The organism is Maridesulfovibrio salinus (assembly GCF_055394525.1).
Genome location: NZ_AP042461.1, coordinates 1,020,001 through 1,135,343, shown reverse-complemented (window position 1 = coordinate 1,135,343; position 115,343 = coordinate 1,020,001). Strand labels below are relative to the sequence as shown.

The window sequence follows — 115,343 nt, the reverse complement described above, 5'->3', positions numbered from 1 at the left end:
GCAAACACAACAAACCTGCTTTCGATTCAATTTCAGATCACTGAAAAACTGTTGTGCCTGATTTGAGAGGTGAAAAAACTCAAAAATCCAAAAAACACCCGGCACAGATTAATCAATTCGAAACCTGCAGATTAGAGCAAAGGTGGCTGATACATCTTTCTTATAGAACACGTCAGCGGCCTGCCCTTAAGATTGCCGGACCGAAAATTCTTTCGGAAACCACCTGCCAACCGCTACGGGCCCGCTGCACTGTGTTTAACCTTATAATCATGGAGTGAGCAGACAATATGTGCCGTTTATTTGCGCTTACCAGTCGCGACCCTATTTCACCCATGCTCGCCATCAATGCCCTCAACACCATGAAAGAAGGGCATGACGGTTCCGGCGTGGGGCTCTGTCTCAGAGGACTTGGCGGTCGTTTTGAAGAGGAACTGCAGGGCTGCCCCATCCTGTCCGGCATTTTTACCGAAGCAGGCCTGCGAAGACTTGAACAATATGCCATGGACCATGGCTTCAAGTCTCAGTACAGCATTCTTTACACCCCCGAGACCGAACCGCCGGAAGGCACTCCGGTTCGAGGCACATACGCTGCAATAGCATACAAGGTTCCCAGAGGCTGGAATGAGCTTACTCCCGAACAGCAGGGACAGAAACTTGTTCAAATGCGTCTGGACCTCAGACGAATGGGTGAAGAAGAAGGCGATATCATGGTCTTCTCATTCTGGCCCGATACTATCATTGTTAAAGAAGTAGGCGATCCCCTTGAAATAGGCGAATGGCTCCAGCTTGGCGCAAACCGCAACCTCTATGCCCGCCGCATCATGGCCCAGGGCCGCCAGAACACCAACTACGCCATCAACCTCTACGCCTGCCACCCCTTCTTTATTGAAGGAGTAGCCTCCATGACCAACGGCGAAAACACGGCTTTTATCCCCATCAAGGAATATCTGCAGTCCAGAGGAGTAACCGGATATCAGGGCTATCAGTCCGATTCCGAAGTCTTCACTCACATAGCTCACTATACGACCAAAAGACTGGGGCTCGACATAAGAGCCTACAAGCACGTCATCACTCCGCTTATGGATCACGAAATGGCGGACCACCCGGACCGGGAATTCCTGGCCACTCTCAAAAGGTCCTGCCGTAAGATGATCATTGACGGACCGAACTGTATCATCGGAACCCTTGATGACGGTTCCATGTTCATGGTTCAGGACCGTAAAAAGCTTCGTCCCGGCATAGTGGGCGGTAAAGACGGCATCTATGCCTTCTCTTCCGAAGTCTGCGGCATTGACGCCGTCATCCCGGATCGCGACAGATCCAAAGACTTCCAGCCCATGCACCTCGATACAGTAATCGTCGGACCCGACTGCAAGGAGATAAACACATGCTCACAGAAAGACCAATTACCCCGTCAACTTTAGGCGTTAAAGACCTGAACTGGCAGATCGAGTGGGACAAGGATCTCTGTACCCAGTGCGGTCGCTGCACTTCAGTCTGCCCGGTCAACGCGATAGAACTCGGCGTACACCGCAAGCGTGAGATCATTACTCCCGCCGGCCTGCGCAACAAAGCCGAGAACAAATATTCCATTTTTTACGGTATCCGCCAGAAAACCGATCCCGCATATGCGTGTATCGGCTGCTCCATGTGCAACATGGTCTGTCCCAACAACGCCATCGGTCCCAAGCGGGAAGAAGGGTCCACCACCCAGAAATTCCACAACGACCGAGGCGGACAGCCCCGCACCAGAGGTGGACGCCGCAACTCCGGTGAATCCCTGCTGGACCAGATCAAATTCATGCGTATCTCCATGCTCACCGACCCCGCACTTGACGCAGGTCGCCATGAGTTCCGTCTGAATACCCTGCTGGGCCGTGTGCAGTCTCCCGAAGAAAGTCTCAAAACCTATCAGGAACACGGCTGGAAACCTCCGGTTCGCGAAATCTATCCCCTTGTTATCGGCGGCATGTCCTTCGGTGCCATGTCTCCCAACATGTGGGAAGGGTTGCAGATGGGTGTGGCCTACCTCAACGAAGAGTTGAACATGCCCGTGCGTATCAGCACCGGTGAGGGTGGATGCCCTCCCAGACTGCTGCGCTCTCGTTTTCTGAAATACGTTATCCTCCAGATCGCATCCGGTTATTTCGGCTGGGACGAAATCATCCATGCAATCCCCGAGATGAAAGTTGATCCCTGTGCCATCGAAATCAAATACGGTCAGGGCGCCAAGCCCGGTGATGGCGGACTGCTGATGTGGTACAAGGTTAACAAGCTCATTGCTGCTATTCGCGGTGTCCCCGAACGAGTAAGCCTGCCCAGCCCCCCGACCCACCAGACTCAGTATTCTATTGAGGAATCAGTAGCAAAGATGATCCAGTCCATGAGTATGGCCTGGGGCTTCAGGGTTCCGGTATATCCCAAGATTTCCGCATCCTCCACTTCACTTGCGGTTCTCAACAACCTGACCCGTAACCCTTATGCAGCAGGTCTTGCCATTGATGGTGAAGATGGTGGAACCGGTGCGGCGTACAATGTTTCCATGAACCACATGGGGCATCCCATCGCCAGCAACCTGCGCGACTGTTACAACGCTCTGGTTACTACCGGTAAACAGAACGAACTGCCCCTCATTGCGGGTGGTGGTATCGGTAAATCAGGCAACCTCGCTGCCAACGCCGCTGCGCTGATCATGCTTGGTGCAAGTGCGGTTCAGGTCGGTAAATACGTAATGCAGGCCGGAGCAGGATGCCTCGGCTCCGAAAAGGATCGCTGCAACGTATGTAACATCGGCGTTTGTCCCAAGGGCATCACCTCTCAGGACCCCAGACTTTACCGTCGCCTTGATCCTGAGAAAGTAGCCGAAAGGGTTGTTGATTTCTATCTGAGCTTTGACACTGAGATCAAAAAGATTATTGCCCCTCTGGGCCGCTCCACCTCACTGCCTATCGGCATGGCGGACGCGCTTGGTATCAGTGACCGTGCCGCTGCTGACAGACTCGGCATCAAGTACGTGGTTTAACAGAAGCTCACGATATACGGAGATATAAAATGTCTACAGAAAAAGTATGCATCAGCGGTCTCGAAGAAGGCGCCCGTATTGAATCCCGCATTCTTGAAGAAAGGATTCAAAAAGCGGTTGCCGATGGAGCCCGCAGACTTGAAATAGATGCCATGGGCCAACACGGCATTGGCGGACGACTCTGGATTTCCAAAGAAGAACCCATTGAAATTGATGTCATCGGAACTTCCGGTCAGCGTCTCGGATCCAAGGGTTTCCCCGGAACAGTGATCAACGTTCACGGTTCTGTATCCGATGACGTGGGCTGGCTCAATGCCGGTGCTGAAATCATTGTCAACGGCAATGCTTCCAACGGCGCGTGTAACGCCATGGCTCAGGGTAAAGTCATAGTCAACGGCGACATCGGCGCCCGCGGCATGACCATGACCAAAACAAACCCGCGTTTCGAACCGCCCGAGCTCTGGGTCCTCGGATCAGTCGGTGACTACTTCGCTGAATTCATGGCCGGCGGAACCGCCGTGGTCTGCGGCTTCGAACCCCAGAACTCTGAAAATGTTCTCGGCTTTCGCCCCTGTGTAGGTATGGTTGGCGGACGCATTTTTGTCCGCGGCCCTCATGGAGAATTCTCTACCGCAGATGCTATCCTTGAGCCCATCTCCGATACTGACTGGGAATGGCTTACAGCCAACCTGAAAGAGAACCTTGCCAAAATAGGACGCTCTGAAATTTACGAATCTCTCGTAAACAGAAAAGAATGGCAGCTAATCCGTGCCAAGTCCCCCTTTGAAAAAACCGGCAAGAAGCGCCTTTCCATGTCTGAATTCCGGGCAAAAGTTTGGGATGATGAACTCGGACAGGGCGGACTTATCGGCGACCTTACCGATCTTGACCGCAGCCCCATTCCGCTTATCACCCATGGAGAACTCCGACGCTTTGTTCCCGTATGGGAAAACCGCAAGTATCAGGCTCCATGCCAGTCATCATGTCCGACAGGAATGCCGGTACAGAAACGCTGGCAGCTGGTCCGCGACGGTCTAGTTGATGAAGCCGTGGATCTTGCTCTTGCCTACACCCCTTTTCCGGCAACAGTCTGCGGCTACCTTTGCCCCAACCTGTGTATGGACGGCTGTACCCGTGGCGTAAAAGAGCTTGCTTCAATTGATATAACCAAACTTGGACGCGAAGGTGTAAAGAGCCCCGCTCCCGAACTGCCACCTCTTTCCGGTAAAAAAGTTGCCGTTATCGGCGGCGGTCCGGCCGGTATTTCCGTAGCATGGCAGATCCGCCGCAAAGGACACGAAGCGGTAGTATTCGACATGGCTGAAAAACTTGGTGGTAAGATCACCTCCGCCATTCCTTCCAGCCGTATCCCCAAAGAAGTCCTTGATACCGAACTTGACCGTGTAGCCAAGGTTATTCCGCATGTTCACATGCAGAAAAAACTCACCGCCGATGACTTTGCAGAGCTTCGCCAGAATCACGATGCCGTTGTGCTGGCAATCGGTGCGCAGAAACCGCGCATCATTCCTCTGCCCGGGCATGAACGCATCACCCCGGCCCTTGATTTTCTCAAGGACGCCATGAAAGGCAAAGCGGAAGTGGGCGAGCGCGTGGTAATCATCGGCGCCGGTAACGTAGGCTGTGATGTCGCGACAGAATGTTCACGCCTTGGGGCAAAGGATATCCTGCTTATTGATATCCAGAAGCCCGCAGCTTTCGGTAAAGAAAGAGAAGAAGCAGAACATGTCGGAGCTAAATTCCGCTATCCCTGCTTCACTCAGGAAGTAACTGAAGAGGGTGTTGTTCTCAAATCCGGCGAGGTTCTCCCTGCTGATACTGTTATCATGTCCATTGGAGACACTCCGGACATTGAATTCCTTCCCGACACTATCGCGCTTGACCGCGGACACATTGTGGTAAACGAAGATTTCCAGACCACAGAACCCGGTGTTTACGCTATCGGAGACGCTGTCCGCCCCGGACTGCTGACCCATGCGATAGGACATGGAAGGCACGCAGCGGAAACCCTGGACGAAATATTCACCGGGAAACGTCCCGAAGCGAATCCCAAGGAAGTCATCGACTACAGCCGCATGACCCTTGAATACTTCGATCCCAGATTGACAGAATTCGGAGACATGCAGACCTGCGCTCAGGAATGCTCTTCCTGCGGCTCCTGCCGTGACTGCGGACTCTGTGAAACCGTCTGCCCTCAGGGAGCTATTTCCCGCAAGGGACTTGCGGGCAAAGACTTCGAGATGGTCTGTGATTCAAGCAAATGCATCGGCTGCGGTTTCTGCGCCAATGTCTGTCCCTGCGGAATCTGGAACATAGTGGAAAACAGCCCTCTGGGTTAATCATACAGTCTTGAAGATTCAGAGCCCCCGGATGGACCGGTGGTCTCTGATGGATTCTTAAGATAGGCAAGGCCGTCGGATTTTCCGGCGGCCTTATCTTTTTGTGGACAGAGTAAGGAGGAATAACCGAGTATCAGGACGGTAAACAGGAATTCAGGAGATTGGTAGAATGAGATACGCCCGTTACGAAGATCTTAGCCGGATAGTAGAAATTTACAATGAAGCTGTTCCCACAAGACTTGCGACTGCAGATACAGAAAAAGTTTCATTGGAATCCAAAAAACAATGGTTCGAAAATCATACCCGGGAAAAGCATCCTACAATGGTCTATGAGGATGAAGGGCAGGTTCTTGGCTGGGTAAGCTTTGAACCCTTCTACGGACGCCCCGCATATGCACAAACTGCAGAAATAAGTATCTACTTAGCTCAGGATTGCTGCTCAAAGGGCCTTGGATCCAAACTACTTGGCGAGGCAATCAAGCTTGCGCCGGATCTAAAAATTAAAAGTCTGGTCGGATATATCTTTTCCCACAACAAACCCAGTTTGGGATTATTTAGAAAATTCGGATTTGAGGAATGGGGGAAACTGCCCGATATAGCTGTGATGGACGGACAAAAATTCAGCCTTTCGATTCTGGGGCTCCATCTGAATCAATAAATAGCACCAGGCAAATGAAAAACGAAACTCCGGAACAAAAGCTCAAACGGCTTACAACTGCATCTTTTATACTGTCAGACAATAATGCAGCATGGGCTCATTGGTAAGTAAAGAGAAGGTACATCTTCATGAGTGCCTCCTACCGAGCGCACAGCCTATACACAGGCTAAAGGCCGATTCATTCGTGGAGCACTTGGGAAATACAGACCCTACAGAGTAAGATCTGTCCACAAAACCTGATTACGTCCTCTGCGCTTGGCTTCGTAAAGCATGGAATCAGCGGCAACAGTCATATCCTGAGGGACAGAACCGGTAGAAGGAAATACCGTAACACCTCCGAGACTGGCGGTAATAACATTCCCTGCCGATGAATATTCATGCGGGATGCCCAATTCAGAGATCACAACCCGTATTTTCTCAGCAAGGAAATGTCCCCCTGACGCATCCGTCTGCGGAAGCAGTATAACAAATTCTTCGCCCCCGAATCGGGCAGCCATATCCCCCGGTCTACGGGCCTCGTCCATCAGGACATCGGCAACCTTTTTGAGTACATCGTCCCCCGCAGTATGCCCGTAGTTGTCATTGTACTGCTTGAAGCAGTCCACATCCATCATCGCCAGTGAAATTACCTCTCCTGACCTCTGGCAACGACGCCACTCATTTTCAAGGGCCATCTCAAAACTTCTGCGGTTGGGCATCTCCGTAAGACCGTCAAGATTGGCAAGAGCTTCCAGGAGTTTTCTTTGACGCGCAATAGTCAGATGATTCTTTACCCGTGCTTTCACGATAGGAGGATGAAAAGGCTTACGTATGTAGTCCACAGCGCCCATTTCCAGCCCGCGGGCTTCATCCTGTTTTGAATCCAGTGCGGTTATGAAAATTACCGGGATATCCTTGCTGTGATCATTTGCCTTTATTTTGCGCAACACTTCATAGCCGTCAACTTCAGGCATAATTACATCAAGCAGCACCAGATCAGGAGGATTATCCGAATTGATCCGGTCAAGAGCCTGATTGCCATTCTTTGCCAGAATAACTTTATAGTCCTGACGCAGCAGATCGGAAAGGACATTCAGATTCAATCTTTCATCATCAACAACAAGTATTCTAGATCGTTCTTCCATTATTCTATCCATCTGACAGGTTGATCCCCAGTTCGGTTGCAATTTTACCCAAAACAGCACAGCCTTCGTCAAAATCATAATTATCAATATGTTCAGTCAACTCTTCCATCAGTTCCTCAACCCCGCCGGGATCGAAGTAAGACCTGAATTCCTCAAAAACATCATAAGATTCCGCATCTCCCTCACGTAACATATTATGCATTTTATTCATGAGGCTGACGCTCTTCTCCCTGTTGAACTCCCGGTCCGTTCGCAACTTATCATTAAGGTTATCAATTTTCCGCAAACCTTCAATTATCATTTGCAATTCTGCTGAAAAAAGCCTGAAGTCTGACTTAAAGGTTTCAATGTCACCTTCTCTCAGATCACTTTCCAGAATTCGGCATAGCTCATACAGTCCCGAAGCGCCGATATTTCCGGCCACTCCTTTCAATGAATGCAGCCGGACTGCAGCATCCGCGAAACGAGAATATCTCGACATTTCTTCTATAGCATCCTCGAAACCTTCATAATCTTTTCTGAATCCACGTAGGAGCCTCAGATAACTTTTCAGATTACCGCCAATATTGAGCAAACCTTGATCACTATTGATTCCCGGAACTTCCGGCAACCGTCCTTGAATTTCAATCTCCGGACCGTACGCAGGAAGAAAATCAATATCCGAATTGCCGGAAAATCTTTGCAGAACCCTCTGAAGCTCTTCGGGGCTGATAGGTTTGGTCAGGTGCTCATTCATACCGGCTTCCAGACTTTTTTCACGGTCTCCGCGCATAGCGTGAGCTGTCATGGCTATAATCGGTAATTCCTTATAGCGATCATCCGAGCGAATCAATCTTGTCGCTGTCAGTCCATCCATCTCAGGCATCTGGATATCCATGAAAACAACATCGTACTTTTTAGCCCATAGAGCTTCCAGAGCCTTGCGACCATTCTCCGCAACATCAACCCGGGCCCCGAACCCTTCCAGAAGGGTTTTGGCTACCTGCTGGTTAAGCTTATTGTCTTCTACCAGAAGAATCATCTGAGAATACTTCCTGCTGATATTGATGTGCTCAGAGGAGCCTTCATCTATTCCTTCGGGGCCAGCATCTCCTTTTTTCATCCCAAACTCATTGGACAGGGCCTCATACAGGGAAAGGCGGGTTACGGGCTTGGACAGAAAAGCATCCACCCCCTTGATAGCCGCTCTCTTTCTAAAACTCTCATCGGCATCTACAGGGACCATCAGAATGACCGGCATGTCAGAAAATTCCCTGCTCTCCCTGATTATGGAAACCGCCTCCATCCCACCCAGCCCGGTCATCCTGCAATCCATGAAGACAAGGTTGAAATCATTCCCGGCTTCACGTGCATCCTTTAAAGCACTTATCGCACTGAGAGCAGAGGACTTAGAGCTCACATCAAAGGAAAGTCCTTTAAGTGTGGATACTAAAAACTCTTTTGTCAGCAGACTGTCATCCACGACAAGAATCTTCTTGCCACGGGAGGAAGGCGGCAGAACCAGCCGAGCTTCTTTTTCAACAACTTTAAAGGCAATGGAAAAAGAGAAACGGCTGCCGCGCCCTGGGTTGCTCTGAACAGAAACCTGCCCACCCATCTGGCTCACCAGACTGTTGGTAATCGCCAGTCCAAGTCCTGTACCTCCATATTTACGGGTGGTGGAAGCGTCCGCCTGAGTGAAAGAACTGAAAAGACTGTTAAGCTCATCCGCATTCAAACCGATTCCGCTATCCTTAACAACAAAACCTATTTCAGCCTTTTCAGTAAAATCTCCGGGACAGGACACAAGCAGCGCGACCTCTCCCTCACCTGTGAATTTAACAGCGTTGTTAACCAGATTTGTCAGAACCTGTTCAAGACGCAGAGGATCACCAATAACCCTGTGCGGGACCTCCCGGTCAACGGCCAAGACAAAGTCGATACCCTTCTTCTCGGCCTTAACCGCCACCATATTACAAATCTTGCCAAGCACTTCATCAAGCTCGAACTCAACTTCCTCCAGTACAAATTTACCGGCCTCTATTTTGGAAAAATCCAAAATATCATCAATGATCGACAGAAGAGAATCAGCTGAGGAAAGCATCTTATCAAGATAGTCCCTCTGGCTGGAGTCAAGTTCAGACCCCTCAAGCAGACTTCCGAATCCGACAATACTGTTCATGGGGGTCCGGATCTCGTGGCTCATGTTGGCGAGAAATTCGGATTTGGCTCTGGTGGCAGCCTCCGCTGCGATTCTGGCCCGCTGCAGCTCCTGCTCCACCCTTCTGCGTTCGGTGACATCACGCATGCACTCAATTGCTCCGACAACTCTTCCGGTATCATCCTTCAGGGGACCGGCGACCCCCCATAAATAAGCACCCTTTCCCGACAATGAACTCGGGGTATAAACCTCCCCGTAAAGTATACTCCCCTTAACCTCCACAGACTCATACCGCCCGGCGGAAAGATCACTCCCTCCACTCAAAGCGCTGTCTATCAATATGGGCCTTCGTTCATTATAAAACGGCAAGGCATAAGCGTAGTCGCCTTTACCTATTATATCATCCTTACTGACCCCGGTGATTTCCTCGATAGCCTTATTCCAGGCAACCACTATTCCATCAGAGTCAATAACCATGGTCGGGTCGGGCAGAAACTCAATGATATCATTCAAACGATGATAGGAGGCCTGAAGTTCCTTTTCAGCCACCCTGCGATCAGTTACGTCCCTGAAACTCCACACCCGCCCCACAATATCTCTGCCTATCCGTTGCGGATTAGAGTATCTTTCGATAATCCGGCCATCATGCAAAATCAGTTCGTCCATCTGGCCCGCATCAGATTCAAGAGAAAAATTCCAAAGGCTGCTGAGACTTGAATCTCCAGAACTGACCTGATCAGCTATAAAACCGAACACATCGGAAACGATTCCTGACCTCAGATCAAATTCCGAAAGATTCCACATCGTGGCAAGACGACTGTTCCAGGCCACCACCCTGCCGTATCCGTCTACGGCAAGAATGCCGTCCGCAGAAGACTCAATGGTGGCCGTAAGCAATGAAACAGAACGCTCAATCTCTTCCTGAACCCTGCTCTGTTCGGTGATATCACTGATAGTCCCCTGCATGAAAATCTCTCCACCGACCTCAAGTTTCCTTACCCGCACCCGCGCAAGAAAATCCTCGCCGTCGAGCCGCCTGAAGAGCATCTCGTAATCGAGTCCACCAGTTTTGAGAACTTTCTCTATTTTATCTTCGAAAATCTCCATGGAGTTTTGTCCTCCGGGCTGAACCGGAGGCATAAACGTGGCGGGATTATAAGTAAGCAACTCTTTTTCTGAACTGCAGCGGAACATGGCTACTGCCTCGGGATTGGCACTTACCATTTTCCTGTTGAGATCCATAAGAAGAATCGCGTCACTGGCATAATCAAAAAGAGCCCTGTACTTGATCTCCCTTTCTATAAGGGCGGCCTCACGCACCTTTCTTTCAGTGATATCCCTCAGTACGACATGGAAGATCTCTCTATCACTGTAGCTTATGGGAGTAATAAGAATTTCCACCGGAAACGATTCACCGTCTTTATTTCTGGCAAGCCATTCAAACCGGGCCCGGCCACTATCCCTCACTTCTTCAGATATATGTGAAACCATATCTTTGGAAGGAGTCCCGTCCGCCTGCAAATCGGGGGACAGCTCCATGGGAGAAAGCCCAAGCATTTCCTCCTTGGAATCCATACCCATCAACTCCAATGCAGCGGCATTGCAGTCAACCACCCTTTGATTTTCAAGCAGCACACTCGCATCCGCCGAATCCTCAAAAAGACTTCTGAAGCGCTCTTCACTTTCCTCAAGAGCTCTGGTCTTACTCCTCCCCTGCTCAAGAAGATGCACCCTTTCAAGGGCCAGTCCGATATAAGATGAAATAAAAACAAGCACATCCAGATCATCTTTATCCAGTCTAACCTTTTTATCATAGGTCTGAACTGCTATAACCCCAACAGTCTCGCCTTCAAGTTTGAGAGGAGCCCCAATCCAGCACTCCGACTCATTCCCGATAAGTTCGTAGTTACCCTTAGCTGCTAATTTTTTTCGCGCTTTTTTATCCAGATACAGCGGGGTTCCGGTGCGAATCACATGGTCGGTCAGTCCTGCCCCCATCTTTCTCGGTTCAGGGTATGATTCTTTCTCATCCGAAAAGTATGGATAGCTGACGATCCCTTTTTTGAGGTCATATGAAGCGATAAAGAGATTATGCGCAGCCATAAGACTGTTGATCTGACTGTGTACAAAGGAATAAAACTCTTCAATGCCCGAAACTCCAGTTATGGCGAGAGCAATCCTGTTCAACACACCATGTACTTTTTCCATTCTTCTCCGCCGCGAAACCTCAAGGCTGAGGGAACTGTTCAGCCTCGTAAGTTTCCTGTTCCATAAAAAAACCAATAGAACAGCGAGAAGCAGCAGACCTGTCACTTGAACAAACAACCTGAAATCTTCCTCAGGCGAAAATTCATTATGGGCATAGGATGAAACAGATGATGGTTTTACGACTTCAGCGGCAGCGGAAGTGAGACCAACAGGCAGGGAATATTGAGAAGCGCTCACGCCACCCAGAATAAGATTGCAGGATGCAATGCAGCACACCAACATTTTTTTTAATGTCGATCCCAAAGACATATTCCCTCCGGTACAGAACTTTTACAGCAGCAAAAGCGTAATTAACACCTGCATAAGAAGAGCTCAAGATGCCAGATATAAAATATATTCATGAAACCGTATACTTCTCCGGCTGCATTGAGTTGCCCAGCCAAAGACAGGTTCCGACGGGATCAAAACGAGCTTAACGTGAAGAAAGCAGAGCAAAACAACAGCACTACCAGCTTAAATCAGAAAAATCGCACCAACTTAAAATTCCAATGGAATAAAAACAAACCACTGGAAACCAAAATACACACCGATTCAAAACATTCCATTTCAACCACTTACACATAAATGGAAACAAAAAATTCCAAAACAGGACTTCACTAATTCGCAAAAAAAAGATATTCACAATTACAGATCAAAAACACGCACCAAACAACAAAGACAACTCTCTGTTATATCAGTGCTTTTTAATAAAAAAACATTTTATCAATATATCCCGATTATGGTACGCATCCTGCTTCACCTCAATTAAGATATTTTTACATCTGCTCATACAACAGAAAAGACCATGCAATGAACAAGTCACTCAACACAAAGAAGCAGGGCCGAGCTATTCTTTTTCAAATACTAAAAAAAAGATACACGAGTGCATGTCGCAAATTACATCTTCCATTATACCCAAAACCCCAAATCATCTATGATAGATTGTTAGCACATATAATCAGCACAACTTTTCCGGACATGAAACATTCTATTTAACCCTATAGCAAAAAAGAGCGCTATGGTTGAAAGCAAAAAATTCAAACTTCTGTTTAAGGACCGGATCGGGATTGTCTTCGACATCACCCAGCTGATGTTGAAACACGAGCTCAATATAATCTGCATGGAGGTTGAGCAAAAGGAAGGATATGCTCAGATTTCAGTCGAGATAGACGGTAATGAGAAAATTGAAGCCGAGGAAATGCTGCGGCTATTCTCCACCCTTCCCGGAATTGAAAGCCAGACTGAACTTAAGAGACTCCCCCAGGAGAAAAGAGAAAAATGGTTCCGCATCCTTTTTGACGGAATGAGTGAAGGTATCGTTTCCGTAAATTCCAAGGGCATTATCAATACCGCAAACAGTGTCGCCTGCCACATTCTTAACATACCCTACGAAAATCTCGTCAACACCTATGTTGGTGAAATAACGCCTAAAAACAACCTCCTTCTTGAATGTATGCAGAAGAGAATACCCATCAGCAGGAGAAAAACAGCGCTAACAGACACCGGGCGTGTCGACTTCTACGGTTCAGCCAAACCCATTCACAACTCTTCAGGAGAGTTTGTCGGCGCCGTTCTGCTCATGAAAGACCTAAAGGAAGTCAAAGCCATGGTAGATGCGGTAATGACTCCGATCGAAATCAAGTTTGATGATTTCATAGGCGACAGCAAAGCGGTCAAAAACCTTATCACCTTCGCCAAAAGAATTGCGGAGCTGGATACGATTGTTTCCATTACCGGTGAAAGCGGAACCGGAAAAGAACTCTTTGCCCGCGGCATCCACTATGAAAGCGGCAGGCCCGGACCGTTCATCCCCATCAACTGCGCAGCCCTCCCGGAACAACTGATTGAAAGTGAACTTTTCGGCTATATTGACGGTGCGTTCACAGGGGCAAGAAAAAAAGGCAAGCCCGGGCTATTTGAAGCAGCCCAGAATGGCACTATTTTTCTGGACGAGATAGGAGACATGCCACCCGGACCTCAGGCCAAGATACTCCGCGTGTTGCAGGATGGTTTTGTGAGAAGAATCGGTGGTGTGGAAGAGATCCCGGTCAATGCAAGGGTTATCACTGCAACCAATAAGAACTTAGGTGATATGGTTGCAGAAGGGGATTTCCGCGAAGACCTCTTTTACAGAATCAATGTCCTCAATATCCAGATCCCGCCCTTACGCGAAAGACTCTCCGATGTTCCACTCATGGCCACCATGTTTCTCAACCAGTTCAACCAGAAATTACAGAAAATGGAGCAGACAATAAGTCCAAGCGCTATGGAAAAACTCTGTAATTACAGCTGGCCGGGCAACGTCCGTGAACTGCAGAATGTAATTGAACGGGCATCAATTATCAGTGATTCAAACGAAATCCCAGCCGAAGCAATTCATCTCGATGCAAAGCCGCTCTGCTGCACTAAACAGTGCCAGCAGACAATAGATGATAAGGAAGACGGTTCACTGAAGGATCTGGTGGGCAACTATGAAATGAAAATTCTTCTGGACGCTCTGAACTCCACGTCCAGCATTCGTAAGGCAGCTAAAAAGCTTAATATATCTCACACCGCACTCATAAAGAAAATTGAAAAGCACAACCTTAGACACGAAAGCAACAAATCCCCCTGGCAATCATCTATGCTTCTTAATTGAAGCTGAAAGCGATTCAACTAAATTAATCTTAAAAGCAGCTCCCACAGGGGCTGCTTTTTTTAATTTATACAACATTATCGAACTATTACACGAATGGAAACCATCCGGTATTAATTTATACCACCTGTTAACCCCCTTAATTTGAACAATTATAAGCCTCATTAGAAAAATGCGGTAACCAGACAAACCACTTACCAGTTTCCACCCTCCATAGAAAACACTTCCCAGCAGCCTCACAGGAACATTTCACCCCACCACACAACATCAATAAGCCTCCGTTTTTAAAGAACTAATACACAAAAAAGAAACAAAACGCCCCGCTTTACCCAAAACTGGCACACGGCTTGCCTATAGGAAAAATACCAAGAGCTCAGATGCTCATCAGAAACGCCCCGGTGTGATTGGGGGTAATAACTTTAACAAACCAGGAGATTGGGAAATGAAAGTTGGTATTTTGAAAGAGATCAAAGCTGAGGAAAACAGAGTATCCATGACTCCTTCCGGCGTAGAAGTAATGCGTGCAAACGGACATGAAGTCATGGTTGAAAAAGCAGCTGGCGAGGGAAGCGGCTTTTCAGACGAGGACTACATTGCTGCAGGCGCCAAAATCATCAACACCCCGGCTGAAATCTATGCTGAATGTGAGATGGTCATGCATGTTAAAGAACCTCAGCCTTCAGAATACGAAATGGTTCGCGAAGGACAGATTGTTTTCACATATTTCCACTTCGCTCCCGATGAGCCTCTGACCCGCGCATTCATCAAGAACAAGTCCATCGCCATCGCTTACGAAACCGTTGAAGGACCTTCCAGAGACCTTCCTCTGCTGACTCCCATGAGTGAAGTTGCAGGACGCATGTCCATTCAGGAAGGCGCAAAATACCTCGAACGCTACTACGGCGGACGCGGCCTGCTTATGGGCGGTGTTACCGGTGTTGCTCCGGCCAATGTTGTCGTAATCGGCGGCGGTGTGGTTGGAACAAACGCAGCACAGATGGCCTGCGGACTCGGTGCAAAGGTTACCCTGCTTGATATGAACCTCGAAAGACTCCGCTATCTCTCAGAAGTAATGCCCAAGAACTGCTTCCCCATGATGAGCAGCCCCGCACTTCTGCGCGATCTGGTCAAAGAAGCCGATGTGGTTGTCGGTGCTGTCCTCGTAGCCGGCGCAAAGGCTCCCAAACTGGTAACCCGGGATATGCTCAAAACCATGAAGAAGGGCTCCGTGATCGTTGACGTTGCCATTGACCAGGGCGGTTGCTTCGAAACTTCCAAGCCTACTACTCACGGCGATCCCGTATACGAAGTAGAAGATGTAATCCACTACTGCGTTGCAAACATGCCCGGTGCTGTACCTGTAACTTCCACTATGGCTCTCACCAACGCAACCCTCCCCTATGCAGTAGAAATCGCCAACAAGGGATGGGAAAAGGCAGCACAGGAAAACAACGCGATCAGAACCGGACTCAACATGATTCACGGTCAGGTTACCTACAAAGGCGTAGCCGAAGCTTTCGACCTTGAATACGTACCCGTAGACAACGTGCTGTTCCCCAACTAGCAGCAAAAAGTCATATTGCACCGGGTAGAAAGGTAAATACCAGCATCATTACCTTGAATACTGTTTGAATTGATTCAGGCGCTGCCCGAAAAGCAGCGCCTGAAGAGGGAGTGCAGGGGCAAAGGCGGAAGGCCAGGCCCCGTCAAATCAAATAAAGAGGTGCCCGGAGCAAAACACAAGACCAGAAGCCAATCCACGCTCATAAAGGAGTATGATCAATAAACCTAGGGGATGACATGGAAATTATGACTTTACTGGACACTATGGTAGGAAAAGTTGGCGCATTTGCATGGGGGCCGCCCATGCTGGTTCTGCTCGTGGGAACCGGCGTATGGCTGACCTTCTCCCTTCGAGGCCTTCAATTCAGAAAACTGTGGTACGCCCTTTACCTCGCTCTTATCAAACGCAAGGAAGACTCAGACGAACCCGGTGATATCACTCACTTCCAGGCCCTGATGACCGCACTTTCAGCAACAGTGGGAACCGGCAACATCGCCGGTGTGGCAACAGCCATCGCATTAGGAGGTCCCGGCGCACTGTTCTGGATGTGGATTACCGGCCTTGTAGGCATGGCAACCAAATACGCCGAAGCAGTTCTGGCCGTTAAATATCGTGAAATCGATGAAAACGGCGAAATGAGCGGTGGCCCCATGTACTACATATCCAAAGGCCTCAAAATGCCATGGCTCGGCTCAGCTTTCGCCATCTGTGCCTCTGTGGCTGCTTTCGGGATCGGTAACATGGTTCAGTCAAACTCCGTTGCCGACGCAGTTGAAGCCACCTACAGCATCTCTCCTTTCATCACCGGTATAATCCTCATGGTCTGCACCGCGGCTGTTATTCTTGGCGGAATCAAGAAAATCGGACAGGTAACAGGCTTCTTCGTACCTATCATGATCCTCTTCTACATGGGTGGAGCTACCTACATCATCCTCGCAAACATCGCAGAAGTTCCTGCAGCACTCGGTTTCATTATTGAACAGGCCTTTAATCCCACAGCGGCAGTAGGCGGATTTGCCGGAGCATCCATAATGCTCGCCATCAGAATGGGTGTGGCAAGAGGAGTTTTCTCCAACGAATCCGGACTTGGAAGTGCTCCTATCGCAGCAGCTGCTGCACAGACCAAAAGCCCCGTCACTCAGGCTCTGGTCTCCATGACCCAGACCTTCATCGACACCCTTGTTGTCTGCACAATGACCGGTCTGGTTCTGATCCTCACCGGAGTATGGTCCAGCGGAGCCACTGGAGCCGAGCTTACCACACTTGGTTTCGGTGCAGGCTTCAGCGGTGGTGAACATGTTGTAACCATCGGTCTGGTCCTCTTCGCCTATTCCACCATTCTCGGCTGGAGCTACTACGGTGAGAAATCTATCGAGTACCTGTTCGGCGTCAAAGCAGTGCTGCCATACCGTCTTGTATTCATCTGCTTTGTTGGAATCGGTGCAATAGCCAAACTCAGTCTGGTCTGGAATATCTCGGACACCCTCAACGGACTGATGGCTATCCCCAACCTCATCGGCCTTCTGATGCTCACCCCGGTTGTTGTCTCTGAAACACGCAAGTATTTCGAAGGCGACAAAGAAGCAAAAGAATCCGGAGACCTCGCAACTTCCGCGGCCTCTGACACCCGGAAGTAATCCTCCAGGGATTACGATAGCCCGCCCGGCACTCTTTCGGGAACCCGGATTACCCCGAAAGAGTGCCGGCACACAAATTTCCAACAATAAGCCGCCCCCGAACCTCACCGGATCAGGCGGCTTACGAGAAATGCCAACGGAGGTGTTGCCAAAGACACTACGGAAAATACCCCATAAATCCGGACTGCAACGTATCCCCCGAACAGGCATCTCCGGATATAAACTGCGCAACTCTGGCAGTTTAAAACAAAGCTTAAAGTAAAACAGAGTTAAGGATTCTTACCCAAACATCAGTTTGGGGTCATGGCTAAGGCGTGTTAAAGCCCGGTCTCTTTCGCTGAGACCGGGCTTTTCTGGTGTAGGTCCTAACTGTTCGGTTGCGAACCATCCCGGTTACGCCCCCCAGTTGCATTATAGACTTATCACCTCAGTCTTCTCACCCACAACTGAAAAGTGAATGGCAATGGGCCTGAAACAATATTTCGTTTTAGTTTTTCGCAGCAAAATGATGCAACTTATGCACTTAGAATTTACGAAATAACAACACTCTCTTTTATGCACCAAAATTGGGACAATATTGGAACAAATTCTGCCCCAACAAAAAAAGGACTTACAACCATAAAGCTGTAAGTCCTTGTAATATCTGGTACCGGGAGCGAGACTCGAACTCGCAAGGGCATGAACCCGGCGGATTTTGAGTCCAATATCAAGACTACAACATGTGTCCCTGAGCGTCCCTATATGCTGTATTTAAAGACTTTATTTTATAAAAATGTCCCTGAGCGCCCCTTGAAAGTTGCGAAAAGTGGGAGTAAAGTGGGATAATGAAATCAAGTAAAGCAAAATGGTCAAAGGTTAAAGGAGCCATAGGTCTCCGCTACTATGAATTCCCAGACCGAAAACATAAAGGCAAACTTGACCGCTACTATAGTTGCCGATGGTCACGTAATGGGAAAAAGATTGAAGAAGGAATCGGCTGGTCCTCTGAAGGGTGGAAAGTATCAGAAATAGTCACCCTTCGCCACACATTACAGCAGAACTACAAAAAAGGATCTGGCCCAACAACATTTGCTGAACTCAAAGAGCAACACGCCAAAAAGAAAGCCGAGGCTCAGGCAAACGAGACCAAAGAACAAATCAAGGAAATCACTTTCAGAAATTTTTTCGAATTGTACTACATCCCATGGAAACGCGATCGCAAAAAACGCAAAACCTGGACGGATGATGTTAAGCGGGCAAACAAGCGTATTCACCCATTTCTTGGAGAATTTCCTCTTTCGGCTATTACTCCAGATCTCCTTCAGGAATTCATGGACACCCTTTACGATGACGAGCTGGCCGATGCGACTGTACTCCATCATATGGCTATTATCAGATCTGTTTTCAACCGGGCAGCCACGACTGTAGTTGAAGATGTGGTCGTATTCCCTGACCAATCCCCTATTGAGCACGTAGATTTACCCCAGATCGGCAACCAGAACCAAAGGGAAAGATTCCTTAGCAAAGAAGAAGCTAAGCTGCTGCTCACAGCAACGCTGGAGAAGGCAGAACAAGCCAAAGCTGCACATCACAGGAAATGCTGGCAAGATCTGCACGATGCAATTCAGCTGTCGTTAAACACCGGCATGAGGCTAGGCGAAATCCAGCGAGTAGAATGGCATGATATTAATTTTTATGGGAAGCTGCTTACTGTGCGTATGCTCAGCAACACCCAGAAGCCGGGCGGCAGTATTCCTCTTAATTCTGTAGCCCTTGATATGCTAATGCGCCGCAAAGAACAGTCTGACGGAGCCTTGATCTTTCCCCCTCTTGCCGGAGGCAAAAAACGTGAGAATATTTCACATCAGTTCAAGGCTATTGTGGACGAATTAGAACTAAATAAATTTGCTACAGCCAAAAGCCAACGAATAGTATTCCACAGCCTGCGGCACACCTTCGCTTCATGGCTAGCGATTGCCGGCGTTGATATCTACCGTATCAAAACCCTCATGCGGCACAAGACTATTAATATGACTATGCGGTATGCACACCTTAGTCCTGATCTTTCTCAGGGAGCTGTGGAGTTGTTGACTGCGGATTAAGCTGTAAATTAAACAAAACAAACTTTTACAGCTCAATCTTTGTAATATTTTAATAATTAAAACTTTAGAATGTGTCCATGTATAATATCAGGCAAGAAAAAATCTGCTTACAATACAATCTCAAGAATACGATTAATTAGCAGTATATGAGTTCAAAACAATCTCTTTGTATGGAAGCGTGCCTTTTGAATAGACATCGTTAAAATAGGTCATAGGATAGGTCATGTTATAAAGTGGTGGAGAAAGCCAAAGCACCAACTGCATAATCATGCTAAATTTGGCTGCTAGATCCCTCAAATGCCATATAGGCTCATGGTGAAATACTCTATTTCTAAACTTTCTTAGATCGTTAAGTGTAACGGATAGATATTGCTGTCGCCGGCAATTTGAAGGAACTTTTCTAAAACAATCTTTAAGCAAAACTGGAACGAGACTTGCTGAGTACCTACGAGCAACAAGGGCACTCCAAAATCCAAAACTTAACTCGGCAACAATCTTTCCTGCATTTGACCTATCACCAGAGCTAAGCTTTTTCTTAGCCAGAACAATTTGTCCTGGTTGATAGCTTTGCAGAAGTCGAGGAATATCAAACCACATGTCAGTACCATAATGGTTTGTGAGAGCAGAATGAATACGGTTCCTTAACACCACTTCTAAATTCTGAAGAGGGATATAAAACGACTCGCTCAATCGACTATTCCACAGATACCTCAAAACACAGTCAAACTCCGTCTCCTGCGGAGATCTCCTGTACCCTTCCAGCCTTGCTTCAGACAAACCTAGTTTTAACTCTTCCCAAAAAAGTTCTTGCATAAATAGAAAACTGTGCCTATCTTATATGTACAGAACGTGGACATAACCCCTCTTGGCACTGCCGATAAAGTTCCCACGTCATTGAGATAAAACAAAGACCCTGCTTCGGCGGGGTTTTCGTTTTGTATACAAATAGGAACAATAAGTCTAGAACACCGCTTTCGGAAAGAAGTCCTGCAGACTTCCACTCTGGCTAGCTCCAAGCAGCTAGAAAGGAATGTTTACATAGATGTCAGCAGCTAAAGCGAATGAACCTTTAGGGATGAAAAGGATTTATGGGCCGCCCATGCCATGCGTGGAAGGATGCCTCAGAATACAAGCTCATAGCCTCCAAACGGATATATATTTAATTTTACCCACAGTTCTCGCTAACAGATAAGAACCTCAATAACCGAGCCAATACAAAATTTCATGCCCTTATATTCTGTTTTATTCCCGACCTGACAGAGAAAGCAGTAGCTTCTGGCAGGAGTGTTCTTCGATGTTATTCTTACGTTTGAGTATGTTCCCTCCTTACCTTCCGATAGTGTCTTCGTAGTTTATTGGGGTGTTTCAGCTTCGTCCAGCTCAGTTTTCGTTGAAAAAGTCAGTAAAAACTGAACGGTATTTGCTGAGTTCTGGATCTGGAATTGAAAAGCCGATTAGCCGGCTTCTTGGAGATGTGCGAAGCTTTCATTCAAAACTGAATTGAAACCGCTAAGTTGGTTTGTTTAGAACACTTTATGAAAAAGCCCCGCTGAAAGTTGTCCATACCAGATAGCCTGTGTACCCGAAATAGCAACATAATAAAGCTATGGCTTCTACTCGGTTGATTCTACCAGGGCCACGAAATCCATATCCTATTATAAACAATGACACCGTAAGAATAGCCATGACTGAAACATCTCGGAAAACCACTTCTGGGCCGACTTTCATCGGATGAATAACGCCTGCTATCCCAACAACAGCCAATGTGTTAAACAAATTAGATCCTAGCACGTTTCCGAGAGCTATATCATGCTCACCTTTCCGTGTAGCAACAACGGAAGATGCGAGTTCAGGCAATGATGTTCCTATTGCGACGATGGTTAACCCGATCATCAAATCACTTACTCCGAAGCCGTGCGCTATCTCTACAGCCCCCCAGACAAGGACTCTAGAACTGATAATTAACAACACCAGCCCTAATATTAACCAGAATAATGACCGACTGATAGGTACCGCTTGACTTTCTAGCTCTTGGTCTATTTCAGTGCCCAAAGCATCATCTTTACATTGCAGACCCTGCCAGATAGTCCAACCCATCAATCCACTGAAAACACATAGCAGCACAACTGCGTCAATTCTTGAAACGTCTCTATCCCACAACTGCCATGCAGCTAATGCTGTCACCACCGTAAGAATTGGAAGCTCCTTTCTCAAAACCTGCGAATGAACAGTGATAGGACTGAGTAATGCTGTCAAGCCAAGTATTAATGCGATGTTGGTTATGTTTGAACCATACGCATTTCCTAAGGCTATTCCAGGAGCACCTTCAGAAGCTGCCAATGCCGATACTACCATTTCAGGCGCAGATGTTCCAAATCCGACAACCACCATCCCTATCAACAAGGGAGGCATACCAAAGTGTCTAGCAGTTGCGGCTGATCCTTCGACAAAACGATCTGCACTCCATACTAGAAGGGGCAGAGCAAATATAACAGCAATGAATGATGTAACCACTGAAATAGCCCATATTCATTCTGAAAGAACCTTAAATAAGTTTTCCCAAAATGAACTTGTGTTAATAGTTGAGGATTCTGTCTGCATCCTTGATGCTCTGGTAGAGAAAAGGCATATTCGAACGAGTTACGTATTCCTGTGCATCCACACCGTGGATGTTCAAGCACTTGCCTCAGGCTGCGAGAACACCTTCTGACAAGGTGAATATTTTAGCCTGTTCAGTTATAGGAAAGTCCTCGCTGTCACCGTACATAAGGTTTACACCTGAACCGTTAAGAAAGATGGTGACCTCATCTCCTTCATTTAGCATGAAGTTGCCAAGTCGAAGAACATTCCATTTAATTTCCGGGTCAGAGCTTGAAAGAACGATAAGCATCTTCATTTACAATACCTCGGTGATGTTTAAAGTTGGTTATTTTAACTTCGCGAATCTGACTAAATATGCCTCGTCCAGAATCATCTTTTCACAGACCAAGCAGGAAAAGGCATTTCTCCTAGCCCTTCGATTCCAAAGCTTATCTACATCGGTTTCTAGTTTTACTAATAATTTCCATGAGGAAAGTTGCGGAACCATCACCGCAGGATATAAAAACAGCCCATGGCAAAATTCTCTGTTGGATTCTCCTTTGAATGAACAATATTCTTCATTGTCAACGGATAAAGAGTAAAGGCGGAATCGAAGGAGTTGGTCAATATCGGTTTTGATATTTTGCATTTATTAAATGAAAGGCTAAATTGAAAAATTACAGAGCAGATTTATCTGTTAGATGTTCCTGATAGTGAAAAAATAAAATCGACTATTCAAAGTAAACTTCTAAGTAGATGGCTGTATTAATTGCCGATAGAAGGTGTTCAATCCACAATTTTCTGATAGCTTAATTCGATCTTTATGTCAAAAGTGATGGCTCGAGCGTGGTTGATTAGAAAGTACAAGACTTTAAATGGATACGTATTTATTAGTTTGGTATGTTAATTGCTTTAATTAATCTACTCTCTGATGAGCACGTGCCCGCAATGTCATCTTCGGTCAACCGAACAATCCAAGCAAACACGACGATATAAAATCTCTCTACCCACACACAGAATCATTAAAAAAACGCCCCCCAGTGACCAAATAAAACCAATCAGTATAACTTTCAATTTTTTAAAATGATTCGCCATACAAAACTGCCATACAAAACTGCCATACAAAATCATCTATTTTCTAGCCCTCGATCGCGAAGTTCAGCGCCAGTTCGGCAACGCCGTACTCTTTATAACGGAGTTACCCCTTCCTCAAAATTGAGCGTTAACATCGCCTTCTTTCAATATGACTAAGCTCTTAGAAAAAAAAACTTCGGTGAAATAGCCTGGATGTAAATTAAACAATCTGCTCAGATTGCACCCGAGCATTTCCGAGGACTTAGGCAAACAACAAAACAATTTTCGACTTCTTAATCTTCATCCTGCCAGCTTTTTGGATAAGAAGGATATTTCTCTGAAAATTCGCCCTCTCCTTGATCAATATGATAGCTAAGCCTCCTACGAATAAACTCGCCGTCATGCTCTGTTTGGTAATAATTACTGTATTGAAAGTTATTATTGTGCCACAATAAAAAAAGCTCCTTAAATTTTGGAACAAAATCCATTGAAATAGACTTTTCCTCCGCACGTCCATACGCATTTTCATACAAATCAAAAACGAGCACATCTAAAGCTGTTATCGTTATCTCCATAAGATTTGCAAATTCTTCTTTGTAGCTTTTTTGTCCTTCCCTTTTCATGGAATTCCAAAGAAGCCTAGCATTAGACTCAGAATCCGCTGATGGCCCTTGAGACAAACACTTTAAGCATTTAAAATAATGATGCTGCCGAACCACTTCCCGAACAGTTGCTTCAGAACAATCTGAACATATGAATTCACTAGACGCCCCGCACCAAGGACAATTATCAACACCTCGCATATAGCCTCCAAACGGATATATATTTAATTTTAACCACAGTTCTCGCTAACAGATAAGAACCTCAATAACCGAGCCAATACAAAATTTCATGCCCTTATATTCTGTTTTATCACCAGCCTGACAGAGAAAACAGGGGAAATCGCAACCATGGCGTTCAATCTCATGTTGAGCCTGCTCTTTTGTCAGAATCGAATCTAAGACAACTTCATAATCTTGAAAACTAGCACTCATTTCACCCTCCAGATATGCCATACACCTATTTTCTTGCTCTCGATCGTGAAGCTTCGCGCCAGTTTAGCTCGCTCTATGTCCATCTGAATCGTTTCAAGATAGTTTTCAAGCTGGAGGATCAAGTCCATACGCTCTTTAAACGGAGTCCCTTCGGCCTCGATCTTGTCCAGTGCAAAAGCCTGATTCATACGTCCCTGCGCATGCTCCTAGGGGTTGCGCATCTGCCCACAAGCTACTTAGATCATATCTCCGCTATCCAATATTGTATGTTCCTGTATGGCCTGCCGGAACCGCAGTGCCGGGGTTGATTTAGTTGGAGCATCCAGAACTGGAAAGGATTATCCCCGACAACGAATAAGCCCACTTCTTTGAGTAATGAATTTCTTACTCATCCACACTTGATCAATAAATATAAATAATATAATTGGAAAACTTCAATACCTTCATCCAAGGAGCTAACATAAAAAGATTTATTCCAATTATACTATTTGTTTTTTTCTGCTGTGCATTTTTCGGTTCTCCTAAAGTTGATACCACATCAGACAAAGACTTCCGCAACTCAATTATCGAAATGCTCGACAGCCTCAAGCCAGACAACAGAGAGGAGCTGGCTAAATCCTTCAGCTTAATTCTGACCAATGGGAAAAGCGAAACAGACATAACTCTAACTGCCCCATCTGCAATGAGACTAGGTTGTTCATTGCAAGATGTTTACACACTTTGTGAACAGAACGCTCAATGGGGCAACAAAACATATTTAAACACCCTTAACTCGTTAGATGGTTTAACTTTCGACGAACTGCGTAAAAGAGCAGCAAAAATAAAAAATATATTTCAGGCCGAGAAAGCAAAAAAGGAAGCTGAATGGCAAAAACAAAGACTCACCCAATTCCAACAAAAACTCGTTAAAATAAAATCCAGCATCAACGACATCAAGGAACAAGAAAAAAGACTTAAAAATGGACAATCTATTCTCACAGCATCACAAAACTACGCGGACAAAATAAATTTAAAATCTACAGAAACTCCCATTAAGGAAAGGACCGCTAATTTTGCAAGTTCACTTAAAGTAGACATTAACCTTACCAACAATGGAGTGAAAACCATTTCTTACATTAGATTCAAAACCACTGTTAATGACACCAAAGAAAAAAGAATCAGAGAATACTTTAATGAAATTAAATTCGATAAACCAATAGATTCTGGCCATAATTTTAAAAAGACATTTGTCGTAGAGCGCATAGCCTGGTTAAAATACCCTCCACAGGGAGTTAAAATTACAACAGTCATAGATCAGCTTGTTACGGCAGATTGCTACAATCTTGTTATCAATGACTGGAAAAAACGGTTTTCAGGAGAATGGTTTTATAAAGATGCCGAACGAGTAACACGTAATAAAAAGAAAAAAATTGAGAGAGAGCAAAACTTTCTCGTGAAGCACAAACAATGGCTTGAAAAAACACTGGAACTCATTGAGGCTAAAAAAATCAAAAACAAGGATGATGAATACGAGCAAATGGGCTTTGAGCCGAGCTACGTACCCAACAATAATTTTTAAATATAGCAAGGGGTGACCTCCTGCATAAGCCAGGAGGGGCATTCCTAAAGCAGCGACTCCTTTTCAATAATCCCAAACCGCCGAATCCCGTATTCAACAAGATCAGTACTTTTATAGAGTATCTTCTTACCACTCTTGTAGTGACTCCTTGGGCCGACCATTTTGCTGTCGTCATTTCGTAGGGTTTTAGGTGAAAGCCATCCGCCTGTGTATTTGTCCACATCGTGCCGGGCAATCACAGGTGGGAGCCCAGCGATTACGAAATCTTTAAATGCAGACTCCTTTTCAGTTAGTGGGCGATCCCAATTGATATTTGAAGATGACATTTACTCACCTCGATAAGTGACATGATTTAATCCTTATGGTCTCAAGGTATTATTTCCATACCTGCCTACTCTTCACCTACTGCTCGCAAAACTTTCATACGGAGCTATGTTAGGAACCACTGTGCCACAAGACACATTTAAGTGTCAATGGAAATTGTTCCATACGACACACAAAGTTTTGAGGTAGAAGATTGGAACAATTTTGATAAGCTACGAATGATCTTTCATGAATTATGAAGGTGAGATTTTATTGGACTATTCTAATTGAAGACATCAACCATTAAAAGTAGACAACAATCGTCTTGTCCTGAAAATCCACTGTTCTCCGAAGACATGTTTGTTGAAACTCAACCCAAAATTAGGACCTACCTGAGTAATCATTTTGGGTTACTTGATTACCTTTAAATAAAACAGATGCCTACTATAAGCTCTTTCACGTGACTGTCGAAAAGGAAGATTAGATGAAGAAATAACTTTTAAGCAGACTGTTGTCTTTCCTGAGTATCATTTAAATTTTTAGTTATTTCTTCCGCTGCCTTGTTTAGAATACTAGACGCACCAGTTTCAGCCTCTTTGCAAATAAGATACAACTCTTCTGGGGTTGGGACCTCTTCCCCATTGACTATCGCGCCAATGCGATTAAGCATAATTCCTGTTTTGGCAGCAATTTTTTGATCAGTATTATCTGAAAGCCGGATACTCTCTGCAAGATTATTAGCTACAACTTTATCAAATGCACTTAGGGTAACCGTTTTTTCTTGAACATCAGGAAAAAGCGCTATCGGATTTATATTTAATGCCCTACAATATTTGACCATATCAGCAAATGAGGTACGCTCACCGCCCCTCTCCCCACGCAACCAGCGTGAGACAGTACCATGCCCTACGCCAAGCATGCCCCCAATTTCCTGTAGATTTTTACCGTCACCTCTAAGGGCATGGATTTTATCAATAATTATGCCCCAAGCGAACGCTATGTCTTTATTATAGCTCATAATTTCAGACAATAATTCATCTTTATGTGTCATGTGGCCCCACAATCTATTGACATCCAGTGTGTCATGAGACACAATGATCCACATGAACGCACTAGAAAAATATCGTCAAGATCACGACCTTAGCTGTGTTGAAATGGCTGCAATTGTAGGATGCAGACACTCAACTATCTCCCGGCATTGTAACGATAAACGTCCAATATCAGGTGATTTTGTCCTCTTGTACCACGCTAAATTTGGCATCCCCTTACACGAACTACGCCCCGATATTTTTGAAAAGGATGATCAGCAAAATGAGCCAGAAAAATAAAGGATTCGCGAAAGTTGAGTTCAGGGCAAACCTAAAAAGAATCAAAGAACTCACTAAGCAAGGCTACACGAAAAAAGCCATTTACGAGCAGCTTCATGGAGAAGGCAAAGTCTCCATGACTTACATCCATTTCTGCCGTTTCGATCCCTTTACTGGACAATTTTTAAAATCCCGCAACTCATCCCCGCCCATAACAGGCACTCCTGCAGTAAGGACCGTCTCCGCTCCCCGCATACCCCACTACGGAGACGGTCCTCATGCGGGACAACCTCATAGCAACCAAGCTTTTATCCATGAAAAGAACGTTTCCGAAGAAGAGCTCGATGAGCTTGTCGGCGAATAAATACAAGGAGTGAAACTATGGCTACTATCAATCTGATTTTTCAAGGCAAAGGCGGAGTGGGTAAAAGCCTTGTCGCCAGCTTCCTTACTCAGCATCTTATGGATTCAGGGAAAGAAGTCTGCTGTGTGGATACTGATCCGGTAAACGCAACGTTCTCAGGATATGAAAGATTTGGCGTAACCTCTCTTGATATCATGAACGGCGATGACATCGATCCCAGACGATTTGACACTCTCGTTGAATTGATGATGGCCCTGCCTGATGAAGCAGAAATGGTGATTGATAATGGAGCCGCCACTTTTGTCCCGCTTGCCAGCTACCTTGCTGACAATGAAGTATTCACAATGCTTGCTGAAGCGGGCCACAATATCAACCTGCATACAGTAATTACGGGCGGCCAGGCTCTTGCTGACACTCTCAGCGGACTCAGTTCCCTTCTTAAGACTTTTCAAGTTCCCATTTACATCTGGCTAAATGGATTTTTCGGTCAGATTGCCAGAAAAGGAAAAAGCTTCGAAGAATTCAAAGTCTACAAAGACAATTCACATCGCCTTGCCGCATTGATCCGCATTCCCGTGAAGAAAAAGGAAACTTTCGGCAGGGACATTGAGAACTTACTGACCGCAAAAATGTCATTTCAGGAAGCGCAGGAAAGCGAACTGCCGATCATGACCAGGCAGCGTCTCAAAATGTTCTGGAATGAAATGAAAACAGAACTCCTAAACTGCGGAATGTAAGGATCAGAAATGTCTGACCAGACACCCGAAAACGCCCCCCTCACCATTCAGAGTGTGCGCGATCTCATTGCAAACGAGCACAATCTGCTGCTCGATGAGGATGATCCTATCCTCGTTGCCGTGACTATAAATCGCGCCGCTCTGGATGAGTATGAAAGGCTGCTACAGATCCATAGACAGCAGCTTTCCAAAGACATGGAAGAACATGTTTCTTCCTTTGCTCTGGAGGTGCGCAAATCCACAAATAGTCTGTTGAGTAAGGCAGTTAAAGCGAACATTGAAAACTGCCTGAGCGTTATCAATGAACATCAGGTCCAGATGAACAACTTCCTTGGTTCAGTAAAGGGATTGGCAATGTTCGCAGGGGTAATGTTCTGCATGTCTATTGCTGTTTCAATTTCTGTAATTGTGTGGGGTTCATGATGGAAGAGCTTACAATGGAAGACCGCCTTGTAAACAACCTGCTCCATAATATGGGACAGGGCATCGTTTCTGCCCTGAAAGATGAACGGGTTGTTGAAATCTTGGTCAACCCAGACGGCAAACTTTGGATTGAAAGACTTGGCGAGGAAATGAAGGAGGCGGGGCAAATTCCGTCCGTTCAAACAGCCATGATTATCTCACTGGTAGCCAGTGCTCTTGATACGATTGTAACCAAAGAATCCCCGATCGTTGAAGGAGAACTCCCAAAGGCGGCACCGCTTAATGGAAGCCGCTTTGAGGGGTTGTTTCCTCCTGTGGTACAGGCCGCTTCCTTTACCATCCGCAAAAAAGCCAGCCATGTCTTCACGTTGGAGCAATATGTGGAGTCAAAAATCATGACTCCTGAAGTCATGCACTCAATAAAAGCTGCCATCTCCCAGAAAAAGAACATTGTAGTGGTCGGTGGTACCGGCTCCGGCAAGACGACACTGGTAAACGGAATTATTAAATCCGTGTCAGAAATTGCCCCGGTAGATCGTCTGGTCATCATCGAAGACACGGCAGAATTGCAAAGCCAATCTCGCAATACTCTTCTATTAAGATCTACTCACAGCACAACCATCCAGACATTGGTCCGGGCGACAATGAGACTGCGCCCGGACCGGATACTTGTGGGCGAGGTGCGTGGAGGGGAAGCTCTTGATTTGCTCAAAAGCTGGAATACAGGACACCCCGGGGGAGTTGCAACGGTTCACGCCAACTCTGCATCTGAAGGACTTCTACGTATTGAACAACTTATTGCGGAAGCTTCTACATCCCCCATGCCGCATCTAATCGGATCGGCCGTGGATTTTGTAATTTTTATCCGTCGCACCAAGACAGGGCGAACCGTTTCGGAAGTAGCCACTGTTTCCGGATACGACTCTGTGAACCAAAAATACATTCTGGAGTACATCTACAATGAAAAAAATCAACATACTGACGATGCTAGCTGTATTTAGCCTGATCCTAATTCCTGAATATTCGCTGGCAGCAACAAATATCTCTGACTTCAACACCCCTTTTGAAACCTTTGTAGGTATTTTCACAGGTCCTGTGGGCAAATACATGTCGATCGGGGGAATCGTCGGAGTCGGTCTGACATTGATCTTTCGTCATGATGACATGACCGGGCCTATAAAACTTTTATTGGGTGTTGTACTGGCCATCTGCATCGTGGTGTTCGGCTCTACTCTGGTTGAAAACACTTGGTCCTTCAAAGGAGCAATTCTGTGAGGACAGTCGTAATCCACGAATCACTGAACAGGAAAATACTCGTTATGGGCGGAGACCGGGAACTGGTTATGGTTTCCGCTCTCATCTCCATTGTTCTGGGTGTTGGTGGAACAACTATTATCTCGGGGATTACCGGAATTGTATTCTGGATAGTTTCACTTTTCGTTTTCCAGAAGATGGCAAAGAAAGATCCACAAATGTTTCAAGTCTGGCTCCGACACAGAAAACAGCAGGTTTATTACCCTGCACGACCAACTCCCTTTGGCAAATAAAGAGACATTTCATGATCAAACTTAAAGACTACCGAGATCAGGCAAAAGGCCTCCCGGATCTGCTACCATACGCCGCTATGGTCGAGAATGGAATAATCCTTTGCAAGGACGGTTCACTCATGGCCGGTTGGCAGTTCAGAGCAAAAGATATGGCCTCCAGTACTCCTGCTGAGTTAAGTGCTGTCAGTAGCACAGTGAACAATGCTCTCAAGATCCTTGATAGCGGATGGATGTGCCATGTAGAAGCTATTCGGGCTCCATCAACGGCATACCCGCATGCCGGAGCCAGTTTCTTTCCTGATCGCGTAACATCTATGATCGAAGAAGAACGCCGGAGCATGTTTCAGGCTGCCGGATTCTTTTATTCTACAGAAACCTTCCTGGTAGTCAGCTATAAACCACAATTCTTTACCGAAAAGTTGGGCAGCATGGCTTATGAAAACGCCGCCCAGATAAACAGCCTTGAAAAAACTCTCTCCAAATTCAAATCAGCACTTGATGAGCTTGAAGACGCCCTTTCTTCAGCCATGCAAATGTCACGTCTGAAAGACGAATCATTCACGGATGAATTTGACCATACTCAAACATATTCTCCTTTGCTGACGCTGATCAGCCGTTGCATAACCGGCGACGACCATCCCATCGTGCTCCCGCATACCCCTATGTACCTTGATGCTGTTATCGGCACAGAAGATCTTCGAGGCGGAATTCATCCTAAAATTGGAGACAAACATATAAGGGTTCTTTCCCTTTCCGGCCTTCCTCCGGAAAGCTACCCTACCATCCTTTGCTGCTTCGAAGGTTTGCCGGTCGAGTATCGTTTTTCCAACAGATTCATTTTTATGGATCAACTTGAAGCTCTTAATGAGCTTGAAAAGTACAGAAAGTCATGGCGCCAGAAGATGGTCAAATTAATTGATGGAATTTTCAACAGTGCCAATGCCAGAACGGATAATGACGCCAAGAGCATGACTGAAGATGCAGAGGAAGCAATTCAGGAAATCCAATCCGGACTTGTCGGTGCTGGTTTCTATACTTCAAGTATTGTTCTGATGAGTTCAGACCCTGAAGAGCTGGAGTACGCTATCAGGGAATTACGCCGGCAGGTTCAGGTAAGGGCCTTTCACTGCATGGTGGAAACCATCAATGCACTTGAAGCATGGCTTGGTACACATCCTGGAAACTCATATGCCAACATTCGCAGGCCAATCATTAATACCATGAACCTTGCAGACCTTCTGCCGCTAGCAACAATCTGGGCCGGTCAAGAATACAATCCTTCACCCATGTTTCCACCGAACTCCCCACCGTTGATGCATTGTGCCACGGACGGTTCCACGCCATACAGATTAAACCTTCATGTGGGCGACATAGGACACACACTGATATTCGGCCCCACCGGTGCGGGCAAATCCACTCTTCTGGGAATTATTGCCGCCCAGTTCAGACGCTACCCCAAAGCTACTATTTTCGCCTTTGACAAAGGAATGTCCATGTTTCCCCTGTGCAAGGCTGTCGGCGGATCTCATTTTGAAATAGCCGGCGACTATTCTAGTCTGTCTTTTGCTCCCCTTCAGCATGTGGAGTCCGACTCAGAACAAAGTTGGGCTGAAGAATGGATCGAAACATGCGCTACTTTGCAAGGGCTGACAGTCCTTCCGGTACACAGAAATGCAATTCATGCCGCCATGAACATGCTCCGGAACAATCCTCCTCAGATGCGTTCCCTGACGGATTTTTATCACAGCGTTCAGGACAATGAACTCCGCGAAGCAATCAAGCACTACACAGGCCAAGGAGCCATGGGCTCATTGCTTGACGCTCCTTCTGATGATCTTGGAATTTCAGATTTCATGGTTTTTGAAATTGAAGAGCTCATGAACCTTGGAGACAAAAATTTGATTCCGGTCCTGCTTTACCTTTTCCACCGAATTGAAAAAGCACTCACCGGACAACCGGCTATTTTGATTCTAGACGAAGCCTGGATCATGCTTGGGCACAAGGTCTTCAAAGAAAAAATACGTGAATGGCTCAAAGTTCTTCGTAAAGCTGGATGCGCGGTAATTCTCGCAACTCAGTCTTTATCAGACTCTGCCCGGTCCGGGATTTTGGATGTCCTTGTGGAGTCCTGCCCGACCAAGATTTTTCTTCCAAACGCGACCGCAATTCAGGAAGCGCAATATCAGCTTTATCAGAATCTGGGACTTAATTCCCGGCAGATAGAAATTATCGCATCCTCTACCCCCAAACGCGACTACTACATTGTTTCCCCTGAAGGCCGCAGACTGATTGACTTGGCCCTAGGCCCGGTTGCCCTGTCCTTTGTCGGCTCCTCAGACAAAGGAAGCCTTGCGCGAATCAAAGAACTGGACAAGCTCCACGGACAAAACTGGCCACAAAAGTGGCTTGAGGAAAGACAGGGAGATTTCAGATGAGTGGCAAATTAACCACAGAACAATTCACCGCAATGCTTAGCCGATTAGCAGAAGGTCTGGGACTTGGACTGGGAAAGGTGACTCAGGGCCAGATGGCAGAAGTTCTTGGAATCCGCCAATCTTCTATCTCTGATGCCAAAAGAAGAGGCTCAATTCCTGCGGAATGGTTCCTCAAGGCATTGGAAATTGGCGGAATAGACCCTGAATGGGTGCGCACGGGGAACGTCCCCAAGTACCGGGTCCTCTCCGATGATCCCAATGGAACTTTGACAGTAACAGAACTTCACAAACGCATTGCCGCTGAAAACAAAAGGGATCTTACCCAGGAAGAATTAATTGCCGCCCTGAAGAGAAGATTTCCAGCAGGCACAACCATAGAAGTTAATTTTTTGATGGGATGCACAGGCAAAAGCGATGACGATTCCTAATAAAAACCAAAGGAAAGGCCAATGACAACCAAAGAAGAACTCAAAGCAAAAGCTGAATCAATCAGGCAGCAACGCAGAAAAGAACTTACAAAAAGGACAGAAACTTTACTCAAACAATTTGAGGAATGGGGATGCTCAATTGAAGACGCAGCAAGTGCTTGTGCGTGCGCACTTAACGTATATGACGATCCTATGATTGTGTCTCAGATAAATCTTCGCAAAGTTCTTCGCGTAACACCCCTACAAATTGAGTAAAACTGATGGACAATGCCCTCAATCCATCAGGGTTCCCCAAGTCTTTAACAAGCTCTATTTCTCCAGGAAATGCGCTGGGGACGATAGAACAATAGAGCTTCGCAGCCGCCATAAATAAAGCATCATCAGAAACATTTTTTAATTTACGCTGAGTCAACAATATTACTCCTTGGATTAGGTAGGACAAAATGAACAAGACACTTGCTACCATGTCACTTCTCATAATTTTAGTGACAGCCTCCCCGGCCAACGCCATGACAGTTACCTGCACTAATTGCAGCGACAAATTCCTGCAGGCGCTCGAACGCGCAACCAACATCGAGCAGTTGGAAAGCATGTACCGCACTTATGCTGAAGAGATGATGCAGACCCAGCAGCAGATCATGATGGTGAAGCAGAACATCGAGCAATACACCAACATGGTCAAAAATACCATCAGCTTACCTTTCGCCATCAAGAACAGCGTTATTCGGGATTTCAAGCAGTTGGCATCACTGACTATGGGCCTCAAAGAGACCGTCTCAAACATTGAGGTGCTGGATGGCGTTTATGATGCCTACTACCCGAACTTCAATTCAGCAAAGCAGCTTGTAGGGCTACCTTCTGGAGAGGTTAACCCCAAATATTACGAGTACTATGCCAAATGGTCTGAAAGAGTTGATGAGGCTACAGAAGCGACTTTCAAACTATCAGGTCAGCAGCTTAAAGAAATAAGCGAATCAGAAGAATTCGATTCATACATAGATGATCTTTTGGGAACTCCGGAAGGCCGCATGCAGGCCCTAGAAGCGGCCAACCAACTATCTTCTATTCAAATTTCTGAAATGAGAAAACTTCGAGCACTCATGGCCATGCATATTCAAAACCAAGCACAAATAGAACAGAAGAGGGAAAAAGAAACCCAGCTACAAAAACTGCATGAAGAAACATTCTTCAAACACATCTACAAGCAACAACTTGAAAGAGACGATCCTGAGCCAATCAGTAATAATTTTTAGAATTATTAATCCCAGTCATTAAGCCAAAGGGGCTCACCATGAGTATTTCTATTGGAAATTGCACCAAACTACAGTCTCGACAATTCCGAGTAAGTCCAAAGATCAGTTATATTATCACTTTGAGCTTATTCTTTGTACTTTTAACAACCAATTCACAGGCCCAAGGAACAGTTGCACCAACCCAAGACACGCATCTGCTATCAAAACTTTTAATAAAATTCCAAACAGAGGCAGCTAAATGGGAACCTCTGCTACAAGGATACTCCCTCACCCTTTTTAAATATCTACTCATTATAGATATTGCATGGAAAGGGATTAGACTCGGCATAAAAAGAACTCCTGTAGAAGAAATTATATCAGAACTGTTTCTCTTCATATTGTTCTCAACCATTATGCTAATCACCATCTTTCACTATAAGGAATGGGCCAACTCAATAATCACTCTATTTAGCCATATCGCACAAGAAGCCGGAGCACCTGCGGCAACCCCGACAGCGATATTCAGATCCGGCATGGAAATACTAGGTAAAATATGGGGAGAAGCTTCAATATGGAGTCCTGTAACTAGTACTGTTTTAGGGCTTTGTGCTATTGCAATAGTTATCACTTTTTCACTTATTGCCGCCCAAATGATGCTGGTAAAATGTGAATCTTTCATCGTGCTTAATTCAGGTGCCATTCTGCTTGGCCTGGGCGGAGCACAGCTAACCAGAGAATATGCCATTAACTTCCTACGCTACGCTCTCTCAGTAGCCTTGAAGCTTTTTGTTATGCAGCTCCTAATCTCTCTTAGCATTACATTCATAGATTCATTCATAAATGTCGAAGCCAAAAATGTTGAAGATATATTTGTAGTTCTTGGTGCATCAATAATCATCCTTGCCCTCACTATGTCCATCCCGGACATCGTTTCAGGAATAGTCAATGGATCCCATGTTTCCACCGGTAATGCCATGGCTTCCGCAGTCACTGCAATCAGCACGGCTTCATCTGCTGCGGTAAAAAGTATTGGTTCCGCCGCCAGTGGGGCCATAGGAGGAGCAGTTGGAACGAAGCGCGGCATGGATGCCCTTAAAGAAGCATGCTCTTTCGCTGACTCTGCCGGTAAAAGTGGCATGGGCAAACTGGGACATATGGCCGGAACAGGAGCCAACGCTCTGCGCGACAATCTTTCCCAGGGAAAATCAGCTGGCATTAGAAGCAGTGTCAAAGCTCAACATGAAGCATTCAAGATGCAACAACCTAACGATTCTTCAGACAAATAATTTCATGGAGTAATTACAAATGTCTAAAAACCAAGAATCCCCATACCTCAACGCCAAAGAAGAATGGTTCGAGCGATACGGCAGTTACATCACCAGCCGTAACCAGTGGCGCAATTTTGCCCTTGGGCTTCTTGTTACCTGCTTTATTTCGCTAAGCATAAACACTATTCAGGCAACCCAGAACAAGGTTGTTCCCTATGTCGTTGAAGTGGACAAACTCGGCCATTCGGTTGCCGTCAAACGTGCTGATAAAGCAGAGCCGACTTCTGACCGCATCATTCAGGCTGAAATCGCCAATCTCATTGTTAACTGGAGGACTGTCACCGCTGACATAGGGCTGCAGAAAAAGATGGTTCAACGAATGTCTTCTTTTGTGATCGGCGCGGCTCGTGGCGCGACCAGAAGCTGGTATGAAGCGAACAACCCATATGAACGAGGTCAGAAAGTCCTTGTCGAAATCGATATCAAGGGGATTCCCCTTCCGGTCAGCTCTGAGAGCTGGCGCATCGAATGGCTGGAAACAGTGCGCAACCATTCCGGTGTCACCATGTCCAGCACCAAGTATGAAGCGACCCTAAAAGTTCGCATTTCTCCCCCGACCACAGACAGCCAAATTATCAGGAACCCTGCAGGCGTTTACGTCACAGAATTGTCCTGGGCAAAACTTCTCGAACAATAGGAGCAAAGCAGAAATGAAACACCTCATTTTAACATTTTTCCTTGTTCTGATCGCCTGTTCCGGATGGGCTGCGCCTGAAACGCAGCAATCCGGTCAGCAAAACCCAGATCAGGGATTCATGAACAAGGTATTTGCACAGCATTTACCGCCAAAAACTGAAGAAAAAGCAGCAAAGTCGGATAAAAATCTGTCTTATTCGACCGCTGTGATGGCGCAGCCGGATTACATCTCTAAAACAAACGTTCGTCTTAATAGCAAAGAATGGGAAGCTCTGAAGCTTTCCAAGGAGTGGATCAACCGCAAAATAAATCCGGTCATGCAGAGCAATGGCAAGGTTGTTTATGTCTTTGGAGCCACCATGCCGACCATCATCTGCTCCCCGCTGATGACTTCTGACCTTGAACTTCAGCCTGGTGAGAACGTCAATGATGTGATTGTCGGTGATACCGCTCGCTGGATGGTCGTAGTCGGTCAGTCCGGAACACCGGGCAGGGAAGCCACCCACATTATTATCAAACCCCTTGATGCGGGACTTGTGACCACTGCCGTCATTACTACCGACCGCAGGGTTTATCACCTGAAGCTTGTCTCTCGTCGAAAGGACTACAATCCGTATGTTTCTTTCATCTATCCGGAGGATCAGCAGAAGATTCTTAAGGCCAGCCTTAAGCGCAAAAAGAAAAAAGACATCTGGAACACCACCCAGATTGAGGAAAAGACTGTGGACCTTTCCACTTTGGATTTCAGCTACACCATCAGCGGTGATGACGCGAGCTGGAAACCCATGCGGGTCTACAATGATGGGATCAGAACTTTCATTCAGCTTCCGAGAACGTCCTCTCAAACAGAAATTCCCGTGCTGCTGGTTGAAAAGGCCGGGCAGGAAGCGATCGTCAACTATCGGGTCAAAGGCAATGCCATGATCGTTGATGAGGTCTTTGAAAAAGCAATCCTCGTGGCCGGAACCGGAATGGATCAGGCCAAGGTGGAAATCACACGGGTGGAGGTGACCAAATGAGAGTTCTGTTCCTTATCATCCTTCTTCTCTTCCCTACCGGATGCAACGGACTTCGCAATATGACCAAACAGGTCGAAGTCGTTGAACAGGCTGCTCCCATGTACGAAGAACACGAAGTGGAGTCCATCGTCGAGGAAGCGGCACTCAAGGTTGCAGCTCATTACCCTCCGGGGCGCACCGTGTTGCACCTGACTGTTTCGGACAATCCCTGCGGCTGGAAATTCGAAGCCAATCTCCGTGAACAGGGTTTTCAGTTCAGCCCCAAGACTACTGATCCCAATGTCCTTGATATGAACATGGTCTTCGATTCCATAACCAACAGCACCCTTTATTATCTGTACCTCGGCTCTTCGGACGGTTGGTCCTTCGGGCAGGTCTACAACCTGACTTTTGAAGGATTCGAAAAGTCCGGACTGCTGACTCAGACGCCGGCTTTCTTCGAGTTCGTTGGTGGTGATTCCGAACAGGTCGAATCTCCTCTCAATGAAAACTGGTCCATCGTTCCCGGTGGTCTGCGTGATCAGCTCAAACGCTGGGCCGGTCGTGCTGAATACACACTTGTCTGGAAGGCTAACCACGACTTTGAAATGCAGTCCCACGCAACTTTCAGGGACACATTTCCAAGGGCCGTAAAACGCCTCTTCTCAAGGATGCACGCCAACGGAAATTCCCTGCGCGTGACTCTCTATCAAAAGAACAAACACATCGTTGTCAGTGAGGATTAAGCATGAAACGCGTTTTGCTTCTCATACTCATCTCTTGTTTTACTCTTTGCAGCTGCGCTCCGCTCCAGTCCTCCCAACAGGAAAGATCGGTGAAAAGCCGTGCGGCCTCCATGAGAGCTGCCAGCAGCAAGAAGACTGTTTCTATTGTTCATGCTCCATACCTTGGAGCCACTCCGGTGGAGCTGAATCAACAACACAAACTGCCCACTGTCTTTTCCAAAATAGTTACCCTAAATGCTGTAGGAACAGCTCCGGAACTAGCGAGGAGAATAAGTGAACTTGTTCCGCTACGCATTGAAGTAGAGCAAAACAATAAACATATTATCCAACAAAAGGATAAAACTTCCACCGGTCCTAAGAAGCTTAGAATCAGGTATAATGGCCAGCTAACGGGATTACTTGACTATGTATGTGAGTTTTTCGGTCTAGGCTGGGAATATGACCAGCAAAGCGGAAAGGTTGAGATTGCTCGTCTGCAGACCAGGTCATTCAACCTTGCAGTGGCTCCGGGCAACATCAAGTACGAATCAACCATTACCAACAAGTCCCAGACTTCCGGCAGTTCCTCCGATTCCAGCAGTATGGAAGGAGTAAGCCAGACCACCAAGACCTCAGACAGCGTCAGCCAGACTTCACAGACCAACAAAGCCAGCTTTGAAGGCAATGTCTGGAAGGATACTGAAAAATCCATTGAAGCAATGCTTTCCAAGGATGGCCGGGTTGTAATTAGCGAAGCAGCCGGAATGGTCACCGTTACCGATACCGCCACTGTTCTGCGCAGAGTCGGAAACTATATCACATCCCTGAACACCAAGATGGGCAGGCAGGTAGCTTTAGCCGTAAAAGTCTGGGCTCTGGAGATGAATCGTAATGCTGATGTGGGCTTTGATATTGAATCCATTCTTAAAGCCGGCCAATCAAGCTTCAGCATGCTCGGCGGCCAGCCCTACAGCACCATTTCCGGAGCGGGAACTCTTACTGCCGCAATTCTGGACGGGAACTGGAAAGACACCAAGCTCATGCTCCGCGCTCTGAAGCAGCGGGGACGCACCACCCTGCTCACGTCCGGTTCCGGGATTGTCATGAATAACCAGGCCCTGCCAGTTCAGGTGGTCAAACGCGACACCTACCTTGCCGGTATCAGCTCCACCACCACGGAAAATTCCATGCAGACCTCGGAACTGACGCCTGGTGAAGTTTCCACCGGCTTTTCCATGACCGTGATCCCGCACATCATGAACAACCGTAAGGCCATTCTGCAATACAACATCACCCTTTCCTCCCTTGATTCCATGGAAGAGTTCACTTCCGGAGATCTGACCATTCAGCTCCCGCAGGTTTCCACCCGCAGCTTCAGCCAGCGGGTCAAAATGAAATGCGGCCAGACCTTAGTCCTTGCAGGCTTTGAGCAGGAAACCGACCAGCAATCCAAAGGATTCGGTATCAGCGCGGGCGGCCACAGTCAGAAGTACGGCAAGAGCCTGATTATTATCACCATTGAGATGGAAAGTGCCGGAGTATAACCATGCGCAGTATCAGAATTAAAAAGAAAGAATACGCCATCGGCCTATGGTGGCAGATCCTTGAAGACAAAGGTAAAAAACAGCTCCTTGAAAAGGCCCGCTCTGTGGCCGAAGATTTCAAGGACCGCGATTACAACTGCCTTGTTCCCCGCAAACAGCAGTATGGTCTTGGTTCCTGCGAAGGAGCTAAGGTCAAACGACTGCCTTCTCTGGCCTGTGCTCTGGTGGAGAGATCAACCGAAACCTGGATCGGCATGTTCCGCCTTGCGGACGATTGCTGGTGGGTCTGCGCAGTCAGCAAGAAGACGATTGTTGCTGAAGGTGATCAGTTCTTCAGCTCCCGCGCGGAAGCACAAGCCCACCTTTCGAGCCTTAAGTCCATGTCCAGTTGGGACAATCAATACATCTGCGAGACAGTTGAAGAAGCCCTATCCCATTTTGACGGGCTGCTTAAAGCTTCAGAGCGGGTTCAACCTCTCTACCCTGAACACTCCAACCTGAAACTCATCATTGGAGCGGCCATCATTCTTTCAGCCTGCACAGGCTGGTACATGTGGAATGCACATCAGCAGGATCTGCGTGAAGCTGAGCAACGCAGAATCGCCAATGAAGCACGCCAAAAAGAACTCCAAAAGCAGGAAACAATCCAAAAAGATCCGGAGCAGATATTTTCCATGGTCTGGCAGGAAACGCCCCTGCCGTCGACATTTGCTCATGAATTCCTGCGCGCGGTGCGTAACACGGAACCTTATTCCCTAGGCTGGAAGCTCAATTCCATTGTCCGTGATTCGAACGGAATATACATGGCCTGGCTGCATCTGGAAGGAGCAGATTTCACCAACCGCCCCAGCATTAAGACTGTCAACTCAACCCTTGGATCAAGGCCGGAGATAGCGGATCTGACCATTGATTACCCGGAAGCTGAGAAACGTCCTGAGCAAAGCCTTGTAAGTAAGGACGTTGCAACAGCGCGCCTCTATGAATTGACGCGCAATCTCGGGGCCAGGCTGAGTCTGACATGGCAGGCTCCTGAAACCAAAAAGCTAAACAACAAAATCCTCAAGAAAGCCGTTGCCGTCTCAGCTCCGTGGGTCAAGGGGGAGTGGAAACTTTCCGCTCTGCCGCTCGGAGTGACGATTGAGGACGCGCTTTTCAGGGCAATGGATTCCATCCCCTGCCTGGTCCTTTCTAAAATCGATTTCACCAACAACAAATGCACCCTGGAGGGACAGATTTATGCGAGTTACTAGCCTGCTTTTTCTGCTCTTGCTTATAGCCACTCCGGCATTCGCTGAGGACTTGTCTGACCTCAATCCGGAAGGAGAACTCCTTATCGATGTGGATACGGGAAACGCCACCAGCTCAACTAATGCGACTGGAAACATCGCACTGGGCAACGCCACAAATGCGACAGCCAATCTCAGCGCAGCAAACGGTACGGCCATCACTGCGTTCATGACTGATTCAAACAGCACCGCAGAAGCCGGGAAACAGGAAAATTTCAAGCCGGCAAACAACGCTACCGCCAGCCCTCAACAGGAAACAAGGCCTGACCCAACTGTGCAGACGGGACCGCAGGACGCTGTGCTTGCGCGACCGGCGGTAAGCATCAGTGACATGAACAACATGCGCAGCCTGATTGAATATCGAAAGCTTCAAGTGAAACTTGCCAAGGAAGAAAAGGAACTGCTTGAGCTGACCGTTCCGATTCCGGCTCCGGCCAAAACCTCAAGCATCAAAACCACATCAAAAAAGAAATCCCGTCCGACATGGCCCAAGGTTGTGTCGATTCAAGGCGTGGACGGCAGGCTTTCCGCTACCCTTTCAAGTCCCGCAGGTATCGAGACTGTACGGGTCGGTAACAATGCCGGTCCCGGAAAAGTAGTTTCCATAACCCCTAAGAAAGTTCTGGTCCGTGCAAACGGCAGGAACATTGCCTTGAAGTTCAAGGAGTAAAACATGACTGACAACGAAATTCCCTCAAGTCTTCAGGAACGTGTCCTGTTTCTGGACGGCAAGATTATCATCTCATCAGAAGTGGAAGATGACGCTACCCTGATGTCTTTCCTGAGTTACGCGGCCCGTAAGGGATTTACTGAAATGGAAAGGATGAAGTCCGACGAATTTCAGAAATTGCGTAATAAACACTTCACCAGGGCAGAAACAAGCAGCGACATCCAGAAGCTGGCCATTCAGATAATCGCTGAAGCTCACGAACAGGGAGCATCGGACATTCACATCACGGATCACGGCCCTTTTACCTCCATAACATTCCGTAAACTGGGAATGGTTCAGGACTACAAACAATTGATGGGGGAAACAGGCCGGAAGATCATTGTCGCCATTTATCAGACTATGTCCAATCAGGCGGATTCGACATTTGTGGCCACTGAAAGTCAGGATGCCAGAATTTCAAACCGCGACTATCTTCCCAATGACGTTCACTCCATACGCATTCACACCGAATCCCTTGAAGAGGCCATGGCCCAGAATGGAAGCGGAACAGAAATGGCACTGCGACTGCTTTATGACCGCACCACTGCCAAGGGTAACCTTCAGGAAAGACTGGCAACTCTCGGTTATTCTGAAAGACATATACGCCGGTTCCAGTTCCTCACCCAGCGTTCAGGCCTGGTACTCCTTTCAGGGCCTACTGGTGCAGGTAAATCAACCGCGTTGAAACACATCATGGAAAGCATGGCCAGGGACAATCCGGAAAAGAACTTTTTGGCGGTTGAAGATCCGGTGGAATACCCGCTTGAAAGAATTAAACAGATCAGAGTCAGAACTGGAGATAAAGGCAAAAGAGGCGAAGAATACAGCAGAGCCATAGCCGGTTTAATGCGCTGTGACCCGGATGTGATCATGATCGGTGAGATCCGCTACGCTGAAGCAGCTTCAGCAGCTCTTGATGCCGCGCAGACCGGTCACGGAGTATGGACCACAGTCCATGCAAACAGTGCCTTCGGGATCATCCAGAGAATGGTTTCCCTGCTTAGAGCTGCCAATTATCCGGACCCGCTTGAATATCTCTGCGACCACACAGTTCTTTCCGGTCTGCACCATCAGCGTCTTGTTCCGGTGCTCTGCCCGCACTGCAAGATGCCCATCAGAAAAATAACCGAGCTTTCGGAAGATAACGAATTGCGTCGCAAAAACCTGCCTAAGCCGGTATTGAACCGCCTTTTCAGAGCAGTGAATGAAATGGATAACGTCCATATCAGGGGTGAAGGATGTAAAGAATGCGCAGGCATGGGAATCATCGGCCAGACTGTAGCCTCTGAAATAGTCACTACCGACCATGTGATTTTGCGCAACATCCGGGCAGGGAACACCGAAGGGGCATACAAGCACTGGCGTTATGAACAAAACGGCCAGACCTTTGTGAACCATGCAATAGATCTCGTTGAACAGGGCCTTATAGATCCGTATCTCACCGAAAAAAGACTCGGTGTTCCGTTGAACTACGCCAAGGCCTTTGACGACTTCAACCTCTCCGCATCAGACCTTGATGAGCTGGCCGGATCTCAGACCGTGGAGGCTCCGAATGCAGCAAACTGATCTGACCATAATCATTTCCCGGTTATTCTTCGGAGAGTCAGTTCGTATCCGCTTTTACAGAAAGCTGGCTGCTCTGACCCGCCATGGGGTAAGCGCGGTAGACAGTATTACGGAGCTGCAGGAAAGATACGCCAAGCAGCGCAGTCCTCTGGCCCGTGTGTTGACTGAAGTCTCCTCCCGTCTGGATTCCGGAAGCAAGCTTGATGAAGCCATGCACGGATTCATTCCCGCTGAAGAAGTCATGCTTATCAATAGCGGTGTTAATTCCGCTAAACTGTACGAAGCCCTTGATCTCGCAGTCCGCCTGATTCAGGCCCGGCAAAAAATCATCAGCTCCATGCGCAAAGCTCTGGCCTATCCGGCTTTGCTGATCTGCGCGCTTATTTCCCTGCTGCTGGTGCTATCAAGGTATGCCATGCCCAAGTTCGCCCAGCTTTCTGATCCGCAACACTGGGCAGGTGGAGCAAAAGCACTCTACCGGGTTTCCAACTTTATCGATTCTACAGCGGGCACAGTCCTTTTTGCAGGAATCATCTTAGCTTTCCTGCTCTCTCTGGCGACTATCAAAATCTGGACCGGCAAAGTCCGCGTTCGCTTTGATTCTGTTCCGCCATGGTCTTTCTACCGACTGATAATCGGCAGCCTATGGCTGTTCACCCTATCCACATTGATGAAATCGGGAATACAGCTTTCACAAGCCATCAATGAGATGCTTTCTACTCCCGGGACAAGTCCATGGCTCAAGGAACGTCTCAAGTCCGTAAAGGCTCAGCTCAGTCTCGGTAAGGGACTTGGGCAGGCTCTGGATGATTCCGGCTACCAGTTCCCCACCACAGAAATAATTGAGGACCTGCGCATCTACTCACGGCTTCCCAACTTTGACAGCCAGCTTCATCTCATTGCCGAGGAAATGCTGACGGAAGGAACCGAGAAGATCAAATCACAGGCCAAATTCATCAATGTTTTCTGCATCATCAGCATTGTCGCGGTGGTGTCCAATATCGTTCTGGCGATTTCCTCAATCCAGCAACAGCTCGGTCAAAACATAGCTTACTAAGGAGAATAAAAAATGACCTTACTTGAAACAGTCGGCGCGCTGCTTATCGCAGCACTTGTCCTGGGTGGTTCCGCGTTCATGATTAAAAAAGGAATTGAAAGTGACAAGGTCACAAGTGCCCAACAGAACCTTTCCACCTTCCGCCTTGACGTGAAGAACCTCTATAAAGGCGAACCCGATTTCACGGGCCTGACCACAGAGATAGCCGTCACCAACAAGATTGTTCCTGACGGAATGCTCAAAAGCGGTGGAACCGTGCGCAATGTCTGGAATGGCGACGTTACCGTTGCAGCCGGAGCAGATCCGACCACCTTCACCATTACCCACAATAATGTTCCGGAATACGCCTGCGTAAAGATGGCCACATTCCAGGCTGAGTCCTGGGAATCAATCACCGTTAACGGGGTTGAGATCACACAAGGTAGTGGAATGGTTGCTTCAATTTCCGAACAACTCTCCGAAGCCAACACCATAGTCTTCACCTCCAACTAACAGAGGCTTCAGATGGAACTCAAAAGTGCATCATTCACAGATTTGATTCTTCATGAGAGCGGGGAGGCTTTCATGAAAGGCTGCGATTCCTGCGGCCAGAAACTTGTCCCCTGCGAGGACGGAATCAAGAAGGAGATCAAGCTCCTTCATGAGAAAGTCCTCAAAGTCCATGAAAAGAGTGAAAGACACACTTTTCGGGTCATTCATGAAGATATCGGCTACCGGGTCGCTCTGTACGAAGGCGTGGATTGGGGAAGCGGCAAGGTTTTCTTCCTACGCCGGATTCAGGAACAGGTTGAAAACTTCAATAGGATAGGCATGCCGGAACCGATTGCGAAGTGGCTTCTCTCTGAAGAACAAAGCAAAGGTCTGGTGCTTTTCACCGGTGCGCAGGCCTCCGGTAAGACCTACAGCGCGTCTTCCCTGGTAGCGACCCGTCTTGCAACGCTAGGCGGCCATGGAGTCAGCTTTGAAAATCCTGCAGAAATGCCCCTTGACGGTAAGCATGGTGAATACGGTTTCTGCTTTCAGGCAGAAATCGAACGCGAAGAAGATCTGGCAGAAGGCATTGAACGATCACACCGCTTCGCTTCACCCAACATCATCTATATCGGTGAAATCCGCAGCAAGCACGCAGCAAGTGAAGCCCTGCGGGTCTGCCTTGGTTCAGACAAACAAATCGTCATCGCAACCATGCACGGATTTGATCTCGTAACAGCCCTTGAACGTTTAGTAACCATGGCCCGTGAAACTGACGGAGAAATAGCCAGCCAGAACCTAGCACAGGGACTGCTTGCCGTCGTGCATCAGCAACTTGAACAAAATGAAGAAGGAAAAAAGATTCTGCACGTTCCACAGTTCCTGCTTGCCCCTTTCAATGAAAATTACAAAGGACTGCGAGCAAAAATCAAGAACGGTGAAATGGCAGGTTTGCAGGAAGAAATGCGTGAACAGAAGAACCGGATTCAATTCGGAGGGCTGGATTCAATATGAAGACTCTCGCTGCACTCTTCACCCTGCTCGGTGTGCTGGCAATGGTCACTCCGGAAACGCTGCTCACACATTCAGAAATGGATCAGGCACGGGCCGTTGCCGTCAATTTCGGGATCTACCGCAACGCAGTGAATGAATATGCTCTCGCCAATCCTTCTGCTCTAGCAGGGATTGCCATTCCAGTGTCACTCCTTGACCTGCCGTCCGGTTGGAAATCCATGCGTGCATGGACCAACCGACCGGACGGCGGGAACTTATACGTCTGGGGACCGGTCAAAAATGGTGAAGCAGCGGAAATTATGGAGCTGTTCATGAATTCCTACGCCGTAGGAATCAAGCGAAACGGATCACTGGTTAACGCCAATGGGACGGGCATAGCTCTGCCAGATTTCATACCAACCGGCAGCATCGTCAGCGTAATCACCCCATAGGAGCTGAAATGAAATTTAACCCTAAAAGTAAACAGGCCGGGATGGGCATGGTGGATGCCATTGCCGCACTTTTCATCATTGCGCTGATGATCCCCATGCTTTCAGACATGATGGACAGAGGCTTTCGGTATGTGGACGAAAAGAATGTCAGCAGTCATCTCGCAACAGTCCTTGATGCGGCTTCCGCTTATGCCAAGGAGCACTATTCTGATCTGATAGATTCATCCACTGCCAGCAGTGCCACCACAGTTACTATGGCCCAGCTTCGTTCAGGCAACTTCCTTCCTGCAGGATTCCAGGACCGTAACGGCTGGGGTCAGCGTTACGGAATCTATGTACTTGAACCTAATACAGACGACCTACAAGTTGTAGTCCTGACCTATGACGGACGCACGGCCGCAAACGACAAACGATTCGGCACTGCTTCAGCTCCTTCAGCCGCAGCCATGGTCGGAGGAGCCGGTGGTTACATCCCCACCGGAGACCTTCCCGGCCAGAGCTCAACGGAACTGCGCGGGTCCTACGGCGGCTGGACCGTAAACCTTGCCGGAACCAATATTCCTGTACCCAGTCCCGGACACATAGGCGGACGAGCTTTCCTGCGTGAAGGCGATCTCAGTCAGGATTTCCTCTACCGTGTGGAAGTTCCCGGTCATCCGGAACTGAACGAAATGTCCACTGAACTGGATATGACCGACCACGCCATTGAGAACGTGAAGGAAATCCAGTTCGATGAGCATACCATAGACGACATCGATGCTACCGGCTTTTGCGGTGATCCGGATAAAGAAGGCCGCATTTTCTTTGATCCTGCAGTCGGCCTTTACATCTGCCGTGAAGGTGAACCGCAAATACTAGCCGATACCGGCAATTCCCAACTCTTCAAGGATGCAACTTACGCTTCAGACGGGGAGTTGATCCCCAAGCCCACCTGTCCACCAGGAGTTACTTCCGCACCACAAATCTTTGTGGCTCCGGCCGTCTTTGCCGAGGGTTCAGAGTCGCAGGCCTTCGTCGCTGTCCAGTCATGGGCAACCGATGAAGGCGACAATTGGCGGGTACACCTGAGAATCAAAGACGTAACCGACACATGGGTATCCCCTCCCGCTGGCTACGGCAAAGTAATGGTTCTGACCACCTGTAACTAAAGGAGAAGATCATGAAATTAGAAGAAAAGAGACCAATGTCATTCAGAACTCTGCTCATGGTTATTTCCGCCTGCATCTTCCTGCTGGCGGCGGTTCTGATCGTCCTGTCCTACACTCCCGAAGCCTTTGCCGGGGATGCAACCAGTTTCAACCCGACTTCTGTTTCAGTGCAGGCAAAGGGCGTTAGCGACACTCCCATTGGAGGCGTAATTCCATTTAGAGGAACAACCGTTCCGGATGGCTGGCTTGAATGCAATGGCCAGTCAACAGCCGGCTATCCGGAACTGGCTGCTGCAGTCGGCCCAAATGTTCCAGACCTGCGCGGTGAATTTATCCGGGGCTGGGATAACGGAAGAGGATTAGACAGTGGAAGAGCATTAGGAAGCTCTCAAAGTGATGCAATGGAGGCTCACAGCCATACCACAACAATTTCTGTTTCAATATCCGGAAGTGTTTCTGTCCCGATTGAACAGAACAACTTATATCAAGGTTTTGGCTTTGAAAGAGGACACGGTCCTGGTGGCTATTACTCTTCAAGTTTTTCTGGTTCCGGTTCCGGAACAGGCGTCTCAACCACTGCAGGTACCGGTAACGAAAACCGTCCCCGCAATATCGCACTCATGTATATCATCAAGGCTCAATAGGAACCGGTCATGTCAGATTCTCCTAACAGCCTTGCACGCCCGACAGTGAAAGTAACCAAGCTGGATAGCCGTATCCTATACGTAGGAATTGCGGTTGGCGTTCTGCTGGTTATCGTCTTGATCTTTGCCGTCCAAAGCTCGACTTCCAATTCTAAAAAAACCACGGAAAGCCTTGTTTCACCGATCTCTGAAGAGGACATGAAACAACCGGTTCAGACTCCGGACAGATCAGCCGGGCTTTCGCTTCCCCCTAAAGAAGAAAAAGAAGAGCCGCAGGAAATTCCGGCTCAGGAAAAGCCTTTAGTTACTGTGGTTCGACCGACTGAGCCGACTGAAGCAGAAAAGCAGAAGCTTAAAGAGCTTCAGGAACTCCGCACTTTCAAACTTGAACGTATGAAAGCGGCTTTGGCAGCTCCGCTTAAAATTCAAACTGCTCTTCCGGAGAAAAAGAACGCCCGGATAATCCAGACTTCGGCAGGAGATGTTCGTTCACGCCATCCTCTGGCATTACCGAATATGTCTGACCCTGCAGCAGTTGAAAGTAATGACCGGAAAGACAAGGAAGACTTTCTCAGCACCCGAGCCGCCAAGGATGGTTCGTGGCAGCTCCCTTATGAGCGGGTTCCCGGTAAACGCTTTGAGTTGAAGACTGGATCAGTCATTGCCGGAATTATGATCAGCGGCATTAATTCGGATCTCCCCGGCCAGATTATCGGGCAGGTAAGCCAGAACATCTACGATACTGCCACGGGACAATTCATACTCATTCCTCAAGGATCCCGTATGATCGGTGTTTACGACTCCAGAGTTGCTGCAGGGCAGACGCGCGTGCTTGTGGCCTGGAACAGAATAATCTTCCCGGACGGCTCTTCAATCACCCTCGGAATCATGCCCGGAACCGATATCGGCGGCTATGCCGGTTATTCAGGAGACGTGGACAATCACTATCTGCGCATCTTCGGTTCTTCAGCAATCATGAGCCTGATCAGCGGCGGCATGGCCTACGCTATGGACACTTTCAACAGGAGCTCATCTTCAAGCGACAATCCCAGCTTGCAGGATGAACTCGGCTCGGCCCTTTCAAGTCAGCTCGGCCAGTCCACCCTTTCGCTTTTACAAAACAACATGAGCATCAAACCCGCCATAAGCACCGCGCCGGGCAAGCGTTTCAACATGGTCGTGACCAAGGACATCGTGTTCGCCCGTCCTTACAAGCCATACAGGAGCTGACATGAAGAATGCATATGGACTAGGTAAAAAAGGCAAACGCTCATGGACCGGTTTGATATATCTAACATTCACTATTCTGCTGGCTCTAGTTGCCATGGGATACGCCACTCAGAACACAGCGGAATTATATGGTCATCATAAGGCATTGGGGCAAACTGTATACGAAAATTATTACTGGCCGTGGATGATCTGTTTTTGGATTCAAAAACTAGAACCACACAAGTTACTTGATGTTATTATTTCAGAAGCAGAAATGATCTTCGTCTTCCCTCAACTTGTTGCCTTATTCATCATCGTCGCAACTATGAGGAGAATTAAAGGAATTGATGACATCCACGGCACAGCGCACTGGGCCGACAAAAAAGAAATTCAAAAAGCAGGTCTGCTTTGCGGCTCAGGTGTTTATGTCGGTGGCTGGCAGGACAAAAAGGTCCTTCGCTACCTGCGCCACGCCGGTCCCGAACATATTATGGCTTTCGCTCCCACCCGTTCCGGTAAGGGCGTCGGTCTGGTACTGCCCACCCTGCTTTCATGGGGCGGAAGTTCCATCGTTCTGGACATTAAAGGTGAAAACTGGGCTCTAACCTCAGGCTGGAGAAAAGCTCAAGGTCAGAAGGTCATGAAATTTGACCCCACTGACACATCCGGCAGCTCCGCGCGTTACAATCCCCTTTCAGAGATCAGGCTCGGCGGCCCCCACGCTATTCCTGATGCCCAGAACATCGCCAGCATGATTGTCGATCCGGACGGTAAAGGACTGAAGGACTACTGGAACAAAGCCGCCTTCTCTTTCCTCGGTGGTACAATGTTGCATTGCCTGATCCACTTCCTAATCAATGAAGGCCGTCACGCCACTCTAAACGACCTCTCTCTGATGCTGGCCGACGAGAACCGCGACATGTCCGAACTATTCGAGGAAATGTTCAGCGAGGATCACGTTGCACACCTTGAAACCCTTTTCGGAAATGAGATGAGCGAGGATGCAAGAATCGCCATCAGAAAATTCATTGCCGCTGCAGCACGGGAAATGCTCAACAAGGCCGACGCCGAACTTTCAGGGGTTGTATCCACTGCCGTGGCAAACATGGCTCTCTATCGGGACCCGGTGGTCAGCAAAGCCACTTCCGGCTGCGATTTCCGTATCGCAGATCTCATGAACTCCGATCAGCCGGTTTCTCTTTATCTTGTCATTCGTCCTTCTGACATAGACCGCTTACGACCGCTCGTTCGGTTGATCCTGAACATAGTTCTTCGCCGGCTGACCGAAGAAATGGAATTTTCAGGCGGAGAAGTAAAAGCGGGCTACAAGCACCGCTTATTACTCATGCTCGATGAGTTCACGTCTCTGGGTAAAATGGAAATCTTTGAACGAGCACTGGCCTTCATGGCCGGCTACGGAATCAAGGCTTACATCATTGTGCAGGATCTCGCTCAGCTCCAATCCGCTTACGGAAAAGAAGAATCCATTATGAGTAACTGCCATCTGCGTATCGCCTACGCCCCCAACAAAATCGAAACCGCTCAGGTGCTTTCCAAAATGAGCGGGGAAACGACCATCATCCAAAAAAAGACCTCACTGTCCGGCACACGAAGCGGACACATGAACAGGGCCAACGTGAGTCTTTCCGAAGCCAAACGCGCCTTGCTCACTCCCGATGAATGCATGCGCCTTCCCGGAGCAGAAAAGGATAGCAACGGTAAAATAACCAAAGCCGGAGACATGCTCATCTTCCCCGCCGGCTTTGCGCCAATTTACGGCAGACAGATTCTTTTTTTTCTTGATCCGCAGTTCCTTGAAAGATCGAAGATTCCAGCACCGGAGAAATCAGATCTTCTTCATGAACCGGTTGAGGAAAAGGAGTCGCCTAGCAAACCGGAAATTGATCTGAATGCAGAGATGGATGAGCTCATTGAAGAGACTGCTGACTATGAAGAATGCTGAAATTGAAACTCTGCTCCCTGTGCGCTTCCCGCGTGAAGCCTGCCGGACCTGTCCGGCCTGCTCTGCATGGATGACCGCCAATGGGACCAGAAAGACAGGTCTCCCTGGATGTCCGGTCTGCCATGGTGAAGGACGTGTTCCATACATGTTCCTGCCTCCGGAACAGGTGTCTGGCCGCCCCTTGCTGGAAGTAGACCAGGGACGAATTCCGTTCCTGAAACCTCTCTTCGGAGAATGCAAAAAGCCAGGTCAACACCGGGCCATGAAAATGGGCATACAGGTGCGCTGCCCCGGATGTGATGACCTTTGCGTCATGCCTGACGGAATCAGCGTTGGAGACCTTATTTCAACCGATCTGACCAAAAGGAGAAAGGACAATGACCCGTTCGACCTTGAAGCCATCTTGTAAGCAGCAGAAAGCAAAGAAAATTTATATGGCCTTTCCATACTGGCACAAAAGCCCTGCCGCTCAGGATGAACTCGTTTACGAGGCAAACAAAGCAGCGGCAAGGCTGATCAAGGAAGGCTACCTTGTCTACTCTCCTCTGTCCCACAAAAAAGCTGTAGAAAGCTCCGGAATATCCGTGGACAAGGAAAGCTGGGAGCGGATCAACAGAGAATTTATCCTCTGGGCTGATGAGTTCTGGGTGTTTCAGATTGCCGGACCTGCTTATTCTGAGGAATTCCCTGCCGAGCTGGAGACAGCTTTCAGTGAATTCAAAATGGTCCGCTATTTCAAATTCCAGATTCTTTAATTTCCAACTGAACCTTATCTTCCAGGAATCAGTCCATGACTTCAACGGCACACAAATACGAAAACTACGATTCTGGTAACTGCGATGATCAGTATCAGAAGCAAGCTGATACCGATCATCTGAAAAAGCTTATGCGCCGTGATGTTGCCGGATTCTACAACCGTCTTTCTGTTACCGGCAAAAGGATTCTTGCCGCCCTGATCCAATCCGGCCCGTCCGCAGACGTATCAGGAACGCCGTTTCCTTTTGTCATCTCCAGCCTGCAACACATCGCAAGATGCAGCAAATTAAGCGTATTGCGCACCATTCCAAAGGGCGAAAAAGCAGGACTTTTCAAGCGTGCCGATCACAGGTCCGGACGCAGGCACGGAAGCATAATCACCTTATATAAAGAACGCTGCGAGTTCTTCCTGAGTCTTTACAAGCAGGAATACGGTCTGTTGCTTGATACCGATCATGATCGGTATCAAGTGCAGGGTGTTACCAATGCTGACCGGTATCAAATCAACTTTGGTAACAGGCAAGACCATAAAGGCAGCCCTGCCCAATCTTTAAACTTAACCAACAAGACAGACGCGCTCTTTTCCCGCTTATCCAATCAGGGCAAACGCGTGTTCGGTATCATCGCATCAATTGCCGACCAGACTGAACAGGATGAAATATCCCTTGTAATTCAATCCATTGCCAGCGATGCATCCTGCAGCGAAGTTACTGCGCGAAGGGTCATAAAACAAGGCCACGAGACTGGGATTTACACCAAAAGGACGCACGAGCGCGGTCCTCGCTTTGGTATCATCCTCAAGCTGAACAACGCCTCCATGGAGCGCATGAAGGAGTTGTTGCAAGCTTACCCGGCTCAGGATGTTACCAATGCTGATCGGTATCAGCCAGGTGTTACCGAACATGACCGGTATCATGACCGCAATGATACCGATCTTGATACCAATGGTGATCGGTATCCTGTTACCAATGCTGTTTTAGCAGTCCAACAAGGCGTGAAGCCCTGCCAATCAAAGGCTGAAGGCAATTCAATTCCGCATCCTGATACCAAAGCTGATCGGTATCAAAACCCGGTACTATTAGATAGACAGATAAAAAATCTATCTGGTTCTGAAGAGAATGAAGAAGAACGATGGGCTCGCAGGCTGCTTTCGATCAGCACAGACGAATTTCAAATCCTCTGGCCCCGACTCCATGATGAAAGATTCGGGCCGGATCAAATACGCCAGATCATTCAGCACCGGCTTTACTTCGATGAAACAATTCTTGATATCGAAAACTCCCTGCATGCCGCTGAATGGGAACTTGAACACGATACTTTTCCGGAAGCTCGCAAGGGTCCTTGCAATTACCTCTTTGCCACTCTGAAAGATAAAGGCACATGGCGCAGGCCTGTTGGTTTTCTAACTCCCAATGAGCAGGCCCTTGCCAACGCCAAGAAAGAGAAAGCTGTCATCCGTGAACTGCAGGAGCTGGACAAGAAAAAATCCAAAGAAGCTAAGCAGGCTGCACAGAATGAAAAATTTGAAGCATGGCTGAGCACTCAAACACATGAAGAGCTGCAAGCCATTGACGCGCTCTGCCCCATGCCTCCCAATACAGAAGCATCCAGACGCACCTGGCGTAAGTCCTATTGGATCAAAAACATCAACAGGAACGCAGCATGAAACAAGTGCTGCTGATCCTGTTCTTTCTCCATGCCTTGGGCATTATCTATCTGCTTCATGAGTTGGGCTATCGGGTCAACTTCACCGATTCCATGCCCCATGGAATCTACCAGATTGTCCCCGGTAAGCCTGGGCGGGGCGACCTGATCACCTTCAGTCTTGCTGAAGACAATCCCTATTTTCAAATTTCCCTTGAGCGTCACTATCTGGGCCTGAACGGTAACAGGCCCTTGCTCAAGACATTAGCCGGTCTTCCCGGAGATTCGGTTGAGATCTCCGCTGAAGGAGTCTGCATTAATTCCGAACTGCTCCCGCACACACAAGCCAAAGCCTACGATCAGCATGGCAGGCAGCTTCCAATTTTCCTGAAATCCACTGTTATCCCCTCTGCCAAAGGTCTGGCCCTGTCCACCTACACCGAAAACAGCTTTGACGGCCGTTACTTCGGTCTGGTGGATATGGACCAGGTGCGGAGGGTTGTACCTGTTTTAACCTTTAAACTCGGAGGATAGATCATGCGTCTATTCATCGCGGAAAAACGGGATGTAGCCTTAGCCATATCTCAAGCACTGGGCGGACCAGATAGGCCGACCGGAGCAGCCTTTCAAGTAAACGGAGATCGTATCACCTGGCTTTGGGGTCATGTGTTACGGCTGACTGATCCGGAAGAACACGATGAGCGTTACAAGCTCTGGGATCTGAATACCCTGCCTATGAAATGGCCGGTCACCTATGCCCCTGAAAGCAAACACGCCGATCATCTCAAAAAGATTATTGACCTTGCCCATCAAGCTGACGAGCTAGTCAATGCCGGCGACCCGGACCCGGAAGGTCAGCGGCTGGTCGATGAAGTTATCGAGTTTGCAGGTCTGCTAGAAAAACCGACCAAAAGATTGCTGATCAACGACAACAACGGTTCCGCAATTCTCAAAGCCCTTGAGAACATGGATAACAACAGCAAGTACCATGGGCTATCCATGTCCGCGTTGGCTCGTGCGGTTTGTGATCAGCGGTATGGTTATAACCTGACACGCTGCTATTCCACGCTGGCCCAGAGAAAAGGCTATCAGGGCGTACTTTCCGTTGGCCGTGTCCAAACTCCTATCCTCGGTCTTGTGGTTGCCCGTGACCGTGCTCATGAAGGACACGAAAAGCAGGCTTATCATACTGTCAAAGCACAAATTGATATGTCGAACCAGTTGATGGAAGCCGAATATATTCCCGCAGAAGATGCGCCGGTTGATGAAAAAGGCCGGATCGCGGATGCGGTCTTTGGGAAAAAGATTGCGAACGAGGTTCAAGGCAAGCCGGCCACGGTTCTTTCTATTCAGACCTCTGAGCGAAAGAATGATCCTCCACTGCCCTACAACCTGCTGGCCCTGCAGGCCGATGCTGCCGGACTCTGGAACTACAAACCCAAAAAGGTTCTGGAGATTACCCAGCGACTACGTGACCAGCACAAGGCCATCACCTACAACCGCAGTGATTGCCGTTACCTCAATAACGATCGGCACGCAGAAGCACCAGAGCTTTTGCAGGCCCTGACTCCGGCTTTTGGAGACATGGCTGAATATGCGGCTCCGAACCTCAAGTCCAAGGCTTTCAACTCAAAGAAAGTCACCGCGCATCATGCCATCATCCCGACCATGAATGTACCGGATCTGGACAAGCTCAATCAGGACGAACAACGCATTTATGATCTGATTGTAAAACTCTACATTGCCCAGTTTTATCCTCCGGCAGAGTTTGTGGCCACAAAAGTGGAACTGGAAATATCCGGCCACAAATTCAAGGCAGAAGGCAGGCAGAACAGCTCACCTGGCTGGCGGTTGCTGGATGAACAATATCTCAAGGATTACGAAAAAGCCGAGAAGCAACCGGAGCTGCACAAGCTCCAGCAGGATGATTCCGGCACAGTAGAATCCGCAGAATCAGTGAAGTCATTCACCAACCCCCCGGCACGCTACACCATGAAGAGCCTGCTCAAGGATCTCACTTCGGTCGCAAAGTACGTGACTGACCCTGAAATCAAGAAGTTGTTCATGGACAAAGATAGCGACAAGCAAGACGAGTCCGGCGGAATCGGAACTCCGGCCACACGCGATTCTCACATTGAAACACTCTTCAGACGTGGCTTTGTGACGGAGAAGAGCAAGAAAGTCATCAGCACCGAGCTGGGCAGGGAGTTTCATGATGCTCTGCCGGAATTCGCAGTAAAACCGGACATGACCGCCCTTTGGCACGAAAAGCAGAAACAGATCGAAGCCGGCGAACTGGATTACCTTCAGCTCATCGAGGAGGTAGACGGTTCTGTTGCTCAGGAGATCGCACGCGTCAAACGTGAAGGACTCAATATCAAGAGTAATTCTGTGCAATGCCCCAAATGCAAAACCGGCTTCCTGAAGCCCCGCAAAGGTAAAACAAAATTCTGGGGCTGCTCCAACTATCCCGATTGCAACGCAACCTTTCCCAACAAAGCCGGCAAGCCGGACCTCAAGGCAAAGCCTGCCAGCAAGCTGAAAATATCTGCTGAACACAAATGCCCGGATTGCGGCAAAGGTCTGATCCGCAGGCCTGCCAAACGCAAGGGCTTGTTCTGGTGGAGTTGCAGCGGATTTCCTGAGTGTAAATTCCGCTGCTTTGATGAGAAAGGGACACCGAAATTTGAAAACTAAACCTCAAACCCAAGGAGAACAAATGAGCCAAGACAACGAGATCAAAAAACACCTGACTGAACAGGCCAACCAGCTTGACCGGGAAATGACGGAAAATCCCGGTGCAGCAATCGAAGTTGACCCGGAACTGGCCGACCACATGGGAGCCTTCGAAGAAGATGCAATTACGCTTGAAGAAGCGGAAGACGCTTCTTTTGATCCCTTCGACCCTGAAGAAATTGAAACGGAGGAATGACAGCATGGCAAAAGCTAAGACACCATATTATCAGCGGTTTGCCGAAGACATCATCGATAAACTGGAAAAGGGAACCGCCCCCTGGCAGAGACCATGGAAAGCAGGTGAATTTCAGCCGGCTTTCAACCCTGTCTCCGGTGCAGTCTATCGGGGAATCAATCAGGTCATGCTCAGTTCTGACGGACTGAATGATCCTAGATTCATGACCTACAAGCAGGCTGAATCAAAAGGCTGGCAGGTCCGTAAGGGCTCCAAGTCTCAGATTATAGTCTTCTGGCAGATGTCCCAGACCAAGGTTGTTAAGGATGAGAACGGCAACCCGGAGAGGGATGAAGATGGAAATGTGAAAGACAAACAGGTCCAACTTCAGAAACCTATCCTGCGGTTTTCCAATGTCTTCCACGCCAGCCAGATTGACGGAATACCAGAATGGGATGGCCGGGAAATCTCGTGGAATCCGGATGAACGGGCTGAAGCCATTCTGGAGAATTCCGGAGCCAGCATCACCCATGATCAACGCAACCGGGCGTTCTACAGGCTTTCGTCCGATGAGATTCATCTTCCCCCGCACGCGGCCTTTGACAGTCCAGACAAATATTACAGCACCGCCCTGCATGAGCTGGGACACTGGACCGGCCATGAATCACGGCTGGACCGTGAATTCGGTCCTTTCGGTTCGGAGATCTACGCCAAAGAAGAGCTACGCGCGGAAATAGCAAGCTGGATGACCAGTTCAGAACTCGGAATAAGCCATAATCCGGACCAGCATGCCAGTTATGTGAAAAGTTGGGTCAAGGTTTTGAAGGAAGATCCTTATGAGATCGTTCGGGCCTGCCAGAGTGCTGAAAAGATCAAGGATTACACTCTTGGATTTGAGAAGGAACGCAGCAAGGAAGCAACCAAGGAGCAAGGCATGTCAGTTTCCGGTCCGGACAAAGCCAAGCTGGAGCAGCGCGAATCAAAATATGGAATTCCTGAGAATGGCAAGACCTGGCTCAAAGTGCCCTTCTCTGAAAAAGATGAGGCAAAGCAACTTGGAGCCAAGTGGGACAAGAAAGAAAAGATGTGGTTTGCCCCTGAAGGAACCGACTTGCAACAATTCAATACGTGGCTGCCGGAAAACAAAAACGTAGCACATAAGGAGGAGAAACAACAGGAATCCCGGCTTGCCACCGAAAAGACCTATCTCAATGTTCCCTACCGGGAAAAAGGACAAGCCAAGAAGCTCGGCGCACGCTGGGATAAAGCCGAGAAACTGTGGTTTGCTGCAACCGGAACAGACCTCACGCCTCTTGCCAAATGGTTGCCCAAAGAAAAGGTCAATACTCCGCAGGCAAACGCTGTGCAGGAATTCGCCAAGGCTCTGCAGGAAGCCGGACTTGATCTTCAGGGCCAGGAGCCGATCATGGACGGATCTCTTCAGCGCGTACCGGTCATCGATGGCAAGCCCAATTCAAAAGACGGCGCATACAAAGGATTCCTTGACGCCCGCCCTGCAGGATTCATTCAGAACCACAAAACCGGCCTTAAAATGAATTGGAAAGCTGACGGTCTTGAACTTACTGCTGAAGAAAAGGCCAAGCTCAAAGCACAGGCTGCCCAGAAAAGGATCGAACGAGAGAAAGCCCTCGCCGAGCAGCGGGAAAAGGCTTCGAAACGATCCTTTGCAAAGTGGACCAACGCCAAATGGGCCACCAATCAGCAGGAATACCTCGTTAAAAAAGGTGTTCCGGGCTACGGGGTCAAGGTTAACGAACGCGGGGATCTGCTTGTGCCCGGTCATGACGTGCGCGGACATATCCACACCCTGCAAACCATTACTCCGGAAGGCAAGCTCTTTGAAAAAGGCGGTTTGAAGGCCGGGATGTTCCACGCCATTGATCCTGAAAGCAAATTCAACGGCAGTGGCAAAATTATTATCGCTGAAGGATACGCCACTGCTGCAAGCGTGCATATGGCGACCAATGAACCGACCGTCGTTGCCTTTGATGCCTCAAACCTTGAACCGGTCGCCAAGGCCCTGAAAGAAAGTTACCCGCAATGCAAGATTGTAATCGCAGGCGACAATGACCATCATCTGGAAAAAAATGTGGGAGTCGAGAAAGCCGAAGCAGCAGCTAAGGCTGTGGGTGGCTCTGCCATAATCCCCAAATTCACTGCAGCAGAAAGAGAACAAGGTCTGAGCGACTTTAATGATCTGCACAAGTCAGCCGGACTTGAGGAAGTAAAAAAACAGCTATCCGGGCTCTTCAAACAACATAACACTGCGAAAAAGCAGCAGTCTATGGCTATGGCAATGTAAATTAACAAGCGGGTCTGAGGGGGGCCGCTTAAATAAAGGACAATATCATGAAAAATAACGATCACACCAATTCACTGGAAAACCCGGCTCACGCTATTAAAGACGGTCATGAACTGGTCATATGTGATGAATGCGGTGAAGAGCTTGTTTTTTCTATGCAGGATAACTACCATCAATTTGCCCTGGGACTTCGCACAGTCCTATGTTGCCTGCGCGTGGCAGAAGTAGAAGGCAACATACCACCTCTTCCGGAAGATTGGTGGTTAGACGTTGAGTTCAGACACTCTCTGGACAACATTTTCAAAAACTATCCTAAGCGAGAATAGTAAGTGAACATATATAAGCTCAAACCCAGCGACACTGAATTTAATATGCTATCACGTGAAGGATTTGAAATGACAACTAGAAAACTACCCCCGTATTACGAAAAACAGGATAGTAACGAGCTGCACTTTGCCGTCTGCCCAGCCTGCAATAATCCTATACAAATAATAGGGTTAAACAAAAAACTACAGCATACAGACCGTCCCTACGCAAAACATTACCACAAAAGCATACCGGGACTTGCAGTTTTCGACAAAGAAGCCTTTGAAAGCTGTTCTCTAGCTCATCCCAGAAACGATCTTTCCAAAAATAGCCGTAAGCCGGCATGCACGGAACGGGAAAAACAAATTTTAACCTCTCTGCAAGAGAACTTTGATCAGGTTGCGTATCTTTTTCAACTTTATTCCGGGATTGTCATGACCCCGCATTTAGCTGAAGAGATGCTCAAATGGTATGTAGCAGAGCAAGGTCACCTGTACAGGGGAGGTAACCTTATAAATGCCCCATGGGTGTTTGTTTATTTGTCTAGGGCACAAAATTTATGGGGCAGAAAAATCAAAGATGCCGAGCTACGTGAAGTACTCATCAAAAAAGTCCCTACTGGAACTATCAATAATAAAGATCAATTCGTAACGACAGGGCACGAAAAAGTTTTTTTCTGGTTTGCCAAGCATAAACAAATCAAGTCTTCAGATAACACCTTTAAAGAAACAATGCAGTTTTTTGTAACGTGCGACGATAAAGATATTTTCAAGAAAACAATCACGTTTGACTATGATCTTTTCCAAAGACTTATAAATACACCGGATGAAAGAAGAATATACAAAGAAGAGTTCAGCGAACTGGCCCGGAAATACCTCGGATAAACACAAGCATTTGACTTTACCTATGACAACTTTCAATATCAAAAAGCGATGGGGTTAACTCCTGCCGCAAATTAACACTTAACAGGAGATAAATATGGCAAAGTACACCCGTGAAGAAAAATTCAAAATCATTCAGGAAATCAGGAAGCTGGATGCTGAAGGCAAACACGATGAAGCTTATGAGCTACGCAAAAAACTTCCCATGCCGCCGCATCTTGCTATGGCTCTGAAGGACACCATTGGCGTTGAAGAACTGAAAAAAGCTAACCTTGATCTTACGGAGGCAAATGAAAAGTATGGCAAAAACTGGCTTGCTCGTTAAGCTTGCAACAAAACTGAGTGATGATTGGGAAGCATACCATCAGAAAGAAACTACACCTGAAGCATTAGCTTTCCAAGAAGGCCTCAAGGATACATTGGGCATGTACAAGGAGCTGGCCGAAGCGCAAGATCCTGAAGCTATCTTGAAAGCTGAACAGATTGCACTCATTCAGGAAAAAGAATTCGCAAACTCGGCAGAAATGGTCAACAGCATCAAGCCGGGCTTAACCCAGCTCGAAGAGGCCAGACAGTCACTGAAACTGGTCCATGACTGCGAAGCCTATCAGCAAGCGGCATCCACATATGCCGGCAAAAGAAAGCTAGGTGGCCTGCCTCTGGACGGCTTCAGAGAATTCATCAAAAGCCATCAGGCCAGAATTAGAAACCGTCTCAAGACTGACGGGTCTCATGAAGAGAAAACCATCCTCCGGCAGCGCAAAACCAATCTGAAGATCGCAAACGAGGCCTATATCAAATTACAGAAGAAAGCCCTCGGCATGGGTAACGCCAAGGGCATGGGAATGGCTAGATAGCAGGAAACTCTGAGGGGGGATTCCTGTTTCTTCAGCTCTGATAAGGACTCACGACTTTTATTAAGATTATCCTACACTTCGCTATCGTGCTAAAACAATTCCAGCTAATTCTTCTCTTCTGCCCTCTGTGCCTAAATACTTTAAAGCAGTAATGAATCAGCTACCCCCGGCTCTGCCGATGGTAACTGATTCTAAAACTAAGGAGAACGAATTGAACATTTTTCCAACGCGAAAGGCAGATCAAAGCCGCTTCAATCACTTAGACTGAAACGGCTTTGGGGTTATATCATTACTTGCCGGAGAGCATGGCCTCAATATCTTCCTGAACTTCACCGATCGGTATTATGTTGAAATTATCGACCAGTGTTTTGGCAACATCTGGGGACAAAAAAGCCGGAAGGGTAGGTCCAAGACGGATTCCTTTCACGCCAAGGGCAAGGAGGGCCAGAAAGACAGCTACCGCTTTTTGCTCATACCACGCAATATCGTACGAAATCGGCAGGTCGTTAATATCTCCCAAACCGAGGACTTCTTTGAGCTTGAGCGCAATTACAGCAAGAGAGTATGAATCATTGCATTGCCCGGCATCCAGGACTCTGGGAATTCCGCCGATATCACCCAAATCGAGTTTGTTATACCTGTACTTGGCGCAACCTGCAGTGAGAATTACAGTATCCTCTGGCAAGGCTTCTGCAACCTGAGTATAGTAATCTCTTGATTTGTGACGGCCATCACATCCGGCCATGACTATGAAACGTTTGATCGCACCGGACTTTACAGCCTCTACAACTTTGTCCGCAAGCGAAATAACTTGATGATGCGCGAATCCACCTATTATTTTACCAGATTCTATTTCTACTGGAGAAGCACATGTTTTGGCTTTTTCAATTATCTGAGAAAAATCCTTTGTGCCGTTTTCTGGCCTGTCAGCGATATGAATTGCTTCCGGATAACCAGTCATTCCAGTCGTATATATCCGATCCAAGTAGGTGTTTTTCTTTTTCAACGGAACCAGACAGTTTGTTGTCATCAGGATCGGCCCGTTGAATGACTCAAACTCTTCATTTTGTTTCCACCATGATCCTCCGTAATTGCCTACAAAATGACCATATTTCTTGAAGGCAGGATAATAGTTTGCAGGAAGCATTTCTCCGTGTGTGTAGACATCAACTCCCGTTCCTTCTGTTTGCTTCAGAAGTTCTTCCATATCCTTAAGATCGTGTCCGCTGATTAAAATTCCCGGATTGGCCCCGACTCCAATATTTACTTCCGATATTTCAGGATTGCCATATGTTTTGGTATTCGCTTCGTCAAGTAGAGCCATTGTATCAACTGCAATGTCACCAGCTTTCATGACCATTGCAACCATTTCGTCTGTAGACAGTGATTTTGTTGTTGATGCCAAGGCTTCCATGTAAAAACTGTAGATATCATCTTTCTCATACCCCAGAACAGCAGCGTGTTCTCCATATGCGGCGATACCTTTAAGCCCGATGATAAGTAATTGCTGTAATGAACGAACGTCCTCATCAGCTGTTGACAATATGCCTATTTTTTTGGCTTTTGCCGCAAAATCGTCAGGGGTCTCAGCTATCCATTCGGCGGCCTCGGGCAGACTATCAAAACGAAGATCCGGGTATTGATAATGTATTTTTTCTTTCAGTCCCTCACGTACTTTCAATCCTTTTTCAATTAATGAAATAAAGCGATTATTATCCCAATTGGCATTGGTGATTGTCGAGAAAAGAGCCTCTCCTATGAAGCGACCTTCTTCTTGAATTGAGATCCCCAACTCATTGGCCTTCTGACCATATATTGCAATTCCTTTGGTTACGAAAATCAATAGGTCTTGTAAGTTGGCAGTTTCCTCAGGTTTTCCGCAAACGCCCCTAACAGTACAACCCGAGTTCTTAGCTGTTTCCTGACATTGAAAACAAAACATGACGTCCTCCACTTAATTAAGGTTGGAATTTTCTATCTCATTTTCATTGATTCAAAGCCGTTAGCCTTTTGTCGTGCAGCGGTTATAAACTAGACAACTGCAATGACTTGCAATGTATCGGGACCAGTAGCCCCTTGATACATTCGGTTTATGGTTTTATTTTTTATCAAATATCTTCGCTGGTCTGGTTGTGTCTCCTCCCGTGTTCGGGAAGTCGGGATATCTGTATGCTTTTGTGTTGGTTTCAATCAAATGACGAGCTTCTTCCATGTACTGATTATACCGATTTTTACACTCATAGAACCCGTGCCACCATGCATAGTCCGGAGCCATCATAGCCGCTCCCATACGGGCTCGGCGCCCTTCATGGTGCCAAAGTTCGTAATATTCGACTTCCAGATGTTCATCGAAGAACTTGGATTTATCGAGCAAGCCCTTTTCATAAAGCTGGTCAAGCATTTTTTTGGCTGGTTTGTAGTAAGCGTTATTGTACTCCTCAACCGCTTTATCCATTTGTTCATAATGATCATTAATCCATGCTGTGCCGTGGCATTGCTTGCAGATATCTTTCATCTTGGAGCGTTCGACCTTCCAATCTGTGCCTGATGGAAATGGTTTGAAATCCTGTGGACGAACTGTCAAAGGAGCTTGAAGTTCCCATGAAAGGCGTTCTGTGACATCATGGGTAGTTGGCTGTTTTCCTGAGCCGGACATATGGCAAGAAGCACAGGTCGGAGCTCGATAATCGACGCCGGGAGTCCAAGCTCCCGGAGCGGAGTCAAAGTTATATTCCTGTTTGAATGCCTGGTAGATGTCACCATGCTTAGATTCACTATAGATTTCAATCTGAGGATGGTCTGGGCCAAGATGACACTGTCCGCAGGTTTCAGGCTTACGGGCTTCCATTACAGAGAAGCGGTGACGGGTATGGCAACTGGTGCAACTGCCAAGAGAGCCATCCAGATTCAACCTGCCGACACCAACATTAGGCCATGTGGCCGGATCGAGCTTGCCGTCTTTCATTTTAAGGACTGTGCCATGACAATAATAACAACCTGTTTTACGCTCGTTTTCGGAGTTCATTCCCTGATTAAGCCATGGATCTATTTTCCACATGATTTCTATAGTGTTGGCATGCTTACTTTTGGAATACTGTTTAGCTTCGTCAGGGTGACAACGTGAGCAATCTTTGGGGGTAACTGGAGAAGCAATGGGAACATAGTACTTCTTCTCACCCATGGGCATATCACCCTTGGAATAATATTTTTCATGATCTATGGCGATGTCTTTATCTCCCGGCTGTGCTTGATGACAGTCAAGACAAGTGATGCCAGCTGAAGCGTGACGGCTCATAGCCCAGTCTGCAAAAATCCCAGGTGTCTCCTGCTTGTGACATTCTATGCAAGCAACCCCTTGAGGTGGAGTTGAGCGATCCATGCGGAGCTCGCGCACTTTGGGATAATTCTGCCCTGAGGCTACTGTTGTGCAGAAAAATAAAAAGCTGAAAGCAAATAGTAAGAATATGTTTTTCCTCATCCCATTTCCCCCTAAATCCCTAGGTCACGCAAACCGTTTGCCTGATACGGTGCGTTGAACTGTTTGTAATCGTAGAACGGTCTGTCTTTATGTACGAGGTCCCTGTGGCAGTCTGTACACTTGTATTCCGTTCCTTCTGCTGCATAAAGAACTTTACGGTGAGCCAACATTGCCCCCCGCTTGCCCGGCATGTGCAATATATTGCGATGGCACTTCATACATTGATCGTTCTTCATGGTCGCCCAGATTCGTTCTTTCATTATCTGCCTGTCGTAGCTCTCCGCTCCGCCTGTGAAATGGGCCACAACATCCTTGAGGCCATGCGCTGACTTGGTATAAAAAAAATCAAACGTGTCGTGAGGAGCAGGCAGATGGCAATCCATGCAATCCGCCACAAATCCCTGCGCATTATTGACATGCGTTGAAGACTTCCAAGCCAATACGGCAGGACGGATTTCATGACATGACCCGCAGAATTCCGGTGTAGAAGTCCTGACCATCGTATAATAAGTCATGCTGAAAAGCGGAAAAGCGATAAGCACACCAAGCAAAATAAATAGGATAGACTTTGTCCTTCGCTTCATACCTCCTCCGTTTTTTGTTAACTCAAACTCGGCTTGCCACAGTTAAAAATTATATTCAGAATAGCATATACTTTTTTTCATATAAAGACAGCATATTTAATACTCAAATTTCGGAGAACCTCATCCATAGGGCATATATGTCTTCGCCCAGATGGCAAGTAAGATTATAGACAAATCCAAAATCAGATACAGAAGACGCAGGGGGATCCGTAATGATCGATACGCGGAAGCGGAAGTGCTGATCTCCTTTTTATTAAGACGAGGCATCAGTGGCGGTGTAAAAATTACGGGCAGATCTATTCCGTCACCAGTGGCACTTGGATGCATTCCACTAATCTGTAACTATTAAGACCATCCTGATAACGATCCTATTTGTTGACGCAGCCAAGGGCATATCTGCGTCGCAACTGATGAGATATATCTGTTCGGAGCGAGCTCTTGCAGAGAGTCTACGCAGGAGAAAAAACCGGGGCCAAGAAGATCTTTGTGCAAACGCTACATAACACCCTTTTTATCGTGATATTGTTTGTCTTTTCTTCAAATTTAATCGCCCAATCTCATTCCCAGAAACCTTAATATTCCGTCCAAACATCATCCGCGCAAATCCCTGTGCAACCTGAACGGCTGCAGGATCATTCACGCTGAAGAAAATCTTATCACCATTGTCTTTGACCATGGCTCCATTCTTCAAAGTGTAGAGCACGTTTCCGGAAGAATCGACGCGCCAGGTCATTTGATCCAGATTACGCTTTCTGGGATCGGCAGTGCGCTTGGCCTCTTCGGCCTGCAACTGGAGCATCTTGGAAATGGACAACAGCCTGCGCTTATCCTTCCACGCCAAGCTTGAATCAGTTCTGAACCGACTCTGCTTAAGCTTCAGTTCAGAAACTTTTGATACCGGGGAATCAAAAACAGGAGAAGGATTGCTTTGGATCGGCTTCTTCTTCGACCGCAGGACCTTCAGGGCGATTTCATCACCGCTCTCAGCCTTCCATTTCAAGAAATCGTTCCAGCGGTTAAACGGAGTCTGCTCACGTAGCTCCGCGCGCTTTCCGGACATTTCCTTTTTGAGTGCTTCGATAGCCTCTGTCTTTCTGCCGGCAGCAAGAGCAATTAGCCGACTACGGTCTTTGATTCTAAGTTTTTTGTCATTCTTAAGAGCTTTGATCTTGCCATCCCAATAGGAACTGGTCTGCTTCCAGCGACCATCCTGCTCTTCGCGCAGATTTTCATAAGCCTTTTTCCTGCCGGAAACAGCGGCCTGATATTCAGCATACAGTTCACCGCGGTGCTTATGCAGCGGTCGGCCGACATACCTATCCTTCTCATTAACCACAATCCCCTTGGACTTCTGATAGTGACCGAGCTTGGATTCAAGTTTGGTTTTCGTAAAATCCCGGTCAAGGCGGCTGGCTTTGATGGCCGTCTTGGAATGACGGTCCTTGATGCTGCAACCATTCCCGCGCAATCGAACTTCGATCCCGATCTCAGCAAGTGACATTTGAAATTCATGCCAGTCCTGCGCCTTATCAAGAGACTTCAAGATAAAGTCCTTGCGTTCCTTCACATACGAATCAAAAGACTGCTGGCCGGAGTGAGCTTCATAAGTGGCAGCACGGTCATTGCTGCGCTTAGGCTCCTGATCTTTCTTCCTGCCATTATCGAATTTCAAGGCGAACTTCTGTTCCAACTCACGGTGCAGCCGGTCGCGCTTGTAGAAATCCCGATAAGGCTCGTAGCGAGTCAATTTCTCCGGATGAATCATATTATATGCGATGTGCATATGAATATTGTTGGTATTCTTGTGAACGCCACAATGCCGCTGGTGCTCCTCAAAGCCCAAGGCCTTGGAAAACTCCTGCTCGATCTCTTTGAAATCCTTCTCCATGAGAACGGATTCATCTTCCGGCCTGAAGGAAACTATCAAATGATAGGTCTTTTCCTTGCGGGTGCGCTGATTCAGATCCTGAGTATCAATGACCTCCTGAATCGCTAGCTCATAATCCTCACCAGCCCAGCAGCCAGCACACCAGGACATCAAGGTCTTTTCGCCCTTGTGCTTGGCATCGGCAATGTAATCGGCCAAACGCCGATAATTGTCGTTTTGAGGCTTGCAAGAAATCCTGCGGCTAATCATATAGTACGGACCTTCTGAACTATTTCTTTCTGAAGCCGGCGGAGATCTTCCAACAAAGCTTCAACATCCGTTCTGTGCCGGTCATCATCAAGAATCCACATCTTGAGCAAACCGCCCAGACGACCCTGATCGGCATTAAGCTTCAGCAGTTCCAGGCGCGCCTGTTGGTCAGTGCGACTTTTAATCTCATGTCCCAGGCAAACAGCTTTCGCAAAAGCAGACAAGGAAAGACTGCATTGCTTTGCCGTTGCGCTGATCTGCTCGTACTCCTCTTTGGAGACGTAGGTTTTAATGACTTGCTTCTTTGAGGGCATTCGTCTTACCTGATTCATGGTTAATGCCTTCCCAGATAAGACTTACTGCATGAGGCACATAAGATTTAGGCAGGCACTCCAATGATTCAATGCACATGTCTCCACATAATTTTGCAAGCAGCTCGTCACGAGTGGACTGGCCACAATAAGCCCAGTAATCAAGCAACCCGTTGACCGGAGACAATTCGTCTTTCGAACATATATCCTTACCACGCATTTTAGGCGGAACAATGCGCATACAAATCCTGAGATAAGTCCATGCATTCTTCATGGCCATCGCATCCATTTCATAAAGATCTGGAACCCTGATTGCCCCTTCAATCTGCCTTTTGCCCTGCTCCCAACGAATCCCTTCCAGAAAGCACCAGTAACGGGCGACACCTTCAAATGACTTTACGGCTTCCGGCGATGCTTTTTTGTACTGAATCTTCCCTTCAACCGGCGGAATAGTCAGTTTAGCTTCCATGGCATTGAAGGCTTCCAGAAACTTGATTTTCCATTCCATGGCTTTCTTGCCGGTAAATCCCATGGCAAGAAGTGAGAAGCCGTCACGGGTCATGTTGAAAGCAGGCTCTTCTCTCTTTCCTCCTTTGGGCTGGGAAACTTCAATTGATGTGGGTCCAAAATTGGACTCGCGATAAGAATCTGGAATTTCCAGATCACGAATATCTCGGAGGACGTGTTTGTGCTGCTTTTCAAACAATTCAGCCACAACCAAAGATGAGACCATCGGCTGATTATTTTCCATTACCAATTCTACAACAACTTGTAATTCATTGTTTTTAGTATCCTTTTTGTTCATCTCATATACTCCATAGTTAGACGATTAATGCCAGTCCAAAATTCAGGAGTCCTGAATTCCGTCTGCAACTTGCGTTGAGCCGAAGGCGAATAAGCCAATCTCAGCCCCATGGCTGAGCAGGACGTAAGGGAGACCACCTTGAAAAGGTGGGACTACCTTACCTGTCCTGCCTTCGGACTCCGGGAGATTATATGAGATTTTCCGTTATTTCGGAACACCTTTTGAAAAATATCCTATAATAACAGATAGTAACCAATAGTAACCGATAATAACCAAAAGTAACCTATGAGAGACTAAAACGACTTTCAAATTTGACACACATAGCTCTTTAGTTAGAATAAATAAGGCTTTTAGTTATTCTGATAGTAAATAAAAAGGAGGAAGGTAGAATGGGATTGATGATCCATTCAATGGGGGAAATTCCCGCTAATGTCGAAAGGTCATTCTACATATATTTGTTAGATTACGGATGGCAGGAACCAATTAGCGATGCCTTGTTCGCTAACTTTAACCAAATTTCCGATCATGCTTCTAAAAATGACGCTGTTGTATTCAAAGGTACCGTAGGACATCATTTTACGGATGAAGTTTTGTCGTGGCATAACGTGAACGGCATGGACGGAGAACATGTATTACCTGCAATTCTTATTACGACCAGAAATCCTCATGACTTTTTAGAACAGAGAGTAGCACCAACTGAACATAACATGCTTTTGATACCCCTAAAAAATATCTGTAACACAGCTACAGATGTAATCGAGGTAGTCAGTAAAATTTTCTCAGATATTACTTCTAAAAAAAGACTTACAGACTTCAGAGTAGCCAAAGAAATCAAGGCGGGAGAATCTGGTGCACTAGTAGATGCGTTTATTTTGCAGCCAAATATTTCAGGTGTAGGTGTAGACTTAAAAAAAATTATCTCACTCTTCAAGGAATAAGATTTTCACCTACTCTGTAATCAAAAATTACCATATCAAAATGAATTCAAAATATATTTCACCATTCCCGACTCTAAATTTTCCAATCTACTCTGGCCCCAACAAAACGGACAATTTAATATATGAAGCATGGCATGAATACATGTGTCTCTGGCTGGACTCTTCAAGAGAAAGCGAATTTCTGACAAAACCGCACATCAATATTTACTGTGGGGCTGAAGGGTTCCCAGCTCAGGCACTAGCAAAACTGCATAGTGAATCACCTATAGCTCGGATTGATGGAACAGAAATAGAGTCCTCTGGGACAGAACATTGGGAAGATTACGATGATGTTGTTGTGTTGGCAGAACACCCATATATTCTCTATGCGACTTCAGCCGCGGACAACCAAACCCCAATAGGTTTTATTCAATTCAACCTAAGTATTCGATATTACCCTTTAGAAAAGGATATTTCCGTCAATTGCTACATTGAAAGAATCTACGTTGCTAAAGACAAAAGGAGGCAACACGTCGGGGCCGCTCTGATTTTTGCTACTGCGGAAATAATTCAAAAGCACTCCGAAGAAGTTCTATTCCAATGCAAAAGGATGCCTGAATCTTGCCCAGCAGTTAAGGCGCTAGAGATATATTTATATGCCGAACTCCACTCAGAAGAGGGGGAAAATATGGTCCATTTACTGAACAGTGAACTTGAAGTTTTTATAGATGATTACAAAATGGAGCATGAGGACGAACAAATTAAAATCAAAGGAGTTGATCTGGAGGCAGGGTTCTGACTTATCCTTTGCTGGCCTAATATTTTACTTCAAATAATTTCTTTTGACTGTCCGAACCACATTTCTGCACCACATGGAACATTGGCTTGGACAATGGGAACTCAAAATAAAATTCCTTATATCGTTCGAGAAGATGCGGATACAAAGCAGTCATATAACCATTACTTCGGATATATGGATGCATCCATGCCCATGCGAGCATCCATCCTTCAGGGATATCTGAATACCGCTGCCCATAATCAAACTCTAAGCACCCCATTACATGGTAAGAACGGCGGTATTGTTCCTTCAAGAGCAGTACTAACTGAAGGTTCTCATCGTGATTTTCGAGTACATACGGCGCAAAATCATATTTATTTTCTCTTCTGAAATAATAACCAAGTATTTCAGCGGCTTTTTTAAAACTCTTTTGCGAGTTGTGCTTAACACACACTGCATACATGTTACGATTATGCCAGAGGACAGTCGGCAAGTGTCTGAGATAAGGAATACGAGGTGCAAGGATGTCGTATTGATTTTGTCCCCAAGGTAACTTCATTGTATTTCCGCCTTATCCTGATGCTTGAGCGAATAAAGAGAGTTGATCGGAAAGTCGATTTTGCTCCGTATTCGAAGTGGCTAAATCGGGCAATCCAGAAGCCAGCCTTTGGATTCTAGACGTTCAATTGCAAGATCAATATGAGAGCGTTGAAACATCCTGCTTTTCCTCTCAGTCCAATTGCTAATCAATCCAAAAATCTTTTCAGAATCAACTTCGCATTCAAGCTCCTGAGTAATTACCCAATGAACGGTTCCCAACAATTCTAAGCCATAAGGAGAATCAAAACCTTCCACTAAATCAAGGACTCTTTCAATCCGATCCGAAAGTTCTTGATCCTTTTTTAAACCATCATTTATTTTACTCTGCATTGAATTTACGAGTTGGAGCTTAACGAGAGGTCGTTCATCTCCTGCACCCCATCCAGTTAAATAATGCCCGTCAAGTGAGTTTATCACATGCTTTAAGTTCGTTGCATATGGGCCATAGAACCATTTGACGAAATTCAACCTTAGAGGCTGGCCCGCAAGTTGTAAGAAGTAACAAAGCTTTTGGGTTTCAATCAGTGTAAACTCAGGATCGAATCGCATTGAAGCGTAGTGAGACAGAACACCAAGCAATGACCGTCTTCCAGGGGTCATTTTGGGTTTAGCTGTTCTGTTTGGCATGGACTTCGCGCAAGGAGTCCCCTTAGGGGGATAAAGAAAAACATCTACATCAGGTAAAGAAGCAAAAGCCCCTTCAATTAATAAGCGAACGGTCTCCCAAGATAACCCCCCAAGCCCACACCCCAACGGGGGTATGGCAATTGATTTTATATGCTTGTCTTGCACAACCTTAATAAGATCGTTTAACCCTTCCTCTACATACTCAATCTTACTCTTCCCCCTCCAATGCTTCTTGGTTGGAAAATTGATTATGTACTTAGGATCAATTAAATCAGTGCTTTTAGTTACAAACATTGTTCCCGGAACAACTTTGTCTTTTTTACATGCTTTCGCATACAGTTCATAGTTTTCGGGGAATGCTTTTTTGAATTGCAACGCGATTCCTTTACCCATAACTCCCACAGTGTTTACTGTGTTCACTAAGGCTTCAGCATCAGACTTCAGCAAATTGCCTTCTGTCAAAATAATCATCGCATACCTCTTCTAATAATACCAATTGGCTTTGACTTCCGTGGTAACGTCTTGCCCACTATTTTTAAGCAGTCCATCAACGTAATTTTTCACTTCCATATTAGCCACCCCAATAAACTGAACTAATTCCCACAGAAAAAAGCGATGGACTAAAAACTCAGCCATCCTACGCTCCATGCGGTCTAGGTCATCAGGAGTGTTGTTCCACATCCTTTCACGCATCAATGGCATATCGACCACATCTTGAAGCTGACAGGTGTCCTTATAGAAAGAAGCGAAATTCAATGCCGCATTCCTATCAGTAAAACAGCACTCAGCTTTCGAGATAACACCCTCAACTTTAGTGCACAAATAAACAACTTCACTTTGACAATAATCGCACTGAGGGACATTCCCTCTATGAATTAAATAGAGCATGGGAGACCGAGGTGCAAAATAAAATGGGACATAGTCGGCGACGACACCGTTCGGAGGGACCGTCACATTTTTAAAAAAGCGACGAGTTTTGATATCCCTGTTCCCCACGATGGCATGATCTTTATTAACCATTTCTGAATCGCACTTCAAACCACCTGTATTCAATATCGATTCTAGGTTCTTATAGTGAGTAAAGTGAAATATCCAAGTCATTTTAGCCTCATTATATATGCGCCTTGATTAAGGTCAACTGTAGAAAGCCTGTGTCTCTGGACTAACATAAGTTCTACAGAAGCTTTTAATTCTGCAACTCATCCAAGTAAAAGACAAAATCAACCAAAAGCTCCCTCTATTATCATCCAGATCAGCATTTATATATCCCATTCCAATAGACTCACAACCGAACTTCTTGAAGATATTTGGAATAAATGGGAGGGACTAGAGCACAAAACAGCACGACCATCAACAAAGAAAATGCGATTTAACCTATCTTATTTGATCTTTGCCAAACTGACCGTATTTTATGGTCATTTATGGGGAATTGAATCGCCCAATGATCTAGACTCCAACATCAACATTATAGACACAAAATGATAGCCAGTGATATTGTTCGCACAGGCCAGATTATTTCTGCGCATTCCACCTCAAAGGATACGCTACCAGTCCGAATTATTAAAACTTGATCCGCAATTGCCAAACCGTTATTTAGGCAATGTAACATGTTACATTAGATCTTTTCAAAATAATCCCTGCCTGTCCCAGGAAAATAATTTTCCTAATTGTCTGGAAGACTCAGCTCGAATTTCGCTTAGCAGCAGGCAGGACGAGCTGACTATAAAACCTATACCACACCTACATATGACAATCATTTCTAATCCAAGCCTCAGCATACTTGTCGTCGACGATGAGGTAAACATTCGCAAAACTCTGTCCTATTGCCTGGCAAAAGAAGGGCACTCCGTTATCGCTGTCAGCAACCCCGAGGATGCACAGGAAGAGGCCCGCATAAGATCATTCGATGCGGTCTTTTTGGATTTAAAACTAGGTGAGAACGATGGGATGGAATTGATACCGACTTTGTTGTCAGGCTCACCTTGGATGAAAGTTGTTATGATTACCGCACATGCATCAATTGAAACTGCAGTGGAAGCAATGAGACAGGGCGCATTCGATTATATTGAAAAGCCATTCACTCCGAACCAAGTTAAAATTCTGACTCAGCGGATTGGAAAAATCCGCAAACTTGAAACAGAGCTTTCAACAATAAAAGAAGATTTACAGCGTTTCGGCCCTGAATGCAGGCTTCAAAGCAAAAACGCACAGATGAAAAGGATGATTGCAACTTTAGAGAAGGCAGCATCCTCGGAAGCTATTATTCTATTTCAAGGAGAAAGTGGAACAGGAAAAACAGCCTTTGCAAGAGCAACACACAAATGGAGCCCCCGCGCAGAAAAGCAGATGGCGGTTGTTTCGTGTCCAGCGGTCCCTCCAGATTTGTTGGAAAGTGAGCTGTTCGGGCATGTGAAAGGAGCTTTTACCGGAGCCATTCGAGATACCCTCGGCAGAGTCGCCTCCTGTGAAGGCGGGACTTTGTTTTTAGACGAGATCGGGGACATGGATCTTCAGGTGCAGGCCAAATTATTACGGCTCATACAAGACAAGGAATATGAACGCTTAGGAGATTCCATTTCACGTAAAGCTGATATCCGCATTATTGCTGCGACTAATGCCAATCTGGAAAACAAGGTCTCCAACGGTCAATTCCGAGAGGATTTATTCTACCGCCTGAATGTAATAAATATTGTTATTCCTCCGCTTCGCAACAGAACAGAAGACATTCTGCCGTTGGCTTACGACTTTCTGTCCTATTTTTGTAAAGTCAATCATAGACAACTGTGTAAATTTACAGCTGAGACTGAGGAAATTCTAATTTCTCATTCTTGGCCCGGTAATATTCGAGAATTGCGCAACACTATCGAACGCGCGGTAATATTGGGCAATGCAAATCAAATTGGGCTTGATGATTTGCCCGGAAACATAATTCCAGCTAAAATCTACCCTTCAATCGGAGCTAAAGTCTCGCTGTCGACAATTGAAGAAGTTCATATCAGACGTGTCATAGCTCAGTCTTCGTCACTTCAGGAAGCCGCAGATATTCTGGAAATAGATCAGGCTACTCTTTGGAGGAAACGAAAGGCATACGGGATTTAACCGTCTTTTTCCTTTTTTCCTGCTCGGATTATCTCTTCCTTATTAGGGGGAAGTTCCCTTGCATTTTGCAATCACACAAAAAGTCTATCTTTCATTTTTCAATAGACACCCATCTTAAACGAACTGAACTCACCTAAATTCTTATAGTTTGTCTTCGGCATGCATATTGCTACACAATAGCAGATTACCCAAAATGATGCTGAGGATAATGCTATGACATTAAAAAAGAAAATATTGTTTGGCTACGGGGTCGCTTTTGCTCTTATGGGATTGGTAGTAGCTTGGTCCATCCTCAATTTGATCTCTCTTGGCAAAGCCTCAGAGGCTATCCTAAGTGAAAATTACAGAAGCATTCTTGCGGCTGAGAACATGGTTGATGCACTTGAGCGTCAGGATAGTGGGATCCTGCTCATTTATCTTGGGGAGACCGAAAAAGGGACTACCATGTTCAGGGAGAATGAAGCTTCTTTTCTTGAATGGCTGGCGAGGGCGAAAGATAACATCACGATTAATGGTGAAGATAGCCTTGTGACAAGGATCGACACCAGCTATGCCGTTTTTCGTAAGCATTTCTCAGAATGGTCGAATTTAAATAATGAAATAGATTCCGAACCTTCCCCCTCTTCATATCAGAAGTCTACCTACCCACTTTTCATTGAAGTAAGAGAAGCCTGTATCGAACTGCGAAAGCTCAATGAGGAGACCATGTACTCGGCCAGTCTGAAGGCTGAACAAGTCGCCAAAAGAGCTATCTGGTCAACTTCAATTGTTGCAGCAACTTCATTGATAGTAGCACTGATATTCAGCCTCCTTCTTGCAGAACGAATTGTTCGCCCCATTAGAAATTTTATGGCGGCATCAAGAAAAATTTCATCCGGGGATTACTCTGTTCATGTGGTCGTTAAGACCGGGGATGAACTGGGTCGTCTGGCAAATGAATTCAATGAAATGGCTGCTAAGCTCCTTCATTATCATGAAATGAACATTGAGCAGATAATTTCAGAGAAAAATAAGGGGGAAGCTATTTTATCGAGTATTGAAGACGGCCTGATCGTCTTTGATATTAATCTTGAAATGACAAGCATTAACCCTGCTGCTCGTGAAATGGTTGGAATTCCATTCACCGCTCCAATAGTAAAGCATTGCTCGGACATAATATCTGACCCGAAAGTGTGCAGTTTGGTACAAAAGACGGTTGAAACAGGACGCCCCCCTAACATACCGGATGAGCAAAGAGTTGTGGCTCTTATTCGTAATGAACAGACAAGACATTACCTGTTTTCCGTAACCGCGATACGAGGAAGAGAGCAAAATCTTTCAGGCATTGTACTCCTCCTTAGAGACATTACCCGGTTTAGAGAGGTTGAGCAGCTAAAAAGTGAGTTCATAATGGCTGCATCCCATGAATTGCGAACACCATTAACCAGTCTGGGGATGAGTGTTGATCTTTTACTAGAGCATGCCTCGCAATCATTACTTGAATCTGACTTGGATCTCTTACGAGCAGCACATGAAGAAGTTCACAGGATGAAAGCCCTGATCAACGACTTGCTGGATTTATCAAAAATCGAAGCAGGTAGAATTGAAATGGAATTTGAAAATGTACCTGCGTCAACTCTCTTTGAACATGTCCGTGCGGTTTTCAAAAGCCAACTGGAAATAAAGCAAGTTGATTTCCAATATGACATTCCTAGTGATTTACCCACCATAAGAGCTGATGCCAATAAAATAACGTGGGTTCTTAGCAATCTTGTCTCTAACGCGCTCAGGTATGTAAAAGACAAAGGGTGCATCACTCTTAAGGCCCAAAAAATCGGTAATAATATTCATTTATCTGTCCATGATGATGGACCGGGAATACCCGAAAAATATCAATTGAAAATTTTCCAGAAGTTTGTGCAGGTAAAAGGTCAGGAAGCAGGAGGAAGTGGTCTGGGCTTGGCAATTTGTAAAGAAATTGTTCGGGCACATGGAGGAACAATTTGGGTGGAATCGTCAAAAGGTAACGGAAGTACGTTTACATTCGCTATCCCTGTAACCAGCTAAGGAGATTTCAACAATGGAACCGTCAGTACTTATTGTCGATGATGAAAAGAACATAAGGCTAACCATGTCACAGTCCCTGGAGGCAATTGGAGTACGCATACTAACCGCCGTCAACGGTGAGGATGCGCTCCAAAAATTAAATCAGGAACAAATAGATTTGGTCTTTCTGGATTTAAAAATGCCGGGAATTGACGGGATGCAGGTTCTTCACAGAATCAAAGAGCATTGGCCCAAAATACGGGTAATCATAATTACAGCTCATGGAACTGTTGAATCTGCCGTGGAAGCGATGAAACTTGGTGCAATTGATTTTATTCAAAAGCCGTTCAGCCCGACAGAAATACGACAAACTGCACATCAGGTGCTGGAACGAGAAAAACTCGATTCAGATACTGCGGTAGATTATCCTACGCTTATAGAACTCGCCAAACTTTATGTTTCTGATCGAGACTTTGCCCTTGCGCGGGAAACAACCCAAAAAGCCATTACAGCTGATCCGGCACAACCTGAGGCCTACAATATTCTTGGAGCATTGTTTGAATTAAAGGGAGAAAGGTCTGAAGCTCAAAAATTTTATCGGGCTGCCTTAGACATGGACCCTTCTTTTAAGGCTGCATGGACTAATTTGGAGCGTACAACATCTTGGTTTAAAACAAGTAAAATAGATTTTGGACAGGATAAGGCGGAACCCCAAAAAGCAAAAGCTGGAGAAGAACCGGATGAATAGCCTGTATATTGTTATTGTAGGTTGCGGGCGACTAGGCTCTCATCTGGCCAATAGTCTCAGCAAAGAAGGTAACTCGGTGGTGGTTATTGACAGAGTTGAATCAACTTTTGACTCTCTATCGTCAGAATTCAGTGGATTTAGAATCAATGGAGATGCCACTCACATGGCAATACTGAAAGAATCCAAACTGAAGAATGCCGATGTATTCATCGCTACAACTCACGCTGACAATGTAAATCTCATGGTTGCTCAGGTAGCTAAGAAAATTTTTCATGTCCCGCATGTCGTGGCCAGAGTTTTCGACCCAAAGCGGGAAGAGATCTACGCTCAATTGGAGATAGATACAATCTGCCCGACATCTGTAGCCGCCGAAATGTTCTTACAATCGGTTTCAAAAGGGCGTTCGAACAGTAATGGAGCTGTATCATGAAGATAATACTCGTTGGCGGTGGAGAAACTATTTACTTCCTTTGTCGCAATTTTACAGCCAAGGGGTATGAAATTGTCATTATAAATGATGACAAAGAGGAGTGCGTTCAATTCGCTCGTAACCTTTCAGCAACTGTACTTTGGGGTGACGGTAGTGATTTTGAGCTCCTTAAAGAGGCTGGAGCAATGGCGGCGGACGCGATACTCGCTATCACTCCGAATGATCAGGACAACCTCATAATATGCCAGATGGCTTCTCTCAGATTTAACGTGCCAAGACCCATTGCCTTGGCTAACGATCCTGACAACGTTGAGATATTCGAACGTTTGGGAGTCTCCGCTTTTTCGACCACACAAATTGTAGGCAGTCTGATTGAACAGCGGGCATCGCTGGAGCAAATTTTAAATTTACTGCCTATCGGTGAAGGCAAAGTCAACGTGACTGAAGCCGTTTTAGGGCCGGAATCCCCTGTCATAGGCAAACAGCTGAAGGACATATTTCTTCCTGAGAATTCATTAATTGCGGTGGTTATTCGGGATAATGAGCCGATTGTACCCCGTGGCTGGAATTACCTTCAGGAAGAGGATCGGGTTGTTCTGATCACCATACCGGAAAATCATGGAAAGGTGTTAAGACTGCTGACGGGAGAACTTTGATCGATGATAGTTAAGAGGTATTTGCTTTGCGCGAATTAGAGTATCTGGCCGAACGATATAAGGCTATTTTTTCGTCAATAGGCGTAATTCTCCTTTTGGCCGGCCTCATAATGATGAGTCCTCTTTTAATCTTAATAACTGATCCCGAGGAGACTGTTTACGCACTCTCTTTTGTCTCTCCGGCGACGGGTCTTCTCTTGTGCGGTGGAGGGATGTGGAAACTGTTCAAGTCTGAATCTGAATCAACCATTTCTGTGCAGGAAGGTGGGATTATCGTTCTTGCGAGTTGGATTCTGGTAATTTTATTTTCGGCTGCTCCATTTATCGATATCCTTAATCTTTCATTTTCCAATGCCGTGTTTGAATCTGTGAGCGGTTGGACTACTACAGGATTATCTGTTGTGGACGTGACATCTGCTCCGCGAATAATTCTGCTTTGGCGAAGTATTATTCAGCTGGCAGGAGGAGCCGGGCTGGCCATCATAATGATGTCCGCCATTGTCGGTTCAACCGGAACAGGAATATCAAATGCCGAAGGACGCGGTGATCAATTGGTACCTCACGTTCGGCAGTCGGCTCGTTTGGTACTGATAATTTATACTGCGTACGCCGCAGGAGGTTCTTGCGCATACTGGTTGGCAGGAATGTCTCCGTTTGATGCTGTCAATCACTCTTTTGCGGCCATTTCAACTGGTGGTTTCTCTACGTACCCGGAGAGCATCGGTCATTGGAACTCTCTAGCTGTTGAAGCTGTTAGCCTGCCCTTGATGATATTAGGCAACTTAAGTTTTGTAACTGCGTGGCTGCTTTGGAGAGGTAAACTTAATTTTGTTGCCAGAAACGGGGAAGTGAAATTGATGTCGTGCCTGTTGCCTTTGTCCGTAACAGCCATTTTTATATTTACCAGTCAGAATCTGTATCCCCATCTGGGGAAAGCAATGCGCGTGGCTATATTCGAGGCTGTCTCAGCACTTTCCACCACCGGATTCTCAACTGTGGGGTATGGGGAATGGAATTCCTTCGGGGTGCTCATCATGCTCATTCTAATGCTTATCGGAGGAGGAACCTGTTCGACTGCCGGGGGTATAAAACAATTCCGTATTTATCTTCTCCTTAAGATCTTTTTTTGTGAAATCAAGCGCAGTCTGTTGCCCAGGTCAGCAATCACGGAACTCCCGATCTGGGAAGGTCAACGCCGCGTTTTCATCAGTGAAGTAAAAATCAGGCAACTTGCTGTTTTTATGTTCATTTATTTCGCAACTTATGGAACAGGGGTCATGATTTTATGCGCTTACGGCTATGGTTTAAGAGACTCAATGTTTGAATTCGCATCTGCTCTTGGAACAGTCGGCCTTTCTGTCGGGGTTACATCCGCTCAAATGCCGACAGGAGCTCTTTGGGCTGAAACTCTTGCCATGTTTCTTGGGCGACTTGAATTTTTTGTCATTATAATCAGTATCCTGAAAGTTTTAAAAGACCTAATCAAAATAAAAACATTGGCATTTGAAACAAAATGTAAACAAAAATAACAACCGTATATGTAAAGTGCAGGAATATTCATTATGAAAATCTTATTATGTGATTCGAATGAGGAAATGTATAATGGAGTTCTTGGTATTGACGTAGTGAACTCTCCTGTGCTGTGCTTGCATCAAGCGATTACAATGCAACCTGAACTAATTGTTGTAACGATGAGAAATGTTCAATCTAAAGAAAGAATGACACAAATTGAGCTCTGTTCAATATTGAAAGAGAATAAACTCAGCAAAGAGATTCCCATTCTTGTGTTGCTTGATGAATGTAATAAAAGAGTCTTCGAGCTCTTGCAAAAAGCAGGAGTCGATTATGCAAGTACATTTGACCTTACAGAGGAACTAACCGGTTTAAATGAATTTATTAAATTAGAATTTGATCCGGAGTACCAATTAAGCTATCAACTGAAACAAATTTGCCCAAAACTAAATTATAGCCGAATCGACTCGCAACGAGAACTGACTGTCTGCGGGGCATATCTGGACAGAATGGTTTTGGGTGGCAACAGGCTTCATGATATTTGCCTGACTAAGGAACATTACAATTGCCCGTATTACCTGAACCCCAGATGTATTTATGACATTTCGGATTAAAATCATGAAAATGCATCCAGCCTTCATTCTTTTATTGAGCTTTCTTGCCGCTATCTTTATGGGAACACTCGTCCTTACGCTACCTATAGCCACTGTTAGCCAGGACATTTCATGGCTAGATGCGCTATTTACTGCGACATCGGCGGTTTGTGTTACGGGATTAGTTGTTGTTGATACAGGTACTTATTTTTCTCCATTCGGACAAACGGTTATTTTAGTTCTCATTCAAGTCGGAGGGTTGGGGGTAATGACGATTTCTGTTGCACTCTTCCGTTGGCTTGGGAAAAGTGTCTCATACCGACACAGGCTTCTTGTTCAGGATCTTTTCGCTCATACCCCCAGAGAAGATATTTTCCATTTAATCAAAAACGTGGTTTTGTTTACATTTTGGGTTGAGTTGCTAGGGGCAGCCTTACTAACAATTCATTGGGCTCATGAAGTTCCAATAGCGCAAGCTGTCTATAGAGGCATTTTTCATTCAGTTTCAGCTTTCTGCAACGCAGGATTCTCTCTCTTTCCAGACAGTATGATGCGATATAGAGATAGTCTGTTGTTAAATTTGACAATATGCTTATTAATCATTGTCGGTGGAATTGGTTTTCCAGTTCTTTATGACATAAAATTATGGATCAAAAATAGAGCTAAAAAGAGATCTAGATTGTTGGTACAGACTAAAATGGTTTTATTCACCACATTAATATTAGTTATCTTAGGGGCCGTAGCGTTTGGACTTCTTGAAAGCAGTACCCAGAATGATATTGATCTTTTTGGCAAAATAACTACATCTCTTTTCCAGTCAATCACATGCCGAACCGCCGGTTTCAATACAGTAGATATTGCTTCTCTGAAGGATGCCACTCTTGCAGTTATTATTTTTCTAATGTTTTTCGGGGCTTCTCCAGGATCTTGTGGAGGAGGCGTAAAAACAACAACCTTAGCACTTCTTGTGGCTTTTACAGCAAGCAGGATAAAAAGGAACAGTCGCACTAATATATTTAAAAAGAGCATTCCCCATGAAACAGTGGCCCGAAGTATTTCTCTAACTATGATGGCTTTGGGGATTATCGGGATCGTTTTCTTCATGCTGTTGGCAGAAGGCTCACGAGGAGGACTCAATGGACTAGGTTCCCATGATTATTTCTTGGCCTACTTGTTTGAGACAGTTTCTGCATTTGGAACAGTCGGGCTGTCAATGGGAATCACAGCTGAACTTAGTTCCTGGGGAAAATTTTGGATAATTACGATGATGATTATCGGCAGGGTTGGTATTCTCGCCTTCACTTATATTATTATCGGGTCCGGAACTAAGCGAAGCATTGAGTATTCAGAAGAAAATATAATGATTGGTTGAAAAATAAGGATATAAAATGAAACGTTTTGCTGTAATCGGTTTGGGAAATTTTGGTTTTTACGCAGCGAAGGCTCTATATGAAGATGGTAATGAAGTTGTTGCCATAGATTGCAATAAAAACAGGGTTCAAGCTATCGATCCATACGCAACAGAAGCCATGGTTCTTGATGCAACAGACAAGGAAGCTCTTAAGTCACTTGGGCTAGAGGAAATGGATGCGGCGATAATATCGACCGGAACTAAGATAAGCACAAGCATACTCATTTGTCTATATGTTCAGGAAATAGGTATCAAACGAATACTCGCCAAAGCTCTTGATGATGACCATGCCAAAATATTAAGGCGAGTGGGTGCTACAGAAATAATACATCCGGAGAGGGATTCTGCCTTACGAATATCAAGAGGACTGTCAAGGCCTAATATTTTGGACTATATTCCGCTCGGAGAAGATTTCGATTTAATACAGATTGAACCTCCTGAAAAATTTATTGGTAAGAGCCTGATTAAGTTAAACCTTAGGGCGAAGTACAATGTTCACATTATAGCTATTAAGCAAGTTGCTCCAGAAGATTTGTTCCTGATACCTCCAGCGGAATACGTAATTGCCGAGAATGACATTCTAATTATGTTAGGCAAAACTGCAGACATTCGAAGGATCAAGGATCTAAAAAAATAATCATAGTGTGCCCCCAATCTTCGCAGTTGAACACCAAATCTTACCCAATTATTATTCCTGTTGGAAAGCACAATGCAGTTCCCAACTTTATTTTTTAATCTGTAATTATGACCTTCGTAAATTCAGGAGGTTATAAATTGCCCAGTTTCTAACTTTAATGTCCTCCTACCAATGCTGTCCGGTTAACACGCCATCTCCAGCAATGGATAACCTTCTTTAATCTTTGATGTTTTTATTGGTGGATCGAACAGATCTTCTAAATTAAAGCGTCTGAAAACGTTTAATTGCACAAGCTGGATCATCTGTTGCAAACTCCAGCCGATCTTGGATCTGAATTTCAAGTAAGCCAGCAACAAATGGACAATCATGGCCACATAGATTTGACTCAGAACCGCATTTTCAGATTTGCCGACAAATGATTTAACTTTCAGGGTTTGTTTGATCAGTCGGAAGAAAATTTCGACCTGCCAACGTTCTTTATAGATATCCGCGATTGTTTTCGCAGAAAGTGACAAATTACTGGTCAAGAAGCTGTAATGTTTACCTGTTTCGCGGTCTCGGTAGCCGATCCTGCGTAACTCCAGACTGCCTTTTCGTGTTTTGACTCGGATAATCTGGTCAGAGGTAACCCCCTGTTTCTTTTTGACAGGATTGCGCTTAACGACTTTGAATTTTGCGTTTTTCTTGAGGCGAGTAACAAAATTCACTCCAGATTCAATAAGGGCTGCAAACCATTGGTAATTGTTGTAGACCTTGTCGAAAACCACGATTGATCCTTTGGGAAGCTTGAGCGTTTTGGCGACCTTGGAGTCATGCTGCCGGGCATCGGTAACAACCGTCAAAGCAGGAATGTAGCCGTCATGATCAAGTAAGGTATGGAGCTTGATTCCCGCTTTTTTTTTGCGGAACGAGGCCCACGGAAAGACTTCCAAGCAGAGTTTTATAGTGCTGGCATCAAGGCTGAACAGCTTGTTTTTAAAACGAAATTTGTGAACAGGGGAAATAGCCTCACATCGCTTGTACATTTCGCCAAGCAAAGTCTGGAAAAATTCAGCAGGACGCTTTTTGTTGGCATCAGAAAACGTGGATCGGGAAACAGGCTTGATACCGAGGTGGTAGTATTGCTGAGAATTCGCATCCAGATTGCGGATCCCATCACGCATGGAAGGCCGTGCAGCCAGATGAATAAATGCCAGAGATACAAACTGCGCCCAGCGCGTAAAAACGCGAGCTTTTCTTACGCTTGGATGCTGCCGTTCTACAGCCTCAAAAACATGTCTCGGTATCAACTGTAGCAGTTGGGAAAGAATTGTGTTACTATAAGCCACGTCCAAATTCTCCTTTGTTTTGTATTGCTTAGATACCAATTACATAACATTTTTCGAGGAGTTTTTGGACTTTTTTATTTCAGCTTAACCGGACAGGAATGTCCTCCTACACAAACCTTACAGAATTTCACGCAATTAATGATTCTTTCAGCATTATTTACCCCCTCAAGAGGCAAATTCTTACAAAGATAGGCACCCAATTCACATATTGACCAAACACTTCACACACAAAAGTGGGATACAAGTGGGATAACTAATCACTAAACTAAAAAAGGACCTACAACACAAAAGCTGTAAGTCCTTGTAATATCTGGTACCGGGAGCGAGACTCGAACTCGCAAGGCATTGCTACCGGCGGATTTTGAGTCCGCTGCGTCTACCAATTCCGCCATCCCGGCATATGTGAGGGATTGTTAATATTCCATGCTTTGAGCGATGTCAATACAATTTACCCGGTTGACTCTGCCTTGGATTCATTTGACTCACCAATGTCATCATTTATTGGCAAAAACCTCCAGAATCCCGACATTAATACTATTGTAAAGGTCCCTCCTCAGTGATAAGTATATTCGCCTGTCCACAACATTTCCAATCAGAGAGATTCCCATGATACCTACCGGATCCCTTGTCAACGGTGCCGCAATCATCGGCGGTTCCATCATCGGCATTATCCTGCACAGCCGTTTTCCCGAACGTATACGTCAGATTATTTTTCAGGCTCTTGGGCTGGGTGTTATCCTCATAGGCATTCAGATGTCATTGAAAGTTCAAGACATCCTGATACTTATCTTCAGTCTGCTCATAGGTGGAGTAGTCGGGGAGATACTCAGACTGGACACTTTGTTCGAAAGACTGGCCGGAAAGCTTAAAAGCGCAGTAGGCTCCAAAGATTCCGGTTTTGTGGACGGCATGATCACCGCGTCTCTGATTTTCTGCATTGGGGCCATGGCCATCATCGGATCTTTTGAAGAAGGCATCAAAGGAGATGCAACGATCCTCTACACAAAATCCATTCTGGATGGTTTCGCTTCCATCGCTCTGGCCTCATCCTACGGACTTGGCGTTCTATTCTCTTTCATTCCTGTTCTGATCTACCAGGGAGCCCTGACCATCTTTGCAAATTCTTTTCAGGAATGGTTTTCTCCGCTTATAATCGACCAGTTGACTGCTACGGGTGGGCTGCTCATTATCGGCATAAGTCTTACTCTGCTGGAAATAAAACGTATAAATCTGGCCAACCTGCTGCCATCGCTCGGTGTCGTTATTCTATTGACTTACTTCTTTGGAAATTCACCTCTCATGTAAATTTCTTTTCTGATTGAACAATCACGGTGGATGGGGTTAAATGCGCTTATGAAGATCCGCTGGAAAATACTTATAATCCTCCTTACTTTTTCACTGGTGCCTCTGGCTGTGCTTAAAACGCATGGCTTAAACTCGCTGAAAGAACTGGGAGCAGATTTACAGACCCAGACCAGAGTGACCCTGCTGGAACGGGCAACCGAAAGCCTTGCCAAAGAAGCAGAAGGGGCCGCAGCTCTTATAAATCTTGAAGACAGGCTGTACAGAACAACCCTAAAAAGCATTCAGAGTGAAGCCGAACTTCGACTTACTGATGACGATATTCCCACTCTTGAAGTAAAGCCCTTTATCACAAGCTTGGATAAAACCATCAATGAGCCGGAGCTGATTAATGACCCGGCCTATAAAAAGACAGCCCTGCTTGGCCACGGAATGATGAGAAAAGCAGAGCACAGAATGGCCGCTGTCCAGCGCGGAGATCTGATTGATCTTCCAATCGCTCCAGACAGGATTTCTTTCTGGATTCCCGAAGGGCTTACCCCTGAACAGGCTATGCCTCAGATAACCAGAATATCTCCCTTGATCCATGCTTTCATAGCCTGTGGAGAAACCTTGGAAGACCTCGCCCTGTGGCAGGAAATAATACTCGATGACGGCCTTGTAGCCTCCTACCCGGCTCATAATTCTTTTCCCCGTAAATATGATGCCAGAACCCACCCATGGTACAAAGAGATCAAGCAAAACAGGAAGATAAGTTGGGCTCTGCCGTCTCTTGATGCGGCTTCCAGAACTCTCTGTTATCGGCTCTCCGCTCCTTTGCTGGATAATGATGGGAAGTTTCTTGGATTAACATCGCTCGTCATCCCCGTCGGCGCGGCAATGGATAACCCACTTGTCACCGATAAACCGGAAAGAACAAAGATAATGATGGTATCCTCAGCTCAGGAGGAAAACGATAATCCTGAGCAACTGCTGATAGTCGGTAAAGTGGGTGATAATCAGCCCGACACAAGCCGCCAGCATATGAGAGGAATGTTCTGGCTTGCCCCGCCGGAACCGGAATGGCTCAAAGAAGACAGCCCCGAATTCAGCACCCTGATCAAAGATGTTGATGAAGGTAGATCTGGTGTAATCCAGATGAATTTCAAGGGACTTCCGTCTCTTTGGACATACAGCCCGGTAAACAGACAGCTGTCACTGCTCATCATCACACCGGTCAGAGATTTTACCGCAGAAGCTGACGAAGCCGAGCAATACGTAAGGGAAAGTGTTGCCAACCAGTACGAGGGAACTTCTCTTATAGCCATTTTCGTGATCTGTGCAATTGCACTGGTAGCCTACTTTGCCTCCAAAAGCCTTTCCAGACCGGTAAGCACTCTTTCGGAAGCGATGATCAAAGTAGGAGACGGTGACTGGGATGCACGGGCAGACTTTCACTCCAAGGATGAATTTGGAGAACTTGCAGCCAATTTCAACAATATGGTTCCCCAGTTACGTGAACACTCCGCCACCCAGCAGGCGCTTTCACTGGCGGATGAAGCCCAGCAATCTCTGTTTCCCCGCAGAACGCCGGAAATAGAAGGGGTTGATATAGGTGCACGCTGCACATTTTCAGAAAAAACGGGCGGCGATTACTACGACTTTCTCGGCTGCAGCATTTGCGGTCCGAAAACTTTCGCGGCTGCCATTGGTGATGTATCAGGACATGGTGTAAGTGCCGCTCTGCTCATGACCAGTGCCAGAGCATACATCCGGTCACTTACAGGACAGGGATTGCCTCTGGTCGATGTTGTATGCCGGGTCAACAGCCTTATAACCAAAGACTGTATACAGACCGGCCATTTCATGACCGCCTTCACTGTCATATGTAATACGGAGGAAAGAACTCTGAACTGGATCAGGGCCGGACACGATCCGGGCCTGCTTTATACCCCTGAGACTGATACTTATGAAGAACTCATAGGAGAAGGGATGGCTCTGGGCGTGGATGAGCACTTTCTATACAAAGAAACCCTGACCCGGGTTAAACCAGGGCAGATATTTATCCTTTACACGGACGGGATATGGGAAGCCCACTCCCCTTCAGGCAGAACATTCGGCAAAGACAAGCTTAAACAGATAATAAGCGACAACCACCACAAACAGGCTCAGGATATCGTGGACCTACTTCTTGGCGAGGTTCATAACCATCGCAAAGGGTTAGCCCTTGAAGATGACTGTACAGCCATTATAGTTAAATTCAAATGAAATACTCAGTATACGAACTGGCAACCTTTGCCTTTGATCCGTTGCACGCCTTCTGGGAAAACGAAAAAACCCAGCGCAGAGTGGCCGGGCTGCTGATCACCTGTTTCATCGCGGCTCTTTTGGGAATAGAACTTGGAAGACACGGTCTGCTCCCCGAGGCCATAGCAGCCAAAACCCCGACCAGTCATTACGCCGCAGTAGGCATTGCCTTTACACTGGTACTGGTCCTTGAGGTTATCAGCCTGATATTTGTGCTTCCCTGCTCCTTTGCAAAATCCGTTGGCAAACAGTTTGAAATCCTGTGCCTAATACTGATGAGGAACTCTTTCAAGGAACTGATGAACTTTCCGGAACCGATTTCTTTCACCGGAAACATGACACCAATTTACCAGATTCTTTCCGATGGTGTCGGGGCATTCGCAGTTTTTGTGCTGCTTGGTATTTACTACCGCATACAGAGACCGGGCAAGCCTCTGAAACCTTCATTCAAATTCCGCTATGTTGCCTCCAAGAAACTGGTGGCCTTACTGCTTCTGGTCCTGTTTGCCGGGCTTGGAATATATGATTTCTGCCTGCTCATAAACGGAATGAGCGCATTTGATTTTTTCAGTACATTCTACACGATTCTCATATTCAGTGACATACTTCTTGTGCTTATCTCTCAAAGGTTTCTACCGAAATTCCATGCAGTATTCAGGAACTCCGGCTTTGCGCTGGTTACCCTTCTGATAAGGCTGGCCCTTGCCTCCCCCCCCTTTTACAATGCGGCCCTAGGGGTTGTCTCGGCTGGATTTGCGGTCCTGCTCACTCTGGCTTATAACTCGTTTTACAGAGCCGATACTCCCAAAATACTCAAATCGGTTTCTGACGGAGATAAATGATGAAAAGCATATGTATTTTTCTGGGGGCCAATCCGGGAAATGATCCGAAATACGCCGATGCGGCACGTGCCATGGGCAGGGAACTTGCCCGTAGAAATATTACCACCGTTTATGGCGGTTCAAATATGGGACTGATGGGCATTCTCGCCGAAAGCGCCATGGAAGCCGGAGGAAATGTCGTTGGTGTTATCCCGAGAAGCTTAGTGCAGAAAGAAGTTGCACATACCGGCCTGAGTGAACTTCATATCGCAGAGTCCATGCATGAAAGAAAAGCACTCATGGCAGAACTGTCCGATGGATTCATCGCCATGCCCGGCGGGATAGGAACCATGGACGAAATATTTGAAATCTTTACCTGGGCACAGTTGGGCTTTCATACTAAACCATGCGGACTGCTCAATGTTGACGGTTACTATGACCCCCTGCTCGGATTCCTCGATAATGTTGTCAACGAGGGGTTCCTCAAGGGGATGCACCGGGAAAAACTTGTCACAGGGACCACTCCTTCCGAAATCATCGATGCCTTTGCATATTATGAACCGCCCACCGGATCAAAATGGGTTGAAAAGTTATCTGCCGAGTCAGCTAAAAGGCAATAACTATCAGCGGTGATGAGAGTCACTAGAAGGCATGCTCGGGTCCACAAAATATGTGATCCGGGATCTGGGCGACAGATACTCATACACTTCGGGTGACAACTTTGATGGATTAATGGAGTCGGTGATATAAAGATCCGGCTCCTGTTCCAGATCAATTATCAGCGCCTCTCCCTGCGGAATCTGAGGATCATAGAGAACAAGGCTGGGCTGTAACGGCTTAGCCAGATTAACCGAAACAACCATTCCCACGATCTCCTTATTAAGAACCACCACCGTACCGGGAGGGTAAATCCCCATGCACCTGATGAATATGGAAAGCAATTCCTTATCGAACATATGTCCACATTTGGAAAACATATACGATAGAGCCTGATACGGAGTCAGCGACTTGGTATTATCCCTTTTATTGATCAGCTTGTCATAAAAGTCAGTAATGGACAGGATCATCGCCAGTCTACAGATGTCTTTGCCCTTGAGCCCTCTGGGGAAACCCTTCCCGTCAAAACGCTCATGGTGCTGGTACACCACAGTCATAGACTCCGGTGGAAATTTATCGCTTTTGGAAAGCAGCTCAACACCAAAAAAAGGGTGTTTTCTGATCAGCATTATTTCCGGCTTGGTAAGTTGTCCTGTTTTATAAAGGATCTTCTTATCTATTTTTGATTTACCAATATCATGAAAAATGGCCCCCAGAGCAAGACTTTCCATTTCCTTGTCTTCCAATCCGGAGGCACGGCCAAGGATAAGAGCCAGTACGGTGACATTAAGTGAATGGTAGTATAGTGTATCCTTTTTATTCCCTTGAAGGTTCAGAACATGCATTATTGCTTCTTTATCCTTAAGAAAATACCCCGAAAGCTCGCTTGAAAGCTGTACCGCCTCCTCCAGAAACTGTGCATTCCCCCGGTTGATGGATGTCATTAAATTCTCAATCTGTTCTGCGGAGATGGAATACTGCTGTTCCGCCCTTGAAACAGATTCCTTTTTAGCCTTGAGAATCGCAATCCGTTTTTTCTTCTCTTCGTAGAGTTCATCAGGAACCGGATTCTCTCCCGGCAAAGCGGAAGACGGCTTTATTTCTTTATTTTTACTTTCTTTCAAAGGTGGAACCAGACTTTTATCCGGTATGCAGACCACCTTCTTGACACCAAGTGACTTAATAGTCTCAATCTGTTCCTCGGTCTTGATTCTGAAGCTGCTGGTCAAAAAAGGATGTCTGTACCAGGGCACACCTTCAACCCTGATAAAGACTCCTGGGCGCAACCTTTCGACCTCGATCCTGAATTCTTTATTGCTCTGCCCGGTCATCAAGCCTCCCCGGACTGCGAAGGTTTATGCAGAACAAGATTTTCCCTGATTTTTATCTTTTTTGTCACGTCAAGTATTGTTTCACCATTCTTATGGATGTAGTCAATTGTCTTATCACTGAGAGTCTGACCTTCAGAGAGGAATTTCAGCATCTTACCTTTAACGAGGCCGTACACGTCCTCGGCGAGAATCATTCCCGCTTCAAGACCGAGAGGATAAACCTCTCTGATATAAAAAGTGGCGTCACTCCCGAGGACCCCCACAAGGCACTCAAGGACTTTAGGATCATACAGTTCCGCCCTTCTTTTCATCATGGAAATAATCTCCCCCTTAGTACGATCTCCCATGCTCAGACGGTCATAGTCTGAAACAACCCTGAGTATCCTTGCCCCCAGTGGTATTTCATCACCGGCGAACCCCCCGTCTCTGCTGTCCTGAATATAGTTTGCCTCCTGAAGAGATAGAATTGTGGCAACATTTTCAAGACGCGGCACTCCAGAAATAAGTTTGGCTGAATACCGGGTATGCTGGATATAGGTTTCATGGTCATGACCACCCAAAAAAACACCGTCCTCAACTTTTTCCATCAACTCGTCAGGAAGAAAAACAAAGCCTATCATGGACAGCACAGCGGCCACCTCGGTACTCCACGGATCAGGATCTCCAAGCTTGCGGCACATAGCCTTGATGGTAGGCATAATCCTTGTTGTGCGGGCATTGCGCTCCGGTTTAAGTAGCGAAGCCACCTCATTGACAAGCCGGATCACACTTCTGACACTGTCATCGAGAAGATCCTTATCTGAATTCAGTACCCGATAATGTTCAAACGCGTCCCTTAAAGCCATCCGCAAAACACTTGCCGGACATGGTTTAGTCAACAGTTTAAACACCCCGCATTCATTGATTGCATTGATTGCTATATTCTGATTGAGCTTGCCACAGATCATAATTCGGACGATACCGGGAAAGGCCTCCCTAACCTTGGACAGAAGCTCAGTTCCCCTCATTCCCGGCAGGTTATAGTCTGTCAGAATCACCTGGAAATCTGCCGTATCTTTCAGAAGGTCAAGGGCTTCCTCTGCGCTTGCAGCACAAGTCAGGCCGACTTTATCCCCGACAAGCCGCCTGAAAGAGCTATTACAACTTCCAGCGCTATCAACAAATAATATATTTCGCATTATATGATCCCCATATTCTTCCACTACCTTTACCTATATAATAAAAACAGCTTCAAATCATCCAGATCGACTTATAATTTAAACGAAGATATATACGACAGACAGAGATATACCCGTATTGTTCATTCAATTTCGTACACTTAAGCAGCAGATATCAACTTATGGATTCAATAATATTTCTTTTCTGAATTTTATTCACTGATAGTTCAGTAAACTAATTCTTCCTCCTAGCAAAATCAACACGCATGTATTATGATTGGATAAAACAATTATATAAAGGAAGCATTCCATGAAGCAATCGGACTATATCGAGATTGAAGACAGACTCGGGGCCAACAATTACAAACCTCTGGATGTAGTAATTGAACGCGGGCAAGGAGTGTGGGTGTGGGATGTTGAAGGGAAAAAGTATATGGATTGCCTTTCGGCATACTCGGCCGTGAATCAGGGGCATTGCCATCCACGTCTCCAAAAAGCCATGGCCACCCAGATGGAGAAACTGACTCTCACATCGAGGGCCTTCCGAAACAACCAGCTTGCCCTTTTCTATCAGGAACTGTGCGAACTTACAGGATCCCATAAAGTTCTTCCCATGAACAGTGGGGCTGAAGCGGTGGAAACCGCTATCAAGGCAGTGCGCAAATGGGGATATATGGTTAAGGGAGTTCCGGAAGACCGGGCGGAAATAATTGTCTGCGCAGACAACTTTCACGGCCGCACCATCACCATTGTAGGTTTCTCAACAGACCCTGTATCCAGAAAAGGATTCGGCCCATTTACCCCCGGATTCAAAGTCATCCCCTTTGGTGACTCCAAAGCCCTTGAAAAAGCAGTCACCCCTAATACCGTCGGATTTCTTGTTGAACCCATACAGGGTGAAGCCGGAGTTATAATCCCTCCCGAAGGATATCTGAAAGAAGCCCGCCGGATATGCACCGAGCATAATGTCGCCCTTATCTTTGATGAGATACAGACAGGACTGGGCCGGACAGGAAAACTCCTGGCCGAAGAACATGAAGGAGTGGAAGCTGATATAACACTTGTAGGAAAAGCCCTTTCAGGGGGATTCTATCCTGTGTCCGCTGTACTATCCAGCAGTGAGGTGCTCGGAGTTCTACGCCCGGGAGAGCATGGTTCAACTTTTGGCGGCAACCCTCTTGCATGCGCAATCGCCAGAGAAGCACTTAAAATTTTAACAGATGAAGGCCTGATAAATAATGCGGCTTCCATGGGGGAAAGATTTCTTAACGGACTGAAAAGAATAAGCAATGCTAAAATAAAAGAAGTGCGGGGAAGAGGCCTTCTCCTGGCTGTTGAGTTCAAGTTAAACGCCGGCGGGGCAAGACAGTATTGTGAGCAACTTAAAGAGCATGGTCTTCTTTGCAAAGAAACTCATGACAATATTATAAGGTTTGCTCCCCCCCTTGTAATAACGCAAAAAGAAGTGGAATGGGCTTTAGAAAGAATAACACCGACATTATCAAACTAATAACGTGTGACCTTGAATAATTTATACTGTATATATTTGCAGCTGCATTCTTTAATATATGTTTGATTCACAGTTATATATTCAATTTGAATATTTCACACTGAAGTTGGGTAAAACAGTAAAACAACAGCCAGCCACGGATAAATATATGTACGGCAAAACACGCTCTTTTCGGTTCACCTGCTTGCTCCTTATATCAATGTTCCTTGCGACAGCACACAACGCATCGGCATTTCAGCAGGATTTGCGATTTCAGAGGTTTTCTTTGAATGAAGGGCTGTCTCAGTCATCGCTGCTGTGCATGATACAGGATTCCAGAGGATTCATGTGGTTCGGTACTTACGACGGTCTGAACAGATTCGATGGGCGACACATAAAAGTATACCGTAACACGAAATCCCCTAATTCCATTTCAGACGGTAATATAAGAGCCCTCTACGAAGACAGTTCAGGAATACTCTGGATCGGGACCAAAGGCGGAGGACTCAACTTATACAATCGCAAAACCGATACCTTCAAACATTTTATCCCTGAAGAAAATAACCCCGAGTCCATCTCCGGCAAAACAGTGCGCTGTATCTATGAGGATTCCAGAGGAAGGCTATGGGTGGGAACACACAGCGGGCTGAATATTTATGACCGAGCGACTGGAAAGTTCAAACGTTTTCAGCAGTCAGATGATCCCGGAAGCATCTGCCACAATGAGATAAGAACCATCTTCGAAGACCTTGACGGGAAGATCTGGATCGGAACAGCTGCCGGATTGAGCCTGTTTCAGGAGAATAAGAAGACCTTTAAGAATTACAAACACGACCCTAAAGACCCGTCCACTATCTGTGATGACACAGTACTTTGCTTCTATCAGAAGAAAAAGGGAGAACTGTGGGTAGGTACCAAAAAGGGAATTGCTATCCACACTCCCGGAACAGATAAATTCAAGACACTCTTCCGCTCTCTCGAAATAAACGACATATATGAAGACAACTCCGGTAACCTATGGCTGGGAACCCTAGAAGGACTGGCTAGAAGATATCCGGAAACCGCCGAACTGAGTCCTGAAAAAATGAAATTCGCTTTTTTCAAGAAAAACCAGCTGGACCCCCACAGCCTCAGTGACAATAAAGTAACGCAGATACTTGAGGACAACTCCGGAGTTCTCTGGGTTGGAACCTATGCAGACGGACTTAGTATCCTGACCCCTAAAATGCAGGCTTTCGGCATTCTCAGACGACAGCCATGGAAAAAGGCCACTCTGCCGGGGCAGGAGGTAAGCGCTGTTCTTGAAGACAATGAAGGGCTGGTATGGGTAGGTACATACAAAAACGGCCTGAGCATCTTCAACCCCAGAACTGGTGAAACCCGTAACTATAATGAAGACTCCCCTGAACCATGGAATCTTAACGGAGATAGGATCAACTGTATTTTTCAGGATTCCAGAGGACTGATTTGGGTGGGCACACGCAAAAAGGGTGTTTTCGTAATCGACAAAAATAAAGGCATAGTAGAAAGATATTATAGAGACAAAAAGAATAATAACTCCCTGAGCCAGAACAATATCTGGTGGATATATGAAGGCAGTAAGGGATACATGTGGATAGGAACCAGCAAAAAGGGTCTGAACCGACTTGATCTCTCCACTGGAAATTTCAAGCGTTATATGCCGGAGTCTGACAATCCGCAGAGTCTTCAGCATAAAAGGGTCAGAAATATATTCGAAGACAGCAACCATAATTTCTGGCTCGGGACAAATGCAGGGCTGGCCCTGATGGATCGTGAGAAGGGAACTTTCAAGCACTTCAAGCATGATCCTGACAACCCCAATTCCGTATCCAACAACAGAGTTACCCCGATTGCGGAAGCTGCTGACGGTTCCCTCTGGATCGGGACAGACGCGGGCCTCAACAGATTCGACCCTGTTTCAGAAGTTTTCACCCGCTATACGGAAAAAGACGGGCTCGCCAACGATGGTATACAGGGACTCTGTCTCGACAGTGAGGGCAAGGTATGGGTCTCCACTTTCAAAGGGATATCCACACTGGACCCAGTTACCGGCAAGGTCTGGAATTTTGGGCTTTCTGACGGCCTTCAGGGTATTGAATACTGGATCAACGCCTATAACAAAGGCCAAAGCGGAACAATGTACTTCGGCGGGTTAAAAGGGATGAACATGTTTGATCCCAAAAAGATACGGATCAACCCGACTCCCCCGCCTGTTGTCATCACCGGGCTTAATATAATGAACAGTCCCGCCCGCCTGGAGACCAATATCTCTGAAACCAAGGAGATCACACTGTCCTACAAGGATGCGATGTTCACCTTCGCGTTCGCCGCTCTGGATTATCAGAATCCCAAGCTGAACAAGTACAGATATAAACTTGAAGGTTTTCATGATGAATGGATCGATGCCTCCTCCGAGGCGACAGCTACCTTCACCAACTTTGACCACGGCAGCTACCTGTTCAGAGTCATAGCATCCAACAGTGACGGCATATGGAACGAAACCGGAACCAGCATCAAGATTAATATTATTCCACCGTTCTGGAAGACATGGTGGTTCATCTCACTGGTTGTACTACTGCTTATCAGCGCACTGGTCGTCGGTGTGCAGCTTCGCTTCAGGGCCATACGCAGGAAAGGCATAGAGTTGAGCAAACTTGTTGAAGAAAAGACGTCAGACCTCAACGATGAAATCCGCGAACATATGAAGACAGAAGAACAGCTGGAAAACGCCATTATTCAGGCAGAAGAAGCCAATGAAGCCAAAAGTGCATTTCTAGCCAGCATGAGCCACGAAATCCGCACACCGCTGAACTCTATCATTGGTGTGGCAGACCTTTTTAAAAATACTGATATGACAGACGAACAGGCCGAGTATGTCAATATATTTGAATCCTCGGGAGAAGTTCTGCTCTCAATTATCAATGATATCCTTGATTTTTCCAAGATTGAAGCCAACCACGTAACTCTGGAAACAATTCCAGTTGATCTGCTTCAGGAAGTCGAATCCATTGTAGGGCTGCAGGCAACTGCGGCGTCAACCCGCAATATCGAACTTGTATGCCGGTTCAAACCGGATGTTCCGGAATTCGTACTTGGAGACCCCACCAGACTTCGGCAGATACTTTTGAACATTCTTTCCAATGCGGTTAAATTCACATCCTGCGGAGAAGTGAGCATAACTGTTCAGCGCAGTGCCCAGAGGGACTCGGATGATATAGCATTCATTATCTCCGACACCGGAGTAGGAATCGCCCCGGAAAAGCTTGAAGCAATCTTTGCTCCTTTCTCCCAGGCCGACAGTTCCACAACTCGAAGGTTCGGCGGCTCCGGGCTGGGACTCTCCATAAGTAAAAAACTTACAGAGTTAATGGGCGGAACCATCAGCGCGGAAAGCACTCCCGGAGTTGGCAGTTCGTTCATGATCACCCTGCCGCTGCCGCGGGACGCAAAAGCTCCTGTTACAGAGCAGCCGGACCTCAACTACTCGGAAATTCTGGTTGCCGCATCCAATCAGAAAACACTGACTTCACTCTGCGAAACCCTCAATTATTTCAAAGCGACCACTACACCCTGCTCCAATTCTGAATCACTGAGAGCACTTCTTTCCCAGCCACAGGAAACCCTATATTCCCTGCTGGTTTATGATCTCAATTTCGACAATGGAGCGGGAGTGGAACTCCTGAAATCTCTCAGGAAACAGGGAACTGTGATTCCCCCGGTTCTTATGCTTCAGCGCGGAGTAAGTTTTGACCGTAAGCACCTTGAGCAGGGGATTGAAGGCAAAGGGATGATTCTGCCTCCGCCGAGAAGGACATTTCTGCGCACTGTCATGAGAATGCTGGGGATCACCACAGCCGCGGACTCAGCTCCGATCAAGAAAGATCTTCCAGCAATGCCCGCCATAAAGGTCCTGCTAGCCGAAGACAACATTCCTAACAGAGAACTTGTACGCCATTTCCTGAAGCATACCGACATATCACTGAACATGGCCGCCAACGGTGAAGAGGCCCTCAATATGGTCCGAAGTGAGAGTTATGATCTGATTCTTATGGACATGGAAATGCCGGTAATGGACGGCTACGAATTCCTGAGACGTTTCCGGGAGATGGAAGCACACTCAAACGCAAAACGAACTGGAGTTCTGGCACTTACGGCCCACGCCTCATCGGACTTCAGGCAGAAATGCATTGAAGCCGGTGCAGATGATTTTCTACCCAAACCCATCAAGCAGAAATCTCTGCTGAATGGTATGCTGGCTCTTTACAACCGGACGTTATGACACAAAAGCTGACAACCAGCCAGACAAAGTGGGTGAAGGCACTGCACATGCTCAGTGCCTGCCTTTGGGGAGGTGGAGCCCTCTCCATGGTCCTGCTGCATTGCATGGTTACGACAAAATCAGGAGAAGCCCTTTACGGACGTGATCTCTGCCTAATGGTGATCGACCGTTATGTTGTTACTTCGGGAGCATTGGGATGTCTTGCAACAGGACTTGTCTTCGCCCTGAAAAGCAACTGGGGATTCTTCAGATTCCGGTGGATAATTGTAAAGTGGGTGGTGAATATCGGGTTCATCATTTTCGGGTTCATGTTCTACATGCCATGGCTTGAACATATGAGCAGGCTCTCTGGCAACGCCAGAGAAATGCAGCTGCAGACACCGGAATACCTGCGCAGCCAGTTGCTTAACGAAATAACAGCTTTCACTGTATTCGGCTGTCTAATCCTCCTGGTTCTGATCTCGGTTTTTAAACCATGGGGCAGAACATCACTAAAAACATGAATGGAAGGACTCCCTGAGGAGTCCCATGCCAAGGATTACCGGGACTTCTTCACTCGCCAATTATCTTAACAAGAACCCTTTTTCTGCGTCCTCCGTCAAATTCTCCGTAAAAAATCTGTTCCCATGTACCGAAATCAAGCTTACCGTCCGTAATTGCAACAACGACCTCACGCCCCATGACCTGCCGCTTCATATGTGCATCCGCATTATCTTCATAGCCATTGTGCCTATACTGGCTGACCGGCTCATGCGGGGCCAGCTTTTCCAGCCAGACCTCATAATCATGATGCAGACCTGATTCATCGTCATTTATAAACACACTTGCTGTTATATGCATGGCGTTTACCAGGCAAAGCCCTTCACTTACACCGGACTCGGCAAGACACTTCTCCACATCAGGAGTAATATTAATAAATGCCCGCCGCCCCGGGACCTCAAACCAGAGTTCATGTCTAAACGATTTCATTATCCCACCTTACATTTTGATTACCACCGAACCGGCACTGCGCACTTGACATCAGCACCGGGCAAATGGTTGATTCATTTTCCGGCAAAGAAGTGTACCAGAGTTGTAAGTCATTTCAAAACCGGAAGATGACTCTAAAATTTCAGAAACAACAATAATGACTCCAAAGGGTGTTGCTCCTTTGGCTGTCTGACCGGAAATAAGACTGTTCAGCTGATGGTTCACAGTCAATTCAGGTTAAGACCATGTCTCACAGGAGGATGAAAATGGATAAAGGATACGCGGAAAGTATTGCTTCAGATATAATGCAGATGCTTGAATCTGCTAAAGACAGCGGGCTGGACCTCAACAGCGGCTTTCAAAATGACGCTTTTACCGCCGAGAAATTTTCTTTCGGCTACCTGTTCTATCCAAGGGAAATGCTGTTGCAGATTCCCCATCTGCCCCAGTCTGTCCGCCGTAAGATAAAAAAATCCAACATACTCGGAGTGGTGGATCTGGAAGGTAAAAAAATTGGCATCCATCTGGTATGTTCCCTAACAAAGGGCTTCGATGAGATTGAGTCAGCGCAAGACATTATCGAAGGGATAAACAATAAAGAACTCATGGACTTCAAGGAACAGATTGCAGGAATTCTTCACAAAGACCTTGTAGGCAATATTGAAGAGAAACAGACTGAACAATAAAATTATACCGAATCTTATTGATGGCCGCCTGTCCATGATGTCCGGCGGCCTTTCTATTTCCTGGGAACAAGCCTTCCGATTATCTTGACAAGTTCATCTATCTTGACCGGCTTTGATGAGTATGCATCCATCCCGCTGCTAAGGAACTTTTCACGGTCTCCTTCCATCGCGTATGCAGTAAGGGCAATGATAGGGATATCATTCCCGGATTCCCTTATATGGCGGGTAGCCTGCAATCCATCCATTTCCGGCATCTGGACATCCATGAGAATCACGTCAAAGGGACCTTCTTTCTCAAGTATATCAAGAGCTTCAATACCATTTTCCGCTGTTTGTACCTGAAAACCTTCTTCGGTGAGAAAATGTGAAATATATACCTGATTGGTGGCGTTATCCTCCGCAAGCAATATGCGGGCACCAGCCGTGCTGTTTTCTTCCATATTTGAATCTTCTACAGTCTGGGTTTCAACACACTCGCCTTCACTTGACTTGAGTTTGACAGTGAACTTGAACTCTGTGCCCCACCCTTCTCTACTGGTAAATGTTATCTTTCCACCCATCATCTCAACAAGCTGACGGGAAATTGCCAGTCCAAGACCACTGCCCGGATGACGCTTGGAATACCCTGCATTGAGTTGAACAAAACTTTCAAAAAGCTTCCCGGCTTTATCTTCGGAAATACCTATTCCGGTATCCTTGACCCTAAATTCAAGAATTGCACCTTCAACATAACTTCCGGAATGTTCAACAGAAACTTCCACATAGCCTTTTTCAGTGAATTTAATAGCATTTCCGACCAGATTCATAATAACCTGACCCAACCTGTACTCATCACCATGGTAACAACGCGAGACCTGATCACTGACACAGGTCCTGAGTTCTATTCCTTTTTCCTCTGCCTGAACCCCAAGAACAGAGAGCTGCTTGTCCAGCATCTCATACAGATTGAAATCGTTTGGCCGAAGTTCCATCTTACGGGCTTCAATTTTGGAAATATCGAGAATATCGTTAATTATATGCAGTAAGGACTCGGCAGCTTTCTTGACCGTAACCAGATATCCCTTCTGTTCATGGGTAAGATCCGTATTAAGAGTCATATCGCTCATTCCGATAATGGCACTGATGGGAGTTCTTATTTCATGACTCATGTTGGCAAGAAACTCGCTCTTGGCCCGGCTTGCTTCTTCGGCAGCGTCTCTGGCCTCACACAACTCAACCTCACCCCTTTTACGCTCGGTGATATCCTGTCCGACCGCAAGAACGCCAAGGGCATCCCCTTTAGCGTCCAATAACCGGGAGTAAGACCATTGAATCAGACGCTCTTCACCATCCCCGACAAGAACGCTATTCTCCTGTAGCCGCAGGGGAGTGCCGGACAGAACTGTGGAGAACTGATTTGTACAGTCACCCCATAAACGTTCCGGTACGAAAAGTTCAAAATAATTCCTTCCCAGAACCTCATGTCTGGTCCGCCCGAAGAGTTCCTCGGCCATGCGATTGAATTCCAGAATTTTTTTGTCCGGAGATAGAAGGATAATGATGCTTTCTGCTGTTTTCACAAGCGAGCGAAAGCGGTAAGCACTTTCCTTGAGGGCTTCTTCAACCTTTTTCCTGGTAGTAATATCTTCAACAGTTGCCACCACTTTCTTGATCTCCCCGTTTGGGGCAAACAATGGAGAAGCGTTTATTGAAAGGAGCACTCTTCTGCCGTCAGGCCAGTGGATTGCATGCCTTATGTCAAGAACGGCATTACGTATCTTCATTACCCGGTTGAAGGCTAGTCTCTCCCGGGGAAACGGCGATCCGTCATGGGATGTTATTTTCCATACCGGGTCATTATGCTGCCGCCCGATGATATCTTCACGGGCAACACCATGAACGCGGGCAGCCTGATCATTGGCAAATATTATTCTACCATCGTTGTCAATCACCAGAATCCCCATGGGACTGGTTTCCATAATACTGCCCATGAGATCCCGCTCACGCTGCAGTTCAGTCTCCACCTTCTTCCTTTTATCGATATTTAGATATAAAAAAGCAATGAAAGCCAACAATACACTGATGATAATCGCGGCTCCGATCACAAGGATACGGTCTAGATTACCGGAGCCAAGCTCGGTGAGCGTATTGGACAGCCACCCCTCGGCCAGTACATCTGAACAGCCGGGGAGTACAGTCAGCATCATAAACAGAATGGTGCGCAACATAAGTATGAATTACGGTACAATGTTCAACTTCAGTTAATGTTCATATCTAATATAAACTGTGATAATTTGTTATACCATTATCCCTTATAGACAATTTGGGCAAGACCGCATTGAATATTATTGAATACAATGCTGATTATAAACTGCCCTTAAGTTGTAAACCTTTAATCAGGCCGAAACATCCGGCAAGCATCATGTCCCCCCCCGGTGAAGGAAAGGTCACCGGAAAACCTTCAAGCATGGCACGCTTGGGCCCCATCACATATGTAGGGCTGAATCCGCAAGCTTCCGCAGGAAGGTCCAGAGTCATACAGCCATGCCCCCAGTCGTCAAACACTGCATCAAAAGTAAGTTCACCGGCTCTGAAGCTCTGTGTATCTTTCCATAGTTTTTCCGGGTCCATGTTCCCGGTATGGTGCTCGTAGACTCCAAAAACAGCACCTTTATACAGCAGGAAAGAAATTGTGTGGCTGTTTCCGACATTGATAAGGCAAATACCTTCCCTGTAGCTGTGCTCCATGATTTCATCCACAAAAAGACAGCCTAGTACCGCCGCAGCACCTGTGTCGGCAACAGGGCCTCCGCCTATGGACTCCTGTAATTCAGCCATGCGGGTGAATTCTTCCGGAACCTTGTTAAAGAGCAGGCTCTCGGGCCGTCCTTCATTATCGACAAGAAGCCTTTTCCAGAGGTTGAACCTTCCGATACGGTTGCTCTTGCCCGGATGATAACCATGATCCTGAACAGAAGCAGTAACCAGATCAGGATAATCAAGCCCGGCTGCGGACAGAAAGCACTGCCACCAACCCGGATCATAATCACAAAGGTGTACCGGTATACAGCCGGAGGGAAGAGAATCGCTAAGAATTATACCTTTACCTTCAAGGCGTTTGAGGTCATCTCCAAGTGCAAGTGCTGCACGGGGATGGGCAAACACTTTATGTCCGGCATCAAGATGGGGAAAGACGGCACGTCCGAATCCGCCACCCATGTTTCTTCCGGTAAGATAAATATCAACACCTTTTTCAGTTAACTCACGAATTTTATCGCCCACCACTCTAGCCGGAGAAGGTAAAACAAATTTGAAACAGTTTTCTATTTCAACCCCTTCAATGTAATAAAGGACATCCTGTGTTCCACTGCCGATATCGAGGCTCAGAATTTTACGGCTCAATTGTCAACTCCACTTTGATTTGGAAATGTTAAAATATGTTGCAGACTGAAACAATTTCCGTCAATTGAAAACAAGCAGTACATTTCATGCTAAGCCGACACTAAACAATAACTCTTTCACACAAGCACACTATGGTTAACCGACTTATCCTTGGCAGTATCATCCTTTTTTTTCTTCCGGCTCCCCTGCTTCTTTTTGCGGCATTTTTCAACCGCAAAGAAATGAAACAAAAAACATTCGGTTCAAACATAAAAGAATTATGGAGTGCAATAATTTCAGCAGGGACAAGTCTTTTTGTCGCGATCCTGACTAGGCCTTTCACTTTTCTGGACAGAATCCCCCTGATAGCAAAAGCTGACGATAACCGTCCGATTCTTCTCGTTCACGGGCTGTACCACAATAAAATGGCATGGCTGCCCATGAAACACAGGCTCAACCGTCAGGGATTCGCCAACCTGAAAACATGGCAATACAACAGCTTCACAACTTCCTACCCGGAACTGGTCCTTGAACTGAGAAAGGAAATTAAAAAAATATACAACTCCAACTGCAGACCGGAGAAAGTAAGCCTTGTCGGCCATTCATTGGGGGGACTGCTTATTTCCGGAGCGGCTGAAAATCCTGAAACCAAAGAAATGGTTCAGCAGATAATAACATTGGGGACACCTTTCAGAGGAAGTGTGTTGGCACGAATTGCCCCCGGCAGACTGGGCCGGAGTCTGCATCCCGACAGCTCTCTCTTCAAAGGAGAGAACCCCGTTAGATATCCTGAAGATATCAGCAAGACAGCAATTATTTCACCGGCAGACGAGATGGTCCTGCCAGGCGAAAACCTTAAACCCTTCTCCGGTTCGTGGCGGATTATCCGCTGTGGAGCAATGGGGCACGTGGCAATGCTGTACAGCAGAAGAGTAACCAGGATAGTCGCTGAGTGTATCAGAAAAAGATAAAGCCTTGTTTAAAGAATAAAAAAAGGAGGGATAACCCTCCTTTTTTTATTGTCTTTCTTATAGAACTTAATTCACGAATTCCGATATCTTGGACTTGAGTTGATCAGCGGTGAACGGTTTAGTGATGAAATCGTTCACCCCGGTCTTTCTGGCCAGATCCTGCTGTGAATATTCAGACTCGGTTGTAACCATGATCACGGGGATATCTTCGTAACCGTCAGTCTGGCGCAGTTTTGAAACCAGTTCCATTCCATCCATAACCGGCATATTCATGTCAGTGATAATTACGTCAAAAAGCTCTCCGTTTTCAGCATAGAGGTAAGCCTCATGTCCGTTCTCCGCTACCGTGGGCTCGTAACCTGCTCCGGTAAGAATACTGCGGTAAAGGGCCAGCATTGACTTGGAGTCATCCACGGCAAGAGCTCTGCGACCGGTGCCGACAGCCCTTTCAGGCAGACGGGCCAGATCAGCCTCGGCCTCTTCCCCACCTATTTCACGGAGCTTCTCACGGAAAGCATCATGAACAACATGGTCTTTGGAAGCCGCTACGGCGTTCATCAAAAAACGTCCGATTTTACCTTCATTGTAAAGACCTTCAAAAATATTTACCGCCCTGGCGGTCACAATGGCCCTGAGAATCTTTCCGCCTTTACTTCCGCCCTCACTGATCATTTCGACCAGCTTTTTGAGCACACCCGGATTAACCAGAGAGTCCAGCCCCGTAACAACGGCGACAGTAATCAGTTCATCTTCGTCTTCAAGACCATCAATAAGGCTGACGACACCCTTCATTGTGCCGATCCGCCCGATTGCTTCATAAATCGCGTATCTTACACTGGAATCATCAGAATAATTATTTTCAAGGGCATCCATGAGCACATCAAGCCCTTCCTTCTCTCCGATAAAACCGAGAACATTAGCGGCAAGGATCATATCATCTTTATCCGCCCCCGGCGCAATAACTTTTTTGATGTGCACAACCGCGTCTTTACCAAGCGAAGTGAGAGAATCAGTGACGACTCTCCTTACAGTGGGATTTCGGTGATGCAGATTCTCAACTATGAACCCCAGAGACTCATCAGTGCCGATAGCGGCAAGAGCTTCAACCGCTTTCCAGGTGGTGAGGTCGCAGACCTCATAACGGTCCTCTTCGTTATTTCTCATCACAAATGACTTGAGACCTTCAATTGAATCCTCATCCTGCAGCTCACCCAGCATTTCGATGCACATTACCGTAATAAGGTCATCTTCATTCTCAAGGTTGGCCCTGTAAATATCTCTGGCCTCATCACCACCTATTTTAGACAGAGAAGTGAGCACTTCAAACAACAGGTCCGCTTCCATGTCTGATTCAGCCAGTTTAAGCAATACCGGAACTGCGGTCTTGAATTGGAATTCACCGCAAAGACGTATGCAAAGCACTTTGAGCTTGTCGTCATCCGATTCAAGCAACTTGACTGCGTTCGCCTCATCCGCAGACAAAAGCCCGTTCAACGCAGTAACAACCATGTAATCCACAGAAGTGTCATCAAGAGGGTTCTTGAAAAGATCAAGCAGATCGTCAAGCTCCGCAGCATCTTTCCCTGTGGCTATTTCATTGAGAATACTGATCTTATCCAGAAATGACTTTTCTCTGAATCCGGTTAACATACTCATATCTGCAACTCTCTCTTTTTATTATTGAAACTTGTCGCTACTTCTCAAAACAGAATTCGATTGTAAATTCACCGGCATCTGAATTGAACGGGATAGCCATTATCGTTGAGGATGAAATGTGGGAGATGGTATGATTGTCTCCCATAATAACTGAAGGAGTGGAGCCGGAAAAATTCAATCCCTGTTCAACAAGCCCTGCTCTGGCCTGTCCGGAAATCATGTTGACTATTTCCCCCACCGCGTCCTGAACATCCTGGACAATATCCTGAATGTCGTCACCGAGCATGTTTTTAACTATGGTGACAGCGCAACTCTTGGTGAAGGTTATGGAAATAGTTCCGTTCATATCCCCGGTAATCCCCACAATTCCGCTGACATCACCCATCGCGGCATTATCTTTTTTAACATAAGGCTTACCCGGTTTGGGTGTTACCATGGCCATCATGGACAGGACATCCACAGCAGCCTTGATAAACGGCTTGGCTAATTCCACATTCATAAAAATATCCCTTTAGCAGAGGTTCAGACCCAGAACATAAAGCCATCTCACATTAATATTCCACTATACGCAAAATATTATTTTGTCCGATATAATAGCTTTAAATACAGAAAGGTTCAAGGCGTTCAATTTCAATACGTCTCTTTTTAACTTCAGATATACGTTTATAACTCAGAAACCTTTTTTTGCCGACTAAAAAACGGAGCCAAGCTCGTTTTCCCAACAAATAACCATGTGAACGTAACTTGTGAAACATAATGGTTTCCCACAGTTGCGCGGTGTATAACTATGGTGTAAATCTCATAATATAAAAAAGTATACAGTAAAAGGGGAAACAGAATAGATGTTCCAAAGCATGTTGGGTTTAATCGGCCTCATTACCGTGGCCTGGCTTTTCAGTGAAAACAAAAAATCAATCAGTATCAAAAGTATTGTCACGGGGGTCGCGCTGCAGCTTCTTATAGCGGGGCTGATGCTCAAGATCCCCATGTTCAGCAATGCCATGCTTTACCTCAACCACGCAGTTGATGCTCTGCAGGAAGCGACCACTGCAGGAACAAGCTTCATCTTCGGTTATATTGGGGGAGGCCCACTGCCTTTTAAAGAAACGTCCCCGGGAGCCAGTTGGACACTTGCCTTTCAGGCCCTGCCTCTTATCCTTGTGGTGAGCGCCCTTTCCTCACTGCTTTTTTACTGGCGGATAATTCCTGTTATAGTTCGCTGTTTCTCTGTAATACTGCAAAAAACCATGGACATAGGCGGTGCATTGGGACTTGGCGTTGCCTCCAATATCTTTGTCGGCATGGTCGAAGCCCCGATTATAATCTCCCCTTACGTAAAAAGTATGACCCGCAGTGAACTCATGACGCTGATGATCAGCGGAATGGCAACCATCTCCGGTACAGTTCTGGTTCTTTATGCAAGTATTCTTTCACCGGTAATCCCCGGTGCAATCGGCCATATTCTGACCGCCTCCATCATCAGCGCGCCAGCCGCAATCCTTATAGCAAGGCTGATGGTTCCCGAGTTGTCCGGCATATCAGAAGAGAAAAAGCTCAGTATAGATTCTCCGGCTTCAAGTTCCATGGACGCTATTGTGCGCGGAACTTCAGACGGTGTAAGCCTGCTTGTCAATGTAATCGCCCTTCTTCTTGTCCTGGTAGCGCTCGTAGCCCTTGCCAACCAGGTTCTAACCTTTCTCCCGGATATTGCGGGAGAACCGCTTACACTGCAGCGAGTTCTCGGATTCATAATGTGGCCCATCGTATGGTTGATGGGGATTCCGGCGGAAGAAGCCTTCACGGCCTCTTCACTTATGGGAACCAAAACAATCTTGAACGAATTTCTCGCATACCTGCAACTGGCAGGACTTCCTGAAGGAAGCCTGTCACCGCGTTCTACAATGATAATGACCTACGCATTGTGCGGCTTTGCCAATCTGGGAAGCCTTGGTATCCTCATCGGAGGACTGATTTCTATCGCCCCTGACCGCAAAGCTGAAATTGTGGAAATGGGCGCAAAGTCTGTGATCGGGGGAACACTTGCTACCTGCATGACCGGAGCTGTAGTAGGAATTTTGTACTGACCGAATAATCCAGGATATGAGATGTTTCATCAGCCAGGCCACCATCAAGCGACTCTCAGGGATTTTCTTCATAAACGCACTCCGTCCAAAAACGCGCTTCTAATTCTCGCGGCGACCCTGATCGGGATATGCTCTGCTCTGGCAGCGGTAACCCTCAACAGAACCCTTGATTATCTATCCGCTTTGCGGACCACCCACTCGGATCACTGGTGGATTTTTCTGCTTCCCGCCGCAGGAGCCGGAGCTGCCGTTTTCCTGAGCCGTAACATTCTCAAGGAATCAGGAGGGCATGGAGTTGGAGAGGTAATTGCGAAAGTAGGGCTGAAACAGGGAATCCTGAGACCCATATCTATTTTGAGTTCACTGGTGACAAGCCTGATGACCATTGCCAGCGGGGGATCTGCAGGGCCTGAAGCGCCGGTGGTTGTAAGCGGATCGGCTATGGGATCAAACCTGTCCCGGACGCTAAAAATGGGTGGCCAGTCCCGAATGACCCTCATCGGGTGCGGTGCTGCGGGGTCCATATCAGCAATATTCAATGCTCCTGTCACCGGCATGATATTCGCCGTAGAAATCATACTCGGTGAATGGACTCCCTATCACCTTATACCCATCGCCATATCTTCTGTCGTGGCAACACAGACTTCCCGGCTGCTTCAGGGAAATGTAATTCCTTTCAGCCAGGACTTCCCCCCAATGAGCTTCGCCGATCTTGGTGTATCGGTTCTACTGGCACTGCTTTCGGCTATTGTCTCAGTATTTTTCGTCCGTTCAATCAGGCAGATTGGATCAATCAGCTCAAGTTTGACAAACGTACCCTGGATAAAAGCCTGTTCGGGGGGACTTTGCGTGGGGCTGATCGGGCTTTTCTTCCCTTATGCCCTAGGAGAAGGATACAACTCCATAAAAATGGCCATTCACGGGACCCTGCCGAGCGGACTGTCGCTTGTCGGCCTCATGCTCATTGCCAGAATTGCAACCACTTCCCTTACTTTAGGCAGTGGAGGACTCGGAGGTATATTCGCCCCCTGCCTTGTTATAGGCTCTCTCTTCGGAACTATATTCTACCGCTCAATAACCCAGTTGATCCCCGTTCAATGGCTGACCGGGGAAAGTTCTTACGCCCTTCTAGGAATGGCGGGAATAGTCAGCGGAGTAATGCAGGCCCCGTTAACCAGCGTATTTCTGGTACTGGAAATTACTAACGGCTACCACGCAGTGATGCATATTATGATTGTAACCTTTTTATCATCCATGCTGACCCACGCCTTTGAACCGGCATCTTTCTACTTCAAGGACCTTGTTGAGAAGGGCCAGTTGCTGCGCCCCAAAACCGATGCCAAAATACTGGCTGATATAGACCCTGAAAAACTTATCCATAAAGATCTTACCAAAGTATGTCCGCAAATGCCGGTGAGTGATTTCATGAAAATGCTTACCAGCACCACCCAGACTCATATTCCGATTATTGATAGTGCTACAAACAGTTTTCTCGGCATGGTGGATGTTGTTTCCGCCCGGTCCTCGATCCTTGACCCGGACCGGCAGCAAAGCAATATTGGAGAAGTGGCAATAGATCGAACCGCCCCGAGCATTGAAGAAGGAGCAGGTGCAGAAGAGATTCTGGAATTAATGAACCGCAGCGGTAAAAGGACTCTGCCGGTAATGCGTAATGGTCATTTCATAGGATTCATTACTAAAGAAGACATTCTCTCAGCCTACCGGGGGGAAATGAAATCCTACGGCTCCTGCGACAACCTGTTTTAATGAATTGAAACTGAATACTTCCCGGCGATTTTCTCAAGTAATCCTCCATCCTGCATTGAATGGAGCACCCCTCCGAGCTCTTCGGCTCTCTCACTTAGAGGAGACTTCCTTGATACACCAATATAAACAGGCATAAACCGCGGAGCATAACTGAAGCTGCAGCTTTGGATATAGTTTTCGGCTCCAAGTTCACGTAGATAATGATCACCTGAAGAGGCAGCACACACAGCTAGGTCCACTTCCTTCTCAGCCAAAGCCTTAAAGGCTTCTTTCTGGCTGTGATATTCGACCTTAACCATCCGATCATCAAGGTCGAATATTGGGAAATAGCGTGCTCCTTTAGCTACCGCCACCCTCATACCGGCTATATCTATATACTTTCTGACTGTAATCCCTGAATCTATTCGCGAATAAAAATTAATTACACTTTTCGTCCGGTAAGGCGGTGATATAAACCTGATATACTCGTTTCGATCCTCTCTAAAAAGTAGACTGGTAGCAATATCAAGATCCCCGCTTCTGAGGCCGCTAAGGATGTCACTGAAAACCATAGGGATATATTCAGCTTCCAGCCCCAACTGCTTAAACATGATCTGGAGCATTTCAAAATCATACCCCCCAACAGCCCCGCTTTTGTTCTTCATCCACGGCGGATAGTGGGTCACTCCCACTCGTACAACATGACTGCTGCCTGCCTGCAGTCTGGTGCTTTGCATAGTGCAAAGCACAGCGACCAGTAATATTAGGCAAAACAGTTTAAGACTTTTTTTCCGGATTGGCACACGTCTTCTCTTGCTCTTTCTCAGACTCAACATATTTTTTCCTGACCAGTGAATCAGCGACTTTGCCCATAACTTTTTCAAGATTCTCTTTCAAATCCGGATGCTCCTCCATAATACTCCTGGAAGTTCCCAAAAAATTATCTGAAATTTTGTCACCCATGTTATTTCACCATAATAATTTTTATTTCCTCATCTGCTTGCGAAATGCATACACATTCATAACTATCTTGTTTCCCTCTCAAAATTAACTACCCTATTTATAGAATCACCTCAAGACAAATTAGAGCGCTAATAAAAACACTCTTGTATTTAATTTATATATCCGAAGTGACTTAAGGCACAGGTAAAGTGGTTCAATAGCGTTTACTTTTTCCTATTGTTAGAATAATCTATTAATCCTCTCAGGAAATTTAATATTTTTAATAGAAAGGATTCAGATATGGCACAACCGGCTCCCCCTCAGGACATCGGCTCCGAACAGTTCTTACAGATCAGCACAAATATCGTCAGCACTTTCGGAAATAAATTACCTGTAGCTCTATGCATATATGACGATGAAGTTGGGAGAGTTGTGCCGCTATACCAGAAAGATACAAGGCTTTCAGATAAAAAAAAGGAGCAGGTGGCCAACTTCTGCAATAGCGGGAATCTTTTTATTTCCAAAACTGACTACTCGAGACTAGCGGGGCATATCAGTAAAAATCTTGGATCCTTACTTACTGAACATTATATTGATGAAGCGGATGCTGCGAAGATCTTCTTCGATGGAGTTCTCGAAAAAGTTCGGACTTTTTATGGAAACCCAGTCAATGAGACACTGGAAGAGATTAAAACAGTACTCGCTGTTTACTGTGAATACGTATGGATTGATCCCAACAGGTGGGTACACTTTTTCAATGCCTTGAGACGGGATAAAGATCTTTGCAGCCACGTGGTCAACACTCTTTTTGTCGGGACCGCCATCTATCTTAAATTAATTTATAAACCCGGAGAGAAACATGACATGAGCTCTCTGGCTCTGGGTCTTATTCTTCATGATCTGGGTATGACTCAGCTTCCCACCTCCTTAGCAGAGAAGAAAGGACAGTTCCTGTATAAAGAGAGAATGCGCATGCAGGAGCACGTTGATATAGCGGAAAAAATGCTCAATAGACTGGATATAAAGGATGAGATAGTCAAAATTTGTGTGCTTGACCACCATGAGCGGCTAGATGGCAGCGGTTATCCCAAAGGAAGGCGGGGGGATGCAATAAAACTCGAAGCAAGGGTTTGCGCTATAGCAGACGCTTTTTGCGGCATGATAGCTGAGCGCAGTCAGCGGGCTGCACTCAACCCCATTCTAGCAGCCATAATTCTAACGGAAAGCAAAAAGAAATACGATTCCGAGCTAACGACGGCCTTAATATCTTTCATTATTTCGAATAACCCTGAAATGAAGGCTCTTTTGCAAAACAAAGAAAAAATGCAACAGCTTCGCTCAATAGCTTTGCAAAAAATGGCCTGATATTACATTGCGGTCCGATATGCAAAAATAGTGTTCCAGACCCCAAGGACCTGGGCATGGAGGAATGTTGCCTGTCATCAGTTGGTAATTTTCAAACCGAATTCCCCTGCAATGAGCAGTGTCACTATCAGGGTTCCACTATAAAGAATCATTGAGACTAAAACCGTTGCAGATGTTTCAGCCTCACATGTTTGATACGTCTCCGCTAGAACACATGAAATTGTGGCAATCGGCATACCAGCCAGAATAATTCCCATCAGAAGCATTTCTCCATGTACTCCAAACGCCACCAGACAAGCAGCTGCAAGCAACGGATGAATTATCAGCTTGAAAAGATTTACTACCGCAATTTTTGATATTTTAATTTCCATTTTCTGTCTTACAATCATTATCCCGATTGCAAATAAAGCACACGGTACTGAGGCCATTCCGAAATCATGCAATCCGACAGTGATATAATCGGGCAGCTTAAAATGCATAAAAGAAAAAACAGCCCCTGCGAAAGAAGCTCCGATTAGAGGAGTTTTGAGCATGGATAACGCGATCTGCCAGATGACTTCTAGAGAAGATTTACTCTTGTCAGCTTTGCTCAGCTCAAAAGTAGCTACAACCATAATAACCAAGACAATAGGAAGAATGATTGCCAAAGTTGTCGCAATGAGAGCCTGCCTGCCCCCATCATATAAATACATCATTATAGGCAACCCGAGATAAGCGGAATTTGGGAAACTCCCAGAACAGGCCCGCATCCCATTCTCAGTGTAATGTCCTTTAAAAAGTTGTCGGGACCCCACAAACATCAACCAGTATGCAATGATCATGGCAGTTAGATAGCCGCCTATAAAGCGTAACTGAGCAATTTCTTCAAAAGGGGTCGTTGCCAGAGACCCGAATAACAAGGCAGGCAACGTAAAATAGTAAACAAACCCATTTAAAACAGTAGCTGTATTTTCAGGCAGTATCTGCTGTCGATAACAGAAGCCCCCAGCAATGATCATCAAAAACAATGGAGTAAGCGCAGACAGAACAGTGATAAGCATTTTATATAGTATGGTAATAGGTGGCAATTAGAAACAAAACCAGGTGGATGGCAATCTGCATGAATATCAGTCGGTAAGCTCTATATTAAGATTGGCCAGAAGAGAAACTGCCTCTGGCAATGAGAATTTTGTTTTTTTAAGGATGTTTGTTTCAGCATTTATATAATAATTTCTGGAAGAGCTGAAATCAGCTTTGGACAAATCAGTCTTGTGAAATTGACAACCAGAAAAATCACATTCATCCATTTTAACATTGACCAATTTACAATTGCTGAAAGAAGCTTCCTTAAGAGAACATGATTCAAATTTTACTTTAGTAAGATTCATACCACTGAAGGCGCAGTTATCCATCAGACAATTTATGTATTCAGCTCTAATGACAGGACCAGCACTTCCCCAGTTTATACCCAGCAGTTTAGATCCGTTAAATACAGTTTCCAGTATTCTTGTATTAAGCATTCTAACTAAAGCCAGGTTGCAGTTTATGAATGAACACTCCTGAAATTCACAATCAATAAACGATGCCCCCTGAAACTTAGAAGCTGTAAAAATACATCCATAAAAAACTGACTCAGAAATCGTTTGTTCGCTTAAGTCTTCCTTATCAAATGTATTGTGTTCATATGTACTATTATCTTTAAGCACCGCAGCAACCTCATTGGCTTAAAATATGTGAAGCTCTAACGTGTTACTCTTCGGCCGATCCAAACGTCAATCCCCCTCCCCTTTTAATTTCCTGCATTAAACGCAAGAAAGCCCCCTTGTTCACAAGGGGGCTTTGAAATAAAAGCTTGCGACGACCTACTTTCCCACTGGCTACCCAGCAGTATCATCGGCGATGGAGAGCTTAACTTCCGAGTTCGGAATGGGGTCGGGTGTGGCCTCTCCTCAGTGGTCGCAAGCAAATTTGCCTGCTACGATGAGCAAAATATATTGTTAAAACAGAGAAGATTTTTTCTACAACTCAATTTTGTGTAGTGTGCGTCAGATGTGAATTTTATCAATCTGAAGCCAGATGCGAAGTGTATTCTCAATACATGAGCAGTTGGCTCAGATTTAAAAATTCGCAGATGGCGTGCAATACGCAAAATTAAAGTTATAGGGAAGAGAAGAAAGATAAGTCGCACGATTTATTAGTACCGGTCAGCTGAGTGTGTCGCCACACTTACACCTCCGGCCTATCAACCAGGTGGTCTACCTGGAATCTTCAGATGCGTTAAGCATAGGGAGAACTAATCTCAAGGCAGGCTTCCCGCTTAGATGCTTTCAGCGGTTATCCCTTCCGAACATAGCTACCCTGCAGTGCCGCTGGCGCGACAACAGGAACACCAGAGGTTCGTCCACCCCGGTCCTCTCGTACTAGGGGCAGACCCTTTTCAATTCTCCTACGCCCACGGTAGATAGGGACCAAACTGTCTCACGACGTTTTAAACCCAGCTCGCGTACCACTTTAATCGGCGAACAGCCGAACCCTTGGGACCTGCTTCAGCCCCAGGATGTGATGAGCCGACATCGAGGTGCCAAACCGCGCCGTCGATGTGAACTCTTGGGCGCGATCAGCCTGTTATCCCCGGCGTACCTTTTATCCTATGAGCGATGGCCCTTCCATGCGGGACCACCGGATCACTAAGACCAACTTTCGTTCCTGCTCGACATGTCTGTCTTACAGTCAAGCTCCCTTATGCCTTTGCACTCAACGGCTGGTTTCCAATCAGCCTGAGGGAACCTTTGCAAGCCTCCGTTACTCTTTGGGAGGCGACCGCCCCAGTCAAACTACCCACCAGACACTGTCTCCAAGCCGGATAACGGCGTTGGATTAGAATTCAAGACTATCAAGGGTGGTATTTCAAGGTTGGCTCCACCGACACTGGCGTGCCGACTTCAAAGCCTCCCACCTATCCTACACATGATAGCCCTAAACCCAATGTCAAGCTATAGTAAAGGTGCACAGGGTCTTTCCGTCTTACCGCGGGTAACCGGCATTTTCACCGGTAATTCAATTTCACTGAGTCTCTGGTTGAGACAGTGGGGAGATCGTTACGCCATTCGTGCAGGTCGGAACTTACCCGACAAGGAATTTCGCTACCTTAGGACCGTTATAGTTACGGCCGCCGTTTACTGGGGCTTCAATTCGGAGCTTCGACTTAAAGTCTAACACCTCCTTTTAACCTTCCAGCACCGGGCAGGCGTCAGTCCATATACATCGTCTTACGACTTAGCATAGACCTATGTTTTTAGTAAACAGTCGCCCCCCCCGATTCTCTGCGGCTCCTGACAGCTCGGATAGTAAATAACTTCACCGTCGGGAGCATCCCTTATCGCTAACTTACGGGATCATTTTGCCGAGTTCCTTAACCAGAGTTCTCTCAAGCGCCTTGGTCTACTCGACCCGACTACCTGTGTTGGTTTGCGGTACGGTCAACAAGTGCTAAACTTAGAAGCTTTTCTAGGCAGTCTGGAATCACTCACTTCAAACGTAAAGTTACGGCATCGCATCTCGGCCTTAAGGGAAACGGATTTGCCTATTTCCCAAGCCTACGTGCTTACACCGGCATATCCAACAGCCGGCTGAGCTATCCTACTGCGTCCCTCCATCGCACACACTTGCTGGTACGGGAATATTAACCCGTTTTCCATCGACTACGCCTTTCGGCCTCGCCTTAGGGACCGACTAACCCTGGGAAGATTAGCTTTACCCAGGAAACCTTAGTCTTACGGCGAACGAGTTTCTCACTCGTTTTATCGTTACTCATGCCAGCATAATCACTTCTCATTAGTCCAGCGAACCTTCCGATTCACCTTCATCCCATCTGAGAACGCTCTCCTACCGATGCGTCAAAGACGCATCCCGTAGCTTCGGTACCATACTTAGCCCCGTTACATTTTCGGCGCAGAATCGTTAGACCAGTGAGCTATTACGCTTTCTTTAAAGGATGGCTGCTTCTAAGCCAACCTCCTGGCTGTCTATACAACTCCACCACCTTTTCCACTGAGTATGGATTTGGGGACCTTAGCTGACGGTCTGGGCTGTTTCCCTTTCGACTACGGACCTTCGCACCCGCAGTCTGACTCCCAGGATATATCTTACGGCATTCGGAGTTTGATAAGGTTTGGTAATCTGGTGGGACCCCTAGCCTTGTCAGTGCTCTACCTCCGCAAGAAAACTCCTGAGGCTATACCTCAATATATTTCGGAGAGAACCAGCTATCACCAAGTTTGATTGGCCTTTCACCCCTATCCACAGGTCATCCGAGTAATTTTCAACTTACAACGGTTCGGCCCTCCACTTGATTTTACTCAAGCTTCAGCCTGCCCATGGATAGATCACCTGGTTTCGGGTCTAATCCGCAATACTTGTCGCCCTGTTCAGACTCGCTTTCGCTACGGCTACACATCGCTGCTTAACCTTGCATTACAGATTAACTCACTGGCCCATTATGCAAAAGGCAAGTGGTCACGGAACAAGTCCGCTCCCACAGCTTGTAGGCAACTGGTTTCAGGTTCTATTTCACTCCCCTAACAGGGGTTCTTTTCACCTTTCCCTCACGGTACTGGTTCGCTATCGGTCTCTAAGTAGTATTTAGCCTTGGAAGATGGTCCTCCCAGATTCCCACGAGGTTTCACGTGTCTCGTGGTACTCAGGTGCCACTAGTGCTGCCGCCGACTTCGGG

At 46.5% G+C, this 115,343-nt stretch carries 101 protein-coding genes, 1 tRNA gene and 2 rRNA genes (1 of these 104 running past the window's edge); 69 read left to right on the top strand and 35 right to left on the bottom strand.

From position 1 onward, the window contains the following. Positions 1-287: 287 nt before the first annotated feature. The 4 genes from ACZ5PW_RS04995 to ACZ5PW_RS04980 all read left to right on the top strand — a co-directional run bounded on the left by ACZ5PW_RS04995 (position 288) and on the right by ACZ5PW_RS04980 (position 6,037). Positions 288-1,424 carry a class II glutamine amidotransferase domain-containing protein gene (locus ACZ5PW_RS04995; RefSeq protein ID WP_464558539.1) on the top strand — a complete coding sequence of 379 codons (1,137 nt, stop codon included), beginning with the start codon at positions 288-290 and terminating at the stop codon, positions 1,422-1,424. After that, the gene (locus ACZ5PW_RS04990) at positions 1,388-3,022 is read left to right on the top strand and encodes a glutamate synthase-related protein (RefSeq protein ID WP_464558537.1); all 1,635 of its coding nucleotides are present in this window, start codon (positions 1,388-1,390) and stop codon (positions 3,020-3,022) included. The genes ACZ5PW_RS04995 and ACZ5PW_RS04990 overlap by 37 nt, the downstream gene beginning before the upstream one ends. Before the next feature lie 29 nt (positions 3,023-3,051). Then, positions 3,052-5,379 (top strand): FAD-dependent oxidoreductase, encoded by a 2,328-nt coding sequence (locus ACZ5PW_RS04985; protein WP_464558535.1) that lies wholly within the window; start codon positions 3,052-3,054, stop codon positions 5,377-5,379. Between the two features lie 169 nt (positions 5,380-5,548). Then, positions 5,549-6,037 carry an N-acetyltransferase family protein gene (locus ACZ5PW_RS04980; protein WP_464558533.1) on the top strand — a complete coding sequence of 163 codons (489 nt, stop codon included), beginning with the start codon at positions 5,549-5,551 and terminating at the stop codon, positions 6,035-6,037. A gap of 209 nt (positions 6,038-6,246) precedes the next feature. On the opposite strand, the gene ACZ5PW_RS04975 is transcribed toward ACZ5PW_RS04980, so the two are convergent. Then, positions 6,247-7,161 carry a GGDEF domain-containing response regulator gene (locus tag ACZ5PW_RS04975; RefSeq protein ID WP_464558531.1) on the bottom strand — a complete coding sequence of 305 codons (915 nt, stop codon included), beginning with the start codon at positions 7,159-7,161 and terminating at the stop codon, positions 6,247-6,249. Positions 7,162-7,165: 4 nt separating this feature from the next. Next, the gene (locus tag ACZ5PW_RS04970) at positions 7,166-11,818 is read right to left on the bottom strand and encodes a PAS domain S-box protein (RefSeq protein WP_464558529.1); all 4,653 of its coding nucleotides are present in this window, start codon (positions 11,816-11,818) and stop codon (positions 7,166-7,168) included. A gap of 748 nt (positions 11,819-12,566) precedes the next feature. Here ACZ5PW_RS04970 and ACZ5PW_RS04965 point away from each other — a divergent pair. From ACZ5PW_RS04965 to ACZ5PW_RS04950, 4 genes are all read left to right on the top strand, one after another. Beyond that, on the top strand, positions 12,567-14,186 hold the full coding sequence (locus ACZ5PW_RS04965; protein WP_464558527.1) for a sigma-54 interaction domain-containing protein: 1,620 nt from the start codon (positions 12,567-12,569) through the stop codon (positions 14,184-14,186). A gap of 439 nt (positions 14,187-14,625) precedes the next feature. Further along, on the top strand, positions 14,626-15,747 hold the full coding sequence (gene ald / locus ACZ5PW_RS04960) for an alanine dehydrogenase (RefSeq protein ID WP_464558525.1): 1,122 nt from the start codon (positions 14,626-14,628) through the stop codon (positions 15,745-15,747). Between the two features lie 236 nt (positions 15,748-15,983). Then, a complete protein-coding gene (locus tag ACZ5PW_RS04955) occupies positions 15,984-17,384 on the top strand; it encodes an alanine/glycine:cation symporter family protein (RefSeq protein WP_464558523.1) in 1,401 nt (466 codons plus the stop codon). Between the two features lie 824 nt (positions 17,385-18,208). Then, the gene (locus ACZ5PW_RS04950; RefSeq protein WP_464558521.1) at positions 18,209-19,465 is read left to right on the top strand and encodes a tyrosine-type recombinase/integrase; all 1,257 of its coding nucleotides are present in this window, start codon (positions 18,209-18,211) and stop codon (positions 19,463-19,465) included. Positions 19,466-19,597: 132 nt separating this feature from the next. Here the strand turns inward: ACZ5PW_RS04950 and ACZ5PW_RS04945 are convergent, their stop codons facing one another. From ACZ5PW_RS04945 to ACZ5PW_RS04920, 6 genes are all read right to left on the bottom strand, one after another. Next, a complete protein-coding gene (locus tag ACZ5PW_RS04945) occupies positions 19,598-20,278 on the bottom strand; it encodes a hypothetical protein (protein WP_464558519.1) in 681 nt (226 codons plus the stop codon). Between the two features lie 720 nt (positions 20,279-20,998). Beyond that, on the bottom strand, positions 20,999-21,979 hold the full coding sequence (locus tag ACZ5PW_RS04940; RefSeq protein ID WP_464558517.1) for a calcium/sodium antiporter: 981 nt from the start codon (positions 21,977-21,979) through the stop codon (positions 20,999-21,001). Between the two features lie 61 nt (positions 21,980-22,040). Then, on the bottom strand, positions 22,041-22,361 hold the full coding sequence (locus ACZ5PW_RS04935) for a DsrE family protein (protein ID WP_464558515.1): 321 nt from the start codon (positions 22,359-22,361) through the stop codon (positions 22,041-22,043). A 1,051-nt stretch (positions 22,362-23,412) separates the two neighbouring features. After that, on the bottom strand, positions 23,413-23,922 hold the full coding sequence (locus ACZ5PW_RS04930) for a hypothetical protein (protein WP_464558513.1): 510 nt from the start codon (positions 23,920-23,922) through the stop codon (positions 23,413-23,415). Positions 23,923-23,967: 45 nt separating this feature from the next. Then, complete coding sequence (locus ACZ5PW_RS04925; protein WP_464558511.1) at positions 23,968-24,153, bottom strand: hypothetical protein; 186 nt, start codon at positions 24,151-24,153, stop codon at positions 23,968-23,970. Continuing rightward, on the bottom strand, positions 24,150-24,341 hold the full coding sequence (locus tag ACZ5PW_RS04920; RefSeq protein WP_464558509.1) for a hypothetical protein: 192 nt from the start codon (positions 24,339-24,341) through the stop codon (positions 24,150-24,152). The genes ACZ5PW_RS04925 and ACZ5PW_RS04920 overlap by 4 nt, the downstream gene beginning before the upstream one ends. A gap of 236 nt (positions 24,342-24,577) precedes the next feature. Between ACZ5PW_RS04920 and ACZ5PW_RS04915 the strand changes: the two genes are divergently transcribed. Continuing rightward, positions 24,578-25,711, top strand: a complete 1,134-nt coding sequence (locus ACZ5PW_RS04915; protein ID WP_464558507.1) for a hypothetical protein — start codon at positions 24,578-24,580, stop codon at positions 25,709-25,711. A gap of 44 nt (positions 25,712-25,755) precedes the next feature. Here ACZ5PW_RS04915 and ACZ5PW_RS04910 read toward each other — a convergent pair whose 3' ends face one another. Further along, on the bottom strand, positions 25,756-26,037 hold the full coding sequence (locus tag ACZ5PW_RS04910) for a hypothetical protein (RefSeq protein ID WP_464558505.1): 282 nt from the start codon (positions 26,035-26,037) through the stop codon (positions 25,756-25,758). 476 nt (positions 26,038-26,513) lie between these two features. Further along, positions 26,514-27,065 carry a helix-turn-helix domain-containing protein gene (locus ACZ5PW_RS04905; RefSeq protein WP_464558503.1) on the bottom strand — a complete coding sequence of 184 codons (552 nt, stop codon included), beginning with the start codon at positions 27,063-27,065 and terminating at the stop codon, positions 26,514-26,516. Between the two features lie 43 nt (positions 27,066-27,108). On the opposite strand from ACZ5PW_RS04905, the gene ACZ5PW_RS04900 reads away from it, so the two are divergent. Genes ACZ5PW_RS04900 through ACZ5PW_RS04860 form a run of 9 tightly spaced genes read left to right on the top strand, consistent with a single transcriptional unit; the run spans position 27,109 to position 33,255 of the window. Continuing rightward, complete coding sequence (locus ACZ5PW_RS04900; RefSeq protein WP_464558501.1) at positions 27,109-27,342, top strand: helix-turn-helix domain-containing protein; 234 nt, start codon at positions 27,109-27,111, stop codon at positions 27,340-27,342. After that, positions 27,326-27,685, top strand: a complete 360-nt coding sequence (locus ACZ5PW_RS04895; protein WP_464558499.1) for a TraK family protein — start codon at positions 27,326-27,328, stop codon at positions 27,683-27,685. The genes ACZ5PW_RS04900 and ACZ5PW_RS04895 overlap by 17 nt, the downstream gene beginning before the upstream one ends. Positions 27,686-27,702: 17 nt before the next feature. Beyond that, positions 27,703-28,422 carry a P-loop NTPase gene (locus tag ACZ5PW_RS04890; RefSeq protein WP_464558497.1) on the top strand — a complete coding sequence of 240 codons (720 nt, stop codon included), beginning with the start codon at positions 27,703-27,705 and terminating at the stop codon, positions 28,420-28,422. 9 nt (positions 28,423-28,431) lie between these two features. Continuing rightward, on the top strand, positions 28,432-28,845 hold the full coding sequence (locus tag ACZ5PW_RS04885; RefSeq protein WP_464558495.1) for a hypothetical protein: 414 nt from the start codon (positions 28,432-28,434) through the stop codon (positions 28,843-28,845). Continuing rightward, the gene (gene trbB / locus ACZ5PW_RS04880) at positions 28,842-29,846 is read left to right on the top strand and encodes a P-type conjugative transfer ATPase TrbB (protein ID WP_464558493.1); all 1,005 of its coding nucleotides are present in this window, start codon (positions 28,842-28,844) and stop codon (positions 29,844-29,846) included. Before ACZ5PW_RS04885 ends, trbB begins: the two co-directional genes overlap by 4 nt. After that, the gene (locus ACZ5PW_RS04875) at positions 29,806-30,120 is read left to right on the top strand and encodes a TrbC/VirB2 family type IV secretion system protein (protein ID WP_464558491.1); all 315 of its coding nucleotides are present in this window, start codon (positions 29,806-29,808) and stop codon (positions 30,118-30,120) included. The genes trbB and ACZ5PW_RS04875 overlap by 41 nt, the downstream gene beginning before the upstream one ends. Further along, positions 30,117-30,392, top strand: a complete 276-nt coding sequence (trbD, locus tag ACZ5PW_RS04870) for a conjugal transfer protein TrbD (RefSeq protein ID WP_464558489.1) — start codon at positions 30,117-30,119, stop codon at positions 30,390-30,392. The genes ACZ5PW_RS04875 and trbD overlap by 4 nt, the downstream gene beginning before the upstream one ends. Before the next feature lie 11 nt (positions 30,393-30,403). Beyond that, a complete protein-coding gene (locus tag ACZ5PW_RS04865) occupies positions 30,404-32,827 on the top strand; it encodes a VirB4 family type IV secretion/conjugal transfer ATPase (protein WP_464558487.1) in 2,424 nt (807 codons plus the stop codon). Continuing rightward, positions 32,824-33,255, top strand: coding sequence for a helix-turn-helix domain-containing protein (locus ACZ5PW_RS04860; RefSeq protein WP_464558485.1), 432 nt, complete (start codon positions 32,824-32,826; stop codon positions 33,253-33,255). The genes ACZ5PW_RS04865 and ACZ5PW_RS04860 overlap by 4 nt, the downstream gene beginning before the upstream one ends. A gap of 190 nt (positions 33,256-33,445) precedes the next feature. Here ACZ5PW_RS04860 and ACZ5PW_RS04855 read toward each other — a convergent pair whose 3' ends face one another. Beyond that, a complete protein-coding gene (locus tag ACZ5PW_RS04855; RefSeq protein WP_464558483.1) occupies positions 33,446-33,667 on the bottom strand; it encodes a hypothetical protein in 222 nt (73 codons plus the stop codon). 31 nt (positions 33,668-33,698) lie between these two features. Here ACZ5PW_RS04855 and trbJ point away from each other — a divergent pair, with 31 nt between their 5' ends. The 28 genes from trbJ to ACZ5PW_RS04715 all read left to right on the top strand — a co-directional run bounded on the left by trbJ (position 33,699) and on the right by ACZ5PW_RS04715 (position 60,894). After that, entirely contained in the window at positions 33,699-34,508 is an 810-nt protein-coding gene (gene trbJ, locus ACZ5PW_RS04850; protein ID WP_464558481.1) for a P-type conjugative transfer protein TrbJ, read from the top strand. 38 nt (positions 34,509-34,546) lie between these two features. Beyond that, complete coding sequence (gene trbL, locus ACZ5PW_RS04845; protein ID WP_464558479.1) at positions 34,547-35,773, top strand: P-type conjugative transfer protein TrbL; 1,227 nt, start codon at positions 34,547-34,549, stop codon at positions 35,771-35,773. A gap of 19 nt (positions 35,774-35,792) precedes the next feature. Then, on the top strand, positions 35,793-36,452 hold the full coding sequence (locus ACZ5PW_RS04840) for a VirB8/TrbF family protein (RefSeq protein WP_464558477.1): 660 nt from the start codon (positions 35,793-35,795) through the stop codon (positions 36,450-36,452). 13 nt (positions 36,453-36,465) lie between these two features. Next, the gene (gene trbG, locus ACZ5PW_RS04835) at positions 36,466-37,470 is read left to right on the top strand and encodes a P-type conjugative transfer protein TrbG (RefSeq protein ID WP_464558475.1); all 1,005 of its coding nucleotides are present in this window, start codon (positions 36,466-36,468) and stop codon (positions 37,468-37,470) included. Beyond that, complete coding sequence (locus tag ACZ5PW_RS04830) at positions 37,467-38,195, top strand: TcpQ domain-containing protein (RefSeq protein ID WP_464558473.1); 729 nt, start codon at positions 37,467-37,469, stop codon at positions 38,193-38,195. Before trbG ends, ACZ5PW_RS04830 begins: the two co-directional genes overlap by 4 nt. 2 nt (positions 38,196-38,197) lie before the next feature. Next, a complete protein-coding gene (locus ACZ5PW_RS04825) occupies positions 38,198-39,718 on the top strand; it encodes a secretin N-terminal domain-containing protein (protein ID WP_464558471.1) in 1,521 nt (506 codons plus the stop codon). A gap of 2 nt (positions 39,719-39,720) precedes the next feature. After that, positions 39,721-40,968, top strand: coding sequence for a type 4b pilus protein PilO2 (gene pilO2, locus ACZ5PW_RS04820; protein WP_464558469.1), 1,248 nt, complete (start codon positions 39,721-39,723; stop codon positions 40,966-40,968). Next, the gene (locus ACZ5PW_RS04815) at positions 40,955-41,674 is read left to right on the top strand and encodes a hypothetical protein (RefSeq protein WP_464558467.1); all 720 of its coding nucleotides are present in this window, start codon (positions 40,955-40,957) and stop codon (positions 41,672-41,674) included. Before pilO2 ends, ACZ5PW_RS04815 begins: the two co-directional genes overlap by 14 nt. Before the next feature lie 3 nt (positions 41,675-41,677). After that, the gene (locus tag ACZ5PW_RS04810) at positions 41,678-43,279 is read left to right on the top strand and encodes a GspE/PulE family protein (RefSeq protein ID WP_464558465.1); all 1,602 of its coding nucleotides are present in this window, start codon (positions 41,678-41,680) and stop codon (positions 43,277-43,279) included. After that, the gene (locus ACZ5PW_RS04805; RefSeq protein WP_464558463.1) at positions 43,266-44,336 is read left to right on the top strand and encodes a type II secretion system F family protein; all 1,071 of its coding nucleotides are present in this window, start codon (positions 43,266-43,268) and stop codon (positions 44,334-44,336) included. Before ACZ5PW_RS04810 ends, ACZ5PW_RS04805 begins: the two co-directional genes overlap by 14 nt. Positions 44,337-44,348: 12 nt before the next feature. Then, positions 44,349-44,828, top strand: a complete 480-nt coding sequence (locus ACZ5PW_RS04800; RefSeq protein ID WP_464558461.1) for a type 4 pilus major pilin — start codon at positions 44,349-44,351, stop codon at positions 44,826-44,828. A 12-nt stretch (positions 44,829-44,840) separates the two neighbouring features. Next, positions 44,841-45,821: an ATPase, T2SS/T4P/T4SS family gene (locus ACZ5PW_RS04795; RefSeq protein ID WP_464558459.1), complete on the top strand. Its 981-nt coding sequence runs from the start codon at positions 44,841-44,843 to the stop codon at positions 45,819-45,821. Next, on the top strand, positions 45,818-46,252 hold the full coding sequence (pilM, locus tag ACZ5PW_RS04790; protein ID WP_464558457.1) for a type IV pilus biogenesis protein PilM: 435 nt from the start codon (positions 45,818-45,820) through the stop codon (positions 46,250-46,252). The genes ACZ5PW_RS04795 and pilM overlap by 4 nt, the downstream gene beginning before the upstream one ends. An 8-nt stretch (positions 46,253-46,260) precedes the next feature. Beyond that, complete coding sequence (gene pilV, locus ACZ5PW_RS04785; protein ID WP_464558455.1) at positions 46,261-47,400, top strand: shufflon system plasmid conjugative transfer pilus tip adhesin PilV; 1,140 nt, start codon at positions 46,261-46,263, stop codon at positions 47,398-47,400. A gap of 11 nt (positions 47,401-47,411) precedes the next feature. Beyond that, positions 47,412-48,044: a tail fiber protein gene (locus ACZ5PW_RS04780; protein WP_464558453.1), complete on the top strand. Its 633-nt coding sequence runs from the start codon at positions 47,412-47,414 to the stop codon at positions 48,042-48,044. A 9-nt stretch (positions 48,045-48,053) separates the two neighbouring features. Continuing rightward, positions 48,054-49,274, top strand: coding sequence for a TrbI/VirB10 family protein (locus ACZ5PW_RS04775; RefSeq protein ID WP_464558451.1), 1,221 nt, complete (start codon positions 48,054-48,056; stop codon positions 49,272-49,274). Between the two features lies 1 nt (position 49,275). Continuing rightward, the gene (locus tag ACZ5PW_RS04770) at positions 49,276-51,216 is read left to right on the top strand and encodes a type IV secretory system conjugative DNA transfer family protein (RefSeq protein ID WP_464558449.1); all 1,941 of its coding nucleotides are present in this window, start codon (positions 49,276-49,278) and stop codon (positions 51,214-51,216) included. Next, entirely contained in the window at positions 51,176-51,625 is a 450-nt protein-coding gene (locus ACZ5PW_RS04765; RefSeq protein WP_464558447.1) for a hypothetical protein, read from the top strand. The genes ACZ5PW_RS04770 and ACZ5PW_RS04765 overlap by 41 nt, the downstream gene beginning before the upstream one ends. Next, positions 51,594-51,971, top strand: coding sequence for a DUF1937 family protein (locus tag ACZ5PW_RS04760; RefSeq protein WP_464558445.1), 378 nt, complete (start codon positions 51,594-51,596; stop codon positions 51,969-51,971). The genes ACZ5PW_RS04765 and ACZ5PW_RS04760 overlap by 32 nt, the downstream gene beginning before the upstream one ends. A 35-nt stretch (positions 51,972-52,006) precedes the next feature. After that, positions 52,007-53,638 carry a hypothetical protein gene (locus tag ACZ5PW_RS04755; RefSeq protein WP_464558443.1) on the top strand — a complete coding sequence of 544 codons (1,632 nt, stop codon included), beginning with the start codon at positions 52,007-52,009 and terminating at the stop codon, positions 53,636-53,638. After that, positions 53,635-54,150 carry a conjugative transfer signal peptidase TraF gene (gene traF / locus ACZ5PW_RS04750; RefSeq protein ID WP_464558441.1) on the top strand — a complete coding sequence of 172 codons (516 nt, stop codon included), beginning with the start codon at positions 53,635-53,637 and terminating at the stop codon, positions 54,148-54,150. The genes ACZ5PW_RS04755 and traF overlap by 4 nt, the downstream gene beginning before the upstream one ends. Before the next feature lie 3 nt (positions 54,151-54,153). Continuing rightward, complete coding sequence (locus ACZ5PW_RS04745; RefSeq protein WP_464558439.1) at positions 54,154-56,313, top strand: DNA topoisomerase; 2,160 nt, start codon at positions 54,154-54,156, stop codon at positions 56,311-56,313. 22 nt (positions 56,314-56,335) lie between these two features. Next, positions 56,336-56,548 (top strand): hypothetical protein, encoded by a 213-nt coding sequence (locus tag ACZ5PW_RS04740; protein WP_464558437.1) that lies wholly within the window; start codon positions 56,336-56,338, stop codon positions 56,546-56,548. A gap of 4 nt (positions 56,549-56,552) precedes the next feature. Further along, a complete protein-coding gene (locus ACZ5PW_RS04735; RefSeq protein ID WP_464558435.1) occupies positions 56,553-58,850 on the top strand; it encodes a zincin-like metallopeptidase domain-containing protein in 2,298 nt (765 codons plus the stop codon). 47 nt (positions 58,851-58,897) lie between these two features. Next, complete coding sequence (locus tag ACZ5PW_RS04730; RefSeq protein ID WP_464558433.1) at positions 58,898-59,176, top strand: XRE family transcriptional regulator; 279 nt, start codon at positions 58,898-58,900, stop codon at positions 59,174-59,176. Positions 59,177-59,245: 69 nt separating this feature from the next. Further along, entirely contained in the window at positions 59,246-60,040 is a 795-nt protein-coding gene (locus tag ACZ5PW_RS04725; RefSeq protein WP_464558431.1) for a hypothetical protein, read from the top strand. Positions 60,041-60,134: 94 nt separating this feature from the next. Further along, positions 60,135-60,362, top strand: coding sequence for a hypothetical protein (locus ACZ5PW_RS04720; RefSeq protein ID WP_464558429.1), 228 nt, complete (start codon positions 60,135-60,137; stop codon positions 60,360-60,362). Beyond that, on the top strand, positions 60,337-60,894 hold the full coding sequence (locus ACZ5PW_RS04715; protein WP_464558427.1) for a hypothetical protein: 558 nt from the start codon (positions 60,337-60,339) through the stop codon (positions 60,892-60,894). The genes ACZ5PW_RS04720 and ACZ5PW_RS04715 overlap by 26 nt, the downstream gene beginning before the upstream one ends. 289 nt (positions 60,895-61,183) lie before the next feature. Here ACZ5PW_RS04715 and hcp read toward each other — a convergent pair whose 3' ends face one another. From hcp to ACZ5PW_RS04685, 6 genes are all read right to left on the bottom strand, one after another. Then, positions 61,184-62,836 (bottom strand): hydroxylamine reductase, encoded by a 1,653-nt coding sequence (gene hcp / locus ACZ5PW_RS04710; RefSeq protein WP_464558425.1) that lies wholly within the window; start codon positions 62,834-62,836, stop codon positions 61,184-61,186. 156 nt (positions 62,837-62,992) lie between these two features. After that, positions 62,993-64,372 (bottom strand): multiheme c-type cytochrome, encoded by a 1,380-nt coding sequence (locus ACZ5PW_RS04705; RefSeq protein WP_464558423.1) that lies wholly within the window; start codon positions 64,370-64,372, stop codon positions 62,993-62,995. Between the two features lie 11 nt (positions 64,373-64,383). Beyond that, the gene (locus ACZ5PW_RS04700; RefSeq protein WP_464558421.1) at positions 64,384-64,956 is read right to left on the bottom strand and encodes a NapC/NirT family cytochrome c; all 573 of its coding nucleotides are present in this window, start codon (positions 64,954-64,956) and stop codon (positions 64,384-64,386) included. A gap of 511 nt (positions 64,957-65,467) precedes the next feature. Beyond that, complete coding sequence (gene traI / locus ACZ5PW_RS04695; protein WP_464558419.1) at positions 65,468-67,042, bottom strand: TraI/MobA(P) family conjugative relaxase; 1,575 nt, start codon at positions 67,040-67,042, stop codon at positions 65,468-65,470. A 47-nt stretch (positions 67,043-67,089) separates the two neighbouring features. After that, complete coding sequence (locus tag ACZ5PW_RS04690) at positions 67,090-67,407, bottom strand: plasmid mobilization protein (RefSeq protein ID WP_464558417.1); 318 nt, start codon at positions 67,405-67,407, stop codon at positions 67,090-67,092. Then, on the bottom strand, positions 67,382-68,209 hold the full coding sequence (locus ACZ5PW_RS04685; protein WP_464558415.1) for a Rha family transcriptional regulator: 828 nt from the start codon (positions 68,207-68,209) through the stop codon (positions 67,382-67,384). Before ACZ5PW_RS04685 ends, ACZ5PW_RS04690 begins: the two co-directional genes overlap by 26 nt. Positions 68,210-68,598: 389 nt before the next feature. On the opposite strand from ACZ5PW_RS04685, the gene ACZ5PW_RS04680 reads away from it, so the two are divergent. Both ACZ5PW_RS04680 and ACZ5PW_RS04675 read left to right on the top strand, forming a co-directional pair. After that, entirely contained in the window at positions 68,599-69,147 is a 549-nt protein-coding gene (locus ACZ5PW_RS04680; protein ID WP_464558413.1) for a hypothetical protein, read from the top strand. Between the two features lie 40 nt (positions 69,148-69,187). Beyond that, positions 69,188-69,925 carry a GNAT family N-acetyltransferase gene (locus ACZ5PW_RS04675; protein ID WP_464558411.1) on the top strand — a complete coding sequence of 246 codons (738 nt, stop codon included), beginning with the start codon at positions 69,188-69,190 and terminating at the stop codon, positions 69,923-69,925. 16 nt (positions 69,926-69,941) lie between these two features. Here ACZ5PW_RS04675 and ACZ5PW_RS04670 read toward each other — a convergent pair whose 3' ends face one another. The 3 genes from ACZ5PW_RS04670 to darT form a co-directional block, all read right to left on the bottom strand. Continuing rightward, positions 69,942-70,463 carry a hypothetical protein gene (locus ACZ5PW_RS04670; protein ID WP_464558409.1) on the bottom strand — a complete coding sequence of 174 codons (522 nt, stop codon included), beginning with the start codon at positions 70,461-70,463 and terminating at the stop codon, positions 69,942-69,944. Positions 70,464-70,543: 80 nt separating this feature from the next. Further along, the gene (gene darG / locus ACZ5PW_RS04665) at positions 70,544-71,602 is read right to left on the bottom strand and encodes a type II toxin-antitoxin system antitoxin DNA ADP-ribosyl glycohydrolase DarG (RefSeq protein ID WP_464558407.1); all 1,059 of its coding nucleotides are present in this window, start codon (positions 71,600-71,602) and stop codon (positions 70,544-70,546) included. A gap of 12 nt (positions 71,603-71,614) precedes the next feature. Continuing rightward, positions 71,615-72,232 (bottom strand): type II toxin-antitoxin system toxin DNA ADP-ribosyl transferase DarT, encoded by a 618-nt coding sequence (gene darT, locus ACZ5PW_RS04660; protein ID WP_464558405.1) that lies wholly within the window; start codon positions 72,230-72,232, stop codon positions 71,615-71,617. Positions 72,233-72,619: 387 nt separating this feature from the next. Here darT and ACZ5PW_RS04655 point away from each other — a divergent pair, with 387 nt between their 5' ends. The 9 genes from ACZ5PW_RS04655 (at position 72,620) to ACZ5PW_RS04615 (ending at position 82,242) form a co-directional block, all read left to right on the top strand. Next, positions 72,620-74,230 (top strand): sigma-54-dependent transcriptional regulator, encoded by a 1,611-nt coding sequence (locus ACZ5PW_RS04655; protein WP_464558403.1) that lies wholly within the window; start codon positions 72,620-72,622, stop codon positions 74,228-74,230. A 213-nt stretch (positions 74,231-74,443) separates the two neighbouring features. Then, entirely contained in the window at positions 74,444-76,276 is a 1,833-nt protein-coding gene (locus tag ACZ5PW_RS04650; RefSeq protein ID WP_464558401.1) for a sensor histidine kinase, read from the top strand. Between the two features lie 13 nt (positions 76,277-76,289). Next, positions 76,290-77,003: a sigma-54-dependent transcriptional regulator gene (locus ACZ5PW_RS04645; protein ID WP_464558399.1), complete on the top strand. Its 714-nt coding sequence runs from the start codon at positions 76,290-76,292 to the stop codon at positions 77,001-77,003. Then, positions 76,996-77,433 carry a potassium channel family protein gene (locus ACZ5PW_RS04640; protein WP_464558397.1) on the top strand — a complete coding sequence of 146 codons (438 nt, stop codon included), beginning with the start codon at positions 76,996-76,998 and terminating at the stop codon, positions 77,431-77,433. The genes ACZ5PW_RS04645 and ACZ5PW_RS04640 overlap by 8 nt, the downstream gene beginning before the upstream one ends. Then, a complete protein-coding gene (locus tag ACZ5PW_RS04635) occupies positions 77,430-78,089 on the top strand; it encodes a potassium channel family protein (RefSeq protein ID WP_464558395.1) in 660 nt (219 codons plus the stop codon). The genes ACZ5PW_RS04640 and ACZ5PW_RS04635 overlap by 4 nt, the downstream gene beginning before the upstream one ends. Positions 78,090-78,301: 212 nt before the next feature. After that, positions 78,302-79,618 carry a TrkH family potassium uptake protein gene (locus ACZ5PW_RS04630; RefSeq protein WP_464558393.1) on the top strand — a complete coding sequence of 439 codons (1,317 nt, stop codon included), beginning with the start codon at positions 78,302-78,304 and terminating at the stop codon, positions 79,616-79,618. Positions 79,619-79,651: 33 nt separating this feature from the next. Further along, positions 79,652-80,215 (top strand): PleD family two-component system response regulator, encoded by a 564-nt coding sequence (locus tag ACZ5PW_RS04625; RefSeq protein ID WP_464558391.1) that lies wholly within the window; start codon positions 79,652-79,654, stop codon positions 80,213-80,215. A 4-nt stretch (positions 80,216-80,219) separates the two neighbouring features. Continuing rightward, positions 80,220-81,566 carry a TrkH family potassium uptake protein gene (locus tag ACZ5PW_RS04620; protein WP_464558389.1) on the top strand — a complete coding sequence of 449 codons (1,347 nt, stop codon included), beginning with the start codon at positions 80,220-80,222 and terminating at the stop codon, positions 81,564-81,566. Positions 81,567-81,582: 16 nt separating this feature from the next. Continuing rightward, the gene (locus tag ACZ5PW_RS04615; protein WP_464558387.1) at positions 81,583-82,242 is read left to right on the top strand and encodes a potassium channel family protein; all 660 of its coding nucleotides are present in this window, start codon (positions 81,583-81,585) and stop codon (positions 82,240-82,242) included. A 182-nt stretch (positions 82,243-82,424) separates the two neighbouring features. Here the strand turns inward: ACZ5PW_RS04615 and ACZ5PW_RS04610 are convergent, their stop codons facing one another. Together ACZ5PW_RS04610 and ACZ5PW_RS04605 are read right to left on the bottom strand one after the other, a co-directional pair. Further along, complete coding sequence (locus tag ACZ5PW_RS04610; protein ID WP_464558385.1) at positions 82,425-83,609, bottom strand: IS4 family transposase; 1,185 nt, start codon at positions 83,607-83,609, stop codon at positions 82,425-82,427. 272 nt (positions 83,610-83,881) lie between these two features. Beyond that, positions 83,882-83,968 (bottom strand) — tRNA-Leu (locus ACZ5PW_RS04605). A gap of 208 nt (positions 83,969-84,176) precedes the next feature. On the opposite strand from ACZ5PW_RS04605, the gene ACZ5PW_RS04600 reads away from it, so the two are divergent. The 4 genes from ACZ5PW_RS04600 to ACZ5PW_RS04585 are packed head-to-tail and all read left to right on the top strand — an operon-like array spanning position 84,177 to position 88,599. Next, a complete protein-coding gene (locus ACZ5PW_RS04600; RefSeq protein WP_464558383.1) occupies positions 84,177-84,875 on the top strand; it encodes a DUF554 domain-containing protein in 699 nt (232 codons plus the stop codon). 48 nt (positions 84,876-84,923) lie between these two features. Continuing rightward, complete coding sequence (locus ACZ5PW_RS04595; RefSeq protein ID WP_464558381.1) at positions 84,924-87,119, top strand: SpoIIE family protein phosphatase; 2,196 nt, start codon at positions 84,924-84,926, stop codon at positions 87,117-87,119. After that, on the top strand, positions 87,116-88,000 hold the full coding sequence (locus ACZ5PW_RS04590; RefSeq protein ID WP_464558379.1) for a hypothetical protein: 885 nt from the start codon (positions 87,116-87,118) through the stop codon (positions 87,998-88,000). Before ACZ5PW_RS04595 ends, ACZ5PW_RS04590 begins: the two co-directional genes overlap by 4 nt. After that, entirely contained in the window at positions 88,000-88,599 is a 600-nt protein-coding gene (locus ACZ5PW_RS04585) for an LOG family protein (RefSeq protein WP_464560369.1), read from the top strand. Before ACZ5PW_RS04590 ends, ACZ5PW_RS04585 begins: the two co-directional genes overlap by 1 nt. Before the next feature lie 3 nt (positions 88,600-88,602). Here the strand turns inward: ACZ5PW_RS04585 and ACZ5PW_RS04580 are convergent, their stop codons facing one another. Continuing rightward, complete coding sequence (locus ACZ5PW_RS04580) at positions 88,603-89,907, bottom strand: HD-GYP domain-containing protein (protein ID WP_464558377.1); 1,305 nt, start codon at positions 89,905-89,907, stop codon at positions 88,603-88,605. Beyond that, entirely contained in the window at positions 89,907-91,085 is a 1,179-nt protein-coding gene (locus ACZ5PW_RS04575; protein WP_464558375.1) for an HD domain-containing phosphohydrolase, read from the bottom strand. Before ACZ5PW_RS04575 ends, ACZ5PW_RS04580 begins: the two co-directional genes overlap by 1 nt. A 289-nt stretch (positions 91,086-91,374) precedes the next feature. Here ACZ5PW_RS04575 and rocD point away from each other — a divergent pair, with 289 nt between their 5' ends. From rocD to ACZ5PW_RS04560, 3 genes are all read left to right on the top strand, one after another. After that, on the top strand, positions 91,375-92,574 hold the full coding sequence (gene rocD / locus ACZ5PW_RS04570) for an ornithine--oxo-acid transaminase (RefSeq protein ID WP_464558373.1): 1,200 nt from the start codon (positions 91,375-91,377) through the stop codon (positions 92,572-92,574). A gap of 265 nt (positions 92,575-92,839) precedes the next feature. After that, the gene (locus tag ACZ5PW_RS04565; RefSeq protein WP_464558371.1) at positions 92,840-96,853 is read left to right on the top strand and encodes a two-component regulator propeller domain-containing protein; all 4,014 of its coding nucleotides are present in this window, start codon (positions 92,840-92,842) and stop codon (positions 96,851-96,853) included. After that, positions 96,850-97,356: a DUF2269 family protein gene (locus ACZ5PW_RS04560; RefSeq protein ID WP_464558369.1), complete on the top strand. Its 507-nt coding sequence runs from the start codon at positions 96,850-96,852 to the stop codon at positions 97,354-97,356. The genes ACZ5PW_RS04565 and ACZ5PW_RS04560 overlap by 4 nt, the downstream gene beginning before the upstream one ends. Positions 97,357-97,405: 49 nt before the next feature. On the opposite strand, the gene ACZ5PW_RS04555 is transcribed toward ACZ5PW_RS04560, so the two are convergent. Continuing rightward, positions 97,406-97,822: a secondary thiamine-phosphate synthase enzyme YjbQ gene (locus tag ACZ5PW_RS04555; RefSeq protein WP_464558367.1), complete on the bottom strand. Its 417-nt coding sequence runs from the start codon at positions 97,820-97,822 to the stop codon at positions 97,406-97,408. 266 nt (positions 97,823-98,088) lie between these two features. Between ACZ5PW_RS04555 and ACZ5PW_RS04550 the strand changes: the two genes are divergently transcribed. Further along, the gene (locus ACZ5PW_RS04550; RefSeq protein WP_464558365.1) at positions 98,089-98,508 is read left to right on the top strand and encodes a hypothetical protein; all 420 of its coding nucleotides are present in this window, start codon (positions 98,089-98,091) and stop codon (positions 98,506-98,508) included. A 53-nt stretch (positions 98,509-98,561) separates the two neighbouring features. Here the strand turns inward: ACZ5PW_RS04550 and ACZ5PW_RS04545 are convergent, their stop codons facing one another. Together ACZ5PW_RS04545 and ACZ5PW_RS04540 are read right to left on the bottom strand one after the other, a co-directional pair. Beyond that, positions 98,562-100,715: a PAS domain S-box protein gene (locus ACZ5PW_RS04545; protein ID WP_464558363.1), complete on the bottom strand. Its 2,154-nt coding sequence runs from the start codon at positions 100,713-100,715 to the stop codon at positions 98,562-98,564. A gap of 136 nt (positions 100,716-100,851) precedes the next feature. Continuing rightward, on the bottom strand, positions 100,852-101,889 hold the full coding sequence (locus tag ACZ5PW_RS04540; RefSeq protein ID WP_464558361.1) for a DUF1786 domain-containing protein: 1,038 nt from the start codon (positions 101,887-101,889) through the stop codon (positions 100,852-100,854). A 131-nt stretch (positions 101,890-102,020) separates the two neighbouring features. On the opposite strand from ACZ5PW_RS04540, the gene ACZ5PW_RS04535 reads away from it, so the two are divergent. Next, on the top strand, positions 102,021-102,839 hold the full coding sequence (locus tag ACZ5PW_RS04535; RefSeq protein WP_464558359.1) for an esterase/lipase family protein: 819 nt from the start codon (positions 102,021-102,023) through the stop codon (positions 102,837-102,839). A 66-nt stretch (positions 102,840-102,905) separates the two neighbouring features. Here ACZ5PW_RS04535 and ACZ5PW_RS04530 read toward each other — a convergent pair whose 3' ends face one another. Both ACZ5PW_RS04530 and ACZ5PW_RS04525 read right to left on the bottom strand, forming a co-directional pair. Continuing rightward, positions 102,906-104,495 (bottom strand): HEAT repeat domain-containing protein, encoded by a 1,590-nt coding sequence (locus ACZ5PW_RS04530; protein ID WP_464558357.1) that lies wholly within the window; start codon positions 104,493-104,495, stop codon positions 102,906-102,908. Between the two features lie 37 nt (positions 104,496-104,532). After that, complete coding sequence (locus ACZ5PW_RS04525) at positions 104,533-104,994, bottom strand: chemotaxis protein CheX (protein ID WP_464558355.1); 462 nt, start codon at positions 104,992-104,994, stop codon at positions 104,533-104,535. A gap of 343 nt (positions 104,995-105,337) precedes the next feature. Between ACZ5PW_RS04525 and ACZ5PW_RS04520 the strand changes: the two genes are divergently transcribed. Further along, on the top strand, positions 105,338-106,579 hold the full coding sequence (locus ACZ5PW_RS04520; protein ID WP_464558353.1) for a NupC/NupG family nucleoside CNT transporter: 1,242 nt from the start codon (positions 105,338-105,340) through the stop codon (positions 106,577-106,579). 21 nt (positions 106,580-106,600) lie between these two features. After that, complete coding sequence (locus ACZ5PW_RS04515; RefSeq protein ID WP_464558351.1) at positions 106,601-108,346, top strand: chloride channel protein; 1,746 nt, start codon at positions 106,601-106,603, stop codon at positions 108,344-108,346. Here the strand turns inward: ACZ5PW_RS04515 and ACZ5PW_RS04510 are convergent. Both ACZ5PW_RS04510 and ACZ5PW_RS04505 read right to left on the bottom strand, forming a co-directional pair. Continuing rightward, positions 108,343-109,011 (bottom strand): substrate-binding periplasmic protein, encoded by a 669-nt coding sequence (locus tag ACZ5PW_RS04510; protein ID WP_464558349.1) that lies wholly within the window; start codon positions 109,009-109,011, stop codon positions 108,343-108,345. The two genes, ACZ5PW_RS04515 and ACZ5PW_RS04510, sit on opposite strands and share 4 nt — an antisense overlap. A gap of 91 nt (positions 109,012-109,102) precedes the next feature. After that, positions 109,103-109,288 carry a hypothetical protein gene (locus ACZ5PW_RS04505; RefSeq protein WP_464558347.1) on the bottom strand — a complete coding sequence of 62 codons (186 nt, stop codon included), beginning with the start codon at positions 109,286-109,288 and terminating at the stop codon, positions 109,103-109,105. A gap of 279 nt (positions 109,289-109,567) precedes the next feature. Between ACZ5PW_RS04505 and ACZ5PW_RS04500 the strand changes: the two genes are divergently transcribed. Then, on the top strand, positions 109,568-110,632 hold the full coding sequence (locus tag ACZ5PW_RS04500) for an HD-GYP domain-containing protein (protein WP_464558345.1): 1,065 nt from the start codon (positions 109,568-109,570) through the stop codon (positions 110,630-110,632). A 77-nt stretch (positions 110,633-110,709) separates the two neighbouring features. Here the strand turns inward: ACZ5PW_RS04500 and ACZ5PW_RS04495 are convergent, their stop codons facing one another. The 4 genes from ACZ5PW_RS04495 to ACZ5PW_RS04480 form a co-directional block, all read right to left on the bottom strand. Next, positions 110,710-111,672 carry an AEC family transporter gene (locus tag ACZ5PW_RS04495; RefSeq protein WP_464558343.1) on the bottom strand — a complete coding sequence of 321 codons (963 nt, stop codon included), beginning with the start codon at positions 111,670-111,672 and terminating at the stop codon, positions 110,710-110,712. 66 nt (positions 111,673-111,738) lie between these two features. Then, entirely contained in the window at positions 111,739-112,317 is a 579-nt protein-coding gene (locus ACZ5PW_RS04490; protein WP_464558341.1) for a pentapeptide repeat-containing protein, read from the bottom strand. A 143-nt stretch (positions 112,318-112,460) separates the two neighbouring features. Continuing rightward, positions 112,461-112,575 (bottom strand): 5S ribosomal RNA (gene rrf, locus ACZ5PW_RS04485). Between the two features lie 209 nt (positions 112,576-112,784). Beyond that, positions 112,785-115,343: ribosomal RNA gene (locus ACZ5PW_RS04480) — 23S ribosomal RNA — on the bottom strand (it continues 378 nt past the right edge of the window).

Bases quoted from the DNA above. Each gene is read 5' to 3' on its own strand.
- ACZ5PW_RS04995 (WP_464558539.1), top strand. From the start codon at position 288: ATGTGCCGTTTATTTGCGCTTACCAGTCGCGACCCTATTTCACCCATG.
- ACZ5PW_RS04990 (WP_464558537.1), top strand. From the start codon at position 1,388: ATGCTCACAGAAAGACCAATTACCCCGTCAACTTTAGGCGTTAAAGAC.
- ACZ5PW_RS04985 (WP_464558535.1), top strand. From the start codon at position 3,052: ATGTCTACAGAAAAAGTATGCATCAGCGGTCTCGAAGAAGGCGCCCGT.
- ACZ5PW_RS04980 (WP_464558533.1), top strand. From the start codon at position 5,549: ATGAGATACGCCCGTTACGAAGATCTTAGCCGGATAGTAGAAATTTAC.
- ACZ5PW_RS04975 (WP_464558531.1), bottom strand. From the start codon at position 7,161: ATGGAAGAACGATCTAGAATACTTGTTGTTGATGATGAAAGATTGAAT.
- ACZ5PW_RS04970 (WP_464558529.1), bottom strand. From the start codon at position 11,818: ATGTCTTTGGGATCGACATTAAAAAAAATGTTGGTGTGCTGCATTGCA.
- ACZ5PW_RS04965 (WP_464558527.1), top strand. From the start codon at position 12,567: ATGGTTGAAAGCAAAAAATTCAAACTTCTGTTTAAGGACCGGATCGGG.
- ald (WP_464558525.1), top strand. From the start codon at position 14,626: ATGAAAGTTGGTATTTTGAAAGAGATCAAAGCTGAGGAAAACAGAGTA.
- ACZ5PW_RS04955 (WP_464558523.1), top strand. From the start codon at position 15,984: ATGGAAATTATGACTTTACTGGACACTATGGTAGGAAAAGTTGGCGCA.
- ACZ5PW_RS04950 (WP_464558521.1), top strand. From the start codon at position 18,209: ATGAAATCAAGTAAAGCAAAATGGTCAAAGGTTAAAGGAGCCATAGGT.
- ACZ5PW_RS04945 (WP_464558519.1), bottom strand. From the start codon at position 20,278: ATGCAAGAACTTTTTTGGGAAGAGTTAAAACTAGGTTTGTCTGAAGCA.
- ACZ5PW_RS04930 (WP_464558513.1), bottom strand. From the start codon at position 23,922: ATGCGAGGTGTTGATAATTGTCCTTGGTGCGGGGCGTCTAGTGAATTC.
- ACZ5PW_RS04925 (WP_464558511.1), bottom strand. From the start codon at position 24,153: ATGAGTGCTAGTTTTCAAGATTATGAAGTTGTCTTAGATTCGATTCTG.
- ACZ5PW_RS04920 (WP_464558509.1), bottom strand. From the start codon at position 24,341: ATGAATCAGGCTTTTGCACTGGACAAGATCGAGGCCGAAGGGACTCCG.
- ACZ5PW_RS04910 (WP_464558505.1), bottom strand. From the start codon at position 26,037: ATGTCATCTTCAAATATCAATTGGGATCGCCCACTAACTGAAAAGGAG.
- ACZ5PW_RS04905 (WP_464558503.1), bottom strand. From the start codon at position 27,065: ATGACACATAAAGATGAATTATTGTCTGAAATTATGAGCTATAATAAA.
- ACZ5PW_RS04900 (WP_464558501.1), top strand. From the start codon at position 27,109: ATGATCCACATGAACGCACTAGAAAAATATCGTCAAGATCACGACCTT.
- ACZ5PW_RS04895 (WP_464558499.1), top strand. From the start codon at position 27,326: ATGAGCCAGAAAAATAAAGGATTCGCGAAAGTTGAGTTCAGGGCAAAC.
- ACZ5PW_RS04890 (WP_464558497.1), top strand. From the start codon at position 27,703: ATGGCTACTATCAATCTGATTTTTCAAGGCAAAGGCGGAGTGGGTAAA.
- ACZ5PW_RS04885 (WP_464558495.1), top strand. From the start codon at position 28,432: ATGTCTGACCAGACACCCGAAAACGCCCCCCTCACCATTCAGAGTGTG.
- trbB (WP_464558493.1), top strand. From the start codon at position 28,842: ATGATGGAAGAGCTTACAATGGAAGACCGCCTTGTAAACAACCTGCTC.
- ACZ5PW_RS04875 (WP_464558491.1), top strand. From the start codon at position 29,806: ATGAAAAAAATCAACATACTGACGATGCTAGCTGTATTTAGCCTGATC.
- ACZ5PW_RS04865 (WP_464558487.1), top strand. From the start codon at position 30,404: ATGATCAAACTTAAAGACTACCGAGATCAGGCAAAAGGCCTCCCGGAT.
- ACZ5PW_RS04860 (WP_464558485.1), top strand. From the start codon at position 32,824: ATGAGTGGCAAATTAACCACAGAACAATTCACCGCAATGCTTAGCCGA.
- trbJ (WP_464558481.1), top strand. From the start codon at position 33,699: ATGAACAAGACACTTGCTACCATGTCACTTCTCATAATTTTAGTGACA.
- trbL (WP_464558479.1), top strand. From the start codon at position 34,547: ATGAGTATTTCTATTGGAAATTGCACCAAACTACAGTCTCGACAATTC.
- ACZ5PW_RS04840 (WP_464558477.1), top strand. From the start codon at position 35,793: ATGTCTAAAAACCAAGAATCCCCATACCTCAACGCCAAAGAAGAATGG.
- trbG (WP_464558475.1), top strand. From the start codon at position 36,466: ATGAAACACCTCATTTTAACATTTTTCCTTGTTCTGATCGCCTGTTCC.
- ACZ5PW_RS04830 (WP_464558473.1), top strand. From the start codon at position 37,467: ATGAGAGTTCTGTTCCTTATCATCCTTCTTCTCTTCCCTACCGGATGC.
- ACZ5PW_RS04825 (WP_464558471.1), top strand. From the start codon at position 38,198: ATGAAACGCGTTTTGCTTCTCATACTCATCTCTTGTTTTACTCTTTGC.
- pilO2 (WP_464558469.1), top strand. From the start codon at position 39,721: ATGCGCAGTATCAGAATTAAAAAGAAAGAATACGCCATCGGCCTATGG.
- ACZ5PW_RS04815 (WP_464558467.1), top strand. From the start codon at position 40,955: ATGCGAGTTACTAGCCTGCTTTTTCTGCTCTTGCTTATAGCCACTCCG.
- ACZ5PW_RS04810 (WP_464558465.1), top strand. From the start codon at position 41,678: ATGACTGACAACGAAATTCCCTCAAGTCTTCAGGAACGTGTCCTGTTT.
- ACZ5PW_RS04805 (WP_464558463.1), top strand. From the start codon at position 43,266: ATGCAGCAAACTGATCTGACCATAATCATTTCCCGGTTATTCTTCGGA.
- ACZ5PW_RS04800 (WP_464558461.1), top strand. From the start codon at position 44,349: ATGACCTTACTTGAAACAGTCGGCGCGCTGCTTATCGCAGCACTTGTC.
- ACZ5PW_RS04795 (WP_464558459.1), top strand. From the start codon at position 44,841: ATGGAACTCAAAAGTGCATCATTCACAGATTTGATTCTTCATGAGAGC.
- pilM (WP_464558457.1), top strand. From the start codon at position 45,818: ATGAAGACTCTCGCTGCACTCTTCACCCTGCTCGGTGTGCTGGCAATG.
- pilV (WP_464558455.1), top strand. From the start codon at position 46,261: ATGAAATTTAACCCTAAAAGTAAACAGGCCGGGATGGGCATGGTGGAT.
- ACZ5PW_RS04780 (WP_464558453.1), top strand. From the start codon at position 47,412: ATGAAATTAGAAGAAAAGAGACCAATGTCATTCAGAACTCTGCTCATG.
- ACZ5PW_RS04775 (WP_464558451.1), top strand. From the start codon at position 48,054: ATGTCAGATTCTCCTAACAGCCTTGCACGCCCGACAGTGAAAGTAACC.
- ACZ5PW_RS04770 (WP_464558449.1), top strand. From the start codon at position 49,276: ATGAAGAATGCATATGGACTAGGTAAAAAAGGCAAACGCTCATGGACC.
- ACZ5PW_RS04765 (WP_464558447.1), top strand. From the start codon at position 51,176: ATGAGCTCATTGAAGAGACTGCTGACTATGAAGAATGCTGAAATTGAA.
- ACZ5PW_RS04760 (WP_464558445.1), top strand. From the start codon at position 51,594: ATGACCCGTTCGACCTTGAAGCCATCTTGTAAGCAGCAGAAAGCAAAG.
- ACZ5PW_RS04755 (WP_464558443.1), top strand. From the start codon at position 52,007: ATGACTTCAACGGCACACAAATACGAAAACTACGATTCTGGTAACTGC.
- traF (WP_464558441.1), top strand. From the start codon at position 53,635: ATGAAACAAGTGCTGCTGATCCTGTTCTTTCTCCATGCCTTGGGCATT.
- ACZ5PW_RS04745 (WP_464558439.1), top strand. From the start codon at position 54,154: ATGCGTCTATTCATCGCGGAAAAACGGGATGTAGCCTTAGCCATATCT.
- ACZ5PW_RS04740 (WP_464558437.1), top strand. From the start codon at position 56,336: ATGAGCCAAGACAACGAGATCAAAAAACACCTGACTGAACAGGCCAAC.
- ACZ5PW_RS04735 (WP_464558435.1), top strand. From the start codon at position 56,553: ATGGCAAAAGCTAAGACACCATATTATCAGCGGTTTGCCGAAGACATC.
- ACZ5PW_RS04730 (WP_464558433.1), top strand. From the start codon at position 58,898: ATGAAAAATAACGATCACACCAATTCACTGGAAAACCCGGCTCACGCT.
- ACZ5PW_RS04725 (WP_464558431.1), top strand. From the start codon at position 59,246: ATGACAACTAGAAAACTACCCCCGTATTACGAAAAACAGGATAGTAAC.
- ACZ5PW_RS04720 (WP_464558429.1), top strand. From the start codon at position 60,135: ATGGCAAAGTACACCCGTGAAGAAAAATTCAAAATCATTCAGGAAATC.
- ACZ5PW_RS04715 (WP_464558427.1), top strand. From the start codon at position 60,337: ATGGCAAAAACTGGCTTGCTCGTTAAGCTTGCAACAAAACTGAGTGAT.
- hcp (WP_464558425.1), bottom strand. From the start codon at position 62,836: ATGTTTTGTTTTCAATGTCAGGAAACAGCTAAGAACTCGGGTTGTACT.
- ACZ5PW_RS04705 (WP_464558423.1), bottom strand. From the start codon at position 64,372: ATGAGGAAAAACATATTCTTACTATTTGCTTTCAGCTTTTTATTTTTC.
- ACZ5PW_RS04700 (WP_464558421.1), bottom strand. From the start codon at position 64,956: ATGAAGCGAAGGACAAAGTCTATCCTATTTATTTTGCTTGGTGTGCTT.
- ACZ5PW_RS04690 (WP_464558417.1), bottom strand. From the start codon at position 67,407: ATGCCCTCAAAGAAGCAAGTCATTAAAACCTACGTCTCCAAAGAGGAG.
- ACZ5PW_RS04685 (WP_464558415.1), bottom strand. From the start codon at position 68,209: ATGAACAAAAAGGATACTAAAAACAATGAATTACAAGTTGTTGTAGAA.
- ACZ5PW_RS04680 (WP_464558413.1), top strand. From the start codon at position 68,599: ATGGGATTGATGATCCATTCAATGGGGGAAATTCCCGCTAATGTCGAA.
- ACZ5PW_RS04675 (WP_464558411.1), top strand. From the start codon at position 69,188: ATGAATTCAAAATATATTTCACCATTCCCGACTCTAAATTTTCCAATC.
- ACZ5PW_RS04670 (WP_464558409.1), bottom strand. From the start codon at position 70,463: ATGAAGTTACCTTGGGGACAAAATCAATACGACATCCTTGCACCTCGT.
- darG (WP_464558407.1), bottom strand. From the start codon at position 71,602: ATGATTATTTTGACAGAAGGCAATTTGCTGAAGTCTGATGCTGAAGCC.
- darT (WP_464558405.1), bottom strand. From the start codon at position 72,232: ATGACTTGGATATTTCACTTTACTCACTATAAGAACCTAGAATCGATA.
- ACZ5PW_RS04650 (WP_464558401.1), top strand. From the start codon at position 74,444: ATGACATTAAAAAAGAAAATATTGTTTGGCTACGGGGTCGCTTTTGCT.
- ACZ5PW_RS04645 (WP_464558399.1), top strand. From the start codon at position 76,290: ATGGAACCGTCAGTACTTATTGTCGATGATGAAAAGAACATAAGGCTA.
- ACZ5PW_RS04640 (WP_464558397.1), top strand. From the start codon at position 76,996: ATGAATAGCCTGTATATTGTTATTGTAGGTTGCGGGCGACTAGGCTCT.
- ACZ5PW_RS04635 (WP_464558395.1), top strand. From the start codon at position 77,430: ATGAAGATAATACTCGTTGGCGGTGGAGAAACTATTTACTTCCTTTGT.
- ACZ5PW_RS04630 (WP_464558393.1), top strand. From the start codon at position 78,302: ATGTGGAAACTGTTCAAGTCTGAATCTGAATCAACCATTTCTGTGCAG.
- ACZ5PW_RS04625 (WP_464558391.1), top strand. From the start codon at position 79,652: ATGAAAATCTTATTATGTGATTCGAATGAGGAAATGTATAATGGAGTT.
- ACZ5PW_RS04620 (WP_464558389.1), top strand. From the start codon at position 80,220: ATGAAAATGCATCCAGCCTTCATTCTTTTATTGAGCTTTCTTGCCGCT.
- ACZ5PW_RS04615 (WP_464558387.1), top strand. From the start codon at position 81,583: ATGAAACGTTTTGCTGTAATCGGTTTGGGAAATTTTGGTTTTTACGCA.
- ACZ5PW_RS04600 (WP_464558383.1), top strand. From the start codon at position 84,177: ATGATACCTACCGGATCCCTTGTCAACGGTGCCGCAATCATCGGCGGT.
- ACZ5PW_RS04595 (WP_464558381.1), top strand. From the start codon at position 84,924: ATGAAGATCCGCTGGAAAATACTTATAATCCTCCTTACTTTTTCACTG.
- ACZ5PW_RS04590 (WP_464558379.1), top strand. From the start codon at position 87,116: ATGAAATACTCAGTATACGAACTGGCAACCTTTGCCTTTGATCCGTTG.
- ACZ5PW_RS04585 (WP_464560369.1), top strand. From the start codon at position 88,000: ATGAAAAGCATATGTATTTTTCTGGGGGCCAATCCGGGAAATGATCCG.
- ACZ5PW_RS04580 (WP_464558377.1), bottom strand. From the start codon at position 89,907: ATGACCGGGCAGAGCAATAAAGAATTCAGGATCGAGGTCGAAAGGTTG.
- ACZ5PW_RS04575 (WP_464558375.1), bottom strand. From the start codon at position 91,085: ATGCGAAATATATTATTTGTTGATAGCGCTGGAAGTTGTAATAGCTCT.
- rocD (WP_464558373.1), top strand. From the start codon at position 91,375: ATGAAGCAATCGGACTATATCGAGATTGAAGACAGACTCGGGGCCAAC.
- ACZ5PW_RS04560 (WP_464558369.1), top strand. From the start codon at position 96,850: ATGACACAAAAGCTGACAACCAGCCAGACAAAGTGGGTGAAGGCACTG.
- ACZ5PW_RS04555 (WP_464558367.1), bottom strand. From the start codon at position 97,822: ATGAAATCGTTTAGACATGAACTCTGGTTTGAGGTCCCGGGGCGGCGG.
- ACZ5PW_RS04550 (WP_464558365.1), top strand. From the start codon at position 98,089: ATGGATAAAGGATACGCGGAAAGTATTGCTTCAGATATAATGCAGATG.
- ACZ5PW_RS04545 (WP_464558363.1), bottom strand. From the start codon at position 100,715: ATGTTGCGCACCATTCTGTTTATGATGCTGACTGTACTCCCCGGCTGT.
- ACZ5PW_RS04535 (WP_464558359.1), top strand. From the start codon at position 102,021: ATGGTTAACCGACTTATCCTTGGCAGTATCATCCTTTTTTTTCTTCCG.
- ACZ5PW_RS04530 (WP_464558357.1), bottom strand. From the start codon at position 104,495: ATGAGTATGTTAACCGGATTCAGAGAAAAGTCATTTCTGGATAAGATC.
- ACZ5PW_RS04525 (WP_464558355.1), bottom strand. From the start codon at position 104,994: ATGAATGTGGAATTAGCCAAGCCGTTTATCAAGGCTGCTGTGGATGTC.
- ACZ5PW_RS04520 (WP_464558353.1), top strand. From the start codon at position 105,338: ATGTTCCAAAGCATGTTGGGTTTAATCGGCCTCATTACCGTGGCCTGG.
- ACZ5PW_RS04515 (WP_464558351.1), top strand. From the start codon at position 106,601: ATGTTTCATCAGCCAGGCCACCATCAAGCGACTCTCAGGGATTTTCTT.
- ACZ5PW_RS04505 (WP_464558347.1), bottom strand. From the start codon at position 109,288: ATGGGTGACAAAATTTCAGATAATTTTTTGGGAACTTCCAGGAGTATT.
- ACZ5PW_RS04500 (WP_464558345.1), top strand. From the start codon at position 109,568: ATGGCACAACCGGCTCCCCCTCAGGACATCGGCTCCGAACAGTTCTTA.
- ACZ5PW_RS04495 (WP_464558343.1), bottom strand. From the start codon at position 111,672: ATGCTTATCACTGTTCTGTCTGCGCTTACTCCATTGTTTTTGATGATC.